The 111219-nt window shown below is 68.1% G+C and carries 109 protein-coding genes, 1 tRNA gene and 2 pseudogenes (1 of these 112 cut by a window edge); 62 read left to right on the forward strand and 50 right to left on the reverse strand.

The genetic code is table 11. From position 1 onward, the window contains the following. Window positions 1-182: pseudogene (locus ASV56_RS23925) on the reverse strand (IS3 family transposase); the annotation flags it as partial. An 8-nt stretch (window positions 183-190) separates the two neighbouring features. Further along, a complete protein-coding gene (locus ASV56_RS02905; RefSeq protein WP_062560391.1) occupies window positions 191-487 on the reverse strand; it encodes a transposase in 297 nt (98 codons plus the stop codon). A 238-nt stretch (window positions 488-725) separates the two neighbouring features. Between ASV56_RS02905 and ASV56_RS02910 the strand changes: the two genes are divergently transcribed. Then, the gene (locus ASV56_RS02910; RefSeq protein ID WP_253879842.1) at window positions 726-1994 is read left to right on the forward strand and encodes an ATP-dependent nuclease; all 1269 of its coding nucleotides are present in this window, start codon (window positions 726-728) and stop codon (window positions 1992-1994) included. A gap of 154 nt (window positions 1995-2148) precedes the next feature. Here ASV56_RS02910 and ASV56_RS02915 read toward each other — a convergent pair whose 3' ends face one another. Then, complete coding sequence (locus tag ASV56_RS02915; protein WP_062560719.1) at window positions 2149-2460, reverse strand: ETC complex I subunit; 312 nt, start codon at window positions 2458-2460, stop codon at window positions 2149-2151. Between the two features lie 139 nt (window positions 2461-2599). Between ASV56_RS02915 and uvrB the strand changes: the two genes are divergently transcribed. Then, on the forward strand, window positions 2600-4786 hold the full coding sequence (gene uvrB, locus ASV56_RS02920; protein ID WP_062560720.1) for an excinuclease ABC subunit UvrB: 2187 nt from the start codon (window positions 2600-2602) through the stop codon (window positions 4784-4786). On the opposite strand, the gene ASV56_RS02925 is transcribed toward uvrB, so the two are convergent. The 3 genes from ASV56_RS02925 to ASV56_RS02935 form a co-directional block, all read right to left on the reverse strand. Beyond that, the gene (locus ASV56_RS02925) at window positions 4783-5061 is read right to left on the reverse strand and encodes an I78 family peptidase inhibitor (protein WP_062560721.1); all 279 of its coding nucleotides are present in this window, start codon (window positions 5059-5061) and stop codon (window positions 4783-4785) included. The two genes, uvrB and ASV56_RS02925, sit on opposite strands and share 4 nt — an antisense overlap. 102 nt (window positions 5062-5163) lie before the next feature. Beyond that, a complete protein-coding gene (gene parA, locus ASV56_RS02930) occupies window positions 5164-5799 on the reverse strand; it encodes a ParA family partition ATPase (protein ID WP_062560722.1) in 636 nt (211 codons plus the stop codon). Between the two features lie 109 nt (window positions 5800-5908). Further along, a complete protein-coding gene (locus ASV56_RS02935; protein WP_062560723.1) occupies window positions 5909-6232 on the reverse strand; it encodes an antibiotic biosynthesis monooxygenase family protein in 324 nt (107 codons plus the stop codon). A 273-nt stretch (window positions 6233-6505) separates the two neighbouring features. On the opposite strand from ASV56_RS02935, the gene ASV56_RS02940 reads away from it, so the two are divergent. Continuing rightward, window positions 6506-7555, forward strand: coding sequence for a dipeptidase (locus ASV56_RS02940; protein WP_062560724.1), 1050 nt, complete (start codon window positions 6506-6508; stop codon window positions 7553-7555). Window positions 7556-7718: 163 nt separating this feature from the next. Here ASV56_RS02940 and ASV56_RS02945 read toward each other — a convergent pair whose 3' ends face one another. The 4 genes from ASV56_RS02945 to ASV56_RS02960 all read right to left on the reverse strand — a co-directional run bounded on the left by ASV56_RS02945 (window position 7719) and on the right by ASV56_RS02960 (window position 13549). Further along, window positions 7719-9260, reverse strand: a complete 1542-nt coding sequence (locus ASV56_RS02945; protein WP_062560725.1) for a Ppx/GppA family phosphatase — start codon at window positions 9258-9260, stop codon at window positions 7719-7721. Between the two features lie 74 nt (window positions 9261-9334). Further along, entirely contained in the window at window positions 9335-11500 is a 2166-nt protein-coding gene (locus tag ASV56_RS02950; RefSeq protein ID WP_062560726.1) for an RNA degradosome polyphosphate kinase, read from the reverse strand. Between the two features lie 27 nt (window positions 11501-11527). Next, window positions 11528-12217, reverse strand: a complete 690-nt coding sequence (locus ASV56_RS02955; RefSeq protein ID WP_062560727.1) for a P-loop NTPase family protein — start codon at window positions 12215-12217, stop codon at window positions 11528-11530. A 3-nt stretch (window positions 12218-12220) separates the two neighbouring features. Beyond that, window positions 12221-13549 carry an AI-2E family transporter gene (locus ASV56_RS02960; RefSeq protein ID WP_062560728.1) on the reverse strand — a complete coding sequence of 443 codons (1329 nt, stop codon included), beginning with the start codon at window positions 13547-13549 and terminating at the stop codon, window positions 12221-12223. 121 nt (window positions 13550-13670) lie between these two features. Between ASV56_RS02960 and proS the strand changes: the two genes are divergently transcribed. From proS to mnhG, 16 genes are all read left to right on the forward strand, one after another. Next, window positions 13671-15023, forward strand: a complete 1353-nt coding sequence (proS, locus tag ASV56_RS02965; RefSeq protein ID WP_062560729.1) for a proline--tRNA ligase — start codon at window positions 13671-13673, stop codon at window positions 15021-15023. 186 nt (window positions 15024-15209) lie between these two features. Then, window positions 15210-16334, forward strand: coding sequence for a GDP-mannose 4,6-dehydratase (gene gmd / locus ASV56_RS02970; RefSeq protein WP_172823724.1), 1125 nt, complete (start codon window positions 15210-15212; stop codon window positions 16332-16334). Continuing rightward, the gene (locus ASV56_RS02975; protein ID WP_062560730.1) at window positions 16335-17258 is read left to right on the forward strand and encodes an NAD-dependent epimerase/dehydratase family protein; all 924 of its coding nucleotides are present in this window, start codon (window positions 16335-16337) and stop codon (window positions 17256-17258) included. It begins immediately after the preceding gene. Next, the gene (locus ASV56_RS02980) at window positions 17255-18424 is read left to right on the forward strand and encodes a DegT/DnrJ/EryC1/StrS family aminotransferase (protein WP_062560731.1); all 1170 of its coding nucleotides are present in this window, start codon (window positions 17255-17257) and stop codon (window positions 18422-18424) included. Before ASV56_RS02975 ends, ASV56_RS02980 begins: the two co-directional genes overlap by 4 nt. Before the next feature lie 21 nt (window positions 18425-18445). Beyond that, window positions 18446-19597 carry an SGNH/GDSL hydrolase family protein gene (locus ASV56_RS02985; protein WP_062560732.1) on the forward strand — a complete coding sequence of 384 codons (1152 nt, stop codon included), beginning with the start codon at window positions 18446-18448 and terminating at the stop codon, window positions 19595-19597. Between the two features lie 66 nt (window positions 19598-19663). Further along, window positions 19664-20728 carry a glycosyltransferase family 61 protein gene (locus ASV56_RS02990; RefSeq protein WP_062560733.1) on the forward strand — a complete coding sequence of 355 codons (1065 nt, stop codon included), beginning with the start codon at window positions 19664-19666 and terminating at the stop codon, window positions 20726-20728. Between the two features lie 86 nt (window positions 20729-20814). Then, entirely contained in the window at window positions 20815-21432 is a 618-nt protein-coding gene (locus ASV56_RS02995; protein ID WP_062560734.1) for a serine acetyltransferase, read from the forward strand. Continuing rightward, a complete protein-coding gene (locus ASV56_RS03000; RefSeq protein ID WP_062560735.1) occupies window positions 21425-23011 on the forward strand; it encodes an AMP-binding protein in 1587 nt (528 codons plus the stop codon). Before ASV56_RS02995 ends, ASV56_RS03000 begins: the two co-directional genes overlap by 8 nt. Window positions 23012-23015: 4 nt before the next feature. Beyond that, window positions 23016-23249 carry an acyl carrier protein gene (locus tag ASV56_RS03005; RefSeq protein WP_062560736.1) on the forward strand — a complete coding sequence of 78 codons (234 nt, stop codon included), beginning with the start codon at window positions 23016-23018 and terminating at the stop codon, window positions 23247-23249. Continuing rightward, entirely contained in the window at window positions 23233-24477 is a 1245-nt protein-coding gene (locus tag ASV56_RS03010; RefSeq protein ID WP_062560737.1) for a type III PLP-dependent enzyme, read from the forward strand. The genes ASV56_RS03005 and ASV56_RS03010 overlap by 17 nt, the downstream gene beginning before the upstream one ends. A gap of 135 nt (window positions 24478-24612) precedes the next feature. Beyond that, window positions 24613-27528 carry a monovalent cation/H+ antiporter subunit A gene (locus tag ASV56_RS03015; protein WP_062560738.1) on the forward strand — a complete coding sequence of 972 codons (2916 nt, stop codon included), beginning with the start codon at window positions 24613-24615 and terminating at the stop codon, window positions 27526-27528. After that, window positions 27528-27872: a Na+/H+ antiporter subunit C gene (locus ASV56_RS03020; RefSeq protein WP_017997979.1), complete on the forward strand. Its 345-nt coding sequence runs from the start codon at window positions 27528-27530 to the stop codon at window positions 27870-27872. The genes ASV56_RS03015 and ASV56_RS03020 overlap by 1 nt, the downstream gene beginning before the upstream one ends. Beyond that, entirely contained in the window at window positions 27869-29602 is a 1734-nt protein-coding gene (locus ASV56_RS03025) for a monovalent cation/H+ antiporter subunit D (RefSeq protein WP_062560739.1), read from the forward strand. Before ASV56_RS03020 ends, ASV56_RS03025 begins: the two co-directional genes overlap by 4 nt. Then, window positions 29599-30087, forward strand: coding sequence for a Na+/H+ antiporter subunit E (locus ASV56_RS03030; protein ID WP_062560740.1), 489 nt, complete (start codon window positions 29599-29601; stop codon window positions 30085-30087). The genes ASV56_RS03025 and ASV56_RS03030 overlap by 4 nt, the downstream gene beginning before the upstream one ends. After that, window positions 30084-30365, forward strand: a complete 282-nt coding sequence (locus ASV56_RS03035) for a K+/H+ antiporter subunit F (protein WP_062560741.1) — start codon at window positions 30084-30086, stop codon at window positions 30363-30365. Before ASV56_RS03030 ends, ASV56_RS03035 begins: the two co-directional genes overlap by 4 nt. Beyond that, window positions 30362-30838, forward strand: a complete 477-nt coding sequence (gene mnhG, locus ASV56_RS03040; protein ID WP_062560742.1) for a monovalent cation/H(+) antiporter subunit G — start codon at window positions 30362-30364, stop codon at window positions 30836-30838. The genes ASV56_RS03035 and mnhG overlap by 4 nt, the downstream gene beginning before the upstream one ends. Here the strand turns inward: mnhG and aroB are convergent. Both aroB and ASV56_RS03050 read right to left on the reverse strand, forming a co-directional pair. After that, on the reverse strand, window positions 30823-31929 hold the full coding sequence (gene aroB / locus ASV56_RS03045) for a 3-dehydroquinate synthase (RefSeq protein WP_062560743.1): 1107 nt from the start codon (window positions 31927-31929) through the stop codon (window positions 30823-30825). The genes mnhG and aroB overlap by 16 nt on opposite strands. Continuing rightward, complete coding sequence (locus ASV56_RS03050) at window positions 31926-32462, reverse strand: shikimate kinase (protein WP_062560744.1); 537 nt, start codon at window positions 32460-32462, stop codon at window positions 31926-31928. Before ASV56_RS03050 ends, aroB begins: the two co-directional genes overlap by 4 nt. 101 nt (window positions 32463-32563) lie before the next feature. Between ASV56_RS03050 and ASV56_RS03055 the strand changes: the two genes are divergently transcribed. From ASV56_RS03055 to ASV56_RS03070, 4 genes are read left to right on the forward strand one after another with little or no spacing between them, the layout of a single operon-like run. Next, window positions 32564-32836, forward strand: a complete 273-nt coding sequence (locus ASV56_RS03055; protein WP_253879844.1) for a hypothetical protein — start codon at window positions 32564-32566, stop codon at window positions 32834-32836. After that, complete coding sequence (locus ASV56_RS03060) at window positions 32823-34442, forward strand: hypothetical protein (protein ID WP_062560745.1); 1620 nt, start codon at window positions 32823-32825, stop codon at window positions 34440-34442. The genes ASV56_RS03055 and ASV56_RS03060 overlap by 14 nt, the downstream gene beginning before the upstream one ends. Before the next feature lie 3 nt (window positions 34443-34445). Continuing rightward, complete coding sequence (locus ASV56_RS03065; RefSeq protein ID WP_062560746.1) at window positions 34446-35423, forward strand: site-specific tyrosine recombinase XerD; 978 nt, start codon at window positions 34446-34448, stop codon at window positions 35421-35423. Beyond that, window positions 35420-36802, forward strand: coding sequence for an HlyC/CorC family transporter (locus tag ASV56_RS03070; RefSeq protein ID WP_253879846.1), 1383 nt, complete (start codon window positions 35420-35422; stop codon window positions 36800-36802). Before ASV56_RS03065 ends, ASV56_RS03070 begins: the two co-directional genes overlap by 4 nt. Here the strand turns inward: ASV56_RS03070 and ASV56_RS03075 are convergent. Continuing rightward, a complete protein-coding gene (locus ASV56_RS03075) occupies window positions 36796-38289 on the reverse strand; it encodes a nucleobase:cation symporter-2 family protein (protein ID WP_062562212.1) in 1494 nt (497 codons plus the stop codon). The genes ASV56_RS03070 and ASV56_RS03075 overlap by 7 nt on opposite strands. A gap of 120 nt (window positions 38290-38409) precedes the next feature. After that, window positions 38410-40323: a hypothetical protein gene (locus ASV56_RS03080; RefSeq protein WP_062562213.1), complete on the reverse strand. Its 1914-nt coding sequence runs from the start codon at window positions 40321-40323 to the stop codon at window positions 38410-38412. 94 nt (window positions 40324-40417) lie between these two features. On the opposite strand from ASV56_RS03080, the gene tkt reads away from it, so the two are divergent. From tkt to ASV56_RS24115, 9 genes are all read left to right on the forward strand, one after another. Beyond that, window positions 40418-42436 (forward strand): transketolase, encoded by a 2019-nt coding sequence (gene tkt, locus ASV56_RS03085; RefSeq protein WP_062560747.1) that lies wholly within the window; start codon window positions 40418-40420, stop codon window positions 42434-42436. A gap of 194 nt (window positions 42437-42630) precedes the next feature. Further along, a complete protein-coding gene (locus tag ASV56_RS03090) occupies window positions 42631-43548 on the forward strand; it encodes a DMT family transporter (protein WP_062560748.1) in 918 nt (305 codons plus the stop codon). 11 nt (window positions 43549-43559) lie between these two features. Continuing rightward, complete coding sequence (locus ASV56_RS03095; RefSeq protein WP_062560749.1) at window positions 43560-44450, forward strand: lysophospholipid acyltransferase family protein; 891 nt, start codon at window positions 43560-43562, stop codon at window positions 44448-44450. Window positions 44451-44547: 97 nt separating this feature from the next. Continuing rightward, the gene (accB, locus tag ASV56_RS03100; RefSeq protein WP_062560750.1) at window positions 44548-45069 is read left to right on the forward strand and encodes an acetyl-CoA carboxylase biotin carboxyl carrier protein; all 522 of its coding nucleotides are present in this window, start codon (window positions 44548-44550) and stop codon (window positions 45067-45069) included. An 8-nt stretch (window positions 45070-45077) separates the two neighbouring features. Next, complete coding sequence (accC, locus tag ASV56_RS03105; protein ID WP_062560751.1) at window positions 45078-46427, forward strand: acetyl-CoA carboxylase biotin carboxylase subunit; 1350 nt, start codon at window positions 45078-45080, stop codon at window positions 46425-46427. Window positions 46428-46458: 31 nt separating this feature from the next. Beyond that, window positions 46459-47097, forward strand: coding sequence for a leucyl/phenylalanyl-tRNA--protein transferase (gene aat / locus ASV56_RS03110; protein WP_062560752.1), 639 nt, complete (start codon window positions 46459-46461; stop codon window positions 47095-47097). Between the two features lie 62 nt (window positions 47098-47159). Then, a protein-coding gene (locus ASV56_RS22460; RefSeq protein ID WP_156429051.1) for an IS5 family transposase occupies window positions 47160-47917 on the forward strand; the annotation gives its coding sequence in 2 pieces (ribosomal slippage) (window positions 47160-47484 and window positions 47484-47917; 759 coding nt in all). A 112-nt stretch (window positions 47918-48029) separates the two neighbouring features. After that, on the forward strand, window positions 48030-49061 hold the full coding sequence (locus tag ASV56_RS03125) for an IS110 family RNA-guided transposase (protein WP_062560594.1): 1032 nt from the start codon (window positions 48030-48032) through the stop codon (window positions 49059-49061). Between the two features lie 798 nt (window positions 49062-49859). Then, window positions 49860-50144 carry a hypothetical protein gene (locus tag ASV56_RS24115; RefSeq protein ID WP_062560755.1) on the forward strand — a complete coding sequence of 95 codons (285 nt, stop codon included), beginning with the start codon at window positions 49860-49862 and terminating at the stop codon, window positions 50142-50144. Between the two features lie 125 nt (window positions 50145-50269). Here ASV56_RS24115 and ASV56_RS03135 read toward each other — a convergent pair whose 3' ends face one another. The 5 genes from ASV56_RS03135 to ASV56_RS03155 all read right to left on the reverse strand — a co-directional run bounded on the left by ASV56_RS03135 (window position 50270) and on the right by ASV56_RS03155 (window position 53944). Beyond that, entirely contained in the window at window positions 50270-50764 is a 495-nt protein-coding gene (locus ASV56_RS03135; RefSeq protein WP_082724716.1) for a DUF2155 domain-containing protein, read from the reverse strand. Beyond that, window positions 50761-51237 (reverse strand): outer membrane lipid asymmetry maintenance protein MlaD, encoded by a 477-nt coding sequence (gene mlaD, locus ASV56_RS03140; RefSeq protein WP_062560756.1) that lies wholly within the window; start codon window positions 51235-51237, stop codon window positions 50761-50763. The genes ASV56_RS03135 and mlaD overlap by 4 nt, the downstream gene beginning before the upstream one ends. Before the next feature lie 4 nt (window positions 51238-51241). Next, window positions 51242-51616 carry an NADH:ubiquinone oxidoreductase subunit NDUFA12 gene (locus ASV56_RS03145; protein WP_062560757.1) on the reverse strand — a complete coding sequence of 125 codons (375 nt, stop codon included), beginning with the start codon at window positions 51614-51616 and terminating at the stop codon, window positions 51242-51244. Between the two features lie 274 nt (window positions 51617-51890). Beyond that, window positions 51891-53156: an ATP-dependent Clp protease ATP-binding subunit ClpX gene (clpX, locus tag ASV56_RS03150; protein WP_062560758.1), complete on the reverse strand. Its 1266-nt coding sequence runs from the start codon at window positions 53154-53156 to the stop codon at window positions 51891-51893. 158 nt (window positions 53157-53314) lie between these two features. Continuing rightward, window positions 53315-53944, reverse strand: coding sequence for an ATP-dependent Clp protease proteolytic subunit (locus ASV56_RS03155; protein ID WP_017998002.1), 630 nt, complete (start codon window positions 53942-53944; stop codon window positions 53315-53317). Window positions 53945-54140: 196 nt separating this feature from the next. Here ASV56_RS03155 and pth point away from each other — a divergent pair, with 196 nt between their 5' ends. The 3 genes from pth to ASV56_RS03170 are packed head-to-tail and all read left to right on the forward strand — an operon-like array spanning window position 54141 to window position 56252. Beyond that, window positions 54141-54830 carry an aminoacyl-tRNA hydrolase gene (gene pth, locus ASV56_RS03160; protein WP_062560759.1) on the forward strand — a complete coding sequence of 230 codons (690 nt, stop codon included), beginning with the start codon at window positions 54141-54143 and terminating at the stop codon, window positions 54828-54830. Continuing rightward, a complete protein-coding gene (locus ASV56_RS03165; protein WP_062560760.1) occupies window positions 54830-55876 on the forward strand; it encodes a DUF2332 domain-containing protein in 1047 nt (348 codons plus the stop codon). Before pth ends, ASV56_RS03165 begins: the two co-directional genes overlap by 1 nt. Before the next feature lies 1 nt (window position 55877). Further along, the gene (locus ASV56_RS03170; RefSeq protein ID WP_062560761.1) at window positions 55878-56252 is read left to right on the forward strand and encodes a DUF2237 family protein; all 375 of its coding nucleotides are present in this window, start codon (window positions 55878-55880) and stop codon (window positions 56250-56252) included. Window positions 56253-56489: 237 nt separating this feature from the next. Here ASV56_RS03170 and ASV56_RS03175 read toward each other — a convergent pair whose 3' ends face one another. Both ASV56_RS03175 and puuE read right to left on the reverse strand, forming a co-directional pair. Next, window positions 56490-57311, reverse strand: coding sequence for a bifunctional allantoicase/(S)-ureidoglycine aminohydrolase (locus tag ASV56_RS03175; RefSeq protein ID WP_062562215.1), 822 nt, complete (start codon window positions 57309-57311; stop codon window positions 56490-56492). 35 nt (window positions 57312-57346) lie between these two features. After that, window positions 57347-58753 (reverse strand): allantoinase PuuE, encoded by a 1407-nt coding sequence (gene puuE, locus ASV56_RS03180; protein ID WP_062560762.1) that lies wholly within the window; start codon window positions 58751-58753, stop codon window positions 57347-57349. A 216-nt stretch (window positions 58754-58969) separates the two neighbouring features. Here puuE and ASV56_RS03185 point away from each other — a divergent pair, with 216 nt between their 5' ends. From ASV56_RS03185 to ASV56_RS03200, 4 genes are all read left to right on the forward strand, one after another. After that, entirely contained in the window at window positions 58970-60271 is a 1302-nt protein-coding gene (locus tag ASV56_RS03185) for an NCS2 family permease (RefSeq protein ID WP_062560763.1), read from the forward strand. 132 nt (window positions 60272-60403) lie between these two features. Beyond that, window positions 60404-61783, forward strand: coding sequence for a hypotaurine--pyruvate aminotransferase Tpa (gene tpa / locus ASV56_RS03190; RefSeq protein ID WP_062560764.1), 1380 nt, complete (start codon window positions 60404-60406; stop codon window positions 61781-61783). A 62-nt stretch (window positions 61784-61845) separates the two neighbouring features. Continuing rightward, a complete protein-coding gene (locus ASV56_RS03195; protein ID WP_253879849.1) occupies window positions 61846-63387 on the forward strand; it encodes a MocR-like pyridoxine biosynthesis transcription factor PdxR in 1542 nt (513 codons plus the stop codon). A 14-nt stretch (window positions 63388-63401) separates the two neighbouring features. Continuing rightward, entirely contained in the window at window positions 63402-64019 is a 618-nt protein-coding gene (locus tag ASV56_RS03200; protein ID WP_062560765.1) for a DsbA family protein, read from the forward strand. A 78-nt stretch (window positions 64020-64097) separates the two neighbouring features. Here the strand turns inward: ASV56_RS03200 and trpB are convergent, their stop codons facing one another. From trpB to ASV56_RS03240, 8 genes are all read right to left on the reverse strand, one after another. After that, a complete protein-coding gene (trpB, locus tag ASV56_RS03205; protein ID WP_062560766.1) occupies window positions 64098-65330 on the reverse strand; it encodes a tryptophan synthase subunit beta in 1233 nt (410 codons plus the stop codon). A gap of 51 nt (window positions 65331-65381) precedes the next feature. Next, entirely contained in the window at window positions 65382-65834 is a 453-nt protein-coding gene (locus tag ASV56_RS03210) for a GNAT family N-acetyltransferase (RefSeq protein WP_062560767.1), read from the reverse strand. Beyond that, a complete protein-coding gene (locus ASV56_RS03215; protein ID WP_062560768.1) occupies window positions 65831-66478 on the reverse strand; it encodes a phosphoribosylanthranilate isomerase in 648 nt (215 codons plus the stop codon). Before ASV56_RS03215 ends, ASV56_RS03210 begins: the two co-directional genes overlap by 4 nt. Before the next feature lie 4 nt (window positions 66479-66482). After that, window positions 66483-66878, reverse strand: a complete 396-nt coding sequence (locus ASV56_RS03220; RefSeq protein WP_062560769.1) for a LapA family protein — start codon at window positions 66876-66878, stop codon at window positions 66483-66485. A 49-nt stretch (window positions 66879-66927) separates the two neighbouring features. Next, entirely contained in the window at window positions 66928-67215 is a 288-nt protein-coding gene (gene ihfB / locus ASV56_RS03225; RefSeq protein ID WP_017998016.1) for an integration host factor subunit beta, read from the reverse strand. 200 nt (window positions 67216-67415) lie between these two features. Further along, on the reverse strand, window positions 67416-69095 hold the full coding sequence (gene rpsA, locus ASV56_RS03230) for a 30S ribosomal protein S1 (protein WP_026155090.1): 1680 nt from the start codon (window positions 69093-69095) through the stop codon (window positions 67416-67418). 189 nt (window positions 69096-69284) lie between these two features. Then, window positions 69285-70328 carry an NAD(P)H-dependent flavin oxidoreductase gene (locus ASV56_RS03235; protein WP_062560770.1) on the reverse strand — a complete coding sequence of 348 codons (1044 nt, stop codon included), beginning with the start codon at window positions 70326-70328 and terminating at the stop codon, window positions 69285-69287. Then, the gene (locus ASV56_RS03240) at window positions 70325-70909 is read right to left on the reverse strand and encodes a (d)CMP kinase (RefSeq protein ID WP_062560771.1); all 585 of its coding nucleotides are present in this window, start codon (window positions 70907-70909) and stop codon (window positions 70325-70327) included. The genes ASV56_RS03235 and ASV56_RS03240 overlap by 4 nt, the downstream gene beginning before the upstream one ends. Before the next feature lie 367 nt (window positions 70910-71276). Between ASV56_RS03240 and ASV56_RS24310 the strand changes: the two are divergent. Further along, window positions 71277-71797: pseudogene (locus ASV56_RS24310) on the forward strand (transposase); the annotation flags it as partial. 235 nt (window positions 71798-72032) lie between these two features. Here the strand turns inward: ASV56_RS24310 and ASV56_RS03245 are convergent. Beyond that, a complete protein-coding gene (locus ASV56_RS03245) occupies window positions 72033-72284 on the reverse strand; it encodes a DUF2312 domain-containing protein (protein WP_017998020.1) in 252 nt (83 codons plus the stop codon). Window positions 72285-72373: 89 nt separating this feature from the next. Between ASV56_RS03245 and ASV56_RS03250 the strand changes: the two genes are divergently transcribed. The 5 genes from ASV56_RS03250 to ASV56_RS03270 all read left to right on the forward strand — a co-directional run bounded on the left by ASV56_RS03250 (window position 72374) and on the right by ASV56_RS03270 (window position 76551). Beyond that, window positions 72374-72601, forward strand: a complete 228-nt coding sequence (locus ASV56_RS03250) for a hypothetical protein (RefSeq protein WP_062560772.1) — start codon at window positions 72374-72376, stop codon at window positions 72599-72601. A 1-nt stretch (window position 72602) separates the two neighbouring features. Next, window positions 72603-73052: a D-aminoacyl-tRNA deacylase gene (gene dtd / locus ASV56_RS03255; protein WP_062560773.1), complete on the forward strand. Its 450-nt coding sequence runs from the start codon at window positions 72603-72605 to the stop codon at window positions 73050-73052. Between the two features lie 219 nt (window positions 73053-73271). After that, entirely contained in the window at window positions 73272-74705 is a 1434-nt protein-coding gene (locus ASV56_RS03260) for a DEAD/DEAH box helicase (protein WP_253879852.1), read from the forward strand. Between the two features lie 84 nt (window positions 74706-74789). Further along, a complete protein-coding gene (locus ASV56_RS03265) occupies window positions 74790-75356 on the forward strand; it encodes a thymidine kinase (protein WP_062560775.1) in 567 nt (188 codons plus the stop codon). 4 nt (window positions 75357-75360) lie between these two features. After that, on the forward strand, window positions 75361-76551 hold the full coding sequence (locus tag ASV56_RS03270; protein WP_062560776.1) for a cytochrome b/b6 domain-containing protein: 1191 nt from the start codon (window positions 75361-75363) through the stop codon (window positions 76549-76551). Window positions 76552-76616: 65 nt separating this feature from the next. Here the strand turns inward: ASV56_RS03270 and ndk are convergent, their stop codons facing one another. Beyond that, entirely contained in the window at window positions 76617-77039 is a 423-nt protein-coding gene (ndk, locus tag ASV56_RS03275) for a nucleoside-diphosphate kinase (protein WP_017998026.1), read from the reverse strand. 126 nt (window positions 77040-77165) lie between these two features. On the opposite strand from ndk, the gene ASV56_RS03280 reads away from it, so the two are divergent. The 4 genes from ASV56_RS03280 (at window position 77166) to ASV56_RS03295 (ending at window position 80820) form a co-directional block, all read left to right on the forward strand. Then, window positions 77166-79013: an ABC-F family ATP-binding cassette domain-containing protein gene (locus ASV56_RS03280; protein ID WP_062562216.1), complete on the forward strand. Its 1848-nt coding sequence runs from the start codon at window positions 77166-77168 to the stop codon at window positions 79011-79013. A gap of 102 nt (window positions 79014-79115) precedes the next feature. After that, window positions 79116-79850, forward strand: coding sequence for a MipA/OmpV family protein (locus ASV56_RS03285; protein ID WP_062560777.1), 735 nt, complete (start codon window positions 79116-79118; stop codon window positions 79848-79850). Window positions 79851-79915: 65 nt separating this feature from the next. After that, entirely contained in the window at window positions 79916-80275 is a 360-nt protein-coding gene (locus tag ASV56_RS03290) for an SUF system Fe-S cluster assembly protein (protein ID WP_062560778.1), read from the forward strand. After that, the gene (locus ASV56_RS03295; RefSeq protein WP_253879854.1) at window positions 80272-80820 is read left to right on the forward strand and encodes a sugar O-acetyltransferase; all 549 of its coding nucleotides are present in this window, start codon (window positions 80272-80274) and stop codon (window positions 80818-80820) included. The genes ASV56_RS03290 and ASV56_RS03295 overlap by 4 nt, the downstream gene beginning before the upstream one ends. Here the strand turns inward: ASV56_RS03295 and ASV56_RS03300 are convergent. Together ASV56_RS03300 and hemF are read right to left on the reverse strand one after the other, a co-directional pair. Next, window positions 80817-81377 (reverse strand): histidine phosphatase family protein, encoded by a 561-nt coding sequence (locus ASV56_RS03300; protein ID WP_082724717.1) that lies wholly within the window; start codon window positions 81375-81377, stop codon window positions 80817-80819. The genes ASV56_RS03295 and ASV56_RS03300 overlap by 4 nt on opposite strands. Beyond that, the gene (gene hemF, locus ASV56_RS03305) at window positions 81377-82237 is read right to left on the reverse strand and encodes an oxygen-dependent coproporphyrinogen oxidase (RefSeq protein ID WP_062560780.1); all 861 of its coding nucleotides are present in this window, start codon (window positions 82235-82237) and stop codon (window positions 81377-81379) included. The genes ASV56_RS03300 and hemF overlap by 1 nt, the downstream gene beginning before the upstream one ends. A 79-nt stretch (window positions 82238-82316) precedes the next feature. On the opposite strand from hemF, the gene ASV56_RS03310 reads away from it, so the two are divergent. Next, entirely contained in the window at window positions 82317-82733 is a 417-nt protein-coding gene (locus ASV56_RS03310; RefSeq protein ID WP_062562218.1) for a hypothetical protein, read from the forward strand. Between the two features lie 10 nt (window positions 82734-82743). Here the strand turns inward: ASV56_RS03310 and ASV56_RS03315 are convergent, their stop codons facing one another. Genes ASV56_RS03315 through clpS form a run of 3 tightly spaced genes read right to left on the reverse strand, consistent with a single transcriptional unit; the run spans window position 82744 to window position 84893 of the window. After that, the gene (locus ASV56_RS03315; RefSeq protein WP_062560781.1) at window positions 82744-83553 is read right to left on the reverse strand and encodes an SDR family NAD(P)-dependent oxidoreductase; all 810 of its coding nucleotides are present in this window, start codon (window positions 83551-83553) and stop codon (window positions 82744-82746) included. Continuing rightward, window positions 83550-84572, reverse strand: coding sequence for a methyltransferase (locus ASV56_RS03320; RefSeq protein ID WP_062560782.1), 1023 nt, complete (start codon window positions 84570-84572; stop codon window positions 83550-83552). Before ASV56_RS03320 ends, ASV56_RS03315 begins: the two co-directional genes overlap by 4 nt. Window positions 84573-84575: 3 nt before the next feature. Beyond that, the gene (gene clpS, locus ASV56_RS03325) at window positions 84576-84893 is read right to left on the reverse strand and encodes an ATP-dependent Clp protease adapter ClpS (protein ID WP_062560783.1); all 318 of its coding nucleotides are present in this window, start codon (window positions 84891-84893) and stop codon (window positions 84576-84578) included. A gap of 308 nt (window positions 84894-85201) precedes the next feature. Here clpS and ASV56_RS03330 point away from each other — a divergent pair, with 308 nt between their 5' ends. Next, entirely contained in the window at window positions 85202-86842 is a 1641-nt protein-coding gene (locus ASV56_RS03330) for a D-alanyl-D-alanine carboxypeptidase family protein (protein WP_062560784.1), read from the forward strand. A gap of 682 nt (window positions 86843-87524) precedes the next feature. On the opposite strand, the gene ccoS is transcribed toward ASV56_RS03330, so the two are convergent. The 8 genes from ccoS to ccoN all read right to left on the reverse strand — a co-directional run bounded on the left by ccoS (window position 87525) and on the right by ccoN (window position 95692). Further along, the gene (ccoS, locus tag ASV56_RS03335) at window positions 87525-87683 is read right to left on the reverse strand and encodes a cbb3-type cytochrome oxidase assembly protein CcoS (RefSeq protein ID WP_017998038.1); all 159 of its coding nucleotides are present in this window, start codon (window positions 87681-87683) and stop codon (window positions 87525-87527) included. 11 nt (window positions 87684-87694) lie between these two features. Then, window positions 87695-89893 (reverse strand): heavy metal translocating P-type ATPase, encoded by a 2199-nt coding sequence (locus tag ASV56_RS03340; RefSeq protein WP_062560785.1) that lies wholly within the window; start codon window positions 89891-89893, stop codon window positions 87695-87697. 1 nt (window position 89894) lies between these two features. Further along, entirely contained in the window at window positions 89895-90359 is a 465-nt protein-coding gene (locus ASV56_RS03345; RefSeq protein ID WP_062560786.1) for a FixH family protein, read from the reverse strand. After that, window positions 90359-91816, reverse strand: a complete 1458-nt coding sequence (ccoG, locus tag ASV56_RS03350) for a cytochrome c oxidase accessory protein CcoG (protein WP_062560787.1) — start codon at window positions 91814-91816, stop codon at window positions 90359-90361. The genes ASV56_RS03345 and ccoG overlap by 1 nt, the downstream gene beginning before the upstream one ends. Window positions 91817-92103: 287 nt before the next feature. Further along, window positions 92104-93141 (reverse strand): cytochrome-c oxidase, cbb3-type subunit III, encoded by a 1038-nt coding sequence (gene ccoP, locus ASV56_RS03355; RefSeq protein ID WP_172823725.1) that lies wholly within the window; start codon window positions 93139-93141, stop codon window positions 92104-92106. After that, a complete protein-coding gene (locus ASV56_RS03360; RefSeq protein ID WP_017998043.1) occupies window positions 93141-93329 on the reverse strand; it encodes a CcoQ/FixQ family Cbb3-type cytochrome c oxidase assembly chaperone in 189 nt (62 codons plus the stop codon). Before ASV56_RS03360 ends, ccoP begins: the two co-directional genes overlap by 1 nt. A gap of 8 nt (window positions 93330-93337) precedes the next feature. Further along, window positions 93338-94063 (reverse strand): cytochrome-c oxidase, cbb3-type subunit II, encoded by a 726-nt coding sequence (ccoO, locus tag ASV56_RS03365; RefSeq protein ID WP_062560788.1) that lies wholly within the window; start codon window positions 94061-94063, stop codon window positions 93338-93340. Between the two features lie 9 nt (window positions 94064-94072). Next, window positions 94073-95692, reverse strand: coding sequence for a cytochrome-c oxidase, cbb3-type subunit I (ccoN, locus tag ASV56_RS03370; protein WP_062560789.1), 1620 nt, complete (start codon window positions 95690-95692; stop codon window positions 94073-94075). Window positions 95693-95943: 251 nt separating this feature from the next. Between ccoN and ASV56_RS03375 the strand changes: the two genes are divergently transcribed. Beyond that, a complete protein-coding gene (locus ASV56_RS03375; protein ID WP_062560790.1) occupies window positions 95944-96777 on the forward strand; it encodes a universal stress protein in 834 nt (277 codons plus the stop codon). Between the two features lie 38 nt (window positions 96778-96815). Here ASV56_RS03375 and fnrL read toward each other — a convergent pair whose 3' ends face one another. Further along, window positions 96816-97565, reverse strand: coding sequence for a transcriptional regulator FnrL (fnrL, locus tag ASV56_RS03380; RefSeq protein WP_026155095.1), 750 nt, complete (start codon window positions 97563-97565; stop codon window positions 96816-96818). A gap of 50 nt (window positions 97566-97615) precedes the next feature. On the opposite strand from fnrL, the gene hemN reads away from it, so the two are divergent. Further along, window positions 97616-98968: an oxygen-independent coproporphyrinogen III oxidase gene (hemN, locus tag ASV56_RS03385; protein ID WP_062560791.1), complete on the forward strand. Its 1353-nt coding sequence runs from the start codon at window positions 97616-97618 to the stop codon at window positions 98966-98968. Between the two features lie 62 nt (window positions 98969-99030). Here hemN and polA read toward each other — a convergent pair whose 3' ends face one another. Together polA and ASV56_RS03395 are read right to left on the reverse strand one after the other, a co-directional pair. After that, window positions 99031-101841, reverse strand: coding sequence for a DNA polymerase I (gene polA / locus ASV56_RS03390; RefSeq protein WP_062560792.1), 2811 nt, complete (start codon window positions 101839-101841; stop codon window positions 99031-99033). Between the two features lie 154 nt (window positions 101842-101995). Further along, window positions 101996-102184: a zinc-finger domain-containing protein gene (locus ASV56_RS03395; RefSeq protein WP_017998050.1), complete on the reverse strand. Its 189-nt coding sequence runs from the start codon at window positions 102182-102184 to the stop codon at window positions 101996-101998. Between the two features lie 69 nt (window positions 102185-102253). Here ASV56_RS03395 and ASV56_RS03400 point away from each other — a divergent pair, with 69 nt between their 5' ends. Beyond that, window positions 102254-103195, forward strand: coding sequence for an ABC transporter ATP-binding protein (locus ASV56_RS03400; protein WP_062560793.1), 942 nt, complete (start codon window positions 102254-102256; stop codon window positions 103193-103195). A gap of 5 nt (window positions 103196-103200) precedes the next feature. On the opposite strand, the gene ASV56_RS03405 is transcribed toward ASV56_RS03400, so the two are convergent. Further along, complete coding sequence (locus ASV56_RS03405) at window positions 103201-103575, reverse strand: HIT domain-containing protein (RefSeq protein ID WP_062560794.1); 375 nt, start codon at window positions 103573-103575, stop codon at window positions 103201-103203. Between the two features lie 12 nt (window positions 103576-103587). Next, window positions 103588-105165, reverse strand: a complete 1578-nt coding sequence (locus tag ASV56_RS03410; protein WP_062560795.1) for a DUF5928 domain-containing protein — start codon at window positions 105163-105165, stop codon at window positions 103588-103590. A 160-nt stretch (window positions 105166-105325) separates the two neighbouring features. Here ASV56_RS03410 and ASV56_RS03415 point away from each other — a divergent pair, with 160 nt between their 5' ends. The 4 genes from ASV56_RS03415 (at window position 105326) to ASV56_RS03430 (ending at window position 108774) form a co-directional block, all read left to right on the forward strand. Beyond that, complete coding sequence (locus ASV56_RS03415; protein ID WP_062560796.1) at window positions 105326-106144, forward strand: sulfotransferase family protein; 819 nt, start codon at window positions 105326-105328, stop codon at window positions 106142-106144. 322 nt (window positions 106145-106466) lie between these two features. After that, window positions 106467-106673 (forward strand): 50S ribosomal protein L32, encoded by a 207-nt coding sequence (rpmF, locus tag ASV56_RS03420; RefSeq protein WP_011748153.1) that lies wholly within the window; start codon window positions 106467-106469, stop codon window positions 106671-106673. Window positions 106674-106690: 17 nt separating this feature from the next. Then, window positions 106691-107800 (forward strand): phosphate acyltransferase PlsX, encoded by a 1110-nt coding sequence (gene plsX, locus ASV56_RS03425; protein WP_062560797.1) that lies wholly within the window; start codon window positions 106691-106693, stop codon window positions 107798-107800. Continuing rightward, complete coding sequence (locus ASV56_RS03430; RefSeq protein WP_062560798.1) at window positions 107800-108774, forward strand: beta-ketoacyl-ACP synthase III; 975 nt, start codon at window positions 107800-107802, stop codon at window positions 108772-108774. Before plsX ends, ASV56_RS03430 begins: the two co-directional genes overlap by 1 nt. A 297-nt stretch (window positions 108775-109071) precedes the next feature. On the opposite strand, the gene ASV56_RS03435 is transcribed toward ASV56_RS03430, so the two are convergent. Then, window positions 109072-109347, reverse strand: coding sequence for a DksA/TraR family C4-type zinc finger protein (locus ASV56_RS03435; RefSeq protein ID WP_062560799.1), 276 nt, complete (start codon window positions 109345-109347; stop codon window positions 109072-109074). Between the two features lie 210 nt (window positions 109348-109557). Here ASV56_RS03435 and ihfA point away from each other — a divergent pair, with 210 nt between their 5' ends. The 4 genes from ihfA to ASV56_RS03455 all read left to right on the forward strand — a co-directional run. After that, window positions 109558-109866: an integration host factor subunit alpha gene (gene ihfA / locus ASV56_RS03440; RefSeq protein WP_017998060.1), complete on the forward strand. Its 309-nt coding sequence runs from the start codon at window positions 109558-109560 to the stop codon at window positions 109864-109866. Beyond that, window positions 109866-110405 carry a MerR family transcriptional regulator gene (locus tag ASV56_RS03445; RefSeq protein ID WP_062560800.1) on the forward strand — a complete coding sequence of 180 codons (540 nt, stop codon included), beginning with the start codon at window positions 109866-109868 and terminating at the stop codon, window positions 110403-110405. Before ihfA ends, ASV56_RS03445 begins: the two co-directional genes overlap by 1 nt. Before the next feature lie 114 nt (window positions 110406-110519). After that, window positions 110520-110597, forward strand: a tRNA-Pro gene (locus ASV56_RS03450). A 60-nt stretch (window positions 110598-110657) separates the two neighbouring features. Continuing rightward, a protein-coding gene (locus tag ASV56_RS03455) for a 2'-deoxycytidine 5'-triphosphate deaminase (RefSeq protein WP_062560801.1) crosses the window boundary here: on the forward strand, window positions 110658-111219 show its 5' portion. Its footprint extends 503 nt past the window's final position; 562 of the gene's 1065 nt are visible here — the first part of the coding sequence; its start codon is at window positions 110658-110660; its stop codon lies off the right edge, out of view.

Consider the following 111219-nt stretch of genomic DNA (forward strand, 5'->3'; position numbering starts at 1 on the left):
TGCCAGGTCATCTGGCGAACCCCATAGAACGGCGTGTCGAGGAACTGCCGGTCGATCAGCCGCATCAGGCCGAGGTTCTGATCCGTCTCTCCAGCCGGCTCGTGGTAGAACGACGAGCGCGAGATCGACAGCAGGCGGCACTGCGCCCCGATGGACAGCGCCGGGTGGTTCCGTTCGATCATCCCACGCCTCACTTTCCGGTCCACGGCTTGAGCTTTCGTGACAAAAAATCGTTGGCGACAGCCAGCTCCCCGATCTTGGCATGCAGTGATCGGACCGTCTCTTCATCCACCTCCGTCGAGGGCTTCTTGCCGCCGCGCTCGAAGATATCCGCAGCTCCGTCGAGCAGCGCCTTCTTCCATTGATGGATCATCGTCGGATGCACGCCGTATTCGCCCGCCAGCTCTGACACAGTGCGCTCGCCCTTAACGGCCTCGAGCGCCACGCGCGCCTTGAAGCCCGCGTCATGGTTTCTGCGTTTCCGCATTCCTGATCTCCTCGTTCTTGGAGACCAGCAAACGTCAGATCGTAGCTTCCGTCACTGTCCGATTTCCGGGGAGCAGCTCACAGTCCATAACAGTCTCTAGGCTGCCACGAGTGCTTCTGGACGGCATTTGAAGCAAGCAACGCGGTGACACCTGCACCCGACATCGTCGAACTCCTCCCATCCATCAAGAATTACGATCGACATTACCTACGATATTGACGCCCCCGACCTCGGCCCGTTGAGCGAGTGCATCGTCGATCTCGATCCGGACAGCAGCGACGCAAGGCTTGTTCTTACCTATGGCCCTCGGCCAACCGCACCTGCAGCGCTCTTCACCGATCTCGCCGTCGGCGATAACGTGGCGATCAACCGCCGGAACCTGTTTCGGGCGTTGGGCAGTCGCGTCCAAGCTGCCTACGCGGCATCGCTGGAGGCCGTCGATCCTAACGATCCGACCAATCGAAAGTCGCTGGAGCCGAAAACGCTCACGACGCTCATCCGGGGCGGCTTCATAAACGCGCAGCGGGGCCTGGACGATGACACGCATCGCGAGCGGGACGTTCTGGGGAAGGTAGTGGAGGTACTCTTTCAGTCGGCGCTGACCGATCCCGTCGATCCAAAGAAGCGGACAACGGCCGAGAAGCTTAAGGAAGCCGTGGAGCAAATCCAAGGCGACCTACATGCCGGCTTCAACGCCAAGCTCACCTCACTCCTGCCGACGTTCGACCTGTTCGGCTATCCCGGCCTCTCCGATCCGGGCCTCGTTACCGAGACCAGCTTCGATGTCGAAAAGCTGCTGAACGATCACACCAAGGTTCGCTACGTCGGCGTGAACGGCATGACCCTGCCCGAAACCTACAATGGGCTCGGCGTGCGTAACCTCGTCTATATGCTGCTCCAGTCGTTACGTTTTTTCCGCGGATATCAGGCCACGCCGACCGCGGCCGGGGTGCATCTGATTTTCATCGAAGAGCCGGAGGCGCACCTGCATCCTCAGATGCAGGAGGTCTTCATCCGGCAGCTCGATCAGATCACCAGCGCCTTCGTCGCTCAGCTCAACGAGAACCGGCCGTGGCCGGTCCAGTTCGTCGTCACCACCCACTCTCCCCACATGGCGAACGAAGCGCGCTTTGAGGCCATGCGCTATTTCCTCTCGGTACCAGATGGGGAAGGCATGCGCCGTTCGGTCGTCAAGGATTTGCGTAAGGGCATGGGTGGCGCGACCGAGCCCGATCGTGAATTTCTGCATCAGTATTTGACGCTGACGCGGTGTGATCTGTTCTTCGCCGACCAGGCGGTCCTTATCGAGGGCACGGCAGAGCGGATTCTGCTTCCCGCAATGATCCGCAAGACGGACAGCGCCGGCACTGGTCAACCACAGCTCGGCAGCCAGTATCTCACGGTGATGGAGGTCGGCGGCGCCTATGCCCACCGCTTCTTCGATCTTCTGTCCTTCCTCGAATTGCGTACCCTCATCATCACCGACATCGACGCGGTGAGCCGATAGGCAACGAATCGGTGCTGAGTTCCCTTTTTGGGATTGGGTTCGCGCTCTGCCTTCAACTCGTTCGTGCGCAAGATTAGGCAGGGTCCTGGCTGATGGTCTTGGCGAGCTTGAAACGTCCGGTCAGACCGATCCCACTTTCGCCCGATTTACAGCCTCAATGCGTCCAGGGCGCGCGGCGGTCGGTGGCGAAGTTCTCGCCATAGCCGCGGGGGCGGATGTTCGCGGCGCGGGCGTGCGGCTCGATCACCTCGAAATCCAGGCCGTTCTCGCGGGCATAGTCCTCGGCCTGCTTGCGGGTCTCGAAGCGCAGCTTCACCTGGCTTTGCGTGTCGTCGCTGCTGGTCCAGCCCATCAGCGGGTCGATCTCGCGCGCATCCGCCGCCGGAAAGACCAGCACCCATTCGCGGGTGCGGGCGACGCCCGACTGCATGGCGTTGCGGGCAGGCTTGTAGATGCGGACTCGCATGGACGGGAACCCTCTGTTCTTGCTCATGGCCTTATCCCCCAAGCCGGGCCGCTGTTCAAGATGGCTGTGCAAGACGCCGCTTGCCCCTTGCATCCGCGCGCCGAGATGCCAGATTCACACCCGGAACAAAGGGAAAACCATGGGCCACAACAACACCAATGCTCCCGTCGCGCGCTTCGCCGAGGTCACCCGCCCCAAGCTCGAGGGCGGCAGGCGCTTCGTCATGCAGTCCGAGTTCCTGCCGGCCGGCGACCAGCCCACCGCCATCGCCGAGCTGGCCCAGGGCGTGCGCGCGGGCGAACGCGACCAGGTGCTGCTGGGCGCCACCGGCACCGGCAAGACCTTCACCATGGCCAAGGTGATCGAGGAGACCCAGCGCCCCGCCATCATCCTGGCGCCGAACAAGACCCTTGCCGCGCAATTATACGGCGAATTCAAGGGCTTCTTTCCCGACAATGCCGTCGAATACTTCGTCAGCTACTACGACTATTACCAGCCCGAGGCCTATGTGCCGCGCTCGGACACCTATATCGAGAAGGAATCGCAGATCAACGAGGCCATCGACCGCATGCGCCACTCGGCGACGCGGGCGCTGTTGGAGCGTGACGATGTCATCATCGTCGCCTCGGTCAGCTGCATCTATGGCATCGGCTCGGTCGAGACCTATTCGGCGATGACCCAGGACATGGTCGTCGGCCAGCTGTACGAACAGCGCGGCTTCATCAACGAGCTGGTCGCCCAGCAATACCGCCGCCTCGACTCCGCCTTCCAGCGCGGCGGCTTCCGCGTTCGCGGCGACGTGGTCGAAGTCTGGCCCGCCCACCTCGAGGACCGCGCCTGGCGCTTCGACTTCTTCGGCAACGAATTGGAGGCGATCACCGAATTCGACCCGCTGACCGGGGCCAGGACCGACAGCTTCAAGCAGATCCGCATCTATGCCAACAGCCACTACGTCACCCCGCGCCCGACCCTGCAGCAGGCGATCAAGGGGATCAAGGCTGAGCTTCAGGGCCGGCTGAAGCAACTGACCGACGAGGGCAAGCTGCTGGAAGCGCAACGGCTCGAGCAACGCACGAACTTCGACCTGGAAATGCTTGAAGCGACAGGCGTTTGCAACGGGATCGAGAACTATTCCCGCTATCTGACCGGCCGCGCACCGGGCGAGCCGCCGCCGACGCTGTTCGAGTTCATCCCCGACAATGCCATCGTCTTCGCGGATGAATCCCACGTCTCGGTGCCGCAGATCGGCGGCATGTATCGCGGCGACTTCCGGCGCAAGTTCACCCTGGCCGAGCATGGCTTCCGCCTGCCTTCCTGCATGGACAACCGCCCGCTGAAGTTCGAGGAATGGGACGCCATGCGCCCGCAATCGGTCTTCGTCAGCGCCACCCCTGCCGACTGGGAGTTGGACCAGACCGGCGGCGTCTTCACCGAACAGGTCATCCGCCCGACCGGCCTGATCGACCCGCAGATCGAGATCCGCCCGGTCGAGATGCAGGTCGACGACCTCCTGGACGAGGTGCGCAAGGTCTCGGCCGCCGGCATGCGCACGCTGGTCACCACACTGACCAAGCGCATGGCCGAAGATCTGACCGAATACCTGCACGAACAGGGCATCCGCGTGCGCTACATGCACAGCGACATCGACACCATCGAGCGCATCGAGATCCTGCGCGACCTGCGCTTGGGCGCCTTCGATGTGCTGGTCGGCATCAACTTGTTGCGCGAAGGTCTTGATATTCCTGAATGCGGCCTGGTCGCGATCCTGGACGCGGATAAAGAGGGCTTCCTGCGGTCCGAAACCTCGCTGATCCAGACCATCGGCCGCGCCGCCCGCAATGCCGAAGGCCGCGTCATCATGTATGCCGACCGCATCACCGGCAGCATGGAGCGCGCCATGGCGGAAACCGAGCGGCGCCGGCAGAAGCAGATGGCCTATAACCTGGAACACGGCATCACGCCGCAGACCGTGCGCAAGAATGTCGAGGACGTGCTGGCCGGGCTCTGGCAGGGCGATACCGACCAGGCGCGCATCACCACGAAAATCGACAAGCCTATGGTCGGCGCCAATCTGGCCGCGCATCTCGACGCGCTGCGCGCCCAGATGCGCAAGGCGGCCGAGAACCTGGAATTCGAGGAGGCCGCGCGGCTGCGCGACGAGGTCAAGCGGCTGGAGGCGGTCGAGCTGGCCGTGGCCGACGATCCGCTGGCCCGGCAATCCGCCATCGAGGAAGCCGCCGAAGAGGCCGTCAAGGCCTCGGGGCGCTCGACGGCGGGCCGCGCCGGTCAGCGCGGCGGCAACAAACGGTCAAAACGCAAGCGTTAGCCGCAGCTTACGCGAACAAGTCTACCCGTCTTGTCATGTTCGAAATTCAGCCGGTTCGGGTTGAAATCCATGGTGACGGGATCGCCGGTCTTGTAGCTGCGATAGGCCTGGTCGGCGGGGATCGAGATGGTCACGCCGCTTTGCCCGACCAGCCCCAGAAAACGGGCGGCGCCGCAGCTGTCCTCGGCCGGCGGAGTGGGTTCGGGCGCCGGCTCGGGCACGCAGCCCGCCGCCAGCAGGGGGATGAGCATCGCTACAGGCAGGATCGGCTTCATGGAAGGTCTCCTTGACGCGGACAATCGCAGCGCAACCCCGTCGCCCCGGAAAGGTTCCGCCGCGCCCCTGCCCGCGTCCCGTATCGGCCAAAGACCGCCGCTTCAGGGCAACCGGGCCAGCACCTCGTCGGTCAGCGCGTCGATCTCGCTGCGCGCCACCGGGTTGCGGCCGCTGTCGCTGGCGCCCAGGCCCTGGCCCAGCGTCTCGGCATAGGTGACGCGGTTGGCGATCTGCGCCGCCGCGACCTCGGCGCCCAGTTCCTCGGCCTTTTGCGCCACCTCTCCGGCCAGCCGCGTGCCCGGCCGGGTGCGGTTCAGCACGATCAGCGTGTCGCATTTCTCGCGCCGGGCCAGGTCCAGCACGCCCTCGGTCGCCCACAGGTCGACATGGCTGGTCGCGACCGGCACCAGCACCAGGTCGGCCACCCGCAGCGCCGGGCGCAGGTCGCTGTCGATCTTGGGCGGCGTGTCGATGATGACATAGTCGAAACGCTTCTTCAGCTTGTCGGATTCGTAGCTCGCCCCCCAGGCCGAGGAGGTGGTGAACTCCAGCGCCTCGTCCTCGCCCAGGCGTTCCAGCCGTTCCAGGAACCAGCGTCCCAGGCTGCCCTGCGGATCGGTGTCCAGAAGGCCGACGGAATGGCCCCGCCCGCGCAGGCAGACCGCCAGGTTGACCGCGACCGTGGTCTTGCCGGATCCGCCCTTCTGCTGGGCAATCGTGATGATGCGTCCTGCCATGCGCCCCCTCCGCTGTGGCCCCGCTGCCCGGGGCGCGTCTGAAGGCCAGACTAGGCAGGATCCTGCCGCAAGGCGAGCGGTTTTCGCACCCGCAGAAACGGCCCGCGCTTCAGCTGTCCCAGACGCCGACCACCTCGTACATCACCGGCTCGAAATGCCGGCACATGGCATGGATGGCGCGGTTGCGCTCGCGCATCTCGGGGCTGCGCAGCATGGCCTGGTAATCGCGGCGGTCGCGCCATTGCGAATAGGTGGCGATGCGGGTCTGGGCGTCGTTCAGATGCACGGCGCCCGAGACATAGCCGGGCTGCCGGCTGATAACCTCGGCATAGGCGGCGGTCAGCGCGTCCAGCACATCATGGGCGCTGCCGGGGGTGACGTCGAAGGTGCAGATGACGGTCTGGCCGTCGAAACCGTCCGCGATGCGGGTCATGGCTGGGGCTCCTTGCCGCTGGCTCGTGACCCCAGCTTAGCGCAGAGCCGCGGCGGGAAAAGCCCCTATCGTTCGACGCCGCCGGTGCATGGCCGGTGTACGCGCGGTGTACGCCCGCTGCACGGCGGTCACAGCGAAAATCCCAGCAATTGCTGGGGATCTGCGCCCCGGCCCCGGGCCTGTGCACCGCGCAACGCGCGTTGCGCCCGGCCGGCTTGCGGCGCGCGGGGAACCGGCGCATGGTGCGCCGCGCAAGGCGAAAGGACAGCAGCCATGATTCCGGTCTTCGACGGTCACAACGACTTCCTTCAGCGCATGGTCGCCGCCGGTCCCGGGCGCGAGCGGCTGTGGCTGCAGGGCGACGGCACCGGCCATCTGGACCTGCCGCGCATGAAGGCCGGCGGCTTCGCGGGCGGCTTCTTCGCGATCTGGACCCCCTCGCCGCCCGGCCCCGACGATGCGCTGGCGGCGATGTTGAAGAAGAACCCGCCCTTTGCCCTTGATCTTCCACCGGAAATTCCGTCGGACCAGGCGCTGCCGCATGCGCTGGCCCAGGCCGGACAGCTGATGGCCATGGCGCGCAGCGGCACGCTGGACATCGGCCTGACCGCCGCCGACCTGCGCGCCAGCATCGCCGCCGGCCGCATCGCCGCCATCCTGCATATCGAGGGCGCCGAGCCGATTCCCGACCTCGATGCGCTGCATGTCTGGCACGCCATGGGCCTGCGCTCGCTGGGGCCGGTCTGGTCGCGGCCGACGGCCTATGGCCATGGCGTGCCCTTCGCCTTTCCGTCCTCGCCCGACACCGGGCCGGGGCTGACCGATCTCGGCCGGGAATTGGTCAAGGAATGCAACCAGTTGCGCATCATGTTGGATCTGTCGCACCTGAACGAAAAGGGTTTCGACGACGTGGCCCGGCTGTCGGACGCGCCGCTGGTCGCCAGCCATTCCTGCGCCCATGCCGTGGCGCCCAGTTCGCGCAACCTGACCGACCGCCAGCTTCAGGTGATCGCGGAAAGCCGCGGCCTGGTCGGTCTGAACTTCGCCGTGGGCTTCCTGCATCCCGAAGGCCGCCGCGACCCGATGCATGGCTTCGAGATCATGCTGCGCCACCTCGACCACCTGCTGGCGCATCTGGGCGAGGACGGCGTGGCCCTGGGCTCGGATTTCGACGGCGCCGACATGCCGGCCGATCTGGCCGATGCCGCGGCCTTGCAGAACCTGGTCCAGGCCATGCTGGAGCACGGCTATGGCCGCGAACTGGTTGAAAAGATTGCCTGGAAGAACTGGCTGAACCTGCTGGAGCGGACTTGGGGCGCCTGAGCCCGTGCGCCCGCGAGGGGGTCGTCGGGGGAGGACGATCCTTTTAACCGGACACTTGGTAAACAACACCCGGACCGCCGTCCCCCGTGGCCTCTATCTGCCACGAAAGGCGCAGCCGGGAAACCTGTCGGTTGGGACAGGATTTCCGGCCGCGGCCCGCGATTCAGCTCTGGATCACCGCCGGCTCGACCTCCAGCGCCTGGGCCAGCGCCCGGAACCGCGCCTCGGTCACCTCGCCCATCAGCGCGCGGCCGGTGCGGGTCAGCTTCAGCTCCAAGAGCTTCTTCTTGGGCATCAGCTTCAGCGTGCCCGCCTCGGCCGGGTCCTTGACCGAGAACATGGCGCCGAAGCGCATCGCCTTGCCCAGCACCTCGGCATCGCGGATCTCCTTGTCGTTCAGCAAGGCAAACAGCGGCGCCATCGGCGAATTCGCCCGGCTGTTCTTGTAGCGGTGCAGCAGCGACAGGCCCAGGAATACCCGCTCGGGATGCGACAGCGCCGCCATATTGGCCCGCGTCACATTGTCGAAACAGGCATCGGCGCGATAGTCGGGATGGGTGCGCCAGGTGGTGTCGTGCAAGAGGCAGGCGGCGCGGATCAGCCGGTCGCGCTCGGGCGGGACGTCGGCGAAAAGCGGTTCGAGAAAGTGATACAGCTTCTTGCCGAAGCCCGGCATCCGCGCCATCTGCCGTTCCGAGAAACGCGCCGCCTCGATCAGCGGATCGCGCGAGCGCAGCCCCTCGGGCATCTGCTCGTAAAGCAGCCCCTCGCGGATGCCATAGGAGGACACCGCCAGCGACTTGGGCTCCAGGCTTTGCACCAGCTGGCGCAGCACCAGGCTGGCCAGCGGCACCAGCTCCATCCGGCTTTGCGAGATGCCGGTCATCGCCCGCATCTCGGGCACCGACTTGCCGCCGATCCATTTCACCGTGTCCTCGACCGCCTCGCGCGTCATGCGGTATTCGTGCAGCACGGTCATCGGATAGTTCACCCGCTCCATGTCCAGCCGCGCGATGGCCCGCCACGAGCCGCCGACCAGATAGATCGTCTCGTGCCCCCGGCCCAGCCTGGCGACGGCGCCCTCGACGGTCTTGCGGATATGGTCGCGCAGCCCCGAGGCGCCGCCCTTGACCTGTTGCAGCCGGAACGGGCCCAAGGGCGTGGTGATGCGGCGGCCGACCTTGCCGCCCTTGACCTCGGCCAGCTCCATCGAGTTGCCGCCGATGTCGCAGACCAGGCCGCTCGCCTCGGGCCAGCCCAAGAGAACGCCTTGGGCGGAGAGCCGGGCCTCTTCCTCGCCGTCGATGACATGCAGCTTCAGGCCGGTTTCCTTTTCCACCGCCCGGCGGAAGGCGGGGCCGTCCTCGGCCTCGCGCACGGCGGCGGTGGCGACGCAGGTCAGCGGCTTGATGCCCATGCCCTCGGCCAGGGCGGCGAAGCGCCGCAGCGCCACCATGCCGCGCTGCACGCCCTCGGGGTTCAGCCGGCCGGTGGTGGCCAGCCCCTGCCCCAGCCCGGCCATGACCTTTTCGTTGTAGAAATACGCCGGCGAGCGCGCAGCGCCGTCGAAGACCACCATGCGGATCGAGTTCGAGCCCACGTCGACCACGCCGACCCGGCTGAGCGAGCGTTCCGAGGCCCGCTCGAACAGCGACCGCCCGAAGGGCTCGATGGTTTCTCCGCTTGCGGTGACGATACCGTTCATCGGGTTCCTCTCGATTCCGTGACCACGCCGGGGTCCGGGCTTTGGATGCGGCAATTAACCCTTTGCGTCAATCGTCAATCGGTCGAATGCGTCAATGCCGGAACGTCGCGCGCGCCCGCCTTGCCCCGCCCCGAAAGTGACGGATTTTCCATGAAGAATTTGTGACAGCTGAACAGGTCTTCCTTGCCCGCCGGCAGATAGCGCAGATAGCGCCCGTCGGGCTGCAGAAGCCAGCTCTGCGCCTCGTCGGCCATGTTCGCCGCCATGATCTGGCTGGTGATCTGCGCCTTGACCGTCTCGTTGAAGCATTCGATCAGCGTCTCGACCCGGCGCGACAGATTGCGCCCCATCCAGTCGGCCGAGCTGATGAAGACCCGCGCCCGTTTCGAGGGCAAGGCATGGCCGTTGCCGAAGCAGACGATGCGGGAATGTTCCAGGAAACGCCCGACGATCGACTTGACGCGGATGTTTTCCGACAGGCCGACGATGCCGGGCCGAAGCCCGCAGATGCCGCGCACCACCAGGTTGATCCTGACCCCGGCCTGGCTTGCGGCGTAAAGCGCCTCGATCACGTCCTTCTCGATCAGGCTGTTCATCTTGGCCCAGATCTCGGCCGGCCGGCCGCGGCGGGCGAATTCGGCCTCGCGCGCGATCAGGGTCAAGAGCGTTTCCTTCAGGTCGATGGGCGAGATCGCCATGTTCTCCAGCCCGTCGGGCTGCACGTAGCCGGACAGGAAATTGAACACCTTGGAGGCATCGCGCCCCAGCGCCGGATCGCAGGTGAACAGCGACAGGTCGGTATAGATCCGCGCGGTGATCGGGTGGTAGTTGCCGGTGCCGAAATGGCTGTAGGTGACCAGCTGGTCGCCCTCGCGCCGAACCACGGTGCTGATCTTGGCGTGGGTCTTGTATTGCATGAAGCCGTAGACGACATGCGCCCCGGCGCGTTCCAGCCGGCGGCTCTGGCGGATGTTCGCGGCCTCGTCGAAACGGGCCTTCAGCTCGACCAGCGCGGTGACCGACTTGCCGGCCTCGGCCGCCTCGCAGAGCGCATCCACGATGGGGCTGTCGCGCGAGGTGCGATAGAGCGTCTGCTTGATCGCCAGCACGTTCGGATCGCGCGCCGCCTGCGCCAGGAACCGCACCACCATGTCGAAGGTCTCATAGGGGTGGTGCAGCAGCATGTCCTTTTGCCGGATGGCCGCGAACATGTCGCCGTCATGGTCCTGCACCCGCTCGGGCACGCGCGGGGTGAAGGCCGGCCATTGCAGGTCGCGGCGCCCGTCCAGCACCAGCTCGCGCAGGTCGGCCATGCCCAGCAGGCCCTCGACCTCGATCACCTCCTCGGGGTCGACGTCGAGTTCCTCCATGATGAGGCGACGCAGCCGGTCGGGCGCGCCGGCGGTGATCTTGAGCCGGATGACGCTGCCGCGCCGGCGCCGCTTCAGCGCCGTCTCGAATTCGCGCACCAGATCCTCGGCCTCTTCCTCGACCTCCAGATCGCTGTCGCGCAGCACGCGGAAGGCGCAATGGCCGATGTCGCGATAGCCGGGGAACAGGCTCGGCAGGTGCATCAGCAGCAGGTCTTCCAGCCGCAGGAAACGCTTGCCGCCGGGCAGCGGCACGAAGCGGGCGATCTGCTGCGGGATCGGCAGCAGCGCCTGCATCTGCTGGCCGCCGCTTTCCCGCGCCAGCTCCAGCGCCAGCGAAAAGCCGGTGTTGGGGATGAAGGGGAACGGGTGCGCCGGGTCGATGGCCAGGGGCGACAGCACCGGAAACACCTGCTCCATGAAGTGGCGGCGCAGGAATTCCTCTTCGGCGCGGGTGATGCGCGAGCGCGACAGGATGGTGATCTCGGCCTGCTCCATCTCGCGGCGCAGACCGTTCCAGACCGATTGCTGCGCGCCCATCAGCCGGCGGGCGTCGGCATTGACCAGCGCCAGCTGCTCGGCCGGCGTCAGCCCGTCGTCGGAAAGCGTGCTGTTGCCCTCGCGCACCAGCTCGCGCAGGCCGGCGACGCGGACGGTGTAGAATTCGTCGAGATTGGTGGCCGAGATCGACAGGAAGCGCAGCCGTTCCAGCAGCGGCACGCGCGGGTTCCTGGCCTCGTCCAGCACGCGCCAGTTGAAAGCCAGCCAGCTGATCTCGCGGTTGAAGAAGCGGGCCGGGCCTTCGGGCGTGCCCTCGGGCAGCAGACGCGGCGTGGGAAAGGGGAACTTCAGGAAATCGGCCTGGGTCATGGGAAAACTGCTGCTGGGATGAAGGGATCATGCGTCGGCGGGGGCGAGCTTGTCCAGAAGCTCGGCCGCCAGGCGCCGGGTGATGGCGCGGCGCCCGGCCAGCGATTCGCGGTCGATGGCCGCGACCAGCCGGCGCGCAAGGTCGAGGTCGCGCTCCATGCGCAGCGAGAGCCAGTCGATCACCTCGGGCGGGGCTTGCAGCTGGCGGTCGGCGAACAGCTTGACCAGCACCGCCGGCAGCAGCGCATCGTCGGGCGGGCCCAGCAGCGCCTGCGCCGCCGTCTCCAGCCGCGAGCGCAGGTCCGGCAGGCGCAGCCCCCAGTCGCGCGGCGCGGCGCGGGCCGAGATCAGCAGCAAGGCCTGCCGGGCGCCGGCCAGGTTCCACAGGTGGAACAGCCCCTGCTCGGCCTCGGGCTGGCCGCCGATCTCCTCGGCATCCTCGATGACCAGCGCGCCGGCCTCGGGCACCAGCTCGTCGGCATTGGCCGGGGTCAGGGTCCAGGCCTGGGTGACGTGGGCACCATGCTCGGCTGCCCAGACGCCCGCCAGATGCGTCTTGCCGGCGCCCGGGCCGCCGATCAGCAGCAGCCGGCCCTGCGGCCAGCGCGCCGGCGCGTCGAGCATCGCCCGCGCGTCCCGGTTGGCGCCGGTGGTCAGGAAATCCGCGCGCGACAGCGCGGGCGGGATCGTCAGATCCAGGGCAAGCTGGCGGGCCAAGGATCAGCCGTCCTTCCGGCTCTGCTCTCGCGCCTCGCGCGCGGCCAACCGGGCCTCGGCATGCAACTCGACCGGCGAGGGCGGGCCTTCCGGGCCGATGTCGGGCAGCCTCTCGCGCTCGGCGCGCTCCTGGCGCTCCTCGACCAGCTCGGCCAGTTCCTCGTCGCGTTGGATCTCGGCCACGCGCACGTCATGGGACAGCTGCGCCAGGCGGCGGATATGGGCGGTGGTGCCGCGCGGCACCAGCTCGATCAGCGTCGGCGGCGGCGGCGGCGCCGGCACCTCGCGCCCGGTATAAAGCGCGCTTTCCCGGTAACGGCCGGCGGCAAAGCGCACCAGCACGCCCAGGGCCGCGGCCAGCGGCACCGCGACCAGCAGGCCGACGAAGCCGAACAGCGTGCCGAAGACGGTCAGCGCCAGCATCAGCCAGACCGGGTGCAACCCGACCGAGGTGCCGACGATCTTGGGTTGCAGGAAATTGCCCTCGATGAACTGGCCGACGACGAAGATCGCCACGACGGCGGCGATCCAGACCGGCTCGCCCCAGAAGCTGAACAGCGCCACCCCGATGGCGGTGGCGCCGCCGATCAGCACGCCGACATAGGGGATGAAGGACAGCGAGGCCGCGATGACCCCGATGGCCACGCCGAAGGGCAGGCCCACCAGCCCCAGGCCGATGGAATAGAACGTGCCCAGGATCAGGATCACCATGCCCTGCCCGCGCACGAAGCCCGACAGCGCCTTGTCGATGTCGCGCGCCAGCGTGCGCAGGGTGTCGGCATGATCGCGCGGCAGCAGCTCGTCCAGCCGCGTCACCATATTGTCCCAGTCCAGCAGCAGGTAGAAGGCCACCACCGGCACGATGACGACCAGCGCCAGCAGGCTGAACACGCCCACGACCGAGCCGAGCACGGTCGACAGCACCATCATGCCGCTTTCGCTGATCTTCTTGCCGGCATCGGTCAGGGCGGTGTTGATGGTGCTGCCCTCGGCGAAGACCTGGGGAAAGCGGCTGGTCAGGAACTGCTGCAACTGCGCCACCATGTCGGGTGCGGTATTGATCAGCTGCGTGGTCTGCTTGACCAGCACCGGCACCAGCATCAGCATCACCGCCACCATGATCAGGATCGCGGCCAGGGTGATGACCACCACCGCCAGGGTGCGCGACAGGCCCAGCCGCTCCAGCCGGTCGGCCAGCGGGTCCAGCAGATAGGCGACGGCGGCGCCCAGGATGAAGGGCATCATGGCATTGCCCAGCGCCCAGAGCGCCAGCAGCAGCACCACCAGCGCCGCCCCCCAATACCAGACCTGTTTCTGCGCCGGCAGTCGCATCCGCTCTCTCCTGTCGCGAGTCAGGCCCTATGTGGAACGTCGCGCGCGCGCATGCAAGGAAGGGCGTTGCCCCACCCTGCGCTCTGCGCTAACTCGGGCCGGCCATCATGAGGATTTCGCCATGCGTCTCACGCGCTATTTCATGCCCGTTCTGAAGGAAGACCCCAAGGAGGCGCAGATCGTCAGCCACCGGCTGATGCTGCGGGCGGGCATGATCAAGCAGCAGGCGGCGGGCATCTATTCCTGGCTGCCGCTGGGCTTCAAGGTGCTGAACAACATCCAGAAGATCGTGCATGAGGAGCAGGCCCGCGCCGGCCATATCGCCATGCTGATGCCGACGCTGCAATCGGCCGACCTGTGGCGCGAAAGCGGCCGCTATGACGATTACGGCGAGGAAATGCTGCGCATCAAGGACCGCCACAAGCGCGACCTGCTCTATGGGCCCACGAATGAGGAGATGATCACCGACATCTTCCGGTCGCATGTGAACAGCTACAAGGACCTGCCGCTGACGCTGTATCACATCCAGTGGAAGTTCCGCGACGAGATCCGCCCGCGCTTCGGCGTCATGCGCGGCCGCGAGTTCCTGATGAAGGACGGCTACACCTTCGACCTGACCAAGGAAGACGCGCTGCACGCCTATAACCGGCACCTGGTCAGCTATCTGCGCAGCTATGAGCGCATGGGCCTGCAGGCGATCCCGATGCGCGCCGATGGCGGCCCGATCGGCGGCGACTATACCCACGAATTCCTGGTGCTGGCCGAGACCGGCGAATCGGAGGTCTTCTACGACAGCGAGATCACCGACCTGAAATTCGGCAGCCGCGCCATCGACTACGACAGCGTCGAACAATGCCAGGCGGTGCTCGAGGAATTCACCAGCCGCTATGCCCGCACCGACGAGACCCATGACGAGGCGCTGTTCAACCAGATCCCCGACGAGCGCCGGCGTTCCGCGCGCGGCATCGAGGTCGGCCAGATCTTCTATTTCGGCACCAAGTATTCCGAGCCGATGGGCGCCACCGTCGTCGGCCCCGACGGCGCCCGCGTGCCGGTCCACATGGGCAGCCACGGCATCGGCGTCTCGCGCCTGCTGGGCGCCATCATCGAGGCCAGCCACGACGACAAGGGCATCATCTGGCCCGAGGGCGTGACCCCGTTCCATGTCGGCATCGTCAACCTGAAGCAGGGCGACGCCTCGACCGACAGCGCCTGCGAGGCGCTTTACGCCGAGTTGAAGGCGCAGGGCTTCGATCCGCTCTATGACGACCGCGACGAGCGCGCGGGGGCGAAATTCGCCACCATGGATCTGATCGGCCTGCCCTGGCGCATCACCGTCGGCCCGCGCGGCCTGGCGGCGAACAAGGTCGAGCTGACCTCGCGCAAGACCGGAGAATCGGTCGAGATGTCGCCGCAAGAGGCGGTGGCGCGGCTGAAGGAGATCTATCAGCCGGTCTTCGACGCGGCGCTGTGAAACCCAGGCGGCCATGCCGGTGGCGCGGCCGCATGAGTATTTGTAAAACGGTGAAAGCGGGCGCCGGGCAGAACGATCTTGGGCGCTGCCTGCGTCTTCTTTGCTCTGGAAAATACCCATGGGACAGCGAAACTGGCACGGTCGCATGGGTATTTGCAGAGCAAAGAAGCCGGGCCAGGAGGATGCATGGTGAAGAAGGCGCTCATCACCGGGGTCACCGGGCAGGACGGTTCCTATCTGGCCGAGTTCCTGCTGGAGCAGGGCTACGAGGTGCATGGCATCAAGCGCCGCGCCTCGTCCTTCAACACCCAGCGGGTCGATCACATCTTCCAGGACCCGCATGAGGCGGGCTCGCGCTTCTTCCTGCATTACGGCGACCTGACGGACAGCTCGAACCTGACCCGGATCATGGCCGAGGTGCGCCCGGACGAGGTCTATAACCTCGGCGCGCAATCGCATGTCGCGGTCAGCTTCGAGGCGCCGGAATATACCGCCGATGTGGACGGGCTGGGGGCGCTGCGCCTGCTGGAGGCAATCCGCTTCCTGGGGCTGGAGAAGGCGACGCGCTATTACCAGGCCTCGAGTTCCGAGCTTTACGGCCTGGTGCGCGAAAGCCCGCAGACCGAGCGCACGCCGTTTCATCCCCGCTCGCCCTATGCGGTGGCCAAGCTCTATGCCTATTGGATCGCGGTGAACTATCGCGAGGCCTATGGCATCTTCGCCTGCAACGGCATCCTGTTCAACCACGAGAGCCCGCGCCGGGGCGAGACCTTCGTCACCCGCAAGATCACCCGCGGCCTGGCGAATATCGCCCAGGGGCTGGAGAAATGCCTGTATATGGGCAATCTGGATGCCTTGCGCGACTGGGGCCATGCGCGGGACTATGTGCGCATGCAATGGCTGATGCTGCAATGCGACACGCCGGACGATTACGTCATTGCCACCGGCGAGCAGCACTCCGTGCGCCAGTTCCTGATCTGGGCGGCCGAGGAGCTGGGCGTGGCGCTGGAGTTCCGCGGCGCGGGCGTCGATGAAGTGGCGGTGGTCGCCTCGGTCACGGGCGAGCTGGCGCCGGCGCTGCGGGTCGGCGACGTGGTGATGCGGGTCGATCCGAAATATTTCCGCCCGGCCGAGGTGCAGAGCCTGCTCGGCGATGCCGCCAAGGCGCATCAGCGGCTGGGCTGGCGGCCCGAGACCGGGCTGCGCGCGATGATCGCCGAGATGGTCGCGGCCGACCTGCATGTCGCGCGCGGCCAGTCGCTGCTGGCGCGGCATGGCATGGCCGCGCCGGTCGCGCGCGAGGATCGCTGAATGGCCCGGCTGCTGGTCACAGGCGCGGGTGGCATGGTCGGGCGCAACCTGCTGGCGCATCCCGGCATCGCCGCCTGGCAGGTCATGGCGCCTGCGCGCGCCGAGCTGGATCTGTGCGACGCCGTGGCCACGCGCGACTGGCTGATGCGCCATCGTCCCGATGCCGTGGTCCATGCCGCGGGCCGCGTCGGCGGCATCCAGGCCAATATGGCCGAGCCGCTGCGTTTCCTCGACGAAAACGCCCGCATCGGCCTGAACCTGGTCGCCGCCTGCCGCGCGGCGCGGGTGCCGGTGCTGATCAACCTCGGCTCCAGCTGCGTCTATCCCAAGGACCTGGGCCGCGACTTGTCCGAGGCGCAGATCCTGACCGGCCCCCTGGAACCCACCAACGAAGGCTATGCCCTGGCCAAGATCATGGCCATGCGCGCCGTCGACTATGCCTGCCGCGAGGATCCGACCCTGCTGTGGCGCACGCTGGTGCCCTGCAACCTCTACGGCCCACATGACAGCTTCGACCCGGCGCGCTCGCATCTGCTGGCAGCGGTGATCCACAAGCTGCATCGCGCCCGCGTCGAGGGCGCGGCCGAGGTCGAGATCTGGGGCGACGGCGAGGCGCGGCGCGAATTCATGTATGCCCCCGACCTGGCCGAGGCGATCCTGCGCGCGCTGGCCGATCCGGGGCGGCTGCCGCCAGTGATGAATGTCGGTCCCGGCCAGGATCACAGCATCAACGACTATTATCGCATCGCCGCCGAGGTGATCGGCTGGCGCGGCCGCTTCCGCCACGACCTGACGCGCCCGGTGGGGATGCGGCAGAAGCTCATGTCGGTCGCGCGGCAAAGCGCATGGGGCTGGGCGCCCTCGACCCCGCTGCGCGACGGCATCGCCGCGACCTATGCCCATTACCGGGAGCATCACGCATGAGCCGTTTTCCCCTTGCCACCTCGAGCTGGGATCAGGCCGAGCGCGACGCGCTGCAACGGGTCATCGATTCGGACCGTTTCTCGATGGGCGCCGAGGTCGCGGCTTTCGAGGCGGAATTCGCCCGCTTCACCGGCAGCCGCCATGCGGTGATGGTGAACTCGGGCTCTTCGGCGAACCTGGCGATGGTGGCGGCGCTGCGCCATACGGCGAACCCGGACCTGCGGCTGATGCCCGGGGACGAGGTGATCGTGCCGGCCGTGTCCTGGTCCACGACCTTCTTCCCGCTGCACCAATACGGGCTGCACCTGAAATTCGTCGATATCGACCGCGATACGCTGAACTACGACCTCGCGGCGCTGGAAAGCGCGGTGACGGAGCGGACGCGGGCGATCATGGCGGTGAACCTCTTGGGCAACCCGAACGACTTCGACGCGATCCGCGCCATCATCGGCAGCCGCCGCATCGTGCTGATCGAGGACAATTGCGAATCGATGGGCGCGACATTCGCCGGCCGGCAGACAGGCACCTTCGGGGTGATGGGGACGTTCTCGACCTTCTTCTCGCATCATATCTCGACCATGGAGGGGGGGCTGGTCGTTACCGACGACGAGGAGCTTTACCATATCCTGCTGGCGTTGCGCGCGCATGGCTGGACCCGGAACCTGCCGAAATTCAATCGCTTGACCGGCGAGAAAAGCAACGATCCCTTCGAGGAAAGCTTCCGCTTCGTGCTGCCCGGCTACAACCTGCGCCCGCTGGAGATGTCGGGCGCGCTGGGGCGGGCGCAGCTGGCAAAGCTGCCGGGGCTGATCGCGGGACGGCGCCGGAATGGCGCGCTCTGGCAGCAGGCCATGGCGGATCATCCGCTGTTCCGCATCCAGGCCGAGACCGGTGCAAGCAGCTGGTTCGGCTTTTCGCTGGTGCTGCGGCCGGAAACCGGCCTGACCCGGCGCGCGGTGCTGGACCGGCTCGAGGCCCTGGGCTTCGAGACCCGGCCCATCGTCAGCGGCGATTTCACCCGCAACCCGGTGCTGGGGCTGATGGATCACAGCCTGCACGGGCCGATGACCCATGCCGCCGAGATCGACCTTAACGGTTTCTTCATCGGCAATCACCATTATGACATCAGCGAGGCGATCGGGATTCTGGCCGAATTCCGCGGCTGATCGCGCGACAAGGCGGGGCGGATGGGTGACAGGATACTGAAATGGATCGGCATTCTGGCGATCCTCGCGCTGGTGGGGCTGGCCGGATATTTCGCCTGGCCCCGGCCGCCGCATCCTCCGGTGCCGGTGCCCACGCTGGACATGGCGCAGGCGGGTTTTCAGGCCCGGCTGGTGCCGCCGCAGTCCGGCCTGGTGCCGCTGCCGGCCCAGGTGACCGGCCGCAGCGCGGCCGGCCCCGCGCCCGGCAGCCGGCGCCATGAATGGCCGGGTTTTCACGCCGCCGCCCGGTTCCATGGCAGCGCAGTCACGCTGCGCTTCGACGATGCGGTCAACCGCTGGCGCGTGACGCTGGACGGTCAGGCGATCCTGGTCTCACGCCCCGGCTGGCAGGATCTGCACATCACCGGGCTCGCGCCGGGCCCGCACCTGGTCCTGGCCGAGAAGATCAGCGAATCGCAGGCCCCGGCGGTGTTCGACGGCTTTTTCCTCGACGCCGGGGCCGAACCCCTGCCGGCGCCGCCGCCGCCCGCGCGGCTAATCGAGTTCATCGGCGATTCCGACACCCTGGGCCTGGCCGATACCGCCCTGCGCCGCGACTGCTCCGAGGAGCAGGTCTTTTCCGCGACCGACACCAGCCGCGCCTTCGGCGCGCAGGTGGCCCGGGCGCTGGGGACGGATTACCGCATCATCGCCCGCTCGGGCATCGGGCTTCTGCGCAATTACGGCGGGGCAAGACCCGGGCGCGAGATGCCGCAGATCTATCCGCTGGCCCTGCCCCGCGATCCGGCGGCGCCGACCCTGCCGCAGCGGTCCGCCGACATTCTGGTGATCGCGTTGGGCTCGAACGACTTCGGCTCGGATTTCGCCAAGGGCGAGCGTTGGGACAAGGCGACGCTCGCTGCCGATTTCGGCCCGGCGCTGGCGGATTTCGCCAGGGCACGCCTGGCCGAGAACCCGGGCGCCCGGCTGGTGCTGCTGGCCTTCGGCGAATACGGCCATGAGCTGACCGACGCCTACAGGACCGCCTCGGATCTGCTGGCCGCCGACGGGCTGGCTGCCGAGGTCGTGGTGCTGCGCGAGCCGCGCCGCAATGCCTGCCTGTGGCACCCCTCGCAGGCCGATCACGATGCCATCGCGAAGGTCCTGTCCCAGGTACTGAAGACCCCGGACTAGGGAACTGTGCTCTTGCGCCCAGGGCCGCACGACAGAATAGTGGAACTCCAACCGCAGCGATCCGCCATGCATTCCCTCAGACCGCTTCACAACCGCCTGCGCCGCCTTGCCGGTCAGGCCCGCCCGCAGTTCTACGACCTTGCCGTAGAACGCTGGGAGGTCTCGCCCGCCGAGGAGGTCGAGATCGCGCCCGGCATCTGGCTGCCCGACCAGGTCGAGCAGATCGCCCAGACCGAATTCGGCGCGCTGCCGGACATCCTGGCCCAGATGCGGGGCGATCCGGCCGAGCCGACGCCACCGACCATGGGCTATCGCTTTCGCGACGTGGATTTCGTCGATGGCGTGCTGCATGCGCGCGGCGGCCAGATGCACCTGCGCAAGCAGAGCCGCCGCGGGATCGGCTATCCGCGCCCGCGCCAGGCGATCTCGGGCGCGCTTTACGAAAGCTGGATCGGCAACCGCTGGTTCGGCAACTGGCTGCTGAACGACTGCCTCGCCTATCGCCTGGCCGAGCAGGCGGGCGATCCCGTGACCTCGGCCCCGGTGCGCGGCGGCCATATCCGGCGCTATGAGGAGCTGCTGGGCATGACGCCCGGGCGCATCGGCGACGTGCATTTCGACGAGCTGGTGCTGTTCGACGACCTGCACAACAATCGCGGCCGGCAGGGCCGCGCGCAAGAGAATCGCGCGCGCCTGCTGGCGGGGCGCAAGCCCGAGCCCTTGCCCGGCGTCTTCATCTTTCGCGGTGCCAGCGGCGACGCCCGCCTGCTGGAAAACGAGGCCGAGATCGCCGAGCGGCTCGAGGTCGAATACGGCTTCCGCACCCTCTACGTCGACCGCCATGATGCCGACCAGATGGTCGAGGCGGCGGGCGCCGCGCAGCTGGTGGTGGGCGTCGAGGGCAGCCAGCTTGCCCATGGCGTCATCGCCATGCCGCCCGGTGGCACGGTGCTGACGCTGCAACCGGCGGACCGGGTCACCACCTCGCTGAAGCTGCTGACCGACTGCTGGCGGCAGCGTTATGCCATGGTCGTGGGCGCGGGCACCGCCGGCGGCTATCGCGTGGAATGGGACCAGCTGCGCCGGACCCTGGACCTGATCGCGGATCAGAATCCGAAAAACTCGTCCTAAACGGCAGGTTGAGTTTCGGGCCGCAGGTCGGAATATGGGGCCAGACCGCATTTTCCCGCTGATTTCATTCGCAAGTAGATGGTGTGATGTTCAAGACCCTCCGGGAAGATTATCGCAGACACGGCAGTTCGCTGGCCGAGCCCGCCTTCGTCTCTCTGGCGATCTATCGCTATGGTCGCTGGGCGATCGGGCTGCGGAACCCGGCGCTGCGCTGGCTTGCGACCAAGCCCTATGCGCTGATGAAGCTGCTGATTCTGAACGTCACCAAGGTCTGGATCCCGCCGCAGGTCCGCATCGGCGCGGATTTCCACATCATCCATGCCGAGGGCTCGCTGTCGATCCACCCCGACGTGGTGATCGGCGACCGCTGCGGGGTGATGCACAATGTCACCATCGGCACCAATATGCGCCCCGGCGCGCCGGTCATCGGCGACGACGTCTTCATCGGCGTGAACTCCTGCGTGCTGGGGCCGATCCGCATCGGCGACCGGGTGCGCATCGGCGCGAATACCGCTGTCACCACCAACGTGCCCCCGGATTCGGTGGTGATCGGCTCTCCGGCCAAGATCTATCCCAGCCTGCCGATCTTTGCCGCGGACCGGCCGGCGAAACGCGCGACGGCTGCGAAGGGCAAGGCGCCGCAGGACACGACGCAGCAAGGCACGGCGCGGACCGCCGAGAAAAGGGCAACCGGGAATGACTGACGACTTCGACCGCGCCATGTGGGCCATGCTGGCCGACAACCTGCCCCTGCGCGCCGGCAAGACCGCTGCCATCGACCAGGCCCGCAGCGTCACCTACGCCGAGTTGGCGGCCGAGGCCGGGCGTATCGCCGACTGGCTGCGCGGCCGCGGCATCCGGCCCGGCGACCGGGTGATCGTGCATCTGCGCAAGGGCATCGACGAGGTCGCGGCCATGTTCGGCGCCTGGAAGGCCGGCGCGGTGGTGGTGAACGTCAACATCCGCTGGACGCCGGCGCAGCTGGCCTATGTCGCCCGCGACTGCCGGGCGCGCGCGGTGATCGGGCCGCGCAATGCGCTGGCCGGGCTCGCGGGCGAACACGCCCTGCCGCCCGACACCGCCTTTCTTGTTCAGGGCAAGGCCGAGGGTCTTGTCCAGGGCGCGGACCCGTGGTCGGCCTTGCCGGCCGACAGCGGCTCCGCGCCCGACGAATCCGACCCGCTGGGGCTGGCGATGATCATCTATACCTCGGGCTCGACCGGCGCGCCCAAGGGGGTGATGCTGTCGCACCGCAATATCCGGGTCGGCGCCATCTCGGTGGCCGAATATCTGGGGCTGGATCAGACGGACCGGCTGCTTTCGGTGCTGCCCTACAGTTTCGACGCCGGGCTGAACCAGCTGACCACCATGCTGCTTCTGGGCGGCACCGTGGTCCACCAGCCGCTGACCATGCCGGCCGAGATCATGCGCATGGCCAAGGCCGAGGGCGTGACCGGCATCGCCGGCGTGCCGCCGCTGTGGAACCAGATCGTGCGCCTGCTGGTCGAGAACCCGGTCGAACTGCCGGCGCTGAAGCGCATCACCAATACCGGCGGCAAGATCCCCCCGAACATCCTGGAACTGCTGCCCCAGGTGTTCCCGGGCGTCGACATCTACCTGATGTATGGGCTGACCGAGGCCTTCCGCTCGACCTACCTGCCGCCGGCGAAATTCGCGGCCAAGATGGGCTCGATCGGCCAGCAAATCCCGAACGCGCAGGTCTTCGCCGTCAAGCGCGGCGAGGGGATCGCCGGCCCCGGCGAACAGGGCGAACTGGTCCATGCCGGCCCGCTGGTCAGCATGGGCTATTGGGAAAAGCCCGAGGTGACGGCCGAAAAGATCCGTCCCTGCCCCGAGCTCGCGCATCTGATCGGCGACGCGCCGGTGGTCTGGTCGGGCGATCTGGTGCGCGTCGATCAGGACGGCGACCTGTGGTTCGTCAGCCGCATGGACGAGATGATCAAGACGCTGGGCTTCCGCCTGTCGCCGACCGAGGTCGAGGATGCGATCTCGCAAAGCGGGCTGGTGTCAGACGTGGTCGCCTGGGGCGTCGAGGATGCCGAGCTGGGCCAGGCGGTGCATGTCGCCGTGACCTATCTGCCGCAGGGCGACGAAGGCCAGCTTTCCGCGCATTGCGCCCGCGCCATGCCGCATTACATGCGTCCGCAGCGTCTGCATGCCTGGGACGGTGCCATGCCGCGCACCGCCAGCGGCAAGCTGGACCGCCCCGCCATCATCTCGGCCGCCAAGGCAGCCGCCGCGCAAGACCTACAGAAGGCATGACAGCATGAGTCTGACCAAGGACGCCCTGATCTCCTATATCCAGCGCGAGCTGAACATCGACGAACCCATCGACGGCGAGACCGAGCTGTTCTCGACCGGGATGCTGGATTCGGTCTCGATGGTCGGGCTGATCGCCTTTGTCGAGGGGCAGACCGGCGCCCATGTCCAGCCCGGCGACGTGACGCTGGACAATTTCGACACCATCGACGCGATCCTGGCCTATGCCGACAGCCTTTGAGGCGCAGGCGCTGGACCGGCAGCTGGCCGAGGCGGCGGACCGCTTCGGCACGCCGGCCTATGTCTATTCCACCGACACGGCCGAGGCGCGGCTGGCGCATCTGCGCGCCCATTTCGGCCGCTGGTTCGCCGTCAGCTTCGCGGTGAAAAGCAACCCGAACCCAAGCCTGCTGGGCTGGATGCGCGACCGGCTGGACACGCTGGACATCTCCTCGGGCGGCGAGTTCGAGCTGGCCCGGCAGGCCGGCTGGGAACCGGCGCGCATCAGCTTCACCGGCCCCGCCAAGCGCGAGGCCGAGCTGCGCGCCGCCATCGCCGGGGGCCTGGGCGAGCTGGTGCTGGAAAGCCTGGGCGAGGCGGAACTGGCCGATGCCATCGCCGCCGAGCTGGGCGTGGTGCAGCCGGTGCTGGTGCGGCTGGCGCCGGCACGGGTGCCCAAGGGCTTCGGCGACCAAATGGCCGGCCGCCCCAGCCCCTTCGGCATCGACGTCGAGGAGGCGGCCGAGACCCTGCCCCGCATCGCCGCCCTGCCGAACCTGCGGCTGATCGGGCTGCACATCTATTCCGGCACGCAATGCCTGAAGCCCGAGGCGATCTGCGAGAACTGGCGCATCTTCATGCAGGTCTTTGCCGAGACCTGCGCCGCGCTGGACCTGACGCCCGAGAAGCTGATCTTCGGCTCGGGCCTGGGCATTCCCTATCATCCCGGCGACAACGCGCTGAACCTGGCCGCCATCGCGGCCGACATCGGACCCGAGCTCGATGCCTTCGCCGCGCGCTTCCCGCGCACCCGGCTGGTGCTGGAGCTGGGCCGCTACCTCGTCGGGCCGGCGGGCTGGTTCGTGACCCGGGTGATCGCGGTCAAGCAGTCGCGCGGCAGCCGAATCGCCATTTGCGACGGCGGGCTCAACGCCAACCTGGCGGCCTCGGGCAATTTCGGCATGGTGCTGCGGCGCAATTACGTCATGCACCGCGTCGGCGGCGACGAAAACGGCGCCCGCCCCGAGGAGAAGCAGGATATTTCCGGCCCGCTCTGCACCTCGATCGACAAGCTCGGCGGCGGCGTCCTGCTGCCGCGGCTGGAACCGGGCGACCTGCTCGCGATCCATGCCTGCGGCGCCTATGGCCCGACGGCGAGCCCGCTTTATTTCATCAGCCACCCGTTGCCGGTCGAACTGCTGCTGACCGGGGGCCAGGTGCAGGACGTGACGCGGATCCGCGGCGCCTGACGCCCGGCCGCCTCGCGCGCGATAAAAATTGCATGAACCTGCGGATTCGGGGCGTTTTTCCCGACCGGGTCAGTTGTGTTTTCCCGGGTCCGGCGGCTATGATCGGCTGCAACCCCGAACCCGATAAGGACGCCGATGGTCGAACAGAACCTGTTGCTCTTGCTTGTTCTGACGCCCTTCGTGTCGGCCGCCCTGGCGGCCACCCTGCCCATCGGCGCCCGCAATGCCGAGGCCTGGCTCGCCGGGCTGACCATGCTGCTGGCCCTGGCCATCCTGGCGGTGCTCTACCCCGCCGTGACCGAGGGCGGGGTCATCACCGGCACCTTCCGCTGGGTCAGCTCGGTCGGGCTGGACCTGACCTTCCGCATCGACGGGTTTTCCTGGCTTTTCATGGTGCTGGTGGCCGGGATCGGCTTCCTGGTCATCCTTTACGCGCGCTATTACATGGGGCCGGACGACCCGGTGCCGCGGCTTTATTCCTGCCTCTTGGCCTTTGCCGGCGCCATGTCCGGCCTGCTGCTGTCCGGGAATATTATCATGCTGGTGGTGTTCTGGGAGCTGACCAGCCTGATCTCCTTCCTGCTGATCGGCTATTGGTTCCAGCGCCAGGACGCGCGGGACGGGGCGCGGCTGTCGCTGATCGTCACCGCCTCGGGCGGGCTCTGCCTGATGGTGGCGATGATCCTGATCGGCCAGATCGCCGGCAGCTACGACCTCGACAAGGTGCTGGCGGCGGGGCCGCAGATTACCGCGCACCGGCTTTATCCGGTGCTGCTGCTGCTGTTCGTGCTGGGCGCCTTCACCAAATCGGCGCAGTTCCCGTTCCATTTCTGGCTGCCGAACGCCATGGCGGCGCCGACGCCGGTGTCGTCCTACCTGCATTCCGCGACCATGGTGAAGGCCGGTGTCTTCGTGCTCCTGCGCTTCCACCCGGCGCTGGGGGGGACGAGCGAGTGGTTCCAACTGGTGACCGGCATCGGCTTGGCGACGTTGCTCTTGGGCGCGGTGGTCGCGCTGTTCCGCCATGACCTGAAGGGCCTGCTGGCCTATTCCACCATCAGCCACCTGGGCCTCATCACCGCGCTGGCCGGCATCGGCAGCCCCTTCGCGCTGATCGCGGCGGTGTTCCACATCGTGAACCATGCGGTCTTCAAGGCCTCGCTGTTCATGGCCGCCGGCATCATCGACCACGAGACCGGCACCCGCGACATGCGCCGCCTGTCGGGCCTGGCGCGCGCCATGCCGGTCACGGCGGCGCTGGCGATCATCGCCTCGGCCTCGATGGCCGGCGTGCCGCTGATGAACGGCTTCCTGTCCAAGGAGATGTTCTTCGAGGCGACCTATGTCTGGAACAACGGCAGCCCGCTCGACAACCTGGCGCCCTATGTCGCCGTGCTGGCCGGGGCGTTCAGCGCCGCCTATTCGCTGCGCTTCATCGTCACCGTCTTCTTCGGTCCCAAGGCCGAGGACCTGCCGCAGGAACCGCATGAGCCGCCGCTTCTGATGCGGCTGCCGGTCGCGGTGCTGGTGGCGAGCTGCCTGGCCATCGGCATCTTTCCCCAACAGGTGCTCGGCCCCTGGCTCGAGACCGCCAGCATTGCCGTCGTCGGCCCCGAACTGCCGCATTTCAGCCTGAAGATCTGGCATGGCGTCACCCCTGCCCTGGTCATGAGCCTGATCGCCATGTCGCTGGGCGCGCTGCTCTACCTGCTGCCGCGCCGGCTGATCGATACCGGCGAGGAAGGCCCGCGCTGGATGCGGGCGCTGGATTTCGCCCGCGGCTTCGACTGGCTGCTGCAATTCGGCACCATCCGCGCGCCGCGCCTGCTGGTGCGGGTGCTGTCGGCGAACGGGTTGCAGGCGCAGCTGCGCGCCATGGTCCTGCTGGCCCTGGCCGGGGCCTGGTTCGCGGTCGGTCCGCTGGACTGGAACGTGCCCCTGCCCGGCATCGGCGCCAGCGAGCTGGTCTTCGCGCTGTTGTGGCTGGTCGGCGGCGCCTGCGCGCTGGGGGCGGGCTGGCAGGCCAAGTATCACCGCTTCGCCGCGCTGATCCTGATGGGCGGCGCCGGGCTGGTGACCTGCGCCACCTTCGTCTGGCTTTCGGCCCCCGACCTGGCCGTGACCCAGCTGCTGGTCGAGATCGCGACCACCGCGCTCTTGCTGTTGGGCCTGCGCTGGCTGCCCAAGCGCGACGAGGAGATCACCGGAGACAACAATTTCTCGGCCCGCTCGCGGCGCTTTCGCGACCTCTTGATCGCGGTCGCCTGCGGCACCGGCATGACGGCGCTGGCGCTGGCCGTGCTGCTGACGCGGCCCGGCGCCTCGGTCGGCGACTGGTTCCTGCGCAACGCCTATGTCGAGGGCGGCGGCACCAATGTCGTGAACGTCATCCTGGTCGATTTCCGCGCCTTCGACACCTTCGGCGAGATCACCGTGCTGGCCGTGGTCGGGCTGACGGTCTATGCGCTGCTGCGCCGCTTCCGCCCGGCGCCGGAAAGCGTCGAGCGGCCGCGCCCGCAGCTCGATGCCGAGGAACAGGCTCTGGAAGCCTATCTCTTCGTGCCCGGCTTGCTGATGCAATGGATGTTTGCGCCGATCATCGCGCTTTCGGCCTATCTTTTCGTGCGCGGCCATGACCTGCCGGGCGGCGGTTTCGCGGCCGGGGTCACGCTGGCGATCGGGCTGCTGCTGCAATATGTCGCCGCCAATGTGCGCTGGGTCGAGGCGCGGCTGACCGTGCTGCCGGTGCGCTGGATGGGCACCGGCCTGGTGATCGCCATGGCGGTCGGCGCCGGCGCCTGGGTCTTCGGCTATCCCTTCCTCAGCGCGCATGCGCAATACATCGACGTGCCGGTGATCGGAAAGGTGCCCTTCTCGACGGCGATGCTGTTCGATCTCGGGGTGTTCTCGCTGGTCGTGGGTGCCATCGTGCTGATGCTGATCGCCATCGCCCACCAGTCGCTGCGCGTCGCGCCGCGCGCCCGCCCGGTCGAGACATCCGAATCCGCCCCCGAAATGCCCTCCGAAATGCCTGCCGAGGAGACCGCCTGATGGAGCTGATCCTTGCCCTTGCCATCGGCGTTCTGGTCGGCTCCGGGGTCTGGCTGCTGCTGCGCCCGCGCTCGTATCAGGTGATCGTCGGGCTGTGTCTGCTGGCCTATGGCGTCAACCTGTTCATCTTCGCCATGGGCCGGCTCTATGTCGGCGCGGCGCCGATCATGCCCAAGGGCGGTTTCGTCGATCCGACCGCCTATGCCGACCCGCTGCCGCAATCGCTGGTGCTGACCGCCATCGTCATCAGCTTCGCCACCACGGCGCTGTTCCTGGTGGTGATGATCGCCGCGCGCGGCGTCAGCGGCACCGACCATGTCGACGGGCGGGAGCGCAAGTCATGAACCCCGAGACGATGAGCCCCGACCACCTGATGGTGGCGCCGATCCTGGTCCCGCTGCTGGCCGGCGCGATCATGCTGTTCTACAACGACCGCAACCGCCAGACCAAGCTGCTGATAGGGCTGGTGGCGGTGGGCCTGACCTTCCTCGCCTCCGTCGAGCTGATGGCGGACGTGAAATCCGCCAGCGACCACGCCGGCACCGTGGTCGGGCTTTACCGCCTGGGCGACTGGCCGGTGCCCATCGGCATCGTGCTGGTGCTGGACCGGCTTTCGGCGATGATGGTGATGCTGACCGCGCTGCTGGCCGGGCCGTCGCTGATCTATGCCGCCGCCGGCTGGCACGGCAAGGGCCAGCATTACCACAGCATGTTCCAGTTCCTGCTGGCTGGGGTGAACGGCGCCTTCCTGACCGGGGACCTGTTCAACCTTTTCGTCTTCTTCGAGGTCATGCTGGCGGCAAGCTATGGGTTGATGCTGCACGGCTCGGGCCCCGAGCGCATCAAGGCCGGGCTGCATTACATCGCGGTAAACCTGGCGGCCTCGCTGTTCTTCCTGATCGGGGTGGCGCTGGTCTATGGCACCACCGGCACGCTGAACATGGCCGACATCGGCCGCGCGCTCTATTGGCTGGACGATGCGCAGCGGATGCTGTTCCACACCGCCGCCGCCTTCCTGGGCTTGGCCTTCCTGATCAAGGCCGCGGCTTGGCCCCTGTGCTTCTGGCTGCCGCCGACCTATGGCGCGGCCTCGCCGCCGGCGGCGGCGATCATGGCGATCATGACCAAGGTCGGGATCTATGTCATCCTGCGGCTGTCGCTGCTGGTGCTGGGCCCCGATTCCGGGCCCTCGGCCGGGTTCGGCGCGCCGGTGCTGATGATCGGCGGGCTTCTGACCATGGCTTTCGGCATGATCGGCATCCTCGGCACGCCCGAGCTGGTGCGCAAGGGCGGCTATATCGCGATCATTTCCTCGGGGACGGTGCTCTCGGCGGTGGGCTTTGCCCAGGCCGGCGGCGGGGCCTTGATGCTGGGCGGCGCGCTTTACTACCTGGTGGGCTCGACCGCCGCGATCTCGGCCTTCTTCCTGATCGCCGAGCCGGTCAGCCGCGGCGACGAGGGCGGCGACGACAACGCCAGGTTCGAAGACGACGCCGACCCGCTCAGCGAACGCTGGGCGCCGATGGGCCTCGACACGGTCGAGGACATGAGCGCCCCGGCCAGCACCCGCACGGTCAGCTGGCTGACCATGGCGGTGTGCTTCGCGCTGGTCGCGGCGATGATCGCCGGCCTGCCGCCGCTGCCGGGCTTCATCGGCAAGTTCGCCATCCTGCAAGGCGCGATCCGCGACAACCTGAATGCCTCGGGCGTGCTGCCGGTGATCCTGTGGATCTATGCCGCCATGCTGATCCTGTCCGGCCTGGGCGCGCTGATCGCGCTGATGCGCTTCGGCATCCGCCGCTTCTGGGCGGAAGGCGGGCCGACGCCGCGCATCCTGGCGCTGGAGGTGGTGCCGGTGGTCATGCTGCTGGTGATGATCGGCTTGCAGACCGTGCGCGCCGACGCGGTGATGAACTATACCCGCGCCACCGCCATGGCGCTGCTCGAGCCCGGCGTCTATCGCAAGGCGGTGCTGGCCGGGGCGCAGGACGTGCGCGCCGCGCCGGCGCAGAACAGCGCCCCCGACCCGACCGTCGCCGATACGCCCGAGCCGCAGGCGGAGGTCCGGCAATGACCCGCGCCGTCCCGCATCCCGTGCTCTCGGCCGTGCTGGTGCTGATGTGGCTGCTGCTGACCAGCTTTTCGCTGGGCAACCTGGCTCTGGGCACGGTGATCGCGCTGACCGCCGGCTGGGCGGTCGAGCACCTGCATCCGCCCCGGCCCAAGTTCCGGCGCTGGTCGGCGATCCCGCTGCTGATGGGGATCGTGGCCCGGGACATCCTGCGCTCGAACATCGCCGTGGCGCGGGTCCTGCTGCTGGGGCCGAACCACCCGGCCTATCACTCGGGCTTCGTCGAGCTGCAGCTGCGGCTGCGCGACCCGAACGCCATCGCGGTGCTGGCGATCATCCTGACCGCGACCCCGGGCACCGCCTGGATCGAGTTCGAGCAGGAGGACGGCCGCCTGCTGCTGCATGTCCTCGACCTGCGCAGCGAGGACGACTGGCAGACCCTGATCCGCGACCGCTACGAATCCCTGCTGATGGAGATTTTCGAATGAGCTCCGAAATCCTCCGCTTCGCGCTGGGCTATGCCCAGATCGCGCTGATCCTCGCCCTGGCGCTGGCCTGCTGGCGCATGCTGCGCGGGCCGCGCGCCCAGGACCGGGTGCTGGCGCTGGATACGATGTACATGAACGCCATGCTGCTGTTCCTGGTCATCGGCATGGTCAACGGCAATGTCTTCTTCTTCGAGGGCGCGCTGGTCATCGCGGTGCTGGGCTTCGTCGCCACGGTCTGCGCCGCCAAGTTCCTGATGCGCGGCGAGGTGATCGAATGAGGCACCTGGAACAGCTGCCGCCCTGGGCCGCGGTCGTGATCGCGCTGCTGGTCGTCACCGGCGCCTCGCTGACGGTGCTGGGCGGGCTGGGGCTGGTGCGGCTGAAAAGCTTCTACCAGCGGCTGCACGCGCCGACGCTGGGCTACAGCTATGGCACGCTGCTGATCGTGCTGGCCTCGATGCTGATGTTCACCCTGCTGGAAGGCCGGGTCGTGGTGCATGAGGTGATGATCGGCATCTTCATCATGGCGACGACGCCCATCACGCTTTTGATGCTGGGCCGGGCGGCGCTGCGCCGCGACCGCGACGCCAAGCTCGGCCATGACGAGGCGGTGCCGCCCCGCATCCCGCGCGAGGACCGCCCGGCCGAGCCGCGCGGCCAGACCGGCCATGGCGAGGGGCTGGAGGATGCCGGCCTGCTGCCCGACGCCGAGCGCGAGGAGCGCGAGCGCGCGGATCAGGCCCGCGACTGAGCCAGCACCGCGCGCAGCGCCTCGGGCGGCACGGCGTCGGTGACGAAGGCCTGGCCGATGCCGCGCGCCAGCACGAAGCGCAGCCGGCCGTCCTGCACCTTCTTGTCCTGGCCCATCAGCCCGATCAGCGCCTCGTCATCCGGCAGATCGCCTGGAATGTCGGCGATGCGCGAGGGCAGGCCCATGGCGGCCAGATGCGCCGCGACGCGCGAGGGCGCCTCCTGGCTGCACAGGCCCAGCCGCGCCGACAGCTCGAAGGCCAGCGCGCAGCCGATCGCCACCCCCTCGCCATGCAGCAGCCGGTCGGAATAGCCGGTCGCCGATTCCAGCGCATGGCCGAAGGTATGGCCCAGGTTCAGAAGCGCCCGCTCGCCCTGCTCGGTCTCGTCGCGCTGGACGATGCCGGCCTTCATGGCGACGGAATGGCGCACGGCATGCTGGCGCAGGCCCGCGTCGCTGGCCAGCCCCGCCGCATTGGCCTCGAGCCATTCGAAGAAATCCTCGTCGCCCAGCAGGCCGTATTTCGCCACCTCGCCGTAGCCGGCGCGGAAATCGCGCGGGCTCAGCGTGGTCAGCACGTCGATGTCGGCCAGCACCAGCGCCGGCTGGTGAAAGGCCCCGATCAGGTTCTTGCCATGCGGGCTATTGATGCCGGTCTTGCCGCCGACCGAGCTGTCGACCTGCGCCAGCAGCGTCGTCGGGATCTGCACGAAGCGCACGCCCCGGCGCAGGATCGCGGCGGCAAAGCCGGCAAGATCGCCGATGACGCCGCCGCCAAGCGCGATCACCAGGTCCTTGCGCTCGATCCGGCGCGCCAGCAGCCATTCCACCGCATCGCCCAGCCGCGACCAGCTTTTCGTGGCCTCGCCCGCCGGCAGCGCCAGCGCCGGCGCCTCGATGCCGGCGCGGGCCAGCGACTCCTGCAAGCCGGCCAGATGGCGCGCGGCCACCGTCTCGTCGGTCAGGATGGCGACGCGGCGCTGCCCGGCCAAGGCCGTGATCTCGGCGCCGGCGCGGTCCAGCAGGCCCTGGCCGATGCGCACGTCATAGGAACGCGCGCCCAAGTCGACGCGCACGGTTTCGATGCTCATTGTCCCTCCAGAATGCCGGGATCATGCGCCCGGATCGCGTCCAGGGCGCGGGTGGCAGTCTCCTCGATGCTGTCGCCGCGCCGGGCGGGGACGCGGATGTCGGCCAGCGCATAGACCGGCCCGCGCTCGGCCAGCAGCCGCTCCAGCGTGCCGCGCGGGTCGGCGGTCTGCAGCAGGGGCCGCGTGGGCCGGTGCCGGACCCGGTGCCACAGCGTGTCAAGGTCGCAGTCCAGCCAGACCGAGACGCCATGCGCGCCGATGCGCTCGCGGTTCTCGACCCGCATCCAGGCGCCGCCGCCGGTCGAGACGATGCTGTTGCCGGTCGCCAGCACCCGGCCCAGCACCTCGGATTCGCGGGCGCGGAAGAAATCCTCGCCGTCGCGGGCAAAGATCTCGGGGATGGTCATGGCGGCGGCGCGCTCGATCTCGGCATCGGTATCCGCGAACGGCCGGCGCAAGCGGCGCGCAAGCTCGCCCCCGATGGCGGTCTTGCCCGCCCCCATCATCCCGATCAGCACGATATTCCGCCGCATCACCCCCACCGGATTCCCTCATTCGCAACGGCTGTGACTGATGGCGTGATCTTTCGGGAAATGCCATATATATTTCGCGCGAACCGGCGTGAGACCGGCATATGATCGAGGCGGAAAGGGCATTTTTCATGCGAGTTTTGAAATTGGTGGTGATTCTGGTGATCCTGATTCTGGCAGGACTGGCCGGCTACGCCTATTTCGGCGACATGACCTCGGACCCGCGCGAGATGCGCACGCCGGTCGAGCTGGACCTGGGTGCGCCGGTGCCGGCGCTGCCGGCGGAAACCGCCGCCGGGACCGCCCCCGCGACCGCCCCTGCCGCGACGGCAACCGCGACCGCGGGCACGGATGCGGGACAAGATGACCTCGACTGAGCGCCGCCTTGCCTTGGCGCTGGCGCTGCTGGCCGGGCTGGCCCTGCCCGCCGCCGCCAAGCCGCCGCTTTCGGCCAGCGACTGGCTGTCGGGCAGCGTGCAGCAGCCCGACAACATCTCGTCCTGGCGCCCCGGCGACCCGCGCCCGCCCGAGCTGAAACGCAAGACCAAACGCGACATCGCCGCCAGCGGCGGCTTCGAGCCGGTCGGCGTCACCCGGCTGGGCGAAGGCAATCCCGACGGCAAGGGCACCGTCTCGCCCCGCGCCGCCGGCCTGCCGGCGGGCCTGTGGGGCACCAGCGATTCGGCGGTGCTGATCCGGCTGATCCGCGCCTCGAACCCGCGCCTGCCGGCCATGCGGCGGCTCGAACGGCGGCTGCTGGCGGCCCAGTTGCGCGCGCCAAGCGCCGAAGCCGGGCAAGAGGGCGGGCTGTTCCTGGCCCGGGTCGACAAGCTACTGGACATGGGCGCGACCGGCGCCGCCAAGGAGCTGCTCAAGACCGCCGGCCCGGGCGATCCCGAACGCTTTCGCCGGCTCTTCGACATCGCCCTGCTGTCCGGCGACGAGGCCCAGGCCTGCGAGACCATGGACCGCACCCCGGGCGTCGCGCCCAGCTTCCCGGCGCGGATCTTCTGCCTGGCGCTCGGCGGCGACTGGACCGCCGCCGCGCTGGTCTTCCACGGCGCCGAGGCGCTGGGGCGGATCGACCCGCAGATGGCGGCGCTGCTCGCGCGTTACCTGGACGACAGCTATGCCGACAGCACCGACGAGCTGCCGCCGCCGCAGGTGGTGACGCCCCTGGACCTGCGCCTGCACGAGGCGATCGGCCAGCCGCTGCCCTCGTCGGCGCTGCCGCTGGCCTTTGCGCTGGCGGATCTGGACCAGAACGGCGGCTGGAAGGCGCGGCTGGACGCGGCCGAGCGGCTGGCGCGGGCCGGCGCCATCCCGGCCTCGCAGCTGCGCACGATCTACCTGGAACAGAAGCCCGCCGCCTCGGGCGGGGTCTGGGACCGGGCGGCGGCGGTGCAGAATCTGGCGCAGGCGCTGGCCGTGCGCGACACCAGTGCGACCGCCGCCGCGCTGCCGCCGGCCTTCGACGCCATGGCCGCGGCCGGGCTTGGCCCGGCGCTGGCCGAGATGGTCGGGGCCGAGACCGCGGCCATGGGCCTTGACGGTGCGCCGGGCCGCAGCGCGCTGTGGCTGGCGCTGCAGGCCGGCCAGCCGCAGGTCATGACCGATCCGCCCGCCGACGCGACCGAATTCGACGCCTGGCTCCTGCGCTTTGCCGGGGGCGAGCCAGAAAGCGCCCCCCCCGCCGGCGAGGGCGAGGACCGCGCGGCGGTGCTGTTCCCGGCCTTCCTGGGTCCCTCGGAAAAGGACGTGCCGCAAGAGGCGGCGCAGCTGATCCTGGCCGACAAGCGCGGCGAGGCGCTGCTGGCCGCCATCGCCGACACCGACGCCGGGCTTGACGGCGACCTGCCGCGCGCGGCGCGCGGGCTTCGGGTCTTGCGGGTGCTGGGCCAGCAGGACATCGCCCGGCAGGCCATGGTGGAACTGGTGCTGGCGCCGGTCATCCTGCCCGCGCCGGGCGGCGGGACGCCCTGAGCCATGGCGCAGGCGGGCCAGGGCTTGGGCGATCAGGGCCGGATCTCGGCCTTTCTGGACGCGCAATCGGCCGAAGCGGGGGCGGCGCGGAACACGCTCTTGGCCTATGGCCGCGACCTCAAGGACTTCGCCGACTGGCTTGCCGCGCGCGGGCTGACGCTGCTGACCGTGCCGCGCGAGGGGATCGAGGACTACCTGTCCTTTTGCGACGCGCAGGGCTTATCGCGGGCCACGCGGGCGCGGCGGCTGTCCTCGATCCGGCAGATCATGCGTTTCGCGCTGGAGGAGGACTGGCGCGAGGACGACCCGGCCGGCCGCATCAGCGGCCCGGGCCGGACGCAGCGCCTGCCCAAGGTCCTGGACCGCGCCGAGGTGCAGGCGATGTTCGACGCCCTGCCGCGCCTGGGCCGCAACGACACCGAACGCGCCCGCAACCTGGCGCTGATCGAACTGGTCTATGCCACCGGCATGCGCGTCAGCGAGCTGGTCGCGCTACCGGTCGGCGCCTGCCGGGGCGACCCGGCGCTGCTGCTGATCCGCGGCAAGGGCGGCAAGGAGCGCATGGTGCCGCTGAGCAATCCGGCCCGGGCGGCGCTGGCGGCCTGGCTGCATCTGCGCGACAATGCGCCCGAGGACAGCGCCCTGGGCCGGCTGGTCGCCGGCAAGGGCGCGCGCTGGCTGTTCCCCGCCGCCTCGCGTGAGGGGCATATGACCCGGCAGGCGATGAACGGCTTTTTGGGCCAGCTGGCGCTGGCGGCGGGGATCGATCCGGCCCGCGTCTCGCCGCACGTGCTGCGCCATGCCTTCGCCACCCATCTGCTGGAGGGCGGCGCCGATCTGCGCGCCATCCAGACCCTGCTCGGCCATGCCGACCTAGGCACGACCGAGATCTATACCCATGTGCTGGACAGCCGCATGCGCGACCTGGTGCTGAAGCATCACCCGCTGGCGCGCGGCCGCCGGAACGGAAAGGAACCATGACCGCATCGGCCGCCGCCACGACCGCCGCCACCGCAGCCGCAGCCTCGCCGCCCCCGGTCGGTGCGGGCGGACTGGACCTGACCTTCTGGCTGACCGGCGCGGCGATCCTGGTGCTGCTGGCGCTGTCGGCGTTCTTTTCCGGCTCCGAGACCGCGCTGACCGCCTCGAGCCGCGCCAAGCTGCGCTCCCGCGCCGACAAGGGCGACGCCGGGGCGCAGGGCGCGCTGCAGGTGACCGAGGACAGCGAGCGGCTGATCGGTTCGATCCTGCTGGGCAACAATGTCGTCAACATCCTGTCGGCCAGCCTTGCGACGGCGCTGTTCACCCGGCTGCTGGGCTCCAGCGGCGTGGCGGCGGCGACGGTGGTGATGACCGTCCTGGTGCTGATCTTTTCCGAGGTGCTGCCCAAGACCTATGCCATCCTGGCGCCCGAGGACCTGGCCAGCCGCGTCGCGCGGCCGATTTCGGTCTTCACCCGGCTGATGACGCCGGTCGTCGCGGTGGTCCGGCTGGTGGTGCGCGGCATCCTGGCGGTTTTCGGGCTGCGCGCCGACCAGTCGGGGCATGTCTTCTCGGTGCATGAGGAAATCGCCGGGGCGCTTGCCATCGCGCAATCCAGCGGCACGGTGCAGAAAGAGGACCGCGACCGGCTGCTGGGGGCGCTGGACCTGGCCGAACGCGCGGTCGACGAGATCATGCTGCACCGCTCGAACATCCAGATGATCGACGCGCGGCTGCCGCCCGATGCGGTGCTGGACCTGGTGCTGAAAAGCCCGCACACCCGGCTGCCGGTGTTTCTCGACGAGCGCGAGAACGTGGTCGGCGTCATCCATGCCAAGGACCTGCTGCGCGGCGTGCGCCGGGCCCTGCAGGAACGCGGCCCCGAGGCGCTGCGCGACTTCGACGTGATGACCATCGCCATGCCGCCCTATTTCGTCCCCGACACCACGACGCTGGACGAGCAGATGCGCGAATTCCTGAAGCGGCGCACGCATTTTGCGCTGGTCGTCGACGAATACGGCAGCCTGCGCGGTCTGATCACGCTCGAGGACATCCTCGAGGAGATCGTGGGCGAGATCACCGACGAGCATGACACCGATGCCCTGGCCACGCTGGTGCGCGATGCGCGCGGCGACTACCTGGTCGAGGGCGCCATGACCATCCGCGACCTGAACCGGGCGCTGGACTGGTCGCTGCCCGACGACGAGGCCAATACCGTCGCCGGCCTGGTGATTCACATGGCCCAGTCGATCCCGACGCCGGGCCAGGTATTCTCCTTTCACGGCTGCCGCTTCGAGGTCGTGGCCCGGCGCGAGAACCGGATCACCCGGCTACGCATCCGCCCCTTGGGCGAGCCGCCCGGCCCCGCCGATCAGTGATCGGCCATGCTGGCGGCGCGCTTGGCCTCCTCGACGCTGCCGGCGCCGGTGCCGTTGAAAAAGGCGTTTAGCAAAACGGCGGCGATGGTGGCCAGCAAGATGCCCGATTCGATCAGCGGATGGATGGCATGCGGCATCCATTGCTTGAAATCGGGCGCGATCAGCGGGATCATCCCGAAGCCCAGCGAGACCGCGACCACGAAAAGGTTGTTGCGGTTGCCGGCGAAATCCACCGTCGACAGGATGCGGATGCCGGTCGCGGCGACCATGCCGAACATCACCAGCCCGGCCCCGCCCAGGACCGCCGTCGGCAGCGATTCGACCGCCGCGCCCATCTTCGGCACCAGCCCGAACAGGATCAGGATCACGCCGCCGGTGACGCAGATGAAGCGGCTCTTGATGCCGGTGACGCCCACGAGCCCGACGTTCTGGCTGAACGAGGTATAGGGGAAGGTGTTGAAGATGCCGCCGATCAGCGTCCCCAGGCCATCGGTGCGCAGCCCGGCCGACAGCCGGCGCGGCGTGACCTCGCGCCCGGTCATCTCGCCCAGGGCCAGGAACATGCCGGTCGATTCGATCATCACCACGATCATCACCAGCACCATGGTCAGGATCAGCACCGGATCGAAGATCGGCGCCCCGAAGTGGAAGGGGGTGACGATGCCGAACCAATGCGCCTCGGCCACCTTCTCGAAGGTCATCTGGCCCAGGACGATGGTCAGCACCGCGCCGATCAGCATGCCCAGCAGCACCGCGATATTGGCGACGAAGCCGCGGCCGAAGCGCGCGATCAGCAGGATCGCCAGCAGCACCACGCCGGAAATCGCGATGTTCACCGGCCGGGCGTAAAGCGGGTTCTGCACGCTCGCCGCCGGGGCGAAGCCCTCGGGCAGGGCCGGGACGACGCCGGTGCCGGCCAGGTCCTTCAGCTGGTTCAGCCAGCCGGCCGCCACCGGATCGACCACCTTGGGCGCGGTGGGCCCGACTGGATTGCCGAAGATCCAGTTGATCCCGACCCGCATCAGCGTGACGCCGATGACCAGGATGATGGTGCCGGTGACCAGCGGCGGAAAGAATTTCAGCATCCGCCCGATCAGCGGCGCGATCAGCATGGCGATGATGCCGGCGCCGATGATGGCGCCGAAGATCATCCGCGCCCCGTCCGGCCCGGGATAGGCATTGGCCATGGCGATCATCGGCCCGACCGAGGCGAAGGTCACCCCCATCATCACCGGCAGCTGGATGCCGAACCAGCGCGTGACGCCGAGGCTCTGGATGATCGTCGCCACGCCGCAGCAGAACAGGTCGGCCGAGATCAGGAAGGCCACGTCCTCGGGCGAGAGCTTCAGCGCCCGGCCGACGATCAGCGGCACCGCGACCGCGCCGGCATACATGACCAGCACGTGCTGCAACCCCAGCGTGGTCATGCGCAGGGGCGGCAGGATCTCATCGACCGGGTCGACGGCCGATCTTGCGGGGCTTGCCATGGTCATCTCCCTCAATGGTCTGGTTTTATTGGCATGTTGCGCGCGCTTGCGCCGTCTTGGCAAATCTTTTCGCGCGGCGGCGGAAACCGTCGCCCCGGCGCCCGGATTTGCGGCGCCGGCTCAGGATTTCGCGGGCAGAAGCTCGCGCGCGGCGCGCCTGACGCTGCGCTCCAGTTGCAGGCCCGGCCAAGCGGCCTCGGCCTCGGCCAGCGCCTTGGCGGCGCGCTCGGGTTCGTCCTGTTCGGCGGCGCGGACCGCGTGGGACAGCAGCAGCAGCGCATGGTCCGGCGCCCGCGCCTGCGCCAGGTTCAGCCAGCGCCAGCCGGCCTTGCGGTTGCCGGCGGCGAAACAGGCGTCCGCCAGCCGCTTGGCGGTCAGGAAGTCGCCCGGCCGCGCCGCGTCCAGCCATTCCAGCAGCGCCATGGCACGCTTGAGCCGGCCGTGCAGCCGCAGGACCGAGGCGCAGAAGCCAAGCCGCGCCGCCGCCGCCGCGTCGGGCTGGGCCGGGGGCGTGCCGGCCGCCAGTGCCGCCTCGACCTTAGCCAGCCCTTCGGCGGCGGGCCGCATCTTGCGCCACATGTCGGGCCAGTTCAGCGCCTCGCTTTGCAGGCCGGGGTCGCGGATGAACTCGAACCAGTCGATCCGCACCGCCCACAGCGGCAACACCTGGCCCGGCCCGCCCTGCGCATCGGGCTGGGCGTAGAGCGGCAGCAGCGCGGGGGCAAAGCCCAGCATCCGCGCGGTCTTGCCGTCCGCCGACAGCAGCCGCAGGCCCAAGGCCGGCATGATCGGCCCCTCGGCCGCATGGCCGGTAAAGACCATGTTGACGAAGGCCGCGCCCAGCTGGTCCGGGTCGGTGGTCTCGCTGACCAGCAGCACCTGCCGGCACAGCGGCTTGTCGCGGTTGCGGATCAGCGGCGATTCCAACCCCTGCCGCGCCAGCCGCCGCGCCTTCTGCTTGCGCCCCGCGCTCCAGGCGGTCGCGGCGAGTTCGCGATACAGGAACGGGAACCGCGCCAGCAGTTCGCGGCGGTCGGCGAGCGCATCGACCAATTCGCTGCCGCGCCCGACGCTGGCGGCATGGCGCGCGGCATAGGCGGCGCTTTGCGCCAGGTCGCCCGGGGCGAAGAAGCTGTCGGGCCGGGCGATGACACGCTCCAGCACCGCATCGAAGCCCGCGCGGCGCGCGGCATCGGGCAGGTCCGGCGGCAGCGCCAGGATCCGGCAGCCGCCGACGACCGCGGCGGCGCGGGAAAAGGCGCTGTGGCTCGGCGCCCCGACCTCGGCGCAGCCGGCCATCAGCAGAAGCTCCAGCAGGTCGCGCTCGGCCGGCGACAGCGCGGCGGTGTCCAGCAAATCCGCCGCCAGCAGCACCCGGGGATCGCCCTGGCGCAGATGCGCGACGGCGGCGGGCGTGTCGGAAAAGGCGATCACCGGCCCGTCATGGGCGGCGATGAAGGCACGGAAGAACTCGTCCGGGACGTATTTCGACGCCCATGAGGAATAGGACCAGGGATCGCCGTCCAGGATGTCGCCGCGCCGGACATGGATCGCCACCGGCGCACCGCCCCCGGCCCGGGCGATGACCCGCCGCGCCCTGGCAAGCGCCCGGCCCAGCCGCGGCGTCAGCGCCAGGTCCGCGGCCACGGCGCGCATCTCGGCCGCGACCGCGGCCGCATCCTCGTCGATGAAGCGCACCACCTCGGACATGCTGTCGCATTCATAGCGCCGCCCCTCGGCCAGGGCGCGGGCGAAGCCCTGGACATTCATGCCCGGCGCCACGGCGCGGACGTTCTGCAAGCCCGCGCGGGACGGCGCCTCGGCCACGATCTCGATATGGGCGGCGACGAATTCGGCGGTCAGGAAATGCCGCGGATCGTCTAGCTCGGGATAGGGGCCGTCGGGCTGCGACAGCCACAGGTAGCGGCCGGGGACGCCGAATTTCCGCGCCAGCCGCAGCGTGTTCAGAAGGCAGATCAGCCGCGCGCCGATCCGGTCCTGCCGGAAGCCGATGATCGCCGTCCTGTCCACCATGCCAAACCGTCCCGCGCGCTCCAAGGCGGGGTTGCAACCGCGCCGGCTCCTGCCTATCAGGACGTGCCGCCCTCCAACAGCACGGATTTTCCCCATGGACATCGCCGCCCGCCGCCAGGCCGATCCCGCCCACTGGCGCCTTGCCACCCCGATCCGCACCCTAGCCATGGACGCCGTCGAGGCGGCGAATTCCGGCCATCCCGGCATGCCGATGGGCATGGCGGACGTCGCCACCGTGCTTTTCGGCAAGCACCTGAAGTTCGACGCCTCGGCGCCCAACTGGTTCGACCGCGACCGCTTCGTGCTGTCGGCCGGCCATGGCTCGATGCTGATCTATGCCACGCTCTACCTGACCGGCTACGACCAGATGAGCCTCGACCAGATCAGGAACTTCCGCCAATGGGGCGCGATCACCGCCGGCCACCCGGAATACGGCCATGTCGAGGGGGTCGAGACCACGACCGGCCCCCTGGGCCAGGGCATCGCCACCGCGGTCGGCATGGCCATGGCCGAGGAAGCCATGCGCGCCCAGTTCGGCGCCGACCTGTGCAGCCACAAGACCTGGGTCATCGCCGGCGACGGCTGCCTGATGGAGGGCATCAGCCAGGAGGCCATCGCGCTGGCCGGCCACCAGAAGCTGCGAAACCTGATCGTGCTCTGGGACAACAACGACATCACCATCGACGGAAGGGTATCGCTGTCCGACAATACCGACCAGCTGAAGCGCTTCGAGGCCTCGGGCTGGCGCACGCTCAGCTGCGACGGCCATGACGCGGCCGACATCGACCGCGCGCTGACCGATGCCGCCTCGGGCAAGGACGACCGCCCGGTGCTGGTCGCCTGCAAGACCATCATCGGCTTCGGCGCGCCGAAGAAACAGGACACCTCGGGCGCCCACGGCTCGCCCTTGGGCGCCGAGGAGATCGCCGCCGCCCGTGCCGCCTTTGGCTGGGAGCACGGCCCCTTCGTCATCCCCGAGGACATCCTGGCCGACTGGCGCGCCATCGGCGCCCGCGGCCGCAGCGCGCGCGAGGCCTGGGCCGCCCGGGTCGATGCCGCGGCAAATCGCGACGAATTCGCCCGCCGCATCTCGGGCGAGCCGAACCCGCGCCTCGCCCCGGCCATCGCCGCGCTGAAGGAACAGGCGCTGGCCGCCAAGCCCAAGGTCGCGACCCGCAAGGCCAGCGAAATGGTGCTGGAAGCCGTCAACCCCGAACTGCCCGAAACCCTCGGCGGCTCGGCCGACCTGACCGGCTCGAACAACACCAAGACCAAGGATCTGGGCGCCTTCACGCCGGAAAACCGCACCGGCCGCTATGTCTATTACGGCATCCGCGAACACGGCATGGCGGCGGCGATGAACGGCATCTGGCTGCATGGCGGCCTGCGCCCCTATGGCGGCACCTTCATGTGCTTCACCGACTACGCCCGCGGCGCCATGCGGCTGTCGGCGCTGATGGGCCTGCCGGTGGTCTATGTCATGACCCATGACAGCATCGGCCTGGGCGAGGACGGCCCGACCCACCAGCCGGTCGAGCACCTGGCGATCTGCCGCGCCACGCCCAACACGCTGACCTTCCGCCCCTGCGACCTGGTCGAGACCGCCGAGGCCTGGGAGATCGCGCTGTCGAACGATTCCGCCCCCTCGGTGCTGGCGCTGTCGCGTCAGAACCTGCCGCTGCTGCGCGAGACCGCGGGCGAGAACCTGACCGCGAAAGGCGCTTATGTCCTGCGCGAGGCCTCGGGCGAGCCGCAGGTGATCCTGATGGCCACCGGCTCCGAGGTGGAAATCGCCGTCGCCGCCCGCGAGACGCTGGAAGCCAAGGGCATCCCGACCCGCGTCGTCTCGGTGCCGTCGATGGAGCTGTTCCGCGACCAGCCCGAGGACTATCGCCGCCAGGTGCTGCCCAAGGGCCCGGTCCGCATCGCCATCGAGGCGGCGGTGCGCCAACCCTGGGACTGGCTCTTGCTGGGCGAGCGCGGCAAGGAAAAGAAAGCCGGCTTCATTGGCATGACCGGCTTTGGCGCCTCGGCCCCGGCGCCGACGCTCTACAAGGAATTCGGCATCACCGCCGAGGATACCGTCGCCTTGGCGAAACGCCTGCTCGACTGACCTTCAAGGGCCGCGCCCCCCGCATCGGCGCGGCCCTTCCGCCGCTTTCCGTTTTCCAAATACCCAAACCGCCCGCGCGGCCCAGGCCCCGGCCTTCTCTGTTTTCCAAATACCCATCGCGCCCGCTCCGCCCGGCGCGACCGCCCCCATGGACCCCGGCCCGCGCCACAGGCATAAGACGCGGGGAGACCCGCATGACACCGCCCCAGACCACCCTGCCGCCGATCATCGCCGCTCCGGGCAACCCAGGCCGCGCGACGCAGCTTACCGGCATCCTGCTGCTGCTCATGGCGATCTTCACCTTCACGCTGATGGATGCGACCGGCAAATACCTCGCCACGCGCTATCACCCGGTGCAGGTGGTCTGGGTGCGCTTCGTCGCCAATCTCGCCATCGTGGCGCTGGTGCTGGCGCCGCGGCTGCGCAGCGCGCTCGCCACGCGCCGGCCGGTGGTGCAGCTGTTCCGGGGCGTGACGCAGCTCGGCTCGATCCTCTTGTTCTTCAGTTCGCTGCAATTCATCGGCCTGGCCGAGGCCACGGCGATCATGGACATCAACCCGGTGCTCATCACCTTGGGCGCCGCGCTGTTTCTGGGCGAAAGCATCGGCATCCGCCGGGCGTTGGGCATCGCGGCGGCGCTTTGCGGCGCGCTGATCATCATCCGGCCCGGCGCCGGCGTGTTCCAGCCCGCCGCCGTGCTGCCGCTGATCGGCGCCTGCACCTATGCCGCCGGCGCCATCCTGACCCGCATCGCCCGCAGCGATTCCACCGCGACCTCGGTCTTGTGGTCGGCGCTGGTCGGCTCGGTGCTGGCCTCGTTTGCGGTGCCGTTCTTCTGGCAGCCGATCGCGGCCGGGGACCTGTGGGCCTTCGCGCTGCTGGGCATCTTCGGCACCGTGGCCCAGGCGCTGCTGATCCGCGCCTTCGCGCTCGCCGAGGCCGCCGCCATCGCCCCCTTCGGCTATACCGGCCTGATCTGGGCGGGCTTGTGGGGCTGGCTCTTCTGGGGCAACCTGCCGGATCTCTGGACCGTCACCGGCGCCTTGATCATCGTCGGCGCCGGCCTTTATGTCTGGATGCGCGAGGCCCGCGCGATGAACCGGGCCGGTTGAGCAGGACCGCGATGAGCGATACCGACACACCCGAGCCCGTGCCCCTGCGCGACCGCATCGCAAACGGCGCTTTCCTGGCCATCATGGGGCTGGCGCGCGCCCTGCCCTATGAACGCCGCATTCCGGCCATGGGCTGGTTCTTCGCCTGGGTGCTCGGCCCGCTTGCCGGCTGGCGCCAGCGCATCCGCACGAACCTCGCCATGGCCCGGCCCGATCTCTCGCCCGCCGAATTGCGCCACCTGCTGCGCGCGGTGCCGGAAAACGCCGGCCGCTCGCTGGCCGAGATCTATTCCGGCGCCGAATTCGTCGACCGCATCCACGCCGCCGACCCGCTGACCGGCCCCGGCCTTGCCGCGCTGGAGCAGGCGGCCCAGGCCGGCCGGCCGGTGATCCTGGCGGTGGCGCATTTCGGCAATTACGACGCCATGCGCGCGGCCCTGGCCGGGCGCGGCTGGCCGGTCGGTGCGCTCTACCGGCCGATGAACAACGAGGCGTTTAACCGCCACTACATCCCCGCCATGCGCGCCATCGCCGAGCCGATGTTCCCGCGCGGCCGCGCGGGACTGGCCGCCATGCTGCGCTTTCTCAAGGGCGGCGGCTGGATGGCGCTGGGGTTCGACCAGTTCGACGACCACGGCGCCGAGCTGCGCTTCTTCGGCCTGCCCACCAGGACCGTGCTGACCCCGGCCGAGCTTGCCATCCGCTACGACGCGCTGGTCGTGCCGGTCGCCGGCATCCGCCAGCCCGACGGGTTGAGCTTCCGCGTCGAGGTCGGCGCGCCGATCCCGCACAGCGATCCGGCGGCGATGATGCAGGCGTTGAACGACGATCTCGAGCGCCTGGTCCGCGCGCATATGGCGCAGTGGTTCTGGGTCCACCGGCGCTGGAAACGCCGGCGCTAGACGGCGAAACCCTTTCCCTCGGGTTGTAGTCCGGTTTATAAGCCCCGCAGCCGCCGCGCAGAGAACGCGGCCCCATGAACGACATCCAGAGGACGGCATGAGCGACGATTCCAAAGAAGCTGGTCACGAAAAGCGCCATCACGAAGGCGATGTCGCCTTCATCCAGGCCCTTGCCGAACTGCTCAACCGCAACGAGCTGACCGAGCTGACCGTCAAGCGCGAATATGACGAAAACGACCGCCTGACCGTCAGCCTGTCGAAGCAGCAAAAGCAGATCGTCCAGACCGTCGCCGCCGCCCCGGCCGCCCTGCCCGCACCCGCCGCCGCTGCCGCAGCCTCGACCGCCGCCGCCGCCCCGGCCGCGAGCGAGGATCCTGCCAGCCTGCCCGGCGTCGTCACCTCGCCCATGGTCGGCACCGCCTATCTGTCGCCCGAGCCCGGCGCCAATGCCTTCGTCAGCATCGGCCAGCAGGTCAAGGAAGGCGAGACGCTGATGATCGTCGAGGCGATGAAGACCATGAACCACATCCCCTCGCCGCGTTCGGGCACCGTCAAGCGCATCCTGGTCGACGACGGCAGCCCGGTCGAATACGGCGCCCCCCTGATGGTGGTCGAGTGAGCGGCCAGATGTTCGACAAGATCCTGATCGCCAACCGCGGCGAGATCGCGCTGCGCGTGATCCGCGCCTGCCGCGAGATGGGCATCGCCACCGTCGCGGTGCATTCCACCGCCGATGCCGACGCGATGCATGTGCGCATGGCCGACGAATCCGTCTGCATCGGCCCGCCGCCCTCGCCCGAAAGCTACCTGTCGCAACCGGCGATCATCTCGGCCTGCGAGATCACCGGCGCCCAGGCGATCCACCCCGGCTATGGCTTCCTGTCGGAAAACGCCGGCTTCGTGCAGATGGTCGAGGATCACGGCATCGCCTTCATCGGCCCCTCGGCCGAACATATCCGCATCATGGGCGACAAGATCACCGCCAAGGAAACCGCGAAATCGCTGGGCATCCCGGTGGTTCCCGGCTCGGACGGCGGCGTGCCGGACGTGGCTTCGGCCAAGGCCGTGGCGGCCAAGATCGGCTATCCGGTCATCATCAAGGCCACCGCCGGCGGCGGCGGCCGCGGCATGAAGGTGGCGCTGGACGAGGCGAGCCTGGAAAACGCCTTCCGCACCGCCCGGGCCGAGTCGAAAGCCGCCTTCGGCAATGACGAGGTCTATATCGAGAAATACCTGCAGCGCCCGCGCCATATCGAGATCCAGGTCTTCGGCGACGGCCGCGGCCGCGCGGTCCATCTGGGCGAGCGCGACTGTTCGCTGCAACGCCGCCACCAGAAGGTGCTGGAAGAGGCGCCCGGCCCGGTCATCACGCCCGAGCAGCGCGCCGAGATCGGCGGCATCTGCGCCAATGCCATGGCCAAGCTCGGCTATCGCGGCGCCGGCACCATCGAGTTCCTGTTCGAGGACGGCGCGTTCTATTTCATCGAGATGAACACCCGGCTTCAGGTCGAGCATCCGGTGACCGAGGCGATCTTCGGCGTCGACCTGGTGCGCCAGCAGATCCTGGTCGCCGCCGGCGCCGAGATGGAATTCCGCCAGGAGGACCTGAAGATCAACGGCCACGCCATCGAGGTGCGCATCAACGCCGAGAAGCTGCCGAACTTCACCCCCTCGCCCGGCAAGATCTCGCAATATCATGCCCCCGGCGGCCTGGGCGTGCGGATGGACAGCGCGATCTATGACGGCTATCGCATCCCGCCCTATTACGACAGCCTGATCGGCAAGCTGATCGTGCATGGCCGCGACCGGCCCGAGGCGCTGGCGCGGCTCAGCCGGGCGCTGGACGAGCTGATCGTGGACGGCGTCGATACCACCATCCCGCTGTTCCACGCCCTGCTGGAGAACCCCGACATCCAGCGCGGCGATTACTCGATCCACTGGCTGGAACGCTGGCTGGCCGAGATGGCCAGCACCTGACCATGGCGGGACGGCGACCGGCAGCCCGGGCATGAGCGGCGGCCTGACGGCCGGCGCCATGCTGGCCGCCTATGCCCGGGGCGTCTTCCCGATGGCGGGCTCGGCCGCGGACCCGCAGCTCTACTGGTTCGAGCCCGGCCTGCGCGGCATCCTGCCGGTGGGCGGCGTGCATGTCTCGCGCTCGATGCGGCGCTTCCTGCGGCATTGCGGCTGGCAGGCCAGCATCGACCGCGACTTCGCCGGCGTGGTGCGCGGCTGCGCCGACCGACCCGAGACCTGGATCAACCCGCAGCTCTTCGCGCTCTATCAAGAGCTGTTCCGCATGGGCCACGCCCATTCGATCGAGATCTACGAGGGCGACCGCCTGATCGGCGGCATGTTCGGCCTGGTGCTGGGCGGCGCCTTCTTCGCCGAAAGCATGTTCTCGCGCCGGCCCAATGCCTCGAAGGCTGCGATGATCTGGATCTCCGAGCATCTGGCGCGCTGCGGCTTCACGCTGTGGGACACGCAATATCCCAATCCGCACCTGGCCTCGATGGGCGGGCAGACCATTCCGCGCGCCGAATATCGCCGCCTGCTGGCCGCGGCGTTGCGGGTCGAGGCGGATTTCCTGGCCGAGCCGCTGCCCACGGCGCTTGTCCTGTCGCAAACCGCCAGCCGGGAGCTCTAGGCTCCAGACCCATTGATTTCAGGCCTTTCGCGTGATTCAGGCACCGGGAGGAGATCTGATCGATGAGCAACCTTTACTGGCTGAATGACACGCAGATGGATCGCTTGAAGCCGTTCTTCCCGAAGAGCCATGGCAAGCCCCGCGTCGATGATCGTCGCGTTCTGAGCGGTATAATATTCATCAATCGCAATGGCTTGAGGTGGTGCGATGCGCCCAAGGAATACGGCCCGGCCAAGACCCTCTATAACCGGTGGAAGCGTTGGAGCGACAACGGCGTCTTCGCCCGGATCATGGCCGGCCTGGCCGCCGAGAGCGCCGAGCACAAGACGATCATGATCGACGCGACCTACCTCAAGGCACACCGCACGGCGTCGAGCCTGTGCGTGAAAAAGGGGGGCGCGGGCGCCAGATCGGGCGCACCAAAGGCGGCATGAACACCAAGTTGCACGCCGTTGCGGATGCGAAGGGGCGACCGATCGGGTTCTTCATGTCGGCCGGGCAGGTCAGTGATTACACCGGCGCGGCGGCGCTGTTGGGCAGCCTGCCGAAAGCGGGTTGGCTGCTGACCGACAGGGGCTATGATGCCGATTGGTTCAGAGATTCGTTGAAAGACAAGGGGATAAAGGTCTGCATTCCGGGCCGGAAGTCTCGCAAGAAAGCGGTGAAATACGACAAGAGGCGCTACAAGCGGCGCAACCGCATCGAGGTCATGTTCGGGCGCCTGAAGGACTGGCGGCGTGTCGCCACCCGATACGACCGCTGCCCGGAAACCTTCTTCTCTGCGATCATGCTCGCCGCAACCGTCTTGTTCTGGCTATGATCCAGAACGAGGTGCCGTAACGGGGCCTGCGTCGCGACCCGCCCGTTACCGTTGCAAGATTGAGGGCAAGCTGGCGCCATTCCCGTATCGGATCTACATGGAGGACTGCGGGATGAAGCTGTTTGTCGGGCTGGATGTGTCGCTGGAGAAGACCGCGATCTGCGTGATCAGCGAGCATGGGAAGATCGTGAAGGAGGCGCAGGTGGCCAGCGAGCCCAAAGCGCTGTCGTGCTGGATCTGCGACCAGGACGGCGCAATTGCCGCCGTCGGGCTTGAGGCTGGCCCCTTGTCGCAGTGGCTGCATCGCGGGTTGTCAGATGCGGGACTACCTGTCGTTCTAATGGAAACCAGACAGGTAAAAGGCGCCCTGAAGGCCATGCCGATCAAGACGGACCGGCGGGATGCAGAGGGTATTGCACGTCTGATTCATCTTGGTTGGTTCCGACCCGTTCATTGCAAATCGGTGTCTGCACAGGAGGTTAGAGCGGTGCTCAGCGCTCGTAAGGCTGTGCAACAAGGGTTTATCACGCTGGAAATGTCACTGCGCGGGCTGCTGCGGAACTTCGGGCTCAAGGTTGGCACCATATCCCGCGGCAGGTTCGAACAGCGTATCCGCGAACTGGCGGCGGGCAACCCGATGCTGGAAGCGGCAACCGAACCCATGCTTCGCGCGCGCGCGGCGCTGCGGCGAGAGCTGGCGGGTCTTGAACGCAATGTCCGTCAACTCTCCCAGGAAGATCCGGTCTGTCGTCGGCTGATGTCGATGCCCGGGATCGGCGCCGTCGTGGCGTTGACCTATCGATCCGCTGTCGATGATCCCGCCCGCTTCACATCCTCGAAGAAGGTCGGACCATGGGTCGGCCTGACGCCGTCTCGCAACCAGTCGGGCGAGCGCGACATCTCGGGCGGGATCACCAAGGCAGGCGACGTCAACCTTCGACGCGCGCTGTGCCAGGCCGCAACCGTCATGATGCATCGTGGACGGGCGAGCTGGCTGCGAACCTGGGCGGCAAAACTTGCGCGCCGTCGGGGTGCCAAGCGCGCGATGGTTGCGCTGGCCCGCCGCATCGCCGTGATCCTGCACCGGATGTGGAAGGATGACACCGACTTCCGTTTTGACATTCCCGTGCTTCATGCCGGCTGAAGACACAGATTCCAGACTGCTGCCCGCCTGATCGCGGGCCTTCGAGGTCCCCACGGGACGCGGTTCCGGTGATGCCGTGCTCAGGACTGATGCCGATCGTATCGAGCACGCCAATGAGATGGGCACATCGGAATTGCATTGAACCAGCATCATGTTGGCAGCCACAGCGCTGACCACGGACCGAAGCATGCACCCGGGTCGATCTCAGGCGAAGGCTGCCGAACAGGGAAGCAGATCACTTTCTCAAAGAACAAGACCGCGCGCTCCGGCGGCACATCCCGTATGCGCAAAACCGCTTGACTGGGACGACCCCGTTACCGAAGTCCTGAGCCTAGGCTGGTCCGGGCTGCATTCTGTCGACCAGGCCAGAGACCGGTCCGAAAGCAGCCTAGGCTGGGCTATCCCCTGCATCTATCCCCGGGTAGGCGGGCATTATCGCCGCGCCTGGCAGCCTGTTTGATCCCGCGGTTAATGGTGCGACCTTTGCCAGAAATGGTGCGGCGACCGCAAGCTGCGCTCGCAAGGCTGAGCCGGAAGCTTGGGGATTCCGTGCAACGCGCACAGATCGAAGCCCGCCGCTCCCGAGGCACGCGCGCGAAGCCGGACCGGACGATACAGGGCTCGGGGCAGGCTTCATGCAATTCCGGCCATAAGCCGGGCGGCTATTGCCGCAGGGAAAGCTGCGGACCCGGCGCGCCCAGATCGTCGGCACGCGCAAGCGGCTTACAGCCCGGATCTGCGCCGCGAGAGACAAGGAGTCGTCGACGATCTCAAGAACCTGGCCGGCGCCCGAAAACCATGCCGGATCAGATCGGAGAGATCGAGCGCGGATCGAAAGTGCCGTCGCACGAGAGAACAATCTGGCGACAGGCCCGGCTGCAGCGTCCCATTCCCGGAATTGGCCCGGTTATGGGCAGCCTGATCGCCGAGATGCCCGACTTCGGCCGGATGACCGCCGACGAAGCCGCAGCCATGACAAGCCGTGCCCTACCACCTGCGCGGCAAGCGACCGATTGGGGCGGCGAGCGCTGCGAGATGTTCTGTTCCAGGCAGCACCCGCCGCAGGCCGCAATCCGGCACTGAAGACACACCTCGAAGAAAGCGACAGGCCGCACCAGCTCATCATTGTTGCAGGCTGACACAATCGCAAATGCGGCCCTCGAGACGACCACGACATGGCGAACCAACCCGTCGATCAGATCCAGCTGCTAGGCCCGGTCGCAGGCCACCACCCAGACGTCATAGCGCGAATCGTCCAGCGCCGAGAGCGCCGGAGCCGAGGCGATCATCCAGCCGGAAAACACCTGCTTGTTGGCGCGCCGGTCGGTGATGGTCAGTTCGGCATAGGCGTCGGCGCTGGGATCGGCGGCCGGAAAGCGGCATTCCGCCAGGCTGACCTGCAGACGGCCGAATTCCACCGACTGGCCGTTGGCCAGTTCGAAGTCGCGGGTCTGGCCGGTGATCTTGTCGAGCCCGCGCAGCTGCGCCCCCTGGCCGCGCGCGGTCTCGGGGCCCTTGGCAGCCTCGGCGGCGCGCTGGCGCTCGGCGGCCGAGGGCTCGGCCGGCACCACTGCCTGCGGATCGTCGCTGAAGGCCGGGTCGACCATCAGCTGCTGGTCCTCGTCCGGCACCTCGTCCTGGGCCAGCGCCGGGCCTGCCGCCAGCAGCAGGCACAGGCAGGCGCGGGTCAGAAACTCGGTCATTGGGCGCCCTCCTCGTCGGCCGCGCTTTGCGAATCCACGAATTTCATCATCAGCGAGAGCAGGCTGACGGCGCCCTGCACGTCCTCGATCTCGTCGCCAGGCTGCAGGTTCTCGGCCGCGCCGCCGGGTTGCAGCTCGATATAGGCGCCGCCCAGCAGGCCGTCCGACTGGATCAGCGCCGCGCTGTCGGTGGGCAGCACGATCCGCTCGGGCAGCCGCAGCCGCGCCTCGGCGAAATAGGTCTGCGGGTTCAGCTCGACTGCCGCCACCCGGCCGACCTTGACCCCCGCGACACGCACATCGGTGCCGACCTCGATCCCGTCCACGTTCGGAAAAGCCGCGCGCAGTTCATAGCCGCCACCCAGCTGGCCGCGCCATGCGCTGCCGCCGGCGGACCAGGCCAGAAAGCCGGCTGCGACGGCAAGGACCGCCGCGCCCACCCATAGCTCGGCCCGTTCGGCGGCGCTGGTCACCGGCTTACTCGGGCTGCCAGGCGTCGTAGTCGCGGCGCTGCGCCGGCTCGGCCCGATAGAGCGAACCCGCCGGGTGATAGGCGGCCGGCGTGCCGGTCATGTTCGGCTCATGCGGCTTTTCCCAAGGCTTGTGGCCCAGCGGCTCCTGCGTCGGCGGCTGCTTGTAGGTGTGATGCAGCCAGCCGTGCCATTCGGGCGAGACGCGGCTTGCCTCGGCCTCGCCATTGTAGATCACCCAGCGGCGCTTGCCGCCACCCGACTGGTAATAGACGTTGCCCTGATCATCCTGGCCGACCTTCTCGCCGTAGAGCCTGGTCCAGACCTGGGTGTTCAGGGTCTGGCTGTTCCACCAGGTCAGGATGCGAAGCAGAAGCGACATGGGTGCGAACCTCTTGAATTTGTCTGGCCGAGATATGGCGCAACTCGCCCGGAAGGTCCAGAGAAGTTGCGCCTGACGGTCCCGCCCCCGCCGGCGAAGACGGGCCGGAGCGGAATCAGACCCGAGAGTCGCGGCAGCCCAGCTGCACCGATCCAGTCGACCAATCCGAGGAACAGACGCCTGCCGCATGCCAGCGTCCATGCCTGTCCTGCGGGCTGCCAGCCAATCCAACCGGCAACGCCGGGCGAGATCACCGCGACACCGTCAGGCCGTCTTAGCTGGCGGTCGCGGTTTCCTTCTTGGCGTCGGTGTGGATCAGCAGCGGCTTGGCGGTCGCGTTGTCGACGGCATCCTCGTTAACCACCACCTCGGCCACGCTGTCCATGCCCGGCAGGTCAAACATCGTGTCGAGCAGGATGTCCTCCATGATCGAGCGCAGGCCGCGCGCGCCGGTCTTGCGCTTGATGGCACGGCGGGCGATGGCGGTCAGCGCGTCCTCGGTGAAGGTCAGCTTGACGTTTTCCAGGTCGAACAGGCGCTGATATTGCTTGACCAGCGCGTTCTTCGGCTCGGTCAGGATGGTGATCAACGCGGCCTCGTCCAGATCGCCCAGCGTGGCGATGACCGGCAGGCGGCCGACGAATTCCGGGATCAGGCCGAATTTCAGCAGATCCTCGGGCTCGAGCTGCTTGAAGAGCTCGCCCACGCCCTTGTCGTCGTTTTCCTTGACCGAGGCGCCGAAGCCCATCGCCGTGCCCTTGTTGCGCTGCGCGATGATGCGGTCGAGGCCGGCAAAGGCACCGCCGCAGATGAACAGGATGTTCGTGGTGTCCACCTGCAGGAATTCCTGCTGCGGATGCTTGCGCCCGCCCTGCGGCGGCACCGAGGCCACCGTGCCCTCCATGATCTTCAGCAGCGCCTGCTGCACGCCCTCGCCCGAGACGTCGCGGGTGATCGAGGGATTGTCGGACTTGCGGGTGATCTTGTCGACCTCGTCGATATAGACGATGCCGCGCTGCGCCCGCTCGACGTTGTATTCCGAGGCCTGCAGCAGCTTCAGGATGATGTTTTCCACATCCTCGCCGACATAGCCGGCCTCGGTCAGCGTGGTCGCATCGGCCATGGTGAAGGGCACGTCCAGGATGCGGGCCAGGGTCTGCGCCAGCAGCGTCTTGCCGCAGCCGGTCGGACCGATCAGCAGGATGTTTGACTTCGCCAGCTCAATGTCGGTCTTGGAGCTGTGGTTCAGCCGCTTATAGTGGTTGTGCACCGCGACCGAGAGCACGCGCTTGGCATGTTCCTGGCCGATGACGTAATCGTCCAGCACGTTGCAGATTTCGCGCGGGCTGGGCACGCCGTCGCCGGATTTCAGCGCCGAGGTCTTGGTCTCTTCGCGGATGATGTCCATGCAGAGTTCGACGCATTCATCGCAGATGAACACGGTCGGCCCGGCGATCAGCTTGCGGACCTCGTGCTGGCTCTTGCCGCAGAAGCTGCAATAGAGCGTGTTCTTGCTGTCGCCGCCGGTCGGGTTGGCCATCGGTTCGATCCTCGTATTGCCTCGGAGGCCCGGCGTGACTGCCGGGCGACCGCCTGTTCGCGGACGGGACGAAGCGTGCCCCGCGCATTTCGGCATATGTTACGGGCGCCACCTGCCCGTCACAATCCCAAACCTCGGCGACTTGCCGAGATTTTATCCTATTTCTCGGGCGTGGCCTTGCCGCGCGGCTCCAGGATCTCGTCGATCAGGCCCCATTCCTTGGCCTCCTCGGGCGACATGAAGCGGTCGCGCTCCAGCGCCTCCTCGACCTCTTCCAGGGTGCGGCCGGTGTGCTGGACATAGATCTCGTTCAGGCGGCGCTTCAGCTTTTCCGTCTCGCGCGCATGGATCAGGATGTCGGTCGCCTGGCCCTGGAAGCCGCCCGAGGGCTGGTGGACCATGATGCGCGAGTTCGGCAGCGAGAAGCGGTTGCCCGGCTGGCCGGCGCAAAGCAGCAGCGAACCCATCGAGGCCGCCTGCCCCACCACCAGCGTCGAGACGCGCGGCTTGATGTATTGCATGGTGTCATAGATCGACAGGCCCGCGGTCACCACGCCGCCGGGGCTGTTGATATACATGCTGATGTCCTTGGTCGGATTCTCCGCCTCGAGGAACAAGAGCTGCGCCGAGATCAGCGTCGCCATGCCGTCATGCACCGGGCCGGACAGGAAGATGATCCGTTCCTTCAGCAGGCGCGAGAAGATGTCATAGGCGCGTTCGCCCCGGCTGGTCTGTTCGACGACCATGGGGACGAGCGTGTTCATGTAGAATTCTGCCGGATCGTGCATGTCTTTTCCTGCTTTTGTCCCTGCCTGGCCTGCCCGTTTCGCGATTCGACCCGAAAGCGCGGTGGCGCCTCGTCGTCTCATAGACGCGAAAGGTTGACAGAGTCTTAGTAACGCCAGCCCGCGAGGACAAGAGAGCGATAAAATTTGCCCCTCGCCGCCCGCCCCGTTACTCTGGCGCCGAGCGACGGAGAAACGCATGAAACTGATCGTGGGCCTGGGCAATCCCGGCCCGAAATACGCGCAAAACCGGCATAACGTGGGCTTCATGGCGGTCGATCGCATCGCCGCGGACCACGGCTTTTCCCCTTGGCGCGCGCGCTTCCAGGGCGAGATCGCCGAGGGCCGCCTGGGCGATGAGCGCGTCACGCTGCTGAAACCCGCGACCTTCATGAACCTGTCGGGCCAGGCGGTGGGCGAGGCCATGCGCTATCTGAAGCTGACGCCGGCCGAGGTGATCGTGCTGCATGACGAGCTGGACCTCGCGCCCGGCCGCGTGCGGGTCAAGACCGGCGGCGGCCATGCCGGCCACAACGGGCTGCGCTCGATCCACCAGCATATCGGCGAGGCTTACCGGCGGCTGCGCATCGGCATCGGCCACCCCGGCCACAAGGACCGGGTCGCGGGCTATGTGCTGTCGGATTTCGCCAAGGCCGAGCAGGAGGGGCTGGACGACCTCTTGCGCGGCATCTCGGACGGGGCGGCGGCGCTGGCTGCGGGCGACGACGCGCGGCTGATGAATGCGGTCGCGGCCCGCGTGGCCCCGGCGCGGAACAGCGGCACGCGGCAGGAAAAGCCGGCCGACCCGCCCGCGCCGAAGGCCCCGCCCGCCGCCGAACCGCAAAGCATGGCCGAGCGGCTGCGCGCGCTTGGCGACCGGTTCCGCTGATGGGCTGGCAGCAGGCCTTCGCCGATCAGACGCGCGCCTGCCGTGCCCTGGGCTCGGGCCTGACGGCGCGGGTCTGCGAATCCCTGACGCGGGCCATTGCAGCCGACCAGGGGCCGGTCGGGCGGCGGGTCAAATCCTGGCCGGGAGATCCGGCGGTCGGCGCGGATTCCCTGCCGCTGCGGCTGTGCGGTGCGCTGCATGCGCTGGTGCTTTCGGAACAGGCGCCGGATCTGGCGCGCGCCTATGCCATGGGCGGCGGGGTGGACCTGGATAGGGTGATTGCCGATATCATTCAGCAGCATGACAGGCCTATCCTGGAATTCATCGAGCATGCGCCGCAGACGAATGAGGTCGGCCGCTCGGCGGTGCTGATCGCCGGCGCCTGGTTTCTGGGCCGGATGACGCAGCCCGCCGCTTTCGAGCTGCTGGAGCTGGGTGCCAGCGCCGGGCTGAACCTGAACTTTCCGCGCTACAGCCTTGCCGATGAAAAGGGATTCCAACCCACTCTTGCCGGTGAGCCCGCTTCGGCGCTGCGGCTGGCGCCGCTGTGGCGCGGGACGCCGCCGCAACCGGCGGCGCTGGCGATCACCGGCGCGCAAGGCGTGGACCTGAACCCGCTCGACCCGCAGCGCGACGGGGCGCGGCTGATGGCCTATGTCTGGGCCGACCAGCGCGACCGGCTGGCGCGGCTGCGGGCGGCGCTCTCCATCGCCGCCGAGCATCCGCCGCATGTCGAGCGCGCCGATGCCGCCGACTGGCTGGAGACGCAGCTGGCCAGGCCGGCATCGCAGGGCCGGCTGGTCTATCACACCGTCGCCGCGCAGTATTTTCCACAATCTACCCGCGACCGGATCGAGGCGGCGCTGCAGGACGCCGGCGCGCGCGCCGCGCCCGACACGCCGCTGGCGCATCTGTCGATGGAGGCGGATGGCGGCGACGGTGCCGCCCTGCGGCTGCGGCTCTGGGCCGGCGGCCTGCGGGAATGGGATCTGGGCCGGGCCGATTTTCACGGCCGCTGGCTCGACTGGCAGCCGAAGGAGATCTGACATGGACCCCGCGCTGAACGTCTTGGGCGGCAAGCTGGAAAGCTGTTCGACCGCGCCGATGACCGGCTTTTTCCGCGACGGCTGCTGCAACACCGGCCCCGAGGATACCGGGCGCCACACCGTCTGCGTCATCGTCACCGCCGAGTTTCTGGCGCTGTCGAAATACCTCGGCAACGACCTCAGCACGCCGCGGCCCGAGTTCCGCTTTCCGGGGCTGAAGCCCGGCGACCGCTGGTGCCTTTGCGCGGCGCGCTTCCTGCAAGCCGCGCAGGAATTCGCCGCGCCCGAGGTGGTGCTGGCGGCGACGCATGCCCGCACGCTGGATATCGTGCCGCTGGCCCTGCTGCAGGCCCATGCCGCCGGGCGCGAGGGCTAGGCGGTGTAAAGCCAGATTCCGGGGCATCTGCGCTACCGATGAATTGCGGGCCCAGCGCGGGCGATCTGGCCGAGGCGCTCCAGGTCTCGCGCCAGACCGTCGATGCGCTGGAGCGGCACCGCTGCGACCCCGGCCTGCCGCTGGCCTTGCGGCTGGCGCAGCTCTTCGACTGCCGGATCGAGGACATCTTCCAGCCCCGAAACGACACCGCCCCGGCTTTCGACCGGGGCGGGCGCCTTATTTCCAGATCGGCGCGTGGCGGTTCACGTCCTTGTAGAGCAGGTAGCGGAAGTTCCCCGGCCCGCCGGCATAGCAGCATTGCGGGCAGAAGGCGCGCAGCCACATGAAATCGCCCGGGCCGACCTCGACCCAGTCGCGGTTCAGGCGATAGACCGCCTTGCCCTCGATCACGAACAGCCCGTGCTCCATGACATGGGTCTCGGCGAAGGGGATCGAGCCGCCCGGCTTGAAGGTCACGATGGTGATATGCATGTCGTGGCGCATATCGGTCGGGTCCATGAAGCGGGTGGTGGCCCAGCTGTCATTGGTGTCGGGCATCGGGATCGGCGCGATGTCGCGTTCGTTGGCGATGATCACCTCGGGCTTGTCCAGCCCCTCGACCGCCTGCCAGCGCTTGCGCCACCAGTGGAAGCGCGAAAGCTGGTCGCCCGCGCGCACCGTCCATTCCGTGCCGGCAGGAACATAGGCAAAGCCGCCCGGGGTCAACTCATGCACCTGGCCCGCAATGGTCAGGGTGACGGCGCCGTCGGTGACGAAGATCGCCGATTGCACGCCCGCGTCCTCTTCCGGCCGGTCCGAGCCGCCCTGCGGTTGCAGCTCGACGATATACTGGCTGAAGGTCTCGGCAAAGCCCGAGAGCGGCCGGGCGATCATCCACAGCCGCATGCCGGTCCAGCCCGGCAGGAAGCTGGTCACGATGTCGCGCATCGTGCTGGCGGGGATGACGGCATAGGCCTCGGTGAAGACGGCGGTGTCGGTGGTCAGGTCGGTCTGGGGCGGCAGACCGGCGAAGGGTCCGGCATAACTCGGTGCGGCCATGGTCGCGCCTTTCGGGATATTGTTCATCGGGAATCCTATTTCAGCGCGTCATGCAGCCGCAACTCGGCGATGCGCATGACCTGGCGCTCGGCCTCGGCCCGCTCTGTCGCGGTGTCGTTGCCGATGCGTGCCTGCATCGCCGCCATGATGCCGGGCTTGTCGTGGTCGCGGACCGCGATGATGAAGGGGAAGCCGTGCTTGGCGACATAATCGGTGTTCAGCGCCTGGAAGGCCTCGCGCTCGGCATCGGTCAGCGCATCGAGCCCGGCCGAGGCCTGTTCCGAGGTGCTTTCCGCCGTCAGCCGCTTGGCCAGCGCCAGCTTGCCGGCCAGGTCCGGGTGCGCGACCAGCACGCCCAGCCGTTCCTCGTCCGAGGCGCCGCGGAAGACCTGCGCCATGCGCGCGGCCAGGCCGGCGGGCGTGTCGTGGATCGCGCCCATCTCGCCGTCCCAGACCCGTTCGGCGATGAAGGGCGAATGCTCGTAGATGCCGCCGAATTTCTGCACGAATTCCTCGCGCGCCATTTCGGACGGGCGCTGGCGCGGCTGGAACGGATGCGTCCTGGCCCAGTGCCGGGCGATGTCGAGCCGGGTGGCGAACCAGACGCCCTCATGCTTGCGGCAATGCTCCAGGAACTTCTGCACCGCGATGGCGCGGCCCGGACGGCCGGCCAGCCGGCAATGCAGGCCGATGGACATCATCTTGGGCGCGCCGGCCTGCCCTTCGGCATAGAGCACGTCGAAACTGTCGCGCAGATAGTCGAAGAACTCGACCCCGGTGCCGAAGCCCTGGCCCGAGGAGAAGCGCATGTCGTTGGCGTCCATCGTATAGGGCACCATGAGCTGCGGCTTGCCCTTGTGGACGTGCCAATAGGGCAGGTCGTCGGCGATGGTGTCGGCCAGGTATTCGAAGCCGCCCTCCTCGCATCCCAGGCCCACCGTGTTCATCGAGGTGCGGCCCTGGTAGAAGCCGCGCGGCCGCTCGCCGGTGACGCGGGTGTGCAGCTCGACCGCCTTGGCGATATGCTCGGCCTCGGTCTCGGCCGGGATGTCGCGGTAGTCGATCCATTTGTAGCCATGGGTGGCGATTTCCCAGCCGGCGCGCTGCATGGCCGCGACCTGCTCGGGCGCGCGCTCCAGCGCGGTCGCCACGCCATAGATGGTGACCGGCGTGTCCTTCAGCAGGCGATGCAGCCGCCAGAAGCCCGCGCGGGCGCCATAGTCATAGATCGATTCCATGTTCCAGTGCCGCTTGCCCGGCCAGGGCTGGCAGCCGATGATCTCGGACAGGAAGGCCTCGGAGGCGGCGTCGCCGTGTTCCAGGCTGTTCTCGCCGCCCTCCTCGTAGTTGATGACGATCTGCACCGCGATCTTGGCACCACCGGGCCATTTCGGATCGGGCGTGGTCTCGCCATAGCCAATCATGTCGCGGCTGTATCGCATCGCTTGCTTCCTTCTGGTTCTTCCGGCTTGATAGCACAGACCATCTGGACGGGCTTTCAGGCAAGCGCCTATTCCTAAAAACAGATCCAAGATTTCGTTGAAAATCGCGATTTATCCATAACCGATTGAAACTCTGTCGCTGGAACCGGGATGGTCGGTCTTGCCTGCTTGCGCATAGTGTGAGCGCATGGCGGCAAACCGCCGATGGGAGGAACCATGCTAGACAAGCACTTCGGGCTGACGGCCCATGGCACCAGCGTAAGGACGGAGGTGATCGCCGGCATCACCACCTTCCTGACGATGGCCTATATCATCTTCGTGAACCCGGACATTTTGTCCTCGACCGGCATGGACCGCAACGCGGTCTTCGTCGCGACCTGCCTTGCCGCGGCCATCGGCTCGGCCGTGATGGCGCTTTGGGCGAACTGGCCCATCGGCATGGCGCCCGGCATGGGGCTGAACGCCTTCTTCGCCTTCACCGTGGTCGGCGCGCTGGGCTTCACCTGGCAGCAGGCGCTGGGGGCGGTGTTCATCTCGGGCCTGGTGTTCCTGTTCCTGTCGGCGACCGGCATCCGGCGCTGGCTGATCGCCGGCATCCCGACCTCGATGCGCTCGGCCATCGCGGCGGGCATCGGCATGTTCCTGGGGCTGATCGCGCTGAAGAATTCGGGCATCGTCGTCGACAATCCGGCGACGCTGGTGGGCCTGGGCGATCTGACCGCCACCGGCACGCTGCTGGCCATCGCCGGCTTCTTCATCATCGCGGCGCTGGACGCGCTGAAGGTGCGCGGCTCGATCCTGATCGGCATCCTGGTCATCACCGTGGCCTCGATCCTGCTGGGCGCCAGCCAGTTCGGCGGCGTCATCTCCATGCCGCCCTCGATCGGGCCGACCTTCCTGCAGCTCGACATCGCCGGGGCGCTGACCGTGGGCATCTTCCACGTCATCCTGGTCATGGTTCTGGTCGAGGTTTTTGACGCCACCGGCACGCTGATCGGCGTCGCCAAGCGCGCCGGCCTGCTGACCGAAGGCCCCGCCCATACCAACAAGGGCCTGAGCCGCGCGCTGATGGCCGATTCGACGGCGATCCTGGCCGGCTCGCTCCTGGGCACCAGCTCGACCACCGCCTATGTCGAAAGCGCCTCGGGCGTGCAGGCGGGCGGGCGCACCGGGTTGACCGCGCTGGTCGTCGCCGTGCTGTTCCTGCTGGCGATGTTCTTCGCCCCGCTCGCCGGCTCGGTCCCGGCCTATGCCACGGCGCCGGCGCTGCTCTATGTCGCCTGCCTGATGGTGCGCGAGTTCGAGGAGATCAGCTGGGGCGACGTCACCGAAAGCGCGCCGGCGGTGCTGACCGCGCTGATGATGCCCTTCACCTATTCCATCGCCAACGGCCTGGCCTTCGGCTTCGTGAGCTACGCCGCGATCAAGCTCTTGACCGGCCGCGCGCGCGAAGTTCACGCGGCGACCTGGATCGTGGCGGCGCTTTTCGTGATCCGCTTCGCCTTCTTCATGGAATGATCCGACAGGGGGCCGACCGGCCCCCTGACCTCTCGTCAGGTCTGGCCTCATCTATTCGCGCAATCTGGCTCTATCCCTTTGCCCGTTTCAGGCGCAGTCAGGATGAAACCCCTTTGCCGCAGGAGCCCGGCCATGACGCTTGATCTGAATCCCAACGACATGTCGCATGTGGTCGAGGCCGACCGCGCCCATGTCTGGCACCACCTCAGCCAGCACAAGCAATACGAGACCATCGACCCCCGCGTCTTCGTCGAGGGCAAGGGCATGAAGCTGTGGGATGCGACCGGACGCGAGTTCCTGGACGCGGTCTCGGGCGGGGTCTGGACCGTCAACGTCGGCTATGGCCGCGAAAGCATCGCCAATGCGATCCGCGACCAGCTCATCAAGCTGAACTATTACGCCGGCGCCGCCGGCACCGTGCCGGGCGCCATCTTCGCCCAGAAGCTGATCGAGAAGATGCCGGGCATGAGCCGGGTCTATTACTCGAACTCGGGCTCCGAGGCGAACGAGAAGGTCTACAAGATGGTGCGCCAGATCGCGGCGAACCACCACGGCGGCCGCAAGTGGAAGATCCTCTACCGCGACCGCGACTATCACGGCACCACCATCGGCACGCTGGCGACCAGCGGCCAGGACCAGCGCGCCACCGCCTACGGCCCCTTCCCCGACGGTTTCGTGCGCGTGCCGCATTGCCTGGAATACCGCAAGCAATGGGACGTGGAAAACTACGGTGAGCGTGCCGCCGACGCCATCGAGGAGGTGATCCTGCGCGAGGGGCCCGATACCGTCGGCGCCATCGTGCTGGAGCCGGTGACCGCCGGCGGCGGCGTCATCACCCCGCCCGAGGGCTATTGGCAGCGCGTGCAGGAGATCTGCCACAAATACGACATCCTGCTGCATATCGACGAGGTGGTCTGCGGGCTCGGCCGCACCGGCACCTGGTTCGGCTATCAGCATTACGGGATTGAGCCGGATTTCGTGACCATGGCCAAGGGCGTCGCCTCGGGCTATGCCGCGATCTCCTGCACCGTCACCACCGAGCGCGTCTTCGAGATGTTCAAGGACAGACCCGAGGACGGCATGAGCTTCTTCCGCGACATCTCGACCTTCGGCGGCTGCACCTCGGGGCCGGTCGCGGCGATCGAGAACATGCGCATCATCGAGGAAGAGAAGCTCTTGGAAAACACCGTCGCCATGGGAAACCGGGTGCTGGACAACCTGACCTCGCTGATGGACAAGCACGCCGTCATCGGCGACGTGCGCGGCAAGGGCCTGTTCTGCGGCGCCGAGCTGGTCTCCGACCGCAAGACCCGCGAGCCGATGGACGAGAAAAAGGTCCAGGCCGTGGTCGCCGAATGCCTGGCGCAGGGCGTCATCATCGGCGCGACCAACCGCTCGCTGCCCGGGTTCAACAACACGCTCTGCCTGTCGCCGGCGCTGATCGCGACCGAGGGCGACATCGACCGCATCACCGACACCATCGACCGGGCACTGACCAAGGTCTTTGGCTGACGGGACTTGATCCGCGGCGGCATTCGGGGGAGTGATCCTCCGACAGCCGCCGCGGATCCGCCATGCCCATTCCCCCCGACGCATTCTTCCTGGACCACGGCGCCGGCCTGCCGCTGCAGGTGCAGCTGCGCCGCCAGATCATCGCGGCGGTGACGGCGGGCCGGTTCCGGGCCGGGGAAAAGCTGCCCTCGACCCGGGCGCTGGCCCGGCATCTGGGCGTGGCGCGGGTGACGGTGGCGCAGGCCTTCGCCGAGCTGGTCTCGACCGACTACCTGGCCAGCCGCGACCGGGCCGGGCATTTCATCTCGGACGCCATCGAGCGCCATCTCGAGGCCGAGCCGGCTGGTTCTGTCCCGGCCCTCGCCCCCGCGGTGCCGCGCTTCGACTGGGACAGCAAGCTCGAGGGCCGCTTCGGCAGCGCCCGCCGCTCGGACCGCGAGCGCGACTGGCGCCGCTTTGCCTATCCCTTCATCTACGGCCAGGCCGATCCGACGCTGGTCGACCACGCCGCCTGGCGCGACTGCGCCATGCGCACGCTGGGCCGGCGCGAATTCGACAGCGTGACCGGCGATCTCTACGACGCCGACGATGCCGAACTGGTCGATCACATCGCGCGCCAGATCCTGCCCCGGCGCGGCATCGCCGCCCATCAGGGCGAGATCCTGCTGACCATGGGGGCGCAGAACGCGCTGTGGCTGGCGGCGCAGGTGCTGCTGCGGCCCGGCGCCTCCTGCGCGGTCGAGGACCCGTCCTATCCCGGCCAGCGCGAGATCCTGTCGGCCAGCGGCGCGCGGCTCTTGCCGGTGCCGGTCGATGCCCACGGCCTGCCGCCCGATGCGGTGCCGGCGGGCGTGGCCGCGGTCTTTACCACCGCCAGCCACCAATGCCCGACCAATTCCACCATGCCGCTGGCCCGCCGCAAGGAACTGCTGGCGCGGGCCGAGGCGCAGGGCTTTGCCGTGGTCGAGGACGATTACGAATTCGAGATGTCCTTCGCCGGCGCCCCCTCGCCCGCGCTCAAGGCCATCGACCGGGCCGGGGCGGTGATCTATATCGGCAGCTTCTCGAAATCGGTGTTTCCGGGCGTGCGGCTGGGCTATCTGGTCGCCGATCCCCGCTTTATCGCCGAGGCGCGGGCGCTGCGCGGCATGGCGCTGCGCCATCCGCCCGGCCACATGCAGCGCACGCTGGCGCATTTCCTGTCGCTGGGCCATTACGACGCCCAGGCCAATCGCATGCGCCGCGCCTATGCCCGCCGCCGGGCCGTCATGCTGGAGGCCATCGCGCGAGAGGGCCTGCAACTCGCCTCGCCCGAGGCCAACGGCGGCTCCAGCTTCTGGCTGGCGACCGGCGGCGTCGACTCCTCGGCGCTGACCGAGGCGCTGAAGGCCCGCGACGTGCTGATCGAGCCGGGATGGCCCTTCTTTGCCGATCCGGCGCGCGGGCGGGGCTTCTTCCGACTGGCCTATTCCTCGATCTCGGCCGAGCGCATCCCCGAGGGCATCCGCCGCATCGCCGAGGCGATCCGCAGCGAGCCGCACGGAAATGTCATGGCATCCCGCTTGACCAAGCCGGGCAGCGATGGCTTTCAGGAGGAGCCCTGAGGAAAGGATCATCCATGCGCCGCCCCCTTGCCGCAATCGCCGTCGCGCTGAGCCTCGGGCTGTCGCTGGTGCCGGGCCTTACCCCGGCACAGGACGCGGCCGAGATCGCCGCGATCAAGCGCGCCGTCTTCGACGCGCCGGACCTGCCGGTCATGGGCAATGCGCGGGGCGACGTGGTGCTGGTCGAGTTTTCCGACTACAATTGCGGCTTCTGCCGCAAATCCGCCCCCGAGGTCACGGCCTTCCTGAAATCCGACCCCGGCGTCAAGCTGGTGGTGCATGAGATCCCGATCTTCGGCGAGGGCTCGCATCACGCCGCCCGGGCCGCGCTGGCCGCGCGGGCGCAGGGAAAATACCCGCAGTTCCACCGGGCGCTGATGGCCGTGCGCGGCAGGGCCGAGGAGGCTTCGGTGCTGCGCGTCGCGCGCGAGGTCGGGCTGGACGTGGCACGGCTGCAACGCGACATGGAAGCGCCCGAGATCACCGCCCGCATCGAGCGGTCGCTGCAGCTGGCCGACGAGATCGGCTTGGTCGGCACGCCCAGCTTCGTCGTCGGCGACCGGGCGGTCTTCGGCTATCTGCCGCGCGCCGACCTGGCCGAACTGGTGGCCGAGGCCCGGGCCGCGCACTGACCCGCCCCCGAAACGCCGGACGCGCCCGGGGCGGGATGCCGCCGGGCGCGTCCTGATGCGTGCGGAACGGGACCGCTTTCAGATCTTCATGTCGAAGCCAAGGTGCTTGGCCACGGTGAAGATGTCCTTGTCGCCCCGGCCCGACAGGTTCACCACCATGATGTGATCCCTGGGCAGGGTCGGCGCCAGCTTGATGACATGGGCCAAGGCGTGGCTGGGCTCCAGCGCCGGGATGATACCCTCGAGCGCGCAGAGCGTCTGGAAGGCGGCCAGGGCCTCGTCGTCGGTCACGCTGACATATTCGGCGCGGCCCTGCTCCTTGAGCCAGGCGTGTTCGGGGCCGATGCCGGGATAGTCGAGGCCGGCGCTGATCGAATGGCCTTCGAGGATCTGGCCCTCGTCATCCATCAGCAGATAGGTGCGGTTGCCATGCAGCACGCCCGGGCGGCCGCCGGTCAGGCTGGCGCAATGCAGCATGCGCTCGTCGACGCCCTTGCCGCCGGCCTCGACGCCGATGATGCGGACCGAGGGATCGTCGAGGAAGGGGTGGAACAGGCCCATGGCGTTCGAGCCGCCACCGATGGCCGCGACCACGCTGTCGGGCAGCCGGCCCTTGCCTTCCTGCTCTTCGAGCTGCCAGCGGGTCTCGCGCCCGATGATGCGCTGGAAGTCGCGCACCATGGCCGGATAGGGATGCGGGCCGGCAACGGTGCCGATGCAATAGAAGGTGTCGCGGACGTTGGTGACCCAGTCGCGCAGCGCGTCGTTCATCGCGTCCTTCAGCGTGCCGCGCCCCGAGGTCACCGGCACCACCTCGGCGCCCAGCAGCCGCATGCGGAACACGTTCGGCGCCTGGCGCTCGACGTCATGCGCGCCCATGTAGACGATGCATTTCAGCCCGAAGCGGGCGCAGACCGTCGCCGTCGCCACGCCGTGCTGGCCGGCGCCGGTCTCGGCGATGATGCGGGTCTTGCCCATGCGGCGCGCCAGCAGGATCTGGCCCAACACGTTGTTGATCTTGTGGCTGCCGGTGTGGTTCAGCTCTTCGCGTTTCAGATAGATCTTCGCGCCGCCCAGTTCCTCGGTCAGGCGTGGCGCGAAATAGAGCGGGCTGGGGCGACCGACGTAATGTTTCCACAGCGCGTCCATCTCGGCCCAGAAATCCGGGTCTTCCTTGGCGCGGTCGTATTCGGCCTGCAGGTCCAGGATCAGCGGCATCAGCGTCTCGCTGACGAAGCGGCCGCCGAAGATGCCGAAGCGGCCCTGTTCGTCCGGCCCGTTCAGGAAACTGTTGATCAGGTCTTCGGCCATGGCTGTCCTCGCGCGCGGTCGGGGTGGGTATTTGGGGAGCAAAGAAGTCCCTTAGAGGGATTTCTTATATCCGATATGCGAAGCGGTAAAGCCGAGCCGGTCGTAGAAGCGATGCGCGTCGGTCCGGCTGCGGTTGGTGGTGAATTGCAGCAGCGTGCAGCCGGCGGCGCGGGCGCGGGTCTCGGCATCGCGGATCAGGGCCGCGCCGATGCCCTGGCCGCGCAGGTCGGGGCGGACGCGGACGCCCTCGATCTGGGCGCGGCGGGCGGCGGTCAGCGACAGGCCCGAGATGCAGGTCAGCTGGTAGCAGGCGATGACGTCATCCCCGAGCAGGCCGACGATCAGCCGGTTCGCGGCCTCGGCCTGCATGGCGTCGAAAGCGGCGAGATAGGGTGCGAGATCGCCGCTTTCGCGCCCGCGGCCCAGCGGGTCGTCGCGCAGGAGCGCCAGCACCGCGGGAACCTCGTCGCGCCGGGCCTCGCGAAAGGCGACGGGTGGCGTCACAGGATCGGCGCGGTGGCGCGGGCGGCGAAGCGGCGGATACGCTCGGGATCCTTGACGCCGGGGGCGCTTTCGACGCCCGAGGACACGTCGACGCCGGGCGCCCGGGTCAGGCGGATCGCCTCGTGCACATTGTCCGGGGTCAGGCCGCCGGCGAGCAGCCAGGGCTTCAGGATCTGCCGGCCGGCAAGCAGGCGCCAGTCGAAGGCGAGGCCGTTGCCGCCGGGCAGCTCGGCACCCTTGGGGGGTTTCGCATCGATCAGCAGCATGTCCGCGACCAGCCCATAGTCCCAGAGCTGGTCCAGATCGGCGGGCTCGGCCACGCCGACCGCCTTCATCACCGGCAGGCCGGTCAGGGCGCGGACCTCGGCCACCCGGGCCGGGGTTTCTTCGCCGTGCAGCTGGATCAGGTCCAGGGGCACGCGGTCCAGAACCGCAGTCAGGGCCGCGTCGTCGGGGTTCACGAAGAGCCCGACCTTGGCGATGCCCAGCGGCACCTGTACCGCCAGCGCCGCTGCCTGTTCGGCGCTGACGTGTCGTGGCGATTTCGGGAAGAAGACGAAACCGACATAGCGGGCGCCGGATTCGACGGCCGCCGAAAGGCCGGCGGCCTCGGTCAGGCCGCAGATCTTGACGGAGACGGCCATGGCTTCAGCGCGGCGCCGGCAGGGTGCTGCCCGAGGCGGCGGGCGTCTTGCCGGCATTGTCGAGGATCGCCAGCACCTCGTCGCGGGGCGCAGCGGCCTGGGTCTGGCGCAGGTGGCCCATCTCGCGCTGCAGATCGGCAAGATGCTGGGCGCGGCGGTTGGATTCGGCGCGCAGATGCGACTCGCGCAGCCATTCCCAGATGAGGCCGACCAGCACGCCGAAGACCATGGCCAGGAACAGCGCCACGAAGGCCGGCATGGTCAGCGACCATTGCCCACCGGCAAAGGGCGCCACGGCCGGCGGCAGCAGGCTGACGGTGATCATGTCGCGGTTCGCCGCCGCGACCAGCACCAGCACCACGGCCAGAATGACAAAGAAAGCGAACCGGATCGCGCGCATGGCTTACCCCGCAGAATGAAATGCCCTCACGGGCCGGCGACAATCTGGCCTATTCGGCCTCGCCGTTCAACCGTTCGCGCAGAAGCTTGCCGGTCTTGAAGAAGGGCACGTGCTTTTCGTCCACGCTGACCGACTCGCCGGTGCGGGGGTTGCGGCCCTGGCGCGCGTCGCGCTTTTTCACCGAGAAGGCGCCGAAGCCGCGCAGCTCGACCCGGTCGCCGCGCGCCATGGCGTCGATGATCTCTTCGAACACCGTGTTCACGATCCGCTCGACGTCGCGCTGGAACAGGTGGGGATTCTCCTCGGAGATTTTCTGGATCAGTTCGGATCGGATCATTGCGCTTCCTGAATCTGGAGGGTCCAAGGGTTCCTGTCGCCCGATCATAGTCCGGGCAGCCGGGCAATCAATCGGTGAACGCGGCCGGACGCGGTTTGGTTGCGGTATATATCAACACTTTATGGTGCAGAAATGGCGACCGGGCAATGAAAAGCGCCCCCGGCAGGACCGGGGGCGCCATTTTCAGCCGATCGCGCGGATCAGCCCTTGTTCTTCAGCGCGGCGCCCAGGATGTCGCCCAGCGAGGCGCCCGAATCCGAGCTGCCATACTGTTCGACGGCTTCCTTCTCTTCAGCGATCTCGCGTGCCTTGATCGACAGGCCCAGGCGACGGGTCTTGGTGTCGATGTTGGTGACACGGACGTCGACATGGTCACCGACCTGGAAGCGCTCGGGGCGCTGGTCCTGGCGGTCGCGGGCCAGGTCCGAACGACGGATGAAGGATTTCATGCCGTTGTATTCGACCTCGATGCCGCCGTCCTCGATCGCCGTCACGGTGACGGTGATGACCGAGCCGCGCTTCACGCCTTCGACCGCTTCGGCCATGGCGTCGTTTTCCAGCGCCTTGATCGACAGCGAGATGCGTTCCTTGTCGATGTCGACTTCCTGCACGACCGCCTTGACGACGTCGCCCTTGCGGAAGTCCTGGATCGCGTCCTCGCCGCGGGCATCCCACGAGATGTCCGACAGGTGGACCATGCCGTCGATATCGCCTTCCAGGCCGACGAACAGACCGAATTCGGTGATGTTCTTGACCTCGCCCTCGATGACGGTGCCGACCGGGTGGGTCTCGGCGAAGACTTCCCACGGGTTGCGCATGGTCTGCTTCAGACCCAGCGACACGCGGCGCTTGGCTTCGTCGATCTCCAGCACCATCACGTCAACCTCTTGCGAGGTCGAGACGATCTTGCCGGGGTGGACGTTCTTCTTGGTCCAGCTCATTTCCGAGACGTGGACCAGGCCCTCGACGCCGGCTTCCAGCTCCACGAAGGCGCCGTAGTCGGTGATGTTGGTCACGCGGCCGGAATGCACCGAGCCGATCGGGAACTTCGAGCCCACGGTATCCCACGGATCGGCCTGCAGCTGCTTCATGCCCAGGCTGATGCGGTGGGTGTCCTTGTTGATCTTGACGACCTGGACCTTGACGGTCTCGCCGATCGACAGGATCTCGGACGGGTGGTTGACGCGGCGCCAGGCCATGTCGGTGACGTGCAGCAGGCCGTCGACGCCGCCCAGGTCAACGAAGGCACCGTATTCGGTGATGTTCTTGACCACGCCCTCGACCGTCTGACCTTCGGTCAGGTTGGCGATGACTTCGGCGCGCTGTTCGGCGCGGGACTCTTCCAGGATGGCGCGGCGCGACACGACGATATTGCCGCGGCGGCGGTCCATCTTCAGGATCTGGAACGGCTGTTTCAGACCCATCAGCGGGCCGGCATCGCGCACGGGGCGCACGTCAACTTGCGATCCGGGCAGGAAGGCGACAGCGCCGCCCAGGTCGACCGTGAAGCCGCCCTTGACGCGACCGAAGATGGCGCCTTCGACGCGCTCTTCGGCGGCATAGGCTTTCTCCAGGCGGTCCCAGGCTTCCTCGCGGCGGGCTTTCTCGCGCGAGATCGAGGCTTCGCCACGGGCGTTCTCGACGCGGTCCAGATAGACCTCGACCTCGTCGCCGACCTGGATGTTCGGGGCTTCGCCGGGGTTCGCGAATTCTTTCAGATCGACGCGGCCTTCCATCTTGTAGCCGACGTCGATGATGGCCTGGCCCGCCTCGATGGCGATGACCTTGCCCTTGACGACCGAACCTTCGTCCGGGGTGTCGATTTCGAGGCTTTCGTTCAGGAGGGCCTCGAATTCCTCCATGGTCGCTTTAGCGCACATATATAATCAGTTTCCTTTGCACGGTTTTCTGGCCTTGCGGTTGGCTCCGCCGGTCTTTTTGTAGTCATCCGGGATAAGCGCAAAGGGTCGCGGCTTGCGCCCGACCCTGATGTGAAGCGGCCTGTCCTGGCCCCATCGCTTGTCCCGACGGGCGCCATATAGCGGCGATTGCCCGTCGAGGCAAGGCTTTCAGCCGGTTTTGCGGGCCTCGGCGATCTCGCGCGCCAGAGTCGCGACCAGGTCCGCGGCGGGCATCGCGCGCGCCCGGGCATAGCCGGTGCCGGCCCATTGCGCCGCGTAATCGGTGCCGCCGGCGGCGGCCAGCGCCTTGCCGGCGTCATAGGTGATCGGATAATCCGGCAGGGGCGGCGCCTCGGCGCTGGCGCCAAGCGCGGTCAGCCGGTTGGGAAAGCCCCGAGCCGGCCGGCCCGAGATCGCCCGCGTCATCACCGTCTCTTGCCCCGGCTGGCCCAGAAGGGCGCGATGCGGGGCCTTGGCCGCGGATTCCGGGCAGGCGACGAAGGCGGTGCCCATCTGTACCGCGACCGCGCCGGCATCAAGGAAACGCACGGCATCGCGCCCGTCCATGATGCCGCCCGCCGCGACCAGCGGCAGGCCCAAGGGGCGCAGGGCCTCGATCAGCGCCATGGTCGAAAGCTGCTCGTCCGGCCCGTCCGGGTCGAAGATGCCGCGATGGCCGCCGGCCTCGTAGCCCTGGGCGATGATGGCATCGAGCCCGGCGTCGCGGATCGCCTCGCCCTCGGCCAACGACGTGGCCGAGCCCGCGAGCAGCGCCCCGCTGGCGCGCAGCGCCGCCAGCTGGTCGGCGCGCGGCAGGCCGAAGTGGAAGCTGACCATCGCCGGCCGCGCCGCGACCACCGCGGCCAGCATGGCCTCGTCGACCAGGAAGCTGGTGAAGATCTCGCGCAGCGCGGCGGGGGGCTCGGCGCCCGCGCGGCGGAACTCGGGGGATAGATAGTCGAGCCAGGCCGCCTCGCGCGCCGGATCGGCCGTGGCCGGGCGGTGGCAGAACAGGTTGACGTGATAGCGGTTCGAGCCGATGCGCTCCTGCACCTCGGCCATCATCGCCGCCCCTTGCGCGGCACTGACGGTCGCAAGGCCCATGCCGCCCAAGGCGCCCGCCAGGCTGACCTCGGCCGCCAGCGCCGGCGTCGCGGTGCCGGCCATAGGCGCCTGCAGCACCGGTACGGTCAGTTCGGTCAAGATGCTCATGCTCCGGCCCTCCTCGCCGCGGCGATGGCGCGGGCCACCGCCTGTTCGATACTCATGTCGCTGGTGTCCAGAAGCAGCGCGTCCCCGGCCGGGCGCATCGGCGCCACGTCGCGGGCGGCGTCGCGGGCGTCGCGTTCGCGCAGCTCGGCCAGGATGGCGGTTTCGTCGGCCTGCAGCTCCAGCGCGCGGCGGCGGGCGCGCACATCGTCGCTGGCGGTGACATAAAGCTTCAGCTCGGCCTCGGGGCAGATCACCGTGCCGATGTCGCGCCCGTCCAGCACCGCGCCAGGCTCGGCCCGGGCGAAACGGCGCTGGAAATCGACCAGGGCGGCCCGCACCTCGGGGATGGCGGCGACGCGGCTTGCGGCCTGGCCGGCCTCGGCCGTGCGCAGGTCGTCGCGGGTCAGATCCCCCGGCGCCAGACCGCGCGCCGCTGCGACCGGATCGCCGCCAAGCGCGCCCACGGCACGATACAAGAGCCCGGTGTCCAGATGCTGAAAGCCCAGCTCCTGCGCCAGGGCGCGGGCGATGGTCCCCTTGCCCGAAGCGGCCGGCCCGTCGATGGCGATGGTAAAGGGCATGTCGTCCTCGGCCTAGAAAACAGAGCCGGATCTGGCGGGACCGGCCGACCGGCAAGGCCCCGGCCTCGCGGCCAACATGGTGCCGACCGCAGGGACGGCGAGACCAGGCCGAACCATTCCCGGAGGGCACTTGCTTCGTTTTATCAATTCGCTCCCATGTCCGCGCCCTGCACACCGAGATCGTCTTGTGCCCGGCTCGTCCGGTCGTGTGCCGCAACCTAGCAACGCCCCGAGCCGCAGGCAAGCCGAGATAGGTGACGGAAAAAATGTGAGGCCCTGCCCCGGCAGGATCCGCATGCCCCCGGTGCCCTCGCCGCCCTTCTCGCCCGCCCCATCGCATCGCAGCCGCACCAATTACCCGATGCCCGAGCTGGGGCGGACGATGGGCGGCACCTCGAAAAGCACCGTGTCGAAGCGGTGCAGGGAATGAGCCATGCTGCGCCACTGGTTCAAGACCTATGGCGAAGACGAGAGGCTTGGCGAGCGCCTGAACCGCCCGAATGGCCTATCTCTGGCTGGACGCCACCTTCCAGATGCGCCAAGGCGGCCGCATCGTGCCGGTCGCGGCCTGATCGCCGTCGCCGCCAACAGCCGGCGAGATCATCGGTCTTGCTATCGGACCTTTGCAAGCCGAGACCTTCTGGATCGAGTTCCTGCGTTCCCTGATTGGCGGGATCCGGCTGGTGAACAGCCCTCGGCGGCAAAACGGCCCGCTGGACCGTATGTGCCCCGCCTCGACCCTTGCCGGCCTCAAGGCCGCTATCGCCCGGGTTTTCGAAGCCACCTGGCAGCGCTGTCGCGTTTACTGGATGGAACGTCCTTGCCATGTCTCGCGCGGCCAGAACTGTCTTGGCTGCCGCGATCCGCCAGGCTTTCGCCCAGCCCGACCGGCCAGACCGGCGCAAGAGCTCCGCGCCGAACAGCGGATAGCCGGGCGCGGTTGGAGGAGGGACCAAGGCCTGGCACCTCGCATGGAGCACCTCCTGGTTCGCCAGTCGGTGCTCGCCACTTTTCCAGGGCAGTCCAGTCGCCCGATACCGCGCAGAAGCGAGATCATGCCTCAATCCTGCAGGCCCAGGGCAAGGCACTGGCAGATCCCGAGCTGCTGGGCGCCTCCCCAGCGCTAGATCATGTTCAATGCGGCCTTGTACATCTCGAGGATGGCTTCCTCTTCGGCGATGTCGTCCTTGTCGCGCTTGCGCAGCGCGATGACCTTGCGCATGACCTTGGTGTCGTAGCCGCGCGCCTTCGCCTCGGCCATCAGCTCTTTCTGCTGCTCGGTCACGTCCTTCTTTTCCGCCTCGAGCTGCTCGTATTGCTCGATGAACTGACGCAGCTCTCCGGCCGCGATGCCATAGGCGTTGTCGTCCTGCATGATCCGCTCCTTGTTTTGCCGCCGGGTCTAGGCGGTCTTGCGGGCGGGTGCAATCGCCGCTAGGCCGTGCCCGGCAAACGGAGGGCGCGATGACGATCTGGGACGGGCTGATCTGGGGCGGAACCGGGCTGACGGCCCTGGGGCTGGTGGCGCTGGCCTGGTGCATCCTGACCGCCGCGCGGGCCAAGGCGCGGGTCACCGACGATGCGCAGATGCGGGCCGTGATGCGCCGCGTCGTGGTGGTGAACATGGCGGCGCTGGCGGCATCGGTCTTTGGCCTGATGTTCGTGGTGCTGGGCATCATGCTGGGCCGCTGAGATGCGCGCCCTGGTCCAGCGCGTCAGCCGCGCCGAAGTCACCGTCGAGGGCCGCAGCATCGGCCGCATCGGCCCCGGGCTGATGGTCCTGGTCTGCGCCATGCAGGGCGACCCCGAGGACGCGCCCGCGAAACTGGCCGCCCGCATCGCCAAGCTGCGCATCTTCCGCGACGAGGCGGGCAAGATGAACCGCTCGGTCACCGACATCGGCGGCGCGGTGCTGGTGGTCAGCCAGTTCACCCTGGCCGCCGATACCCGCACCGGCAACCGCCCGGGATTCTCGAGCGCCGAGGCGCCGGCGCGGGGCGAGGCGCTGTACCTGGCCTTTGCGCAGGCCCTGCGCGACCTGGGCCTGCCGGTCCAGACCGGCGCGTTCGGCGCCGACATGGCGGTGTCGCTGGTCAATGACGGGCCGGTGACGATCTGGATGGATTCCACCGACCGCACTTGACTTTTCGTGCAAAACCCCTCATCTGCACCAAGTTGCCGCCCGCTGCCGCGTGAGCAGCGACGCCCTTGCGCGTCAGGTCGGCCACATTTTTCCGGTTTCCCATTCACGCGGGGAGGCTTGCGGGCATAGCGTATCGCGCCCGCCCCTCGCAACCAGCCGCACGCGATGCGGCCCCTTGTCATGCGTGCCGATACGCGGCCCGCATGGCCGAAAGATGACATGACGCAAGACACCACCCGCCCGAACCGTTCGGGCAAGCCGCGCCAGAATGCCTCGGGCCAGCCCCGCGGCGAGCGCGGCCCGAAACCGGCCTTCCGCGGCGGCAATGCCAAGCCGACCACCAACCACCGCCGCCACCGCGACGAGCCCGAGGAGAAGTTCATCCGCCGGGCGATTCCCGATATCGACACCCCCTTCACCCGCATGGGCATCGACGCCCGCGTGGCGGTGAACCTGCCGCCGATGGGCATCGACGCGCCCTCGCCGATCCAGGAGAAGGCGATCCCCGGCATCGTCGAGGGCCGCGACCTGCTGGGCCTCGCGCAGACCGGCACCGGCAAGACGGCAGCCTTCGGCCTGCCGATGCTGACGCGGCTGCTGAACATCGGCCGCAAGCCCGAGCCCCGGACCTGCCGCGCGCTGATCCTGGCGCCGACCCGCGAACTGGCGACGCAGATCGCCGCGAACATCGACGCCTATGCCGCAGGCACCGCCATCCGGCAGTTCCGCGTCGTCGGTGGCGCCTCGATCAACACCCAGACCATGCGCATGGAGCGCGGCGTCGACGTGCTGATCGCCACGCCCGGCCGACTGATCGACCTGATCGAGCGCGGCGCGGTCGACCTGTCGCAGACCAAGTATCTGGTGCTGGACGAGGCCGACCAGATGCTGGACATCGGCTTCATCCACGCGCTGCGCCGCATCGCCAAGATGCTGCCGCGCGAGCGCCAGACGCTGCTGTTCTCGGCCACCATGCCGAAGCTGATGGAAGAGCTGGCCGACAGCTATCTGACCGATCCGCTGAAGGTCGCCGTGAACCCTCCGGGCCAGGCGGCGGCCAAGATCGCGCAGGGCGTGCATTTCGTGAACCAGGGCGACAAGGCGACGCTGCTGGCCGAATATCTGGCCAAGCACCGCGAGGAACTCGCCATCGTCTTTGGCCGCACCAAGCATGGTTCGGAAAAGCTGTCGAAGCTGCTGGAGAAATGGGGCTACAAGGTCGCCGCCATCCACGGCAACAAGAGCCAGGGCCAGCGCGAGCGCGCCTTGTCCGGCTTCCGCGCCGGCGAGACCAAGGTGCTGGTCGCGACCGATGTGGCGGCGCGCGGGCTCGACATCCCCGAAGTGGCGCATGTCTATAACTACGACCTGCCCAACGTGCCCGAGAACTACGTCCACCGCATCGGCCGCACCGCGCGCGCCGGCCGCGACGGCCGCGCCATCGCCTTCTGCGCCCCGGCCGAGATCGGCGAATTGCGCGCCATCGAAAAGGCCATGAAGGCGCCGATCCCGGTGGTCGGCGGCGAGGTGCCCTTCGAGGCGGCGAAGATCCGCGAACGCGGCGGTCCGGCCGGCCGCGGCGGCCCCGCAGGCCAGCAGCCGGCGCGCAAGCGCCCGGCCCGCCGCCCCTCGCGCGCGCCGAAATCGGCCTGAGCCGCGCCTGACCCCGCGCAAACGTGAGCCGCCGCCTGTGGGCGGCGGCTTGCCCGCATCGGGCCCTCGCGGCTATCTGCCGACATGGCCAAGCTTTATTTCCATTACTCGACGATGAATGCCGGCAAGAGCACGCTCTTGCTGCAGGCGTCCTATAACTATCGCGAGCGTGGCATGCAGACGCTGCTGCTGACCGCCGCGCTGGACGACCGCGCCGGGCCAGGCCAGATCGCCAGCCGCATCGGCATCGCCGAGTCCGCCACCACCTTCACCCCGGACACCGACCTTTTCGCCCTGATCGCCGATGCGGGTCCCTGCGCCTGCGTCTTTGTCGACGAGGCGCAGTTCCTGACCGAGATCCAGGTCTGGCAGCTGGCGCGCGTCGCCGACGACCTGGGCCTGCCGGTGATGTGCTATGGGTTGCGCGTTGATTTCCGCGGCAATCTGTTTCCGGGCTCGGCCGCGCTTCTGGCTTGGGCGGACGACCTGCGCGAGGTGCGCACCATCTGCCATTGCGGCCGCAAGGCCACCATGGTGGTGCGGCAGGATGAAGAAGGCCGCGCGCTGCATGACGGCGCGCAGGTCCAGATCGGGGGGAATGAAACCTATGTCTCGCTGTGCCGCCGGCACTGGCGCGAAATGATGGAGTGACCGCATGCAAGCCAGCAACACGCCCCGCGCCTATGGCTGGGTGGCCCGCTTTTTCCACTGGACCGTCGCGGTCCTGATCCTGGCCGCCATCGGCCTGGGGCTTTATGCCGGCAGCCTGCCGACGGGCGCGCAGGACCAGATGCAGGCGGTGTTCCGGGCCTTCTCGATCCACAAGACCGTCGGCGTGGCCGTGCTGGTCCTGGCGGTGCTGCGCATCCTGTGGACCCTGACCCAGCGGAAGCCGCGCCCGCTGCATCCCGGCCGGCGGCTGGAAAGCTTCGTCGCCGAGGCGGTGCATTGGGCGCTGTGGGTCGGCATGGTCATCATGCCGCTGACCGGCTGGCTGCTGCATTCGGCGGCGCCGGGCGGGTTTTCCCGCATCCTGTGGCCGCTGGGCCAGCGCCTGCCCGGTGTGCCCCAGGATGCCGCCCTGGCCGAGCGTTTCGCGCACTTTCACGAGACCGGCTGGTGGGTGCTGGCCGGGCTGATCGGGCTGCATGTCGCGGGCGCCGTGAAACATGCGCTGATCGACCGCGACGGCACCATGAGCCGCATGGCCGGCCATCCCGACCGCGCGCCCGAGCCGCCGCCGGCACGTCCCGCCCTGCTGTCGCATCTGCTGGCGGCGCTGGCCGCGCTGGCGATCTGGGGCGCAACGGCAGTCCTGGCGGTGCCTGCCGCCGACGAGGATGCCGCGGCGCCCGCCGTGACGGCGCCCGTGGCCTCGGGCTGGGCGGTCGAGCAAGGGACGCTCGCCATCGAGGTCGTGCAGGCGGGCAGCCCGATCTCGGGCCGGTTCGGCACATGGGATGCGGCGATCGACTATGATCCCGAAGAGCAGGCCGGGCATGTGACGGTCAACATCGACATCGCCTCGCTGGAGCTGGGCTCGGTCAGCGACAGCGCCAAGGGGCCGGATTTCCTGAACGCCCCCGCGCATCCGACCGCGACATTCGATGCGGATATCCTGGCTGAGGGCGCGGGTCCTGTGGCGCGCGGCACGCTGACCATCGCCGGGAAATCCGTGTCGGCGGAGCTGCCCTTCGATCTGGTGATCGAGGGCGATATGGCGACGGCCAAGGGCCGGATGCAGGTGGACCGGCGCGATTTCGGCGTGGGCAGCGGCTATGCCGACGAAAGCACCGTGGGATTTGCGGTCGGGATCAGCTTCGATCTGACGGCGAAGCGGCAGTAGGAAGAAAGGGCCGCCTCGATGGGCGGCCCTTTCGTTTCGGGTATTTACGGAGCAAAGAAGCCGGGTCAGCCGACCAGTTCGAGGCCCGAGAAGAAGAAGGCGATCTCGCGCGCGGCGGCTTCGGGGCTGTCCGAGCCGTGCACCGAGTTCTCGCCGACCGAGAGGGCGAATTCCTTGCGGATGGTGCCCTCGTCGGCATTGGCCGGGTTGGTGGCGCCCATGACTTCGCGGTTCTTCAGGATGGCGCCTTCGCCCTCCAGCACCTGCACCACGACCGGCTCCGAGGTCATGAATTCGGTCAGCTCGCCGTAGAAGGGGCGTTCCTTGTGCTCGGCATAGAACTGGCCGGCTTGCGCGAGCGTCAGTTGGATGCGCTTCTGCGCCACGATGCGCAGGCCGGCTTCTTCGAACTTGGCATTGATCTTGCCGGTCAGGTTGCGCTTGGTGGCGTCGGGTTTGATGATCGAAAGCGTGCGTTCGGTCGCCATTGGGGTCGTCCTTTTCCTGATCCGGGCGGGATGGCCCGGAATTGCGCGCCCGGTTACCATGCGACGCGGCGCTTGAAAAGCGGGCGCAGGATTGACGGCCGCGCGCGCTTCGTCCATGCGGGGGCCATGCTGCGCATCGACGACATCTCCTATTCCATCGCCGGCCGGCCGCTGTTTCAGCAGGCCAGCGCCACCATTCCCGACGGCCACAAGGTCGGTCTCGTGGGGCCGAACGGCGCCGGCAAGACCACGCTCTTCAAGCTGATCCGGGGCGAGCTGGGCCTTGACGGCGGCGCGATCACCCTGCCCGCCCGCGCCCGCATCGGCGGCGTCGCGCAAGAGGCGTCGGGCACCGCGACAAGCGTGCTGGAAACGGTGCTGGCCGCCGACGAGGAACGCGCCGCCCTGCTGGCGGAATCCGCGAGTGCGACCGATCCGCACCGGATCGCCGAGATCCAGACCCGGCTGGCCGATATCGACGCCTGGTCGGCCGAGGCCCGCGCCGCCACCATCCTGCGCGGCCTGGGTTTCTCGACCGAGGACCAGGCGCGGCCCACCAGCGACTATTCCGGCGGCTGGCGCATGCGCGTCGCGCTGGCCGGCGTGCTGTTCTCGCAGCCCGACCTGTTGCTGCTGGACGAGCCGACGAACTATCTGGACCTGGAAGGCGCGCTATGGCTGGAAAGCTATCTGCAGCGCTATCCACATACCGTGATCGTCATCAGCCACGACCGCGACCTGCTCAATCGCGCCGTGGGCCATATCCTGCATCTCGAGGACCGCAAGCTGGTGCTTTACAGCGGCGGCTATGACACCTTCGCCCGCACCCGGGCCGAAAAGCGCGCCCTGCAAGCGGCCGAAGCGAAGAAGCAGGAGGCGCGGCGCGCGCATCTGCAAAGCTTCGTCGACCGTTTCCGCGCCAAGGCCAGCAAGGCCGTGCAGGCCCAGGCCCGCATCAAGATGCTGGCCAAGATGGAGCCGATCACGGCCCCGGAAGAGGCCAAGTTCCACCGCTTCAGCTTTCCGCAGCCCGACCAGCTGTCGCCGCCCATCGTCTCGCTGGACGGGGTCTCGGTCGGCTATGGCGACCGGGTGGTGCTGCACCGGCTGGCCCTGCGCATCGACCAGGACGACCGCATCGCGCTGCTGGGTCGCAACGGCCAGGGCAAGTCGACGCTGTCGAAGCTGCTCGCCGGTCGGCTGGAACCGATGGAGGGGCGGATCAACCGCTCGGGCAAGCTGCGCATCGGCTATTTCGCCCAGCACCAGGTCGATGAGCTGGAACTGGACGAAACGCCCCTGGCCCATGTCCGCCGCCTGCGCCCGGACGAGACGCCGCCCCGGCTGCGGGCGCGGCTGGCCGGCTTCGGCCTGATGGAGGCGCAGGCCGAGACCAAGGTGCGGCAGCTGTCGGGCGGGCAGAAGGCGCGGCTGTCGCTGCTGCTCGCGACCATCGATGCGCCGCATCTGCTGATCCTGGACGAACCGACGAACCATCTGGACATCGAAAGCCGCGAGGCGCTGACCGAGGCGCTGAACGACTATACCGGCGCCGTGGTGCTGGTCAGCCACGACATGCACCTGCTGAACCTGGTGGCCGAGCGGCTGTGGCTGGTCGATCAGGGCGGGGTCGCGCCCTGGCAGGGCGACCTGGACGATTACCGCAAGATGCTGCTCTCGGGCGAGGACAAGCCCGCCGCGAAACCCGAGCCGAAGCCCACGGCGAAACGCCCCTCGCGCGACCAGGTGCTGGAACTGCGCGCCGAGGCCCGCCGCGCCGAGGAGCGGGTCGAGAAGCTGACCGCCATGCTGGAAAAGCTCGACGCCATCATGGCCGACCCGGCCACCTATGACGACGCGCAGAAGGCCGAGGCCTTTGGCCGCAAGCATGCCGAGGCCAGCGAGGCGATGACCCGCGCCGAGGGGCTGTGGATGGAGGCGCTGGAACGGCTCGAGGACGCGCTGCGCGCCTGAAAGCCACACATCACGGCTTTTCGTCCGGCAAGCCGCAGCGCGGGCTTGCCCCGGGAAGCGGTTTCGCCCAATGCCTTCGGGCAAGTTGACAAGGATTCGCCCATGACCCGCCTGATCGCGCTCGCCCTGCTCTCTGCCACCGCGCTGGGAACCCCGGCCATGGCGCAATCGCTGGCCGGGCGCAGCTTTTCCTTCGATGCCGGGCTGGGGGTGAAATACAGCCCGGAATACATGGGCTCGGACAACCTGGACGCCTCGCCCTGGTTCATCCTGAAGAATGCCGATGCCGACCGCGACAAGCCGGACGGATTCTCGTTCCTGCCGTCGCTGAACTATATCGGCAAGCGCGATGCCAGCGACTATCCCGACCTGCACGGCATGTCCGACGTGGGCATCGCCGGCGAGGCGGGGCTCAAGGTTTCCTATCGCATGGGCGACATGACCAGCTACGGCGCCATCCGCAAGGGCTTCGGCGGCCACCATGGCGTGGTGGGTGAACTGGGCGCGAAATACCGCATGGAATACAACGACCGGCTGACGCTGTGGACCGGGGCCGAGCTGGGCCTGGGCAGCGACGATTTCACCGATACCTATTTCGGCGTCACCGGAAGCGAATCGATCTCCAGCGGCCATCGCGCCTATGATCCCGAGGGCGGCGCCTATATCGCCCGGCTCAGCGTCGAGGCGCGCTATGAATTCATGCCCGACACCGCGCTGATGGGCCGGCTGACCTATGGCCGCCTGCTAGGCGATGCCAGCGATTCGCCGCTGGTGCAACAGCGCAACCAGCCCTCGGTCAGCATCGGCGTGGCGCGGCGGCTGAACTTCCGCTTCTAGAGCCGGGCTGGACCCTGCGGAAAGCACGCCCTATATAAGCGCCAGGCTTTCACAGGACGGGCGCAATGACCGACGAAACCCTCAAGGAAGGCGATCCGCTGATCGCGCCCTCGACAACCGAGCATCCGCTGTATGACAGCGTGGTCGAGGCCTGCAAGACGGTCTACGACCCCGAGATTCCGGTGAACATCTTCGACCTGGGCTTGATCTATACCATCGCCATCGACGACGAGAACGCCGTGCGCATCGTCATGACACTGACCGCGCCGGGCTGCCCGGTCGCGGGCGAGATGCCGGGCTGGGTCGCCGATGCCGTCGAGGCTATCCCGGGCGTGCGGCAGGTCGATGTCGAGATGACCTTCCAGCCGCAATGGGGCATGGACATGATGTCCGACGAGGCCCGGCTGGAGCTGGGGTTCATTTGAGCGCGCTCGCGGATATGCTGGCCGGGCGCGCCTATGATCCCGGCGACGGCGAGCTGGTCGCCATGCGCAAGACGGCCCAGGGGCTGATGCGCGAATACAATGCCACCATCATCGGCGACAAGACCCGCGCCCGCACGCTGTCGCAGCTGTTGGGCAGCTGGAACGGCGCCGTGGTGCGCGCGCCCTTTCACGTCGATTACGGCAAGCACATTCACTTCGGCGAAGGCTGTTTCGTGAATTACGGCTGCTTTTTCATGGACATCTGCGAGATTCGCATCGGCGCGCGCTGCCAGTTCGGCACCGCGGTCCAGCTTTTGACCGAGGACCGGCCGCGCGATGCTGCCCGCCGGGCCGCCGGCGAGGAATGGGGCAAGCCGATCACCATCGGCGACGATGTCTGGATCGGCGGCGGCGCCATCGTGCTGCCCGGCATCACCATCGGCGACGGCGCCATCGTCGGCGCGGGTTCGGTGGTGACGCGCGACGTTCCCGCCGGCGCCACCGTGGTCGGCAACCCGGCCCGTCCCCTGCCCGCCCGCAGCTAAAGAAACATCCGGTGTCGCCCTTGGCTGACCAGATGCACGGCGCCTTGCAGAACCGGCATCTCGGCCAGCCGCGACAGCGGCAGGCCCATCGCCTCAAGCCGCAGCATGCGCAGGGTCACGCCATGGGTGACGATCAGCGCCGGGCCCGACAGTTCGCGCAGAAAGGCCCGCACCCGAGCCTGGAGCCCGGCGAAATGCTCGCCTCCCGGCGCGCGGTCATACCAGTCCAGCGCGCCGCCCGCGAACAGCGCTGGATGCTCGGCCCGCAGCGCCTCGCCCGTGCGGCCGGTGAAATGGCCGATGTCGATTTCGTGCAGTCGGGTGTCGCTTAGAAAATCCGCGCCGGCGAAGACGATGCACGCGGTCTGCTGCGCGCGCCCGGCCGTGCTGGCATAGCGGGCAAGTCCGGTCAGGTCGCGCAAAAGCCAGGCCTGCCGCCGCGCCTGCGCGACGCCCAGCGGCGTCAACGCCGAATCCAGCCGCCCCTGCATGCGGCCTTCGGCGTTCCATTCCGTCTGCCCGTGCCGCATCAGGTAGAGGTCGGGCAGATCCGGCATCAGACCCATTTCGCCAGCGGCGGCAGGCTCATCAGCACGGCCTCGGGGTCGTGGCCGGTGGCCAGGCCGAATTTGGTGCCGCGGTCATAGACCAGATTGTATTCGGCATAGAGACCGCGGTGGATCAGCTGCGCGTCCCTGTCGGCCTCGCCCCAGGGCTGGGCCATGCGCTTTTCGGCGAGCGGCAGGAAGGCGGGCAGGAAGGCCTCGCCCACCGCCTTGGTAAAGGCGAAATCGGCCTGCCAGTCGCCGGTGTTGAGATCGTCGTAGAAGATGCCGCCGACGCCCCGTGCCCGGCCACGATGCGGGACAAAGAAATACTCGTCCGCCCAGGCCTTGAAGCGGTCGTAGTAATCGGCGCCGTGCGGCGCGCAGGCCGTGCGCAGCGTGTCGTGGAAATGCGCCGTATCCTCGGCGACTTCCAGGCAAGGGTTCAGGTCGGCACCGCCGCCGAACCACCAGGCGCCCGGCGTCCAGAACATGCGCGTGTTCATGTGTACGGCCGGCGCATGCGGGTTCTGCATATGCGCGACCAGGCTGATGCCCGAGGCCCAGAAACGCGGGTCCGCCTCGATCCCCGGCACGCCGCGCGCGGCCATGGCCTGGCGCGCAGCGGGCAGCAATTCGCCATGCACCGCCGACCAGTTGACGCCGACCTTCTCGAAGACCCGGCCGCCGCGCATCACCGACATCAGCCCGCCGCCGCCGTCTTCGCCGCGCCGGGTCTCGCGCACCTTGAAGCGGCCGGGCGGGGCGCTGCCGGGACCGCGATCCTCGAGCCCCTCGAAAGCGGCGACGATGCGGTCGCGCAGGCTGCGAAACCAGGCCGCAGCTTCCTGACGTTCTTGGCTCATCTCCATGGCTTGTCCCTGCATTCGTGAATTGCCCTGCCGAAATCGCAGGCCTATGCTTTCCGACAAACAACTAGAGATCCCCGCCATGACCCGCAACATCCTGCTTGCCCTGATGCCTGTCCTGGTCGTCGCAGCCTGCGGCACCCCGCAGGAACAATGCATCAGCCGCAACACGCGGGAATACCGCACGGTCTCGAACCTGCTGGCCGAGGTCGAGGCGAACCTGGCGCGCGGCTATGCCTGGGAAGAACGCACGGTGAGCCGCACCGAATGGGACGATTGCCCCTATGTCATCCGCGACAAGGACGGCAATGCGCGCATCGTCAACCGCACTTGCATGCGCGAGGTCGCCGATACCGAACGCTACCGCGTGCCGATCGACCCGGCGGCCGAGGAACGCAAGCGCGACAACCTCGCCGCCCGCAAGCAGGCGCTGACCCCGAATGCGGCCGCCGCGGTCAAGGCCTGCAAGGCCGCCTATCCCGAGGAAGACAAGTCCTGATAGGCGCGGCTCAATAGACGCCGGGCGCCAGCGGGTCGCCCAGGCTGCGTCCGCCATCGACGCGCAGGATCTGCCCGGTGATGAAGCCCGAGGCCTCGCTGGCCAGAAATTGCACGGTGCCGGCCAGTTCGTCGGCGCCGGCGATGCGGCCCAGGGGCGTCGCCGCGATCATGCGGTCGCGCAGGCCGGGATCCTCGCGCAGCTTCAGCTGCATGTTGTTCGACATGATGCTGGCGAAGGCCACGCCGTTCACGCGGATGCGCTGCGGGGCCAGCGCCGAGGCCAGCGCGCGCGTCGCCTGCGCCTGCGCGGCGCTGGCGATGGAATAGGCCAGCATCTGCGGCTGCGGCCAGTCGGCGGCCAGCGAGGTCAGGTTGACGATGGCGCCGCTTTGCAGGGGCGGGGTGTCGCCGCTCTCGACCTGGGCCAGCATGCGCTTGGCGACCATCTGCGACAGCCGCAGGCCCGAGATCATATTCTGGCGCAGCATCTCGGCCAGCATGTCCTCGCTGACCGCCAGCGGATCGCAGCCCTGCACCATGCGATGGGCGTTGACCAGAATGTCCACGCGGTCGAAGGCGTCGATGGTGGCCGAGACCAGATTGGCCAGCGTCAGCTTCTGGCCCAGATCGCCGGCAAAGGCACGGATCGGCCCTTCGGCCGCCGCATCGGCGCCCAGTTCGGTTTCCAGCGCCGCCTCGTCGCTGTCGGCGAACATGACATTGGCGCCGACCGCGGCGAAATGCCGGGCGATGGCCAGGCCGATGCCGCGCGCGGCACCGGTGACGATGGCGGTCTTGCCCTGGATCGACAGGCTCATCTTCTATGTCCCTTCGGCTGGCCGCGCCCGGCAGCACCGCCGCGACGCGCGCCGGTGGCGGTCAGGATCTTGAAGCGCGCATCGCCGCCCAGTTCGGCCACATCGGCAAAGCTGTCCCTCAGCACCTGCTCATAGGGCAGGTGCCGGTTCGCCACCATCCACAGCCGCCCCGCCCCGGTCAGCAGCCCGGCGGCGGCACGGATGAAGCCGGCACCGATGCGCGGGTCGGCCGCGCGGCCGTCGTGAAAGGGCGGGTTCATGATCACGCCGTTCACCGGCTCGGGCAGGCGGAAATCCAGCGCATCGGCCCAGTGGAACTGCGCGCGCGGATCGGTCACGTTGCGGCGCGCGCAATCCAGCGCCGTGGCATCGGCCTCGACCAGATGCAGCGTACCGACGCCGGGATGGGTCAGGATCTGCGCCGAGAGCCAGCCCCAGCCCGCGCCCAGATCGACGATCCGGCTCGGCAGCTTTTCCGGCAAGGCCGCTGCCAGCGCCTGCGAGGCCGGGTCCGGCCCGTCGGCCGAGAACACCCCCGGCCGCGTCACCATGCCGGGCGCGGCCAGGTGATCCTGCGCCGCCCAGTCCTCGGGCAGCCAGCCCGGCTCGGGCAGCGTCAGGCGAAAGATCTTGCCATGGCCGCGCGATTCGATCCCGTCGACCGGGGCAAGGCCGCGCATCTCTTTCAGCACGGCGTCGATGCCATCGGTCTTTTGCCCGTCGATCCACAGCGCGGCGCCGGGCGACAGCCGCGAGGCCGCCTCAGCGATGCGGGCGCGCGCCTCGGCCCGGGCGCGCGGCAGGAACACCACCGCCGCGTCGAAGGAGCCCGAGGCCGCGGTCACGACATCGAAACCCCGCGCCTTCAGCGCCTGGTGGTCGGGAAAGAACCCCTGCACGACCTGCGTCCGCGCGGCGTCGAAAGGGAAAAGGTCCGTGTCGGCGCCGGCACCCAGCAACAACAGGCGACCCTCGGGCGGCTCACCGCCAAAGACAAGTTCCAGCCGTGATCCAGCCAATTTCTACTCTTTTTCCATGGTGCATTGCAGCGGATGCTGCTGACGGCGGGCAAGTTCCATCACCTGCGCCACCTTGGTTTCCGCGATCTCGTGCGAGAACACGCCGACCACCGCCACCCCCTTGCGATGCACGGTCAGCATGATCTCGATCGCCTGGCCGTGGGTCATGCTGAACAGCCGCTCGAGCACATGGACGACGAACTCCATCGGCGTGAAATCGTCGTTCAGCAGCAACACCTTGTACATCGGCGGCCGTTTCGTGCGGGGGCGGGTCTTGACCCCCAGCTCGACCTCGTCGCGGTCTCCGGGTGAGTTGGTCATCTGCGGTCTGGTCACGAGGCTTGCAACAGGATGGGAACGGTTCTGCGACCGAATATAGGCACTTTCCCCCCGGTTGGTAAGCCCCGCCCTGGGGGCGCCGCCGCAAGGGGCATGCAACCGCCGGCAGATTGCGCGCCACGGCCCCAAACTTACGGTTTCCGTGCGCAGGAATGCGTGTTATTGTCACTTTATTAATGAAGGGCCCGCATAATGAACGGGCCCTCAGAGGCAGAAAGACCGGGACCGTGAGCAGAATCAGCAAGAATGTCCGCTTGGGACTGATGATCCTATTGGCATGGGCCATGCCCATGGCCGTTGCAGCGGCGCCTTTCGCGGCCTTCGTCATGGATGCGCGCACGGGGCAGGAGATCTATTCGCAGAACGCCGACACGCGGCTGCATCCCGCCTCGCTGACCAAGATGATGACGCTTTACCTGGCCTTCAACGCCATCGAGCGCGGCCAGGTGCGGCTGGACAGCAAGTTCCTGGTGTCGAGCCATGCCGCCTCGCAGCCGCCGTCGCGGCTGGGGCTGAAGCCGGGGCAGCGGATCGAGCTGCGCTATCTGATCCGCGCCGCGGCAGTGAAATCCGCCAATGACGCCGCCACCGTGATCGGCGAAGGCCTGGCGGGCTCCGAGCCGAAATTCGCCGCGCAGATGACGCAGATGGCGCGCGCGCTCGGCATGCGCAACTCGAATTTCCGCAACGCCAACGGGTTGACGACCGAGGGGCATTATTCCACCGCCCGCGACATGTCGATCCTGGGCCGGCGGCTGTTCTACGATTTCCCGCAATATTACTCGATCTTCTCGCGCCGCTCGGCGGATGCCGGCATCGCCACGGTGTCGAGCACCAACCGCCGTTTCCTCGACAGCTACGAGGGCGCGGACGGGATCAAGACCGGCTATACCCGCGCGGCGGGGTTCAACCTGACCGCCTCGGCCAAGCGCGGCTCCAAGCGCATCGTGGCGACGGTGCTGGGCGGCAATTCGACCGCGCATCGCAACGCGGTGATGGCGCAGCTGCTGGATGCCGGTTTCGGAAAGGCCCCCACCCGTGTGCGTGAGGTAAAGCCCGCCCCGCCGCAGCTCGTGGCCGAGAAGAAGGTGCGCCGCACGGTGCAGGTCGCGACCGTGGTGCCGACGAGCCCCGGCGCCGCCGCATCCTCGGTGCAGCTCTCGGCCTCGGACCGGCCGGTGGCGCGGGCTTCGACCGCGGCGGTGGTGACCCCGGCGGCGATCTCGGCGGCGGTGTCGCGCGCCCAGGCCAGGGCTGGTTCGCGCGCCACGGGCGATGCCGGCACGCTGGCCGCCAGCGCCCGGCCGAACCGCAAGCCCGGCGCGGGCCCCGTCGCCAATGCCGCCGTCGATCCAGAGGTGCTGGCCCGGGCCGCCCGCCCCGCGGCGCGCCCGGAAGAAGGCGACGCCTCCGAAGCGATGGCCGAGCCGGTGCAAAGCCAGCCGGCCGCGAACCGGATCGACGCGGTCCGCCCTGCCCCGGCGCCGCGCGGCGACCGGTCGGCCAGCTTGGCGCCCGCCGATACGGCCGGCTCCGCCTCGCTGTTCGTGCAAAGCACCGCGCCGCAGCCGGAAAGCCTGGCGCTGCTGGCCTCGCCTGCGCCCGAGCGGCGTTCGGAAACCATCATCCTAGCCTCGCTGGAGCCTGAGGAAGCCGCGCCCGAGGCGACCGAGATCGTCTCGCGCGGAACCGGCGGCGGCAAGGGCTGGGGCGTGACCCTGGGCCTGTTTCGCTCGCAGCGCGAGGCGGAACAGTTGCTGTTGAAGACGGCGCTGCAGGAAAGCGCCGCGCTGGGCAGCGCGGTCAGCCGCGTCGCCAATACCAAGCGCGGCTTCGAGGCGAATTTCGTCGGCATGGCGAAAGAGACCGCCGAATTGGCCTGTGACCGCCTGGCCGCGCGGCAGCAGGACTGCACGGTGGTTGGTCCCTGATTGCCGGATCGACCACGGGGCCGATGAACTCTGATCCGCATGAGCGCTGCAAAGTCCCGGTCGAGAGGCCGGGATTTGTCTTTCGAGCGCCTTGGCTTGTTCCGGGCACTTTGCTTGGCCGCCGGACTCGGGCAGCCTCAGGGCTTCGGCTTGCGCACCGGCATTTCCTTGGCTTGCTTGGTCACAGGACTTCGGCAGCGTCAGCAGGCTGCTGAAAATGGCAGAGCTTGGGCCGGCAACCGCGAAACCGACGCGATTCGACCAGAAATGCCCATTCCCAAGCCGAGTCTGACCGAGTCCGGAACGATTTGCGCCACAGCACCTTTTCCGGCAGCTGACAGGGACGGCATGTGGTCCTGAGCCTCTGCGCTTCCTGACCGGCATGGCGGTGGGCGGCAGGCAGCCGGTCGATTACGCGATGATGGCGGTTCGGCATAAGACGCGCCTTATGCTATGCCACGGGCTGACTGAAGGAAGACCGCCCAAAGCATGATGGTGCGAAACGGCGAACCGCTTACTTGCAACGCGCGCCTTGCGTGCCACGATCATCCGAGAGGGCGATTTGCCCGGGTTGGCTCTGCGAGAAGGTAACGCTTTCAGAAAGGAGAGACGCCCCGGAGCTCTGCGGTCGGTTGTCCGGCCCTACCCCGCTTCCGGTGCGCCGATACCCCCGCTTTTCGGCTCAGGGCTTGGGATGGTCGTCCCATTCCTGGCTGAGGATGCGCTCGGCGTCGCCCTTGGGATCCTCGTATTGCCGGCCGCGCAGGGCCCAGACAAAGGCCAGAAGGCCCAGCGTGCCCAGGCCCAGGGAAACCGGAATCAGGATGCTGAGGACTTCCATGGCAATTCTCCCTAGCGCAGCCGCAAGGCGTTCAGCGTTACGCTGATCGAACTCAGCGACATGGCCAGCGCCGCCATCAGCGGCGTCGCGAGACCCGCGATGGCAAAGGGCACCGCGACGACATTATAGCCCAGCGAAATCGCGAAATTCTCCTTGATCCGCGCGCGCGCACGGCGGGCGACGTCCAGCGCCTCGGCCACCGGGGCAAGGTCGCTGCCCATCAGCACGATGTCCGAGGCGGTGCGGGCCGCATCCAGCGCCGAGGCGGGCGAGATCGAGACATGCGCCTCGGCCAGCGCGGCGGTATCGTTGAGACCGTCGCCGACCATCAGCACATGCCGCCCTTCACTGCCCAACGCGCGAACGGCCTCGGCCTTGTCGAGCGGCGTCACCCCGGCGCGCCATTCGGCTATGCCGAGCCGCGCCGCCAGATCCTCGACCACCGGCGCCGCATCGCCGGACAGCAGCAGCACGCGCTGCCGCCGCGCCAGCAGCCGGGCGACGCAGGCCTCGGCGCCCGGACGCAGCCGGTCGGAAAACTCCAGCCGGATCGGGGCACCCTGCCCCAGGTCCAGCCAGCTGGCCGAAAGCCGCGCGTCGCCATGGCTGGCGCCCAGCCAGTCGGCGCGGCCCAGCCGGAGCCCGCGGTCCTGCCAGCGCCCGGCGATGCCGTAACCCGGCACCTCGCGCAGGTCGTCCAGGGCCGCCGGCTGCGTGCCCGCCTCGGCCAGCGCCTGGGCCAGGGCCTGCGACAGCGGGTGGCCCGACCCTTGGGCCAGCGCCATGGCCAGCGGCCGGGCCTCGACCGGGATCGGCGCCAGCGAGACCAGCTGCGGCACGCCCATGGTCAGCGTCCCGGTCTTGTCGAAGACCACGCAATCGACATCGGCCAGCCGCTCCAGCGCCGTGCCGTCCTTGATCAGCATGCCGCGCCGGAACAGCCGCCCCGAGGCCGCGGTGATCACCGCCGGCACCGCCAGGCCCAGGGCGCAGGGGCAGGTGATGATCAGCACCGCCGCGGCGACGTTCACCGCCAGCCGCAGGTCATGCGTGGCCAGATACCAGCCGAGGAAGCTGCAGAAGGCCATCAGATGCACCAGCGGCGAATAAAGCCGCGAGGCCCGGTCGGCGAGACCGGTGTAATGCCCGCGCGCCGATTCCGCCGCCGCGACCAGCGCCGTCAGCCGCGCGAGCGAGCTGTCGCGCCCGGCCGCCGTCACGCGCAGGACCAGGGGCCCGGTCAGGTTCACCTCGCCTGCCGACAGCGCCATGCCCGGCGCGGCCGCGACCGGGATGCTTTCGCCGGTCAGCAGCGCGCGGTCGATCTCGCTGCGGCCTTCGGTGATCTCGCCATCGGCGGGCACGCGGGCGCCCGGGCGGATGCGGATCAGGTCGCCCGGCACCAGCTCGGCCACTGGCACCGGCTCCTCCCCCGCCGCGGTCAGGCGAAAGGCGCGCGGCACCTCGAGCGCGGTCAGTTCCTCGGCGGCGGAACGCGCCACGGCGCGGGTGCGGTAGTCCAGGTAGCGGCCGATCAGCAGGAAGAAGCACAGCATCACCGCTGCGTCGAAATAGGCGTGATGGCCGGAATGCACCGTCTCATAGACCGAGATCGCCGAGGCCAGCACCAGCGCCAGCGAGATCGGCACGTCCATGCCCAGCCGGCCGTGGCACAAGGCCCGCCAGGCGCTGGCAAAGAAGGGCTGGCCGGCAAAGGCCACCGTCGGCAGCGCGATGGCGCCCGAGATCCAGTGGAACAGGTCGCGGGTGGCGGCGTCGGCCCCCGACCAGACCGCGACGGACAGGATCATGATGTTCATCATCGCGAAACCCGAGACGCCGATGCGCATCAGGATGTCGCGGCCCTGCCGGTCGGCGGCGCTGGCCGACAGCGCGGCGGGGTCGAGTTCATGCGCCTCGTAGCCGATGGATTCGACGACCGGGATCAGCTCGGCGGCACTCATGCCCGGGGCGTCCACCGTCACCCGGCGCAGGGTCAGGTTCACCCGCGCCGCGCGCACGCCGGGATGGCGGGTCAGCACCCGCTCGACATCGGTGATGCAGGTCGCGCAATGGATGGTCGGCAGCGACAGGATCACATCGGCCTGCCCGCCCCGCGCATCGGCCAGGCGCTGCGCCAGGGGCGCCGCGTCGCAGGCCGGGCAGGCCGAGAGCCGCAGTTCGTGGTCGTGCAGGGTGGCGTCGGCCATCTCAGTTCACCCGGTTGCCGTGGTAGTGGTCGATGCGCTGGCGAAACACCGTGCCGTCGGGCGCCGTCGCCACCAGGTGGATGTTCCACAGCCCCGGCGCCAGATGCAACGGCGCGCGGAACAGCCCGCCGGCATAGGTGAAGGCCGGGTGCTGGTCCTCGCGCACATGGGTCGGGCGGCCGATGGTCACGTCCAGCGTCCGGACCGGGGCCGGATTGCCCTGGGCATCGCGGATCACCAGCACCAGCTCGCGCCCGTCGTAGTCAGGCGTCACGGTCCAGTCCAGCGCCTGCTGGGCCGCGCGCTCGCGGTCGAAGGTCTGCGAGGCGACATAGCTGTTCTTGACCTCGAGCCCCGGGAAGGTGCCGACCGCCTTGACGGCCATGAAGACATTGACCGCGATGATGGTGCCGAAGGCCGCGAGGGTAATCAGCAGCACATGCCGGCCGGTCAGTTCGCGCGCCATCATTCGCTCCTTCCGTGAAAGACCGTGTCGATGCTGGCCCTGACGCCATCGGTGGCATCCTCGACCCACAGCGTCAACTCCGCCTGTCCACCCTCGGCCAGGGCCGAGCCCTTTTCGGCGGTGATATAGACGCGCTGGGTCTGGGTGCTGTCGGCGGCGACGCTGACCCGGCCATCGGGCTGGCCCTCCAGCGTGACCTGGGTGCCCGCAGGCGCGCTGCCGCCGGGGCCGGCGACCGAAAGCGTGAAGTCATGCGCCTCGGCCTGCTTGTTGCGCAGCCGCAGCGCATAGGTGTTGCGGATCGCGCCGTCGGCCATGGTGACATAGAGCGGATTGCGCACCGGCGTCACGTTGAGGTCAAGCGGCGAGCGCATGAACAGCGCCGCGACCAGCGCCACGCCGATGCCGGCCCAGAGCGTGAAATACAGGATCGTGCGCGGGCGCAGGATGTGCTTCATCAGCGGCTTCGGCTGGCCGCCGGCGCGCTCGGCGGTCTCGTCGCGCAGCGCCATGTAGTCGATCAGCCCGCGCGGCTTGCCGATCTTGTCCATCACGTCGTCGCAGGCGTCGATGCACAAAGCGCAGGTGATGCATTCCATCTGCTGCCCGTCGCGGATGTCGATGCCCATCGGGCAGACGTTGACGCAGGCCATGCAGTCGATGCAATCGCCCTTGGTGCCGCCGTCCGAGCGGGTAAGCTCGCCCTTGTGGATCTTGCCGCGTTCCTCGCCGCGCCAGTCGCGATAGGCGACGGTCAGCGTGTCCTCGTCCATCATCGCGGCCTGGATGCGCGGCCAGGGGCAGGCATAGATGCAGATCTGTTCGCGGGCGAAACCGCCGAACAGGAAGGTCGTCGCGGTCATGGTCGCGATGGTGATATAGGCCACCGGATGCGCCTGGCCGGTCAGCAGGTTGCCCAGAAGCGTCGGCGCATCGGTGAAATAGAATACCCAGGCGCCGCCGGTCAGCGCCGCGATCACCAGCCAGATGGTCCATTTCGACAGCCGCAAGCGCAATTTCCTGGCGCTCCAGGGTTCGTTCCACAGCCGGACGCGGGCATTGCGGTCGCCCTCGATCCAGCGCTCGGTCAGGATGAACAGGTCGGTCCAGACCGTCTGCGGGCAGGCATAGCCGCACCAGACCCGCCCCAGCGCCGAGGTGAACAGAAAGAGCCCCAGCCCCGCCATGACCAGCAGGCCCGCGACGAAATAGAACTCATGCGGCCAGATCTCGATCCAGAAGAAATAGAAGCGGCGGTTTGCCAGGTCGACCAGCACTGCCTGGTCCGGCAGGCTGGGGCCGCGGTCCCAGCGGATCCAGGGCGTGAGGTAATAGATCCCCAGCGTCACCGCCATGATGACCCATTTCAGGTTGCGAAAGGTGCCCTGCACCCGGCGCGGAAAGATCGGCTCGCGGGCGGCATAGAGACGTGGCGGGTCGATGTCGGATTGCGACATGATTGGCTCCTGTTGCGCGTGGCTTGGGTATAGGCCCTGGCCGCGGGGGCGCTTTGATCTGCGTCAAGCGCGGGGCTGGGCGACTTATACACAGGCCGGGCAGCGGCCGGCATGGGCCGCATTGTCGCATCATGGCCACGGACATGCGCGAAGGCGACTTGCGCCGCCCCCGGGGATTCGCGTTTGATAAAAAACACCGGCCCCCCTGGAAACGCGCGAACAGGACGGGGGGCCGGTGCCTCCGGGGCCGGTTGCCCGGCCGCGGATTCGGGGTGCTTGTCTGGGCGCTATTCGCCGCCGCCCAGACCGTGCACATAGGATGCGACGGCGCGGATATCCGCCTCGGACAGCCGGCCGGTCCAGGCCGGCATGACACCGAAGGGGCCGTCGTGGACGATGCGGGTGATCGTCGCCGGGTCCGAGCCATAGAGCCAGACCGCGTCGGTCAGGTCCGGCGCGCCCTGCGCCCGGTCGCCCTTGCCGTCCTCGGCGTGGCAGGCGGTGCAGTTGTCGGCGAAGACCGTCGCGCCCTCGGCCGCGAGGTCCGCGTCATGCGGCTGCCCGCCCAGTTCCAGCACATAGTTCACCACCTGGGCGATCTGGCTGTTGTCCAGCAATTCGTCGGTGCCGAATTTCGGCATTTCGGAATAGCGGGTCTCCTCGTCCTTGGGGTCGCGGATGCCGTGCTGAACGGTGGTGTGGATGTCGTCCAGCGTGCCCCCCCACAGCCAGTCGTTGTCCAAGAGCGTCGGATAGCCCGGATTGCCGCCCGCGCCCGAGCCGTGGCACTGCGCGCACCAGGTGCGGAAGATCGCGGCCCCGGCATTGGCGGTATAGTTCGCAAGGTCCGGATCGGCGGCGACCTGGTCCAGCGGCGTCTCGACCAGCTTGGCCTGGATCGGGGCGTTGGCGTCCTTGAAGCGCTGGATCTCGGCCGCGACATCGCTGCGATAGGTCGTGCCCAGCACGCCCTGGGTCGAACCCGACAGCAGCGGGATGGCCGGATAGGCCACGACATAGGCCAGGCCCCAGACGATGGTGGCATAGAAGGACCACAGCCACCAGCGCGGCAGCGGGTTGTCGTATTCCTCGATCCCGTCCCAGCTGTGGCCGGTCGAGGGCACCTCGACCACCTTGCGCACGCCCTTGCGGTCGCGCACCACGCGGGTGCTGCCGACCGGGCGGTGCAGCGGCCGGCCGTCGGGCCCCACGGGCGGATGCGCGGCGATCTGCGCCTTGTTCTCCTGGTCCGCGGCCATGCGTTCCAGCTCGATCCGGTTGTCGGGGTTCTGGGGGCTGGTGTGCTCGTCGTCGGTGTCGGCCATCACTCGACCTCCTTCTCGCCCGCCGTGGCGGGACTCGTCTCGTTACGGAAAATGCTTTCCGCGGCATCGCGGTGCAGCCGGCGCGAGCCGGGCCTGAGGACGAAGGCGATCGCCCCCAGGAAGAACAGCACCAGGGACAGCAGCACCCAGCTGTCGGCCAGTTCGCGCAGGAAGGAATAGATCTCCATGGCGGGCCTCAGCGGTTCGGGTCGGGCTCGAAGGTCGAGAAGTCGACCATCGTGCCCAGCACCTGCAGATAGGCGATCAGGGCGTCCATTTCCGACACGCCGGCGCGGCGGTCATAGTTGCGCTGCAAGGCGCCCGGATAGCGCTCTTCCAGCCCCGAGGCATCCGCGTCGGGATCGGCCTGGGCGCGGAAATCGGCGGCGGCATTCGTCACCATCTCCTCGCTGTAGGGCACGCCGACCAGCGCGTCGGTCTTCAGCCGGTCCTGCATGTTCGAAGCGTCGATGATCCGGTCATGCAGGAAGCCGTATTTCGGCATGATCGATTCCGGCACCACCGCCTGCGGGTTGGTCAGGTGGTCGATGTGCCATTCGTCCGAATAGCGCCCGCCCACCCGGGCCAGGTCCGGCCCGGTGCGTTTCGACCCCCATTGGAACGGATGGTCATACATCGACTCGGCCGCCAGGCTGTAGTGGCCATAGCGTTCGACCTCGTCGCGCATCGGGCGGATCATCTGGCTGTGGCAGACATAGCAGCCCTCGCGGACATAGATGTCGCGGCCCTTCAGCTCCAGGGGCGTATAGGGCCGCATGCCCGTCACCGTCTCGATGGTGTTCTGCAGATAGAACAGCGGCGCGATCTCGACGATGCCGCCGATGGTGACGACCAGGAAGGAAAAGACCAGCAGCAGCGTGGCGTTCTTTTCCAGAACCTTGTGTTTTTCAAGGATTGCCATGATGCGCCCTTACTCTGCCGGAACCGCGACGGCGGTGGTTGCGGTCTTGGGTTGCCTGGCGACGGTGGCCCACAGGTTGTAGCACATGATCAGCGCGCCGCTGAGATAGAGCACACCTCCCAGGCCACGCACCACGTTCATCGGGAACTTGGCGGCCACGGTGTCGGCGAAGGCGTTGACCAGGAAGCCCTGGGCGTCGACCTCGCGCCACATCAGCCCTTCCATGATGCCCGAGACCCACATCGAGGCGGCGTAGAGCACCAGGCCGATGGTGGCGAGCCAGAAGTGCCAGCTGACCAGCGCGGTGGAATACAGCCGCTCGCGGCCCCAGAGGCGCGGCGTCAGGTAGTAGAGCGCGCCGAAGGTGATCATGCCGTTCCAGCCCAGGGCGCCGGAATGCACGTGGCCGATGGTCCAGTCGGTATAGTGCGACAGCGAGTTCACCGCCTTGATCGACATCATCGGCCCTTCGAAGGTCGCCATGCCGTAGAAGCCGACGGCCACCACCATCATGCGGATGATCGGATCGGTGCGCAGCTTGTCCCAGGCGCCCGAGAGCGTCATCAGCCCGTTTATCATGCCGCCCCAGGACGGCATCCACAGGATGATCGAGAACACCATGCCCAGCGTCGAGGCCCAGTCGGGCAGCGCGGTATAGTGCAGGTGGTGCGGACCGGCCCAGATATAGAGGAAGATCAGCGCCCAGAAGTGGATGATGGACAGCTTGTAGCTGTAGACGGGACGCTCGGCCTGTTTGGGGATGAAGTAATACATCATGCCCAGGAAGCCGGCGGTCAGGAAGAAGCCCACGGCGTTGTGGCCATACCACCATTGCACCATGCCGTCCTGCACGCCCGAGAACACCTGCACCGATTTCGAGCCTAGGAAGCTGACCGGCACCGACAGGTTGTTGACGATATGCAGCATGGCGATGGTGACGATGAAGGACAGGTAGAACCAGTTCGCCACGTAGATATGCGGTTCCTTGCGCTTCAGGATCGTGCCTAGGAACACCGCGAGATAGACGACCCAGACCAGCGTCAGCCACCAGTCGACATACCATTCCGGCTCGGCATATTCCTTGGACTGGGTGGCGCCCAGGATATAGCCGGTCGCGGCCAGGACGATGAACAGGTTGTAGCCCCAGAACACGAACCAGGCGGCATTGCCGCCCCAGAGCCGCGCCGCCGAGGTGCGCTGCACCACGTAGAACGAGGTCGCGATCAGCGCGTTGCCGCCAAAGGCGAAGATCACCGCGCTGGTATGCAGCGGCCGCAGCTTGCCGAAGTTCGTGTAGCCCATGGTGAAGTCGCTGAGGTTCAGCGCCGGGAAGGCCAGCTGGAAGGCGATGACCACGCCGACCAGGAAGCCGACCACGCCCCAGAATGCGGTGGCGACGACCCCGGCCCGGACCACGCCGTCCAGGTATTCGTTTTCCGGGTGCGGGTCGAGCAGCGGCTGCTCGTTGCCCATCTGGCGCAGCACCCGCATGAACATGAACCCGGCTGCCAGCATCACGATCAGCGCGTTCACCAGATAGGCGGGATCATCGGGTCGCGCGTAATTGGCGGCGAGGGCGGCCAGAACCGCGATCACCCCCAGCGCGATCAGCTTGATGGTATCCAACATGACTTTCCTGTCCTTCATTCTTTGCCGGCGGCCGCGAATCACCCGCGCATGCGCTGGAATTTCGGCCTCGACACCCACCTTCTACAGGCGCACGGTTTCGTGACACTTTGATCTGCATCAATCGTTTCGTTCGCAAGGGGTGTAAAATCGTCCCCTGACCGGACAGGATGGCCACGCCAGCGCCGGCCAGGCCCTTGATTCCCTTCCGGGAAGCCGGCGCCCGGGACCAAATGCCAAAAAGGAGACTGCCCATGGGATACAAGACCATCCTGACCGTCCTGACCGAGACCGGCCAGCACGAGCAACTGGACGCGGCGCTTGCCATGACCCGGCGCGAGGATGCGCATCTCGACGTCTTCTGCATGGGCGTCGATCACACGCAGAGCGGCTATTACTATGCCGGCGCCTCGGCCTATGTGTTCCAGGAATCCATCGACAAGGCCATGGCCGCCGCCAGCGACCTGGAGCAGAAGGTGCGCGAGCGGCTGAACGCCGAGGACGTGCGCTGGTCGGTCGATTCCGCCGTGGCCCAGGTCGGCGGCATGTCGACGCTGGTCGGCATGCGGGCGCGCTATTCCGACCTGGTGGTGCTGAACCGGCCCTATGGCGCCGGCGCGACCCCCGATGCCGAGGCGATCACCGAGGCGGCGCTGTTCGAGGGCTCGGCCCCGGTGCTGATCGTGCCGCACCAGCTGACCGAGCCCTTCGGCAAGCGCATCGTCATCGCCTGGAACCAGTCGAACGAGGCCCTGGCCGCCGTGCGGCGCGCCCTGCCGCTGCTGATCGCCGCCGAATGCGTCGAGATCACCGTGATCGACCCCTCGCCCAACGGCCCCGAACGCTCGGACCCCGGCGGGGCGCTGTGCCAGATGCTGACCCGCCACGGCGTGCGGGCCGAGATCTCGGTGCTGGCGCGCACCCTGCCCCAGGTCAGCGACATCCTGAACCGGCGCGTGACCGAGATCGGCGCCGACATGCTGGTCATGGGGGCCTATGGCCATTCGCGCTTCCGCCAGGCGATCCTGGGCGGCGCGACGCGCAACATGCTGGAAAAGGCCGAAGTGCCGGTGCTGATGGCGCGCTGACGGGGCCGGCCGGCGGGGGCTTGGCCCCCGCTTTGCCCTCAGCTCAGCGGACCGCCGTCCGAATCGTCGCCGCTTTCCAGGACCAGGCGCTGGAACGAGGGCACGATGACCCGGCGCTTGCCGTCAAGCTCGATCACGCCCTCGCGCTTCAGGGCGCTCATCTGCCGGCTGACGGTCTCCAGCGTCAGCCCCAGGTAATCGGCCATGGCCTCGCGGGTCAGCGGCAGTTCGATGGCGATGCGCCCCTCGGGCCGGCGCTTGATCAGCGCCGCCTCGCGCCGCGCCAGGATCACCAGCAGCGAGGCGATCTTCTCGCGCGCCGACTTGCGGCCCAGCAGCAAGAGCCAGTCGCGGGCGGCGTCAAGCTCGTCCAGCGTCATCTCCAGCAGCCGGCCGGCGATGCGCGGAATGTCGATCAGCAGCTTTTCGAAGGGCTTGCGGCGAAAGCAGCACAAGAGCAGGTCGCTGGTCGCGGTCACGGTATAAGCCGCGACGTCGCGCCCAGGCCGGCCCAGGAAATCGCTGGGCAGCAGAAGCCCCACCATCTGCGTGCGGCCATCCTCGAGCTGCTGGGTCAGCCCGGCCATGCCGGACACCACGGAACCCACGAAATCCAGCCGGTCGCCGGCCCAGACCACGACCTGCCCGGCCTCGAAGCGGCGATAGTATTTCATGCTCTCCAGCTCGGAAAGCTCGTCGCCGCCGCAATGCGAACATACCGCCCGTTCCTTGATCGGGCAGATGTGGCAGGGCTGCTGCGTCGCAACAAGGGCGGCGTCGTGTGGCATGTTGATCTGGGTCAATGTCCTGGCGCGTGTTCTGCTGCAAGGATAGCGTCATGACACAGCAATCGCAACTTGAACGCCTGGGACTGTTTGACGCGCGGGTCCCGCGCTATACCAGCTACCCCACGGCACCCCATTTCACCCCCGCCGTGAACGGGGCCGAATTCGGCCGCTGGCTGGATGCGATTCCCGAAGGCGCGGCGATCTCGCTCTATATGCATGTGCCGTTCTGCCGGCGGCTGTGCTGGTTCTGCGCCTGCCGCACCCAGGGCACGCAATCGGATGCGCCGGTGCGCGCCTATGTCCAGGCGCTGCTGACCGAGCTCGAGACGCTGCGCGCCGCGCTGCCTCGCGGCGTGCGGCTGTCGCGGCTGCATTGGGGCGGCGGCACGCCGACGCTGATGCAGCCCGACATGATGCGCGACCTGGCCCAGGCCGTCCGCGCCGCCTTCCCGCTGGCCGAAGGCGCCGAATTCTCGGTCGAGATCGACCCGAACGAGATCGACGAGCCCCGCATGGACGCCCTGGCCGAATCGGGCCTGACCCGGGCCTCGATCGGGGTGCAGGACTTCGACCCCGAGATCCAGCGCATCATCGGCCGCGAGCAGAGCTTCGAGCTGACCAAGCGTGCCGTGGACATGATCCGCGACCGCGGCGTCGCCAGCCTGAATGCCGATATCCTCTATGGCCTGCCCGAGCAGGATCCGCGCCGCATCGCCGAATCGGTGCAGAAGCTCCTGGCGCTGTCGCCGGACCGGGTGGCGCTCTACGGCTATGCGCATGTGCCCTGGATGGCCAAGCGCCAGGTGATGATCCCCTCGGAATCGCTGCCGGACCCGCATGGCCGGCTCAAGCTCTTCGAGACCGCCCGGGCGCTGTTCCTGGCCGACGGCTATGACGAGATCGGCATCGACCATTTCGCCCGCCCCGGCGACGGGCTGGCCACGGCGCAAAAGGCCGGGCTGCTGCGGCGCAACTTCCAGGGCTATACCGACGACCGGGCCGAGGTGCTGGTCGGGCTTGGCGCCTCGTCGATCTCGCGCTTCCCGCAGGGCTATGCCCAGAACGCGCCGGCGACCGGCGCCTATCTGGGCCATGTCCGCGCCGGCCGCTTCGCCACCACGCGCGGCCATGCCTTCAGCGCCGAGGACCGCTGGCGCGCCCGCATGATCGAGGCGCTGATGTGCGACTTCCGCATCGACGCACAGGAATTCGCGGCCCACGGCTTCGACGCCGACAGCCTCGCCCGCCTCTTCGCCCCGGTGGCCGAGCGTTTCGGCGAGATGGTCGAATGCGACGCGACCGGCCTTCGCATCACGCCCGAGGGCCGGCCGCTGACGCGGATGATCGCCCGCATGTTCGACGGCTACGACATGGCCGCCTCGGGCCATTCCGGCGCCATCTGAGGCCTCGGCTTCTTTGCTCTGCAAATACCCAAGCGGCCGCGCCACGAGCGCGGCCGTGTCCGTCAATGCGCCTCGGCCCAGCTTGCCCCCTGCCCGGCATCGACGATCAGCGGCACGTCCAGCCGCACGGCCGGCTCGGCTGCGCCCTGCATGACGCCGCGCGCCACCTCGATCAGCTCCGGAACCGCGGCCTCCTCGACCTCGAAGACCAGCTCGTCATGCACCTGCAGCAGCATCCGCGCCGGCAGATGCGCGATGGCCTCGGGCATGCGGATCATGGCGCGCCGGATGATGTCGGCCGCCGCGCCCTGGATCGGCGCATTGATCGCCGCCCGCCGCGCCCCGCCGGCCGAAGGGCCGCTGAGGTTGATGCCCGGGGTGTTGATGCGCCGCCCGAACAGCGTGCGCACGAAGCCGTCCTGCTTGGCCTCGGCCACGGTGCGGTCCATATAGGCGCGGATCTCGGGGAAACGCTCGAAATAGGTGTCGATGAAGGCCTGCGCCTCGGCGCGCGGAATGCGCAGGTTGCGCGACAGGCCGAAGCCGGAAATGCCGTAGATCACCCCGAAATTGATCGCCTTGGCGCGGCGGCGGATCATCGGGTCCATGCCTTCGACCGGCACGCCGAACATCTGGCTCGCGGTCATGGCGTGGATGTCGATGCCGTCGCGGAAGGCCTGCTTCAACGCCGGGATCGCCGCGACATGCGCCAGGATCCGCAGCTCGATCTGGCTGTAGTCGAGGCTGACCAGCCTGTGCCCCTCGGCGGCGATGAAGGCCTCGCGGATGCGCCGGCCCTCCTCGGTCCTGACCGGGATGTTCTGCAGGTTCGGATCGGTCGAGGCCAGCCGCCCGGTCTGGGCGCCGGCGATGGAATAGCAGGTGTGGACGCGCCCGGTCGCCGCGTTCACATGCAGCGGCAGCGCATCGGTATAGGTCGATTTCAGCTTCGAGATCGCCCGCCAGTCCAGCACGCGCGAGGCCAGGTCGTGGCCCTCGGCCGCCAGGTCCTCCAGCACCTCGGCGCTGGTGGAGAAGGCCCCGGTCTTGCCCTGCTTGCCGCCGGCCAGCCCCATGCGGTCGAACAGGATCTCGCCCAGCTGCTTGGGGCTGCCGACGTTGAAGGACCCGCCGGCCAGGGCGTGGATCTCGGCCTCCAGCGCCGCCATCTTCTGGGCGAAGGCGCTCGACATGCGGCGCAGGTGATCGGCGTCGATGCGGATGCCGGCCATCTCCATCCCGGCCAGCACCGGCACCATCGGCCGCTCCAGACGCTCATAGGCGCTCGCCACCCGCTCGCGCGCCAGCTGCGGACGGAAATGATGCCAAAGCCGCCAGGTCACCTCGGCATCCTCGGCGGCATATTCGGCGGCCTTGTCGACGGCGACCTGCTGGAAGCCGATCTGCGCCTTGCCCGAGCCGATCAGGTCCTTGATCGGCACGCAGGTATGGCCCAGATAGGTCTGCGCCAGCTCGTCCATGCCGTGGTTGTGCGTGCCGGCATTCAGCGCATAGGACATCAGCATGGTGTCCTCGACCGGTGCCATGCGGATGCCCAGCCGGGCAAAGATCTTCACGTCATACTTGATGTTCTGGCCGATCTTCAGGGTGGCATCATCCTCCAGCACCGGTTTCAGCAGCGCCAGCGCCCGGTCGGCCGGGATCTGCCCCTCGGCCAGCACCGGCCCGCCGAACAGATCGCCCGTCGCGCCCTCGCCGACATGGCCCAGCGGGATATAGCAGGCCCGCCCCGGCCCGGTGCATAGCGAAACCCCGACCAGGTCGGCCACCATCTCGTCCAGCCCGGTGGTCTCGGTATCGACGGCGACGATGCCACTCTCGGCGATGCCCTCCAGCCAGGCGGCCAGCGCCGCCTCGTCGCGGATGACCTCATAGCGGCTGCGGTCGATGGCCGGCAATTCCCGCGCCACCGGCCCCGCGACTGCCGCCACCGCAATCTCGGGCGCGGCCGGCACCGCGGCCCCCAGCTTCTCGGCCACGCGGTTGACCAGGGTGCGGAACTCCATCCGCTGCAGGAATTCCAGCAGCGCCTGCGCCTCGGGGGCCCGGATCGACAGGCTCTCCAGCGTGAAGTCCAGCGGCGTGTCGCAATCCAGTTCGACCAGGCGCTTCGAGATGCGGATCTGCTCGGCATGGTCGATCAGGGTCTGGCGACGCTTGGGCTGCTTGATCTCGTCCGCGCGTGCCAGCAGGCTCTCCAGGTCGCCATATTCCTCGATCAGCTGCGCGGCGGTCTTGATGCCGATCCCGGGCGCACCCGGCACGTTGTCGACGGAATCGCCGGCCAGGGCCTGGACGTCCACCACCCGCTCGGGCCCGACGCCGAACTTCTCGCGCACCTCGTCGGGGCCGATGGGCTTGCCCTTGATCGGATCCATCATCTCGACCCCGCCGCCGACCAGCTGCATCAGGTCCTTGTCGCTGCTGATGATGGTGACGCGCCCGCCGGCATCGCGCGCCCGGCAGGACAGCGCCGCGATGATGTCGTCGGCCTCGTAGCCCTCGGTCTCGATGCAGGCGATGTTGAACGCCCGCGTCGCCTCGCGGGTCAGGGGAAACTGCGGCCGCAGATCCTCGGGCGGCTCGGGCCGGTTCGCCTTGTAGAGCGGATAGATGTCGTTGCGGAAGGTCTTGGCGCTATGGTCGAAGATCACCGCGGCATGGGTCGGCTGGTCCGAGCCCGAGCCGTCCTGGATATATTTCCACAGCATGTTGCAGAAACCGGCGACCGCCCCGATCGGCAGCCCGTCCGAGCGCCGGGTCAGCGGCGGCAGCGCGTGATAGGCGCGAAAGATGAAAGCCGAGCCGTCGATCAGATGCAGGTGATGGCCCTTGCCGAATACGTCCGTCATCTGCGCCCCATCCTTCTGCCGGCAAATCCAAGGCCCCTTGATGCCACGAAGCGCCGACCGGGCCAAGACCGGCCCCCGCCTTCACTGTTTCACAAATACCCCCGCCGGAGGCCGGCAACCCTGCCGCCCCCGCAAAGGCCGCCATGGCGCAGGGTCAGTGATCGTCGTGGGCGTGGGCGCGGTCGATGACGAAGCGCTTGTCGCAATAGCCGCATTCGACCCAGCCGCTGTCCTGCGGAATGGCCAGCCAGACGCGCGGATGGCCCAGGCCCCGCGCCTCGTCGCCGTCGCAGGCGACCTTCCAGCGGGTGACGGTCTGGATCTCGGGGGCCGGGATGGTCATGGCGGTTCCTTGAGCTTTGACGACAAACGCGGTTAAACCGGCGGCGATCATAATGAACGCGAAGAGCCGATGCCAGCCCCTGCAAGCAGTCCGAACGCCATCGAAATCAGCGGCCTGACCAAGACCTATGCCGCGGCCGGCAAGGCGCCGGCGAAACAGGCGCTGAAGGGGCTGGACCTGGCGTTTCCCGCCGGCTCGATCTTCGGCCTGCTGGGGCCGAACGGCGCCGGCAAGTCCACCACGATCAACATCCTGGCCGGGTTGGTGCGCAAGACCGCGGGCCGGGTGACGATCTGGGGCTTCGACCAGGACGTGAACCCGCGGCAGTCCCGCGCCGCCATCGGCGTCATGCCGCAGGAACTGAACATCGACCCGTTCCTGTCGCCCCGCGCCAGCCTCGAGGTGCAGGCCGGCCTCTATGGCGTGCCGAAGCGCGAGCGCTGGACCGACGAGTTGCTGGAACTGGTCGGGCTGACCGACCAGGCGGAAAGCTATTCGCGCCACCTGTCGGGCGGCATGAAGCGGCGGCTCCTGCTGGCCAAGGCGCTGGTGCATCGGCCGCAGATCCTGGTGCTGGACGAGCCGACCGCCGGGGTGGACATCCAGCTGCGCGAGATGCTGTGGCGCAACGTGCGGCGGCTGAACGACCAGGGCATGACCATCATCCTGACCACGCATTACCTCGAGGAAGCCGAGCAGATGTGCGACCGCATCGCCATCATCGACCACGGCGAACTGATCCTGTCCGAGCCGACCGCCGCCCTGCTCGGCCGCGCCGATTCCAAGACGCTGATCGTCGACACCGGCGAGAATCGCGCCCTGCCCGCCCTGCCCGAGGGCGTGCGGGCCGAGCGTCGCACCGACGGCCGCCTGGCGCTTAGCTATGCGCCCTCGCGCATTGCCGCCGACCGGCTCATCGACGCGCTGCGCGACGCGGGGCTTGCGATCCGCGACGTGGCGGTCGAGGCGCCGGACCTGGAAGACGTCTTCGTCCAGCTGACCTCGCGCTGAGGTGGTCAGCCGGCCGAGACCATGCGCCCCATCGGCCGGCCGCCCAGGATATGCATGTGGAAATGCGGCACCTCCTGCACGCCGTCCGGCCCGGCATTGGTGATGGCGCGGAAGCCGGCGCCGCTGTCCAGGTCAACGCCCAGCTCGCGCACCACGCGGGCGATGGCGCGGTGGAAGTCGACGATTTCGGCATCCGAGGCATTGGCCGCGAAATCGTCGTAGCTGACATAGGCGCCGCGCGGGATCGCCAGCACATGCACCGGCGCCTGCGGGCGGATGTCGCGGAAGACCAGCGTGTGCTCGGTCTCCAGCACGGTGTCGTTCGGGATCTCGCCGCGCAGGATGCGGGCAAAGATGTTCTGCGGGTCATAGACCGGCATGGCGATGTCTCCTCAATCGGTGAACAGGTGCGGGATTTTAGCCAGTTTCAGCGCGGCCTCGGGCAACAGGTCGAGGAAGCGGGCCAGGTGGACGGCGTTCTCCTCGGGGCTGCGCCAGGGGGCGATGGCGTGAAAGCCGGGGAAATCCATGTCGCGCAGCCGCTCGGCCTCGTGCTCCAGGTCGGCGCGCACCGTGGGCAGCAGCCGCTCGATCACCTCGGGCGCGGTCTGCGCCCCGGCCAGGCCGACCCGGCCGATATGGCCGCGCAGGTAGTCGTCGTCGAAATCCGAATCGATCAGCAGCAGCCTTGTGTCGGCCTTGTCGGCCATCAGGTCCTGGATCAGGTGCAGCGCCGAGGGATCGAGGCAGATCACCAGCTGGTTCGACTCGAAATTCTCGAACAGCAGCCGGATCAGCGCGCGGCGGTGCCGGTCGCGCTTTTCCAGCGTGGTCTCGACCCCGCCCAGGTCGGGCAGATGCGCCTCGAGCTCGTTGAACAGGAAATCCACCGCCGGGATCGTCGTCTCGGCCCGGATCGCGGCGGTCAGGCGCTTGGCCACGTGCCATTTCTTCGAGACCACCAGCAGCAGCGTGTTGTTGCGCCCGAGGCTGCCCTCGGCCTCCCAGAAGCGCTGGCCGAAGCGGCGCCCGACCCGGCCCTGCCCGGTCAGGAAGCGGAAAAGCCCGGTCGCCTCGTTCGAGATCGGGAAATGCACCCCGGTCGCGGCCCAGAGCGCCCCCAGCCTTTCGCGCAGCCGGATCGCCTCGGGCGAGATCTTGCGCGCGAACAGGTAGTCCTGGCCCATCAGCAGGTCGTACTGGTCGTTGTAGAAGGTCACCGGCATGCCGTAATCGGTGAAGACCAGATAGGTCAGCGTGCGCGAGCGGATCTGCTTTCGCGGCACGACATGGGGCACGATGGTCTGGAAGAAGGTCTCGTCCGGGATCCAGGTCGTGGCGAAGAAGCGCATGACATCGGAGCGCGCGGCGCAGAACTCCAGCACCTTCTCGACGGTCTGGCGGCGCAGGCACCACCATTGCGAGCCGATCATGACCTGGATGTCGGCCGGGATGCTGCGGGTCAGGCCTAATCGCTTCTGCAGGTCGTAGCTGGCGTAGAACAGCCATTTCCGCGTGCGTTCGTTGAACCAGTGGCGATAGATCAGCCGCTCTTCCTTGAAGCCGGTCTTGATCCAGTCCGATTCGAAGAAGTCGAAACTCTCGATATAGTCGCAGTCCTCGGTGTCGAGGAAGGCGCGGGCATATTCCGCCGACTTGATCGGCATGCAATCGCCCGAGAGCATGTAGAAATGCGTCGCCAGCGGAAAGGCCGCCACGGCCGAGCGCACCGCCTCCAGCGTGGCGCCGACCAGCGACCACTCGCCCCAGCCGCATTTCCAGCGCCGCTGCGCAAAGACCACTGAGGGGTTGTCGGCCAGCGCCGCGCGGATGGCGTCGAAGTCCTTGGGATTGGCGCGGCCGTCGAAATGGATCGAGACATAGTCGCCGGTCGCGGTCAGGCGCTTGGCCTGCGCAATGACCCCCTTCGGATCCTTGTGGCAAAGCAGAATGAAGGCAATCCGCGCCATTCTCTATCCCATCTTCCCGGTTCGCGCCCGGAACGCTCTACAGCAGGTTGAATCTCTGCCGGTGATTTGCTTTGTGTCCTTACCGATTTTGACCGGGCCGGCAACCCGGCCCGCACCCGGCCCGCAGCGGGCGCGGCAATGTGAACAGGAAAGGCACGGAATGGGCTTCCCAGGAACTTGGATGACCGAAAGCGGCAGCATGGTCTATCGCGTGGTGCCGAAATGCGCCTGTTCGTCGATCGGGCAGATCATGTTCTATTCGGACCACGGCCGCTATTTCGACGGCGACATCCACGATTCCACCGACGGCCTGCACAAGTGGAACCAGGAGGCCAGCCAGCCGCTGATCGAGAAATCGGTCAAGGCGCATGAGGCGCTGACCTTCACCTGCGTCAGGAATCCCTATGGCCGCATCCTGTCCTCGTTCTTCGACAAGATCGCCGGCATCCAGAGGAACGGCAAGCGCTATCGCGGCAACCTGGTGCCGCAGCTGATCCAGCGCTACGGCATCGACGTCGGCAGCCCCGAGAACGGCTTCGAGTTCGACCAGGTCGCCAGCTTCCGCCGCTTCCTGCTGTTCGCGCGCGACACCATCCGCTGGCGCCGGCCGATGGAGCCGGACATCCACTGGTCGGCCATGTCGGGCCATATCTCGACCTTCATCGTGAACGGCGGCCGCTACGACCAGATCTTCTTCACCGAGAAGTTCAACGAGGGCATGCAGAAGGTGCTGGACGCGGCGCCGACCCCGGTGACGCTCGACGTGAACGACGTGCCCAAGTTCAACGAATCGGAGGGCCACGGCCCCAAGCGCGCGCACAGGATCAGCGAATACTTCGACGACCTGTCGCGCCACCTGGTCTGGGAGATCTACAAGAAGGACTTCCAGCTGTTCAAATACGACTTTGACGACCCCGACAACAAATACCCCAGGCATGAAGTCGACCTCGACGAGGTCCATGCCAAGCTGGGCCGCTGAACCCGCCGCGCCGGCCCGCACCCCAGGCCGGCGCCGCTGCCGCCCGCTTTCACCGTTTTCCAAATACTCCCGCCGGAGGCAGCGCCGCCCGGCGGCGCTTTCTTCCCGCCCATCCAAGTTTTCCCTTGCGAAAACCGGCAAAGCCGCTATTTTCCGCGCTTCATCCGACCGGCGGGGCATCACCCGGACCGTTGCCCCCGTGCGCCAGACTTGTTTCGCGCCTTGCGGTTCACGCGCTCTTGGCCTATGCCCGCCCCAGAAACGAAATCAGCATCCGGGGCCGCCCAGTCGGGTTGCCCCCCGAACCACTTGAGGTTGAGACATGGCCGTCCCTCAGAACCGAGTTACCCGGTCCCGCCGCAACATGCGCCGCTCGCACGACGCGCTGGTCGCCGGCAACCCGAACGAATGCAGCAACTGCGGCGAGCTGAAGCGCCCGCATCACGTCTGCCCCTCCTGCGGCCATTATGCCGACCGCGAGGTCGTGGCGCAGGCCAATGAGGTCGACCTGGACGAAGACGCGGCCTGAGCGGACTGACCGCGGATATGGTCTCGGCAGGCTCCACGACGCTGCCGCGCACCCCGGCGACCGGGGGCGTGGTGATCTCGGTTGATGCAATGGGCGGCGATCGCGGACCTTCCGTGGTGGTCGCCGGCATTGCCGAAAGCGCCGAGAAGAACCCCGATATCCGTTTCATCCTGCACGGCCCCGGCGCCGAACTGGAAGCCCTGGTCGCCCGCCGGCCCGGGCTTGCGGCGCGTTGCGACATCCGCGACGCCCCCGGCGTGGTGACCATGGGCGACAAGCCCAGCCAGGTGCTGCGCAAGGGCGAAGGCACCTCGATGTGGTCGACGCTCGAATCCGTGCGGCAGGGCGAGGCCACGGCCGCCGTTTCCTGCGGCAATACCGGCGCGCTGATGGCGATGTCGATGATCCGGCTGCGCAAGCTGCCCGGCGTGAACCGCCCCGCCATCGCCTGCCTCTGGCCCTCGCGCAATCCGCAGGGCTTCAACGTCATGCTGGACGTGGGCGCCGACATCCGCGCCGATGCGCAGGACCTGCTGGCCTATGCGCTGATGGGCGCCGCCTATGCCCGCAACGGCCTGGGCCTGGCCCGGCCGCGCGTCGGGCTGCTGAACGTCGGCACCGAGGAACACAAGGGCCGCCCCGAGCTGAAGCAGGCGCATGAGCTGATGCCCGCCTCGGCCCAGGCGGCGAATTTCGACTATGTCGGCTTCGTCGAGGGCGGCGATCTGCCCTCGGACCGGGTGGATGTGATCGTCACCGACGGCTTCACCGGCAATGTCGCGCTGAAGACCGGCGAGGGCACCGCCAAGCTGGTCGGCGACCTGCTCAAGGAAGCCTTCGGCAAGTCGGTGCTGTCGAAATTCGCGGCGCTGCTGGCGATGGGATCGCTGAAGCGGCTGCAAAAGCGCATCGACCCGCGCCGCGTCAATGGCGGCGTCTTCCTGGGCCTGAACGGAACCGTGGTGAAATCGCATGGCTCGGCCGATGCGACCGGGGTTTCGGCTGCGGTCAAGCTGGCCTTCCAACTGGCGCAATCCGGCTTCCAGGACCGGCTGGCGGCGCGCCTTGCCCAGATCCATGCCGGCGCCGAGACCGATGGCGCCACGCCAACCGAGGGAGCGTCCTGATGCGGCGAGCGATCGTCCGGGGAACCGGCCACTACCTGCCCGAACGGGTGGTCGAGAACAGCTGGTTCGAGGACAAGCTGGACACCAGCGACGAATGGATCCGCGCCCGCACCGGCATCGAGCGGCGCCATTTCGCGGCCGAGGGCCAGCGCACCAGCGACCTTGGCATCCTGGCTGCCCGCGCGGCGCTGGACAAGGCCGGGCTGGCGGCGCGGGACATCGACGCGGTGATCGTCGCGACCTCGACCCCCGACCTGACCTTCCCCTCGGTCGCGACCATGGTGCAGGCGGGCCTGGGCATGACGCGCGGCTTTGCCTATGACCTCCAGGCGGTCTGCGCCGGCTTTGTCTTCGCGCTGGCCAATGCCGATGCGATGATCCGCGCCGGCCTGGCCGAGCGGGTGCTGGTCATCGGCGCCGAGACCTTCAGCCGCATCATGGACTGGACCGACCGCGGCACCTGCGTGCTGTTCGGCGACGGCGCCGGCGCCGTGGTGCTGGAGGCGGCCGAGGGCGCCGCCGGCACCTCGCAGGACCGCGGCATCCTCGCCACCGACCTGAACAGCGACGGGCAGTATCGCGACCTGCTCTATGTCGACGGCGGCGTCGCCTCGACCGGCACCGCCGGGTATCTACGGATGCAGGGCAACCTGGTGTTCCGCCATGCGGTCGAGAAACTGGCCGATACCGCGCATCGCGCGCTGGACAAGGCCGGGATCGCGCCCGAGCAGGTGGATTGGCTGGTGCCGCACCAGGCCAACCTGCGCATCATCGAGGCCACCGCCAAGCGCATGCATCTGCCGATGCAGAAGGTGGTGCTGACCGTCGCGGACCACGGCAATACCTCGGCCGCATCGATCCCGCTGGCGCTGTCGGTCGCCGATGCGCAAGGCCGCTTCAAACCCGGCGACCTGCTGGTGGTCGAGGCCATCGGCGGCGGCCTGGCCTGGGGCTCGGCCGTGCTGCGCTGGTGAATGCAAAAGCGGCGGGTTCCCCCGCCGCCTGCCGGCTTGCCATGACTGTCATTCGGACCGGCTGTTCGCCGCGCTGTCGTCCAGCACGCCGGCGGCGCCCTTCAGCTTCTGCCGCTCCTCGATCAGCGCCCGTTTCAGCTTGCGCTTCCATTTGCTGGTCATCTCATGCCTCCCATGAAACCGGCAGCGGGTTGCTGCGCCATGATCGCAGCCTAGCACAACCTGCGGAAAATTTCACGATAAACATGATAGATATTCAAGTCTATTGTCCAACCGACGATGCGCCGCCGCAAGTCCTTACTTCAACTGCGAATCCTTGGACCCGCGCCGATTGATGCCCGCCACCGGGCGGAACGCCTTGTCGCGCCCCGACTGGCATTCGACGCATAGCCGCACGCCGGGAATCGCCTGCCGCCGGGCCTCGGGAATCGGCTCGTCGCATTCGTCGCAGAATTCGGCACTGTCGCCCACGGTGCGATGCGCGTTGCGCGCCCGCATCCGCTCGATCGCCTCCTGGGTCGAGATATCGATCTGCTCGTTGACCGCCTCGTCGCGTGCCCAACCGCCCGCCATGTCTGCCGCTCCGTCCTGGGTTACGCTGCAAAGATAGGAAGCAAAACCCCGCCCTCCAAGCCCATGCGCGCCGGGAATGCGCGGGGTCTTGCTGGTAAGGCGCGAATAACGCGGAACAAAATCCGGCATGCGGGAACGGAATCGCAGAGCCGGTTGTTGACTCGGCACCCTAAAGAAATCATCCTGCACAGCATTCATGAGGTTTCCGAGATGAGCGACTCTACCCTGACCCGCATGGACCTGGCCGAAGCCGTGTTCCGTGAGGTGGGTCTGTCCCGCCACGAATCGGCCCAACTCGTCGAAAGCGTGCTCGGCCATGTTTCGGATGCGCTGGTGCGCGGCGAACAGGTCAAGATCTCGTCCTTCGGCACGTTTTCGGTCCGCGACAAGAACGAACGCGTCGGCCGCAACCCCAAGACCGGCGAGGAAGTGCCGATCACCCCGCGCCGGGTGCTGTCCTTTCGGCCCTCGCATCTGATGAAGGACCGCGTCGCGGCCGGGAACAGGCGCAAGGGCTGATGAGCAAGTCGCCCGACGCCTTCCGATCCATCGGAGAGGTCTCGCGCCTCGTGGGCGTCGCGCCGCATGTGTTGCGCTATTGGGAATCGCAATTCCCGCAACTGGCCCCGGTCAAGCGCGCCGACGGCCGCCGCTACTACCGCCCCGACGACGTGCGGCTGGCAGCAGGTCTGTGCCAGGTCATGCGCGAGGAAGGGCTCAGCATCCGCGGCGCCCGCCGCCTGATCGCGGCGGATCGCGGCCTGGGCCTGCGCGAGATCGGCGCCGCACGGCTGGGCGAGGCGCGGGACCACGCCGCCAAGCCGGCGGCCGCAAGCCCGGACACGCCTGCGCCCGAATCAACGTCGCAACCGCGCTCGCCGCGGCGCGCCGCGAAACCGGCCGAATCCCTGCCGCTGTTCGACCGGCCCGGTGCCGCGCCCGACTGGCTGGCCCGCCTCGCCACCGCCGCCGCCCGGCTGCGCCGGCTGGAATTGCAAGGCCGCCCCTTGTCTGACCGGGCCCGACAGCTGCGCATGGCGCTGCGTGACCTGCGCTAGGCGCATGCCACCGCGCCCCTTGCCGCAGCAGGTTGCAACAATCGAATTTCCCGACCAGATTTCCGCGCTTGGCCCCTTGTGCTGGCCGCCCGCTTCGCTCTATATGCCCCTCGTCGGGCCGTGGCGCAGCCTGGTTAGCGCGTCCGTCTGGGGGGCGGAAGGCCGCGAGTTCGAATCTCGCCGGCCCGACCATTCCGAAAACGCCCATCCCTTTGCGGGGGTGGGCGTTTCCTTTTGCCGAAAGGGTTTGCCGTGAACGGTGTCCTGCCCGATTCCCGCCTGCGCCAGCTGATCGATTCCGGCGCCATCCGCGCCGAAAGCCCGATCCTGCCCGAGCAGATCCAGCCTGCCAGCCTCGACCTGCGGCTGGGCGCGACGGCCTGGCGGCTACGCGCCTCGTTCCTCGCCGGCCAGGGCCGCAAGGTCAGCGACCGGCTGGCGGATTTCGAGATGCACCGCATGGACCTGACCGGTGGCGCGGTACTGGAAAAGGGCTGCGTCTACCTGGTGCCGCTGATGGAGCGGCTGTCGCTGCCGCAAGGCCTCGACGCGGTCGCGAATGCGAAAAGCTCGACCGGCCGGCTGGACCTGCTGACCCGCCTCGTCACCGACGAGGGCACCGAATTCGACCGCCTGCCGCCCGGCTACGACGGCCCGATCTATGCCGAGATCTGCCCGCGCAGCTTCTCGGTCCTGGTCCGGCCCGGCATGCGTCTGAACCAGCTGCGGCTGCGCCAGGGCCAGGCCGTGCTCTCGGACGCCGAGCTGCAGGAACTGCACGCCCGCGAGCCGCTGGTCAGCGGCCAGGCGCTGA

Source organism: Paracoccus aminovorans, assembly GCF_001546115.1.
In the GTDB taxonomy this organism is placed as follows: Bacteria; Pseudomonadota; Alphaproteobacteria; order Rhodobacterales; family Rhodobacteraceae; genus Paracoccus; species Paracoccus aminovorans_B.

Excerpts from the sequence above, each read along its gene's own strand:
- ASV56_RS02905 (WP_062560391.1), bottom strand. The coding sequence starts at position 487 with ATGCGGAAACGCAGAAACCATGACGCGGGCTTCAAGGCGCGCGTGGCG.
- ASV56_RS02915 (WP_062560719.1), bottom strand. The coding sequence starts at position 2,460 with ATGCGAGTCCGCATCTACAAGCCTGCCCGCAACGCCATGCAGTCGGGC.
- uvrB (WP_062560720.1), top strand. The coding sequence starts at position 2,600 with ATGGGCCACAACAACACCAATGCTCCCGTCGCGCGCTTCGCCGAGGTC.
- ASV56_RS02925 (WP_062560721.1), bottom strand. The coding sequence starts at position 5,061 with ATGAAGCCGATCCTGCCTGTAGCGATGCTCATCCCCCTGCTGGCGGCG.
- parA (WP_062560722.1), bottom strand. The coding sequence starts at position 5,799 with ATGGCAGGACGCATCATCACGATTGCCCAGCAGAAGGGCGGATCCGGC.
- ASV56_RS02935 (WP_062560723.1), bottom strand. The coding sequence starts at position 6,232 with ATGACCCGCATCGCGGACGGTTTCGACGGCCAGACCGTCATCTGCACC.
- ASV56_RS02940 (WP_062560724.1), top strand. The coding sequence starts at position 6,506 with ATGATTCCGGTCTTCGACGGTCACAACGACTTCCTTCAGCGCATGGTC.
- ASV56_RS02945 (WP_062560725.1), bottom strand. The coding sequence starts at position 9,260 with ATGAACGGTATCGTCACCGCAAGCGGAGAAACCATCGAGCCCTTCGGG.
- ASV56_RS02950 (WP_062560726.1), bottom strand. The coding sequence starts at position 11,500 with ATGACCCAGGCCGATTTCCTGAAGTTCCCCTTTCCCACGCCGCGTCTG.
- ASV56_RS02960 (WP_062560728.1), bottom strand. The coding sequence starts at position 13,549 with ATGCGACTGCCGGCGCAGAAACAGGTCTGGTATTGGGGGGCGGCGCTG.
- proS (WP_062560729.1), top strand. The coding sequence starts at position 13,671 with ATGCGTCTCACGCGCTATTTCATGCCCGTTCTGAAGGAAGACCCCAAG.
- gmd (WP_172823724.1), top strand. The coding sequence starts at position 15,210 with ATGGTGAAGAAGGCGCTCATCACCGGGGTCACCGGGCAGGACGGTTCC.
- ASV56_RS02975 (WP_062560730.1), top strand. The coding sequence starts at position 16,335 with ATGGCCCGGCTGCTGGTCACAGGCGCGGGTGGCATGGTCGGGCGCAAC.
- ASV56_RS02980 (WP_062560731.1), top strand. The coding sequence starts at position 17,255 with ATGAGCCGTTTTCCCCTTGCCACCTCGAGCTGGGATCAGGCCGAGCGC.
- ASV56_RS02985 (WP_062560732.1), top strand. The coding sequence starts at position 18,446 with ATGGGTGACAGGATACTGAAATGGATCGGCATTCTGGCGATCCTCGCG.
- ASV56_RS02990 (WP_062560733.1), top strand. The coding sequence starts at position 19,664 with ATGCATTCCCTCAGACCGCTTCACAACCGCCTGCGCCGCCTTGCCGGT.
- ASV56_RS02995 (WP_062560734.1), top strand. The coding sequence starts at position 20,815 with ATGTTCAAGACCCTCCGGGAAGATTATCGCAGACACGGCAGTTCGCTG.
- ASV56_RS03000 (WP_062560735.1), top strand. The coding sequence starts at position 21,425 with ATGACTGACGACTTCGACCGCGCCATGTGGGCCATGCTGGCCGACAAC.
- ASV56_RS03005 (WP_062560736.1), top strand. The coding sequence starts at position 23,016 with ATGAGTCTGACCAAGGACGCCCTGATCTCCTATATCCAGCGCGAGCTG.
- ASV56_RS03010 (WP_062560737.1), top strand. The coding sequence starts at position 23,233 with ATGCCGACAGCCTTTGAGGCGCAGGCGCTGGACCGGCAGCTGGCCGAG.
- ASV56_RS03015 (WP_062560738.1), top strand. The coding sequence starts at position 24,613 with ATGGTCGAACAGAACCTGTTGCTCTTGCTTGTTCTGACGCCCTTCGTG.
- ASV56_RS03020 (WP_017997979.1), top strand. The coding sequence starts at position 27,528 with ATGGAGCTGATCCTTGCCCTTGCCATCGGCGTTCTGGTCGGCTCCGGG.
- ASV56_RS03025 (WP_062560739.1), top strand. The coding sequence starts at position 27,869 with ATGAACCCCGAGACGATGAGCCCCGACCACCTGATGGTGGCGCCGATC.
- ASV56_RS03030 (WP_062560740.1), top strand. The coding sequence starts at position 29,599 with ATGACCCGCGCCGTCCCGCATCCCGTGCTCTCGGCCGTGCTGGTGCTG.
- ASV56_RS03035 (WP_062560741.1), top strand. The coding sequence starts at position 30,084 with ATGAGCTCCGAAATCCTCCGCTTCGCGCTGGGCTATGCCCAGATCGCG.
- mnhG (WP_062560742.1), top strand. The coding sequence starts at position 30,362 with ATGAGGCACCTGGAACAGCTGCCGCCCTGGGCCGCGGTCGTGATCGCG.
- aroB (WP_062560743.1), bottom strand. The coding sequence starts at position 31,929 with ATGAGCATCGAAACCGTGCGCGTCGACTTGGGCGCGCGTTCCTATGAC.
- ASV56_RS03050 (WP_062560744.1), bottom strand. The coding sequence starts at position 32,462 with ATGCGGCGGAATATCGTGCTGATCGGGATGATGGGGGCGGGCAAGACC.
- ASV56_RS03055 (WP_253879844.1), top strand. The coding sequence starts at position 32,564 with ATGATCGAGGCGGAAAGGGCATTTTTCATGCGAGTTTTGAAATTGGTG.
- ASV56_RS03060 (WP_062560745.1), top strand. The coding sequence starts at position 32,823 with ATGACCTCGACTGAGCGCCGCCTTGCCTTGGCGCTGGCGCTGCTGGCC.
- ASV56_RS03065 (WP_062560746.1), top strand. The coding sequence starts at position 34,446 with ATGGCGCAGGCGGGCCAGGGCTTGGGCGATCAGGGCCGGATCTCGGCC.
- ASV56_RS03070 (WP_253879846.1), top strand. The coding sequence starts at position 35,420 with ATGACCGCATCGGCCGCCGCCACGACCGCCGCCACCGCAGCCGCAGCC.
- ASV56_RS03075 (WP_062562212.1), bottom strand. The coding sequence starts at position 38,289 with ATGGCAAGCCCCGCAAGATCGGCCGTCGACCCGGTCGATGAGATCCTG.
- ASV56_RS03080 (WP_062562213.1), bottom strand. The coding sequence starts at position 40,323 with ATGGTGGACAGGACGGCGATCATCGGCTTCCGGCAGGACCGGATCGGC.
- tkt (WP_062560747.1), top strand. The coding sequence starts at position 40,418 with ATGGACATCGCCGCCCGCCGCCAGGCCGATCCCGCCCACTGGCGCCTT.
- ASV56_RS03090 (WP_062560748.1), top strand. The coding sequence starts at position 42,631 with ATGACACCGCCCCAGACCACCCTGCCGCCGATCATCGCCGCTCCGGGC.
- ASV56_RS03095 (WP_062560749.1), top strand. The coding sequence starts at position 43,560 with ATGAGCGATACCGACACACCCGAGCCCGTGCCCCTGCGCGACCGCATC.
- accB (WP_062560750.1), top strand. The coding sequence starts at position 44,548 with ATGAGCGACGATTCCAAAGAAGCTGGTCACGAAAAGCGCCATCACGAA.
- accC (WP_062560751.1), top strand. The coding sequence starts at position 45,078 with ATGTTCGACAAGATCCTGATCGCCAACCGCGGCGAGATCGCGCTGCGC.
- aat (WP_062560752.1), top strand. The coding sequence starts at position 46,459 with ATGAGCGGCGGCCTGACGGCCGGCGCCATGCTGGCCGCCTATGCCCGG.
- ASV56_RS03125 (WP_062560594.1), top strand. The coding sequence starts at position 48,030 with ATGAAGCTGTTTGTCGGGCTGGATGTGTCGCTGGAGAAGACCGCGATC.
- ASV56_RS24115 (WP_062560755.1), top strand. The coding sequence starts at position 49,860 with ATGCCGGATCAGATCGGAGAGATCGAGCGCGGATCGAAAGTGCCGTCG.
- ASV56_RS03135 (WP_082724716.1), bottom strand. The coding sequence starts at position 50,764 with ATGACCGAGTTTCTGACCCGCGCCTGCCTGTGCCTGCTGCTGGCGGCA.
- ASV56_RS03145 (WP_062560757.1), bottom strand. The coding sequence starts at position 51,616 with ATGTCGCTTCTGCTTCGCATCCTGACCTGGTGGAACAGCCAGACCCTG.
- clpX (WP_062560758.1), bottom strand. The coding sequence starts at position 53,156 with ATGGCCAACCCGACCGGCGGCGACAGCAAGAACACGCTCTATTGCAGC.
- ASV56_RS03155 (WP_017998002.1), bottom strand. The coding sequence starts at position 53,944 with ATGCACGATCCGGCAGAATTCTACATGAACACGCTCGTCCCCATGGTC.
- pth (WP_062560759.1), top strand. The coding sequence starts at position 54,141 with ATGAAACTGATCGTGGGCCTGGGCAATCCCGGCCCGAAATACGCGCAA.
- ASV56_RS03165 (WP_062560760.1), top strand. The coding sequence starts at position 54,830 with ATGGGCTGGCAGCAGGCCTTCGCCGATCAGACGCGCGCCTGCCGTGCC.
- ASV56_RS03170 (WP_062560761.1), top strand. The coding sequence starts at position 55,878 with ATGGACCCCGCGCTGAACGTCTTGGGCGGCAAGCTGGAAAGCTGTTCG.
- ASV56_RS03175 (WP_062562215.1), bottom strand. The coding sequence starts at position 57,311 with ATGGCCGCACCGAGTTATGCCGGACCCTTCGCCGGTCTGCCGCCCCAG.
- puuE (WP_062560762.1), bottom strand. The coding sequence starts at position 58,753 with ATGCGATACAGCCGCGACATGATTGGCTATGGCGAGACCACGCCCGAT.
- ASV56_RS03185 (WP_062560763.1), top strand. The coding sequence starts at position 58,970 with ATGCTAGACAAGCACTTCGGGCTGACGGCCCATGGCACCAGCGTAAGG.
- tpa (WP_062560764.1), top strand. The coding sequence starts at position 60,404 with ATGACGCTTGATCTGAATCCCAACGACATGTCGCATGTGGTCGAGGCC.
- ASV56_RS03195 (WP_253879849.1), top strand. The coding sequence starts at position 61,846 with ATGCCCATTCCCCCCGACGCATTCTTCCTGGACCACGGCGCCGGCCTG.
- ASV56_RS03200 (WP_062560765.1), top strand. The coding sequence starts at position 63,402 with ATGCGCCGCCCCCTTGCCGCAATCGCCGTCGCGCTGAGCCTCGGGCTG.
- trpB (WP_062560766.1), bottom strand. The coding sequence starts at position 65,330 with ATGGCCGAAGACCTGATCAACAGTTTCCTGAACGGGCCGGACGAACAG.
- ASV56_RS03215 (WP_062560768.1), bottom strand. The coding sequence starts at position 66,478 with ATGGCCGTCTCCGTCAAGATCTGCGGCCTGACCGAGGCCGCCGGCCTT.
- ASV56_RS03220 (WP_062560769.1), bottom strand. The coding sequence starts at position 66,878 with ATGCGCGCGATCCGGTTCGCTTTCTTTGTCATTCTGGCCGTGGTGCTG.
- ihfB (WP_017998016.1), bottom strand. The coding sequence starts at position 67,215 with ATGATCCGATCCGAACTGATCCAGAAAATCTCCGAGGAGAATCCCCAC.
- rpsA (WP_026155090.1), bottom strand. The coding sequence starts at position 69,095 with ATGTGCGCTAAAGCGACCATGGAGGAATTCGAGGCCCTCCTGAACGAA.
- ASV56_RS03235 (WP_062560770.1), bottom strand. The coding sequence starts at position 70,328 with ATGAGCATCTTGACCGAACTGACCGTACCGGTGCTGCAGGCGCCTATG.
- ASV56_RS03240 (WP_062560771.1), bottom strand. The coding sequence starts at position 70,909 with ATGCCCTTTACCATCGCCATCGACGGGCCGGCCGCTTCGGGCAAGGGG.
- ASV56_RS03245 (WP_017998020.1), bottom strand. The coding sequence starts at position 72,284 with ATGCAGGACGACAACGCCTATGGCATCGCGGCCGGAGAGCTGCGTCAG.
- ASV56_RS03250 (WP_062560772.1), top strand. The coding sequence starts at position 72,374 with ATGACGATCTGGGACGGGCTGATCTGGGGCGGAACCGGGCTGACGGCC.
- dtd (WP_062560773.1), top strand. The coding sequence starts at position 72,603 with ATGCGCGCCCTGGTCCAGCGCGTCAGCCGCGCCGAAGTCACCGTCGAG.
- ASV56_RS03260 (WP_253879852.1), top strand. The coding sequence starts at position 73,272 with ATGACGCAAGACACCACCCGCCCGAACCGTTCGGGCAAGCCGCGCCAG.
- ASV56_RS03265 (WP_062560775.1), top strand. The coding sequence starts at position 74,790 with ATGGCCAAGCTTTATTTCCATTACTCGACGATGAATGCCGGCAAGAGC.
- ASV56_RS03270 (WP_062560776.1), top strand. The coding sequence starts at position 75,361 with ATGCAAGCCAGCAACACGCCCCGCGCCTATGGCTGGGTGGCCCGCTTT.
- ndk (WP_017998026.1), bottom strand. The coding sequence starts at position 77,039 with ATGGCGACCGAACGCACGCTTTCGATCATCAAACCCGACGCCACCAAG.
- ASV56_RS03280 (WP_062562216.1), top strand. The coding sequence starts at position 77,166 with ATGCTGCGCATCGACGACATCTCCTATTCCATCGCCGGCCGGCCGCTG.
- ASV56_RS03285 (WP_062560777.1), top strand. The coding sequence starts at position 79,116 with ATGACCCGCCTGATCGCGCTCGCCCTGCTCTCTGCCACCGCGCTGGGA.
- ASV56_RS03290 (WP_062560778.1), top strand. The coding sequence starts at position 79,916 with ATGACCGACGAAACCCTCAAGGAAGGCGATCCGCTGATCGCGCCCTCG.
- ASV56_RS03300 (WP_082724717.1), bottom strand. The coding sequence starts at position 81,377 with ATGCCGGATCTGCCCGACCTCTACCTGATGCGGCACGGGCAGACGGAA.
- hemF (WP_062560780.1), bottom strand. The coding sequence starts at position 82,237 with ATGGAGATGAGCCAAGAACGTCAGGAAGCTGCGGCCTGGTTTCGCAGC.
- ASV56_RS03310 (WP_062562218.1), top strand. The coding sequence starts at position 82,317 with ATGACCCGCAACATCCTGCTTGCCCTGATGCCTGTCCTGGTCGTCGCA.
- ASV56_RS03315 (WP_062560781.1), bottom strand. The coding sequence starts at position 83,553 with ATGAGCCTGTCGATCCAGGGCAAGACCGCCATCGTCACCGGTGCCGCG.
- clpS (WP_062560783.1), bottom strand. The coding sequence starts at position 84,893 with ATGACCAACTCACCCGGAGACCGCGACGAGGTCGAGCTGGGGGTCAAG.
- ASV56_RS03330 (WP_062560784.1), top strand. The coding sequence starts at position 85,202 with ATGGCCGTTGCAGCGGCGCCTTTCGCGGCCTTCGTCATGGATGCGCGC.
- ccoS (WP_017998038.1), bottom strand. The coding sequence starts at position 87,683 with ATGGAAGTCCTCAGCATCCTGATTCCGGTTTCCCTGGGCCTGGGCACG.
- ASV56_RS03340 (WP_062560785.1), bottom strand. The coding sequence starts at position 89,893 with ATGGCCGACGCCACCCTGCACGACCACGAACTGCGGCTCTCGGCCTGC.
- ASV56_RS03345 (WP_062560786.1), bottom strand. The coding sequence starts at position 90,359 with ATGGCGCGCGAACTGACCGGCCGGCATGTGCTGCTGATTACCCTCGCG.
- ccoG (WP_062560787.1), bottom strand. The coding sequence starts at position 91,816 with ATGTCGCAATCCGACATCGACCCGCCACGTCTCTATGCCGCCCGCGAG.
- ccoP (WP_172823725.1), bottom strand. The coding sequence starts at position 93,141 with ATGGCCGACACCGACGACGAGCACACCAGCCCCCAGAACCCCGACAAC.
- ASV56_RS03360 (WP_017998043.1), bottom strand. The coding sequence starts at position 93,329 with ATGGAGATCTATTCCTTCCTGCGCGAACTGGCCGACAGCTGGGTGCTG.
- ccoO (WP_062560788.1), bottom strand. The coding sequence starts at position 94,063 with ATGGCAATCCTTGAAAAACACAAGGTTCTGGAAAAGAACGCCACGCTG.
- ccoN (WP_062560789.1), bottom strand. The coding sequence starts at position 95,692 with ATGTTGGATACCATCAAGCTGATCGCGCTGGGGGTGATCGCGGTTCTG.
- ASV56_RS03375 (WP_062560790.1), top strand. The coding sequence starts at position 95,944 with ATGGGATACAAGACCATCCTGACCGTCCTGACCGAGACCGGCCAGCAC.
- fnrL (WP_026155095.1), bottom strand. The coding sequence starts at position 97,565 with ATGCCACACGACGCCGCCCTTGTTGCGACGCAGCAGCCCTGCCACATC.
- hemN (WP_062560791.1), top strand. The coding sequence starts at position 97,616 with ATGACACAGCAATCGCAACTTGAACGCCTGGGACTGTTTGACGCGCGG.
- polA (WP_062560792.1), bottom strand. The coding sequence starts at position 101,841 with ATGACGGACGTATTCGGCAAGGGCCATCACCTGCATCTGATCGACGGC.
- ASV56_RS03395 (WP_017998050.1), bottom strand. The coding sequence starts at position 102,184 with ATGACCATCCCGGCCCCCGAGATCCAGACCGTCACCCGCTGGAAGGTC.
- ASV56_RS03400 (WP_062560793.1), top strand. The coding sequence starts at position 102,254 with ATGCCAGCCCCTGCAAGCAGTCCGAACGCCATCGAAATCAGCGGCCTG.
- ASV56_RS03405 (WP_062560794.1), bottom strand. The coding sequence starts at position 103,575 with ATGCCGGTCTATGACCCGCAGAACATCTTTGCCCGCATCCTGCGCGGC.
- ASV56_RS03410 (WP_062560795.1), bottom strand. The coding sequence starts at position 105,165 with ATGGCGCGGATTGCCTTCATTCTGCTTTGCCACAAGGATCCGAAGGGG.
- ASV56_RS03415 (WP_062560796.1), top strand. The coding sequence starts at position 105,326 with ATGGGCTTCCCAGGAACTTGGATGACCGAAAGCGGCAGCATGGTCTAT.
- rpmF (WP_011748153.1), top strand. The coding sequence starts at position 106,467 with ATGGCCGTCCCTCAGAACCGAGTTACCCGGTCCCGCCGCAACATGCGC.
- plsX (WP_062560797.1), top strand. The coding sequence starts at position 106,691 with ATGGTCTCGGCAGGCTCCACGACGCTGCCGCGCACCCCGGCGACCGGG.
- ASV56_RS03430 (WP_062560798.1), top strand. The coding sequence starts at position 107,800 with ATGCGGCGAGCGATCGTCCGGGGAACCGGCCACTACCTGCCCGAACGG.
- ASV56_RS03435 (WP_062560799.1), bottom strand. The coding sequence starts at position 109,347 with ATGGCGGGCGGTTGGGCACGCGACGAGGCGGTCAACGAGCAGATCGAT.
- ihfA (WP_017998060.1), top strand. The coding sequence starts at position 109,558 with ATGAGCGACTCTACCCTGACCCGCATGGACCTGGCCGAAGCCGTGTTC.
- ASV56_RS03445 (WP_062560800.1), top strand. The coding sequence starts at position 109,866 with ATGAGCAAGTCGCCCGACGCCTTCCGATCCATCGGAGAGGTCTCGCGC.